We start from the raw sequence: 113,137 nt of genomic DNA, 5'->3' as shown, positions 1-113,137 counted from the left end.
AACGCGCCGGCCTCGGTGACCGCGCGGGCGTCGGCGATGACCTCCTCGGCCGCGTCGCCGCGGCCCTGCACGCGGTAACCGCCGAGGATGTGCTCGCTCTGCGGCGTGAAGCCGACGTGGGCCATGACCGGGATGCCGGCTCCGGTCAGCGCCTCGATCTGCGCGGCGACCCGGCGGCCGCCCTCCAGCTTCACGGCGTGGGCGCCGGCTTCCTTCATGAAACGTACGGCTGTGCGCAGCGCCTGCGCCGGACCCTCCTCGTACGAGCCGAAGGGCAGGTCGGCGACGATCAGCGCGGTGCTCGTGGCGCGCACGACTGCGCGTACCAGTGGGATCAGCTCGTCTGTTGTGACCGGGAGGGTCGTCTCGTAGCCGAAGACGTTGTTGGCCGCGGAATCGCCGACCAGCAGCACCGGGATGCCGGACCGGTCGAACAGGGACGCGGTGTACTGGTCGTACGACGTGAGCATCGGCCAGCGGTCGCCGCGCTCCTTGGCCGCGATCAGGTCACGGGTGCGTACGCGGCGGGTCGCCGGACCGCCGTACAGGGTTGGCACGTCAGACATGGTTGTCTCCTTCCCTCGAGGCCGCGCAGTGCGGTCCCCGGGTCTGAGGGAATCGTCGCACCGGACACCTCGGGTTGGTCAGAGGTCAGTGGAGCCGATCACAGCCATGCATTTATTGTTCCCCGGCGTTGGCATGTCATGGGCTCGGTCGCTGCCGTATGGTCTGAGATCAACATCGGGCCTTACCCGGGGAGCGCGCCAGGGCGTTGGTCAGCGTAATCTCGGCGTAACGGGACCGGGAGAGACTGACCGCCGGGCAAGTTCGAGGGGTTGACGTGGACCGACAGCAGGAGTTCGTGCTTCGTACGCTCGAGGAGCGCGACATCCGTTTTGTCCGTCTCTGGTTCACCGACGTGCTCGGCACTCTGAAAAGCGTGTCGGTGGCACCGGCTGAACTCGAGTCCGCCTTCGAGGAGGGCATGGGCATCGACGGCTCGGCGATCGAGGGCTTCGCCCGGGTCTCCGAGTCCGACATGGTCGCCATGCCGGATCCGACGACCTTCCAGGTCTTCCCGTTCGAGGGCGGTGCCAGCGGCGAGAGCGCGCGTATCTTCTGCGACATCCTGCTGCCCGACGGCAGTGCGGCCTGGGCCGACCCGCGGCACGTGCTGCGCCGGATGCTGGCCAAGGCGGCGGAGAAGGGCTTTACCTTCTACACCCACCCGGAGATCGAGTTCTTCCTGGTGCAGGACGGGCCGCTGGACGGCTCGGTGCCGATCCCGGTCGACGGTGGCGGCTACTTCGACCACACCACGCACTCGGTCGCGCGTGACTTCCGGCGTCAGGCCGTGCTCGCGCTCGAGCGGATCGGCATCTCGGTGGAGTTCAGCCACCACGAGGTCGCGCCCGGCCAGCAGGAGATCGACCTGCGCTACGCCGACGCGCTGACCACCGCCGACAACATCATGACGTTCCGGCACGTGGTCAAGGAGGTGGCGCTCTCCCAGGGGGTCCGCGCGACCTTCATGCCGAAGCCCTACACGGACCAGCCCGGCAGCGGCATGCACACCCACCTGTCGCTGTTCGAGGGCGAGCGCAACGCGTTCTACGACAGCGAGGACCCCCTCAAGCTGTCCAAGACGGGCCGCGCGTTCATTGCCGGTCTCCTGGTGCACGCCCGCGAATACACCGCGGTCACCAACCAGTGGGTCAACTCGTACAAGCGGCTCTTCCCGCTGCAACTGCCCGACCGGATCACCGAGTCGCCGGCGTTCGTCAGCTGGGGCGCGCTCAACCGCTCGGCCCTGGTCCGGGTGCCCGCGTTCGGCAAGCCCGGCTCGGCCCGCGTCGAGGTCCGCTCGATCGACTCGGCCACCAACCCCTACCTCGCCTTCGCGGTCATGCTCGGTGCCGGTCTCAAGGGCATCGAGGAAGGCTACGAGCTGCCCCCGGGCGCCGAGGACGACGTCTGGTCGCTCTCGCCCCAGGAGCGCAAGGCCATGGGGTACGAAGCCCTGCCGGAGAACCTCGCCGAGGCGATCGACGTGATGAGCAAGTCGGAGCTGATCCCCGAGGTTCTGGGCGAGCATGTCTTCGACTTCTTCCTGCGCAACAAGCGCCAGGAATGGGAGCAATACCGCCGCGAGGTCACTCCGTACGAGCGTCAGCGCTACCTCGGGACCCTCTGAGTTTGATCCAGCCGGTACCGTGCCACGGCAGAGGCTGTGACTAGGGGGAATTCCTGTGCTGGAGAATTTGCTTGAGGGTGCTGGGCGCAGCATCGTGTTCGGGGCGCTGGGGATCGGGCTCATGGCGCTCGGCTATGTGCTCGTGGATCTGCTGACCCCGGGCAAGTTGCGGGACCTGATCTGGCACGAGAAGAACCCGAACGCCTCCCTGCTGCTCGCGGCGAACCAGATCGGCATCGCGCTGATCGTGTTCACCGCGATCTTCACCAGCTACGAGAATTTCGCCGAGGGGCTCGCGTCGACCGCGCTCTTCGGCATTCTCGGCATCGGCGTGATGGGGCTGGCCTTCATGGTTCTGGACTGGATGACCCCCGGCAAGCTCGGCGAGGTCATCTGCACCCCGGAGCGCCACCCCGGCGCGATGGTCAGCGCCGCCTCCCACTTCGGGGCCGCTCTGATCGTCTGCGCCTGCATCGCCTGAGTTCGCTACGGTGATGGGCATGTCTTTCCTCTGTGCGTAGGTCGCGTGGTGCCGCATCGGTGATGCGGCTCTGTCGCTGACCCCGTTCGCGCTATCCGAGGAATGACCGTGCCTTCGTACCGTGCTGTCCTGAACACCCCCCACGCTGCCCGTACTTTCAGTGCGGCCCTGGTCGGCAGGCTCTCCTACGGGATCGTCTACCTGTCGCTGGTGCTCGCCGTCACCCGGGCCACGGGGTCGTACGCCGTGGCCGGGATCTTCACCGCTCTGTTCGGTCTGACGAGTTCGGTACTGTCGCCGCTGCGGGCGAGGCTGATCGAGCGGTACGGGCTGCGGCGGGTGCTGATCCCCATGGCGTTCGCGTACGCGTCCCTGCTGGTGGCGATCGCGATCGCCACGTGGCGACCGGGTGTGGCGCATCCGTTGTTGTGGGTTCTGGCTGTCGCCGCCGGAACGTGCACCCCTCCGCTCGGTCCCATCATGCGGTCGTTGTGGACGGATCTCGTCGCTGACGAGGCACTGCGGCAGCGGGCCTTCTCGTTGGACACCGTCTGCGAGGAGTTGTTGTACGTCACCGGGCCCCTGCTGGCCGGGCTCTTGGCCGCCGTGGTGAATCCGGCGCTGGGTGTCGCCGTCAGCGCCGCGCTCGTCGTGACGGGCAGCGTTCTGCTGGTGACGTCGCCTGCGGTGCGGGCCATCGAGCCGTCCACGGCTGCGGTGCCGGCGACCGCCGCGGGGACAGGAAATGCTCTGCTGTTCCGGCCGGTCCTCGTGTCGGCCGCGGTGGGGATGTGCCTCGGCGCGCTGGGGCTGCTTGTGGTGGCTTTCGCCGATCGGGAGCAGCACCTGGCGGCCGTCGCGTGGGTGGAGGCCGCGCTTGCTGTCGGAAGCGTTGCCGGTGGGCTCGCCTACGGTGCGGTCACCTGGCGGTTGCCCGGGGAGGTGCGGTTGCCGCTGCTCGCGATCGCGCTCGGGGTGTCGGTCGGGCTGGCGGGACTGTCCGGGAATCTGGTCGTCCTGGTGGCACTGGTCGGTGTCGCCGGGCTGTTCATCTCGCCTGCACTGACCACGGCGTACCTGCTGGCCGATTCGGCGGCGGCGCCCGGGGCGCGGCTGCGGGCCGGTGCGTGGGTGAACACCGCGTACAACGTCGCCAGTTCGCTCGGTGCCGCGCTGGCGGGTCTTCTGCTCGGGAGGGTTTCGGTGCCGGTGGCGTTCGCCGTGACCGCGGCGGTCGCGGTGGCAGGCGGAGTGCTGGTGCTGCGGAAATCGGACAGCGTGCGGGTGGTGGGGGCTGGCAGGATGGCACGATGATTGTCGATCTTGAGCCGGTGACCAAGGACAACTGGCGGGCTTCTGCGGCGTTGACCGTGCACGCTGAGCAGCGGGATTTTGTCGCCGATGTCGAGCACTACCTGTGCATGTGCGCGTACGGCGAGTTGTGGCATGCGCTGGCGGTGACGCTGGAGGGGCAGGTGGTCGGGTTCTGCATGTGGGCCGTTGACGATGACCGGAGCCGGTGGATCGGTGGCGTGGTGGTTGATGCGGCTCGGCAGCGGCAGGGGATCGGGCGGGCGCTGATCAAGACGTTGCGCGACAAGCTGGGCGCCGAGCCTGGGACGCCGAACGTGGCGCTGAGCTATCAGCCTTCGAACACCGCGGCCCGCGCGCTCTACCTGTCGCTCGGGTTCGTCGAGACGGGGGAGGAAGACGACGGCGAAGTCGTGGCGAGGTGGACACCCACCGTGCCCGTCGTACCCACCCGATAGCCTCGGTGTGTGGGTACAGCACTGGTTATCGAGAACGACCCGTCGGATGATCTGCGCCGGCTCGGCGACTGGTTCGCGGAGGCGGGGCTCGAGCTGACGGTCGTCCGGCCGCATGCCGGCGATCCGTTGCCCGAGACGCTTGACGGTTTCGCCGCGCTGGTCGTGCTCGGCGGCGAGCAGGACGCCTATGCCGGCACGGACGGGCAGCCGGGTGCGGCCTGGTTCCCCGAGGTCGAGGGGCTGCTGCGTAAGGCGGTGCGCCACCACGTCCCGACGATGGCCGTGTGTCTCGGTGCGCAGCTGCTCGCCCAGGCGCACGGGGGGCTCGTCGAGCGCAGTACGTCCGGGCCCGAGATCGGGCCCGGGCTGGTCGGGCGGCGCGACGCTGCCGACACCGACCCGCTGTTCAAATGGGTGCCGCTGTTGCCCGACGTGCTGCAGTGGCACTACGACGAGATCACCGAGCTGCCGATCGGTGCGGTGCTGCTCGCGGCCTCGACGCGTTATCCGCATCAGGCGTTCCGGCTCGGGGATCGGGCCTGGGGGGTGCAGTTCCACATCGAGTGCGACGCGGCGATGTTCGCTGACTGGATCAGCGCTGACCCGGGCGCGCTGGAGGAGCTCGGCTACGACGCCGACGCTGTGGTCGCCGCCGTCACCGACGTGCTCGCCGACGTCGAGGAGGTGTGGCAGCCGTTCGCCGCGCGGTTCGCCGCCCTGGCCCTCGGCGAGCTGCCCAACGCCGACATCGCCGTCCCCGGCGTCCCGCGCACCCTCCCGCTGCTGGGCAATTAAGGTGACCAGGCCCAGCCGGCTGGCCCGGTACGGCTTTGCTGACAACGGGGCTCGCGCGGCCGATCTGCTCGGCCCGGAGGGGCTCGGGTTGTGGGATGTCGCGCTGCAGGAGCCCAGCAGTGCCTTGGCCGGTGACCTGATCCATTCGCTGTCGCGGGCGGCCGACCCCAATCTCGCGCTGCGTCAGCTGCACCGGATGATCGAGACGGCCACCCGGGACGCGCGGCGCAGCAACGGCGGGCCGATCCAGGCGCCGTCGGCGGGGCCGGGGGAGTACATGGCCGACGAGCCGGCGGCCACGGCGATCCTCTCCGCGCTCTACGGCGACGTCGGGTTGCGGCGACGGCTGGTGTCGGTGCTCGGGGCGTCCAGCGCGCTCGGGGATCACCTGGTCGCCAACCTCGATCAGTGGCGGGTGCTGGTCACCGGTAAGACGGGGTTGGCGCCGAGCGCCGACGGGCACCTGGAGTTTCCCGACTCGATGGGGCCCGGTGCGCTGGGCGTTCCGGCGCTGCGCACGGCCTATCGCACGGCGCTGCTGCGGATCGTCGCCGCGGACCTGACCGGTGGGCGGGGGCTCGAGCCCACCATGGCGGCGCTCTCGCGGTTGGCGGACGAGACGCTCGTCACGGCGTACGAAATGGCGGTGGCGGGTCTGCCGGAGAGCGTGAGCGAACCGCGGTTGGCTGTTGTCGCGATGGGCAAGTGCGGGGGCAACGAGCTCAATTATGTCTCCGATGTGGATGTCATCTTCGTGGCGGCGGGGGACGAGGATCTCAGCGCCGGCACCACCGTGGCGGCGCGCCTGATCGAGATCTGCGGGCAGGTGGCGTGGCCGGTCGACGCGGCGCTGCGCCCGGAGGGAAACCGGGGGCCGCTGGTCCGCACGCTCGCCAGCCACCAGGCCTATTACCGCCGCTGGGCGCGCACGTGGGAGTTCCAGGCGCTGCTCAAGGCCCGGCCGGCCGCCGGTGACCTGCGGCTCGCCCAGGAGTGGATCGACGACCTCGCCCCGCTCGTGTGGCATGCCGCCGAACGGCCCGAGGCGGTCGCCGACGTCCGGGACATGCGCCGCAAGATCATTCAGAACGTGCCGGCCAAGGAGGTCGACCGCGAGATCAAACGCGGTCCGGGTGGCCTGCGCGACATCGAGTTCGCGGTGCAGCTGCTGCAGCTCGTGCACGGCCGCATCGACGAGACCCTGCGCAGCCCGGGGACGCTGCCCGCGCTGCGTGCGCTGGTCGCGGGCGGTTATGTGGGCCGGGAGGACGGTGAGACGCTGCTGCGGGGATACCGCTTCCTGCGGGGCATCGAGCACCGGCTCCAACTTCAGAATCTGCGGCGTACGCACACCGTGCCCGACGAGCCCAAAGCGCTCCGCTGGCTCGCCGCGGCCCTGGGTTACCGCGCGCTGCCCGGCCGCGACGCCGTCGAGGCGTTCCGCTCGGACTGGGTCGGGCACGCCGCCCAGGTCCGCCGGCTGCACGCGAAGCTGCTCTACCAGCCGCTGCTCGAAGCGGTGGCCAGGGTGCCCGCCGAGGCCCTGCGGATGACACCGGAGTCCGCCGGCAAACGCCTCGAGATCCTGGGCTTCGCCGACCAGGCCGCGGCGCTGCGCCACATCCAGGCCCTCACCGGCGGGGTCAGCCGGACGGCGGCGATCCAGCGCACCCTGCTGCCGATGCTGCTGCAGGAGTTCGCCGACGCCCCCGAACCCGACCGCGGCCTGCTCAACTACCGGCACGTCTCCGACAAGCTCGGCAGCACCCCCTGGTATCTGCGGCTGCTGCGCGACGGCGGCCCGGTCGCCCGCCGCCTCGCCCGGGTCCTCAGCCTCTCCCGCTATGCGACCGACCTGCTCACCCGTGACCCGGAAGCGCTGCGGCTGCTCGCCAACGACAGCGAGCTCGTCCCGCGTGACCGCGACGCGCTGCGCGACGGGTTCCAGGCCGCCGCCGAACGGCACCTGCGGGAAGGCGCCACCGATCCGATGCCGGCGATCGCCGCGGTCCGGGCCATGCGCCGCCGCGAGCTGTTCCGCATCGCCTGCGCCGACATCCTGAGCCGGTCCGGCGAGGTCGCCCCGGCCCATCCGCTCGACGTGCACCAGGTCGGGATCGCCCTCTCCGACGTCACCGACGCGACCCTCGCCGCGGCGCTACACGTGGCGCGGCGGGTCCACCCCGGCATCCCGGGGCTGCGATTCGCGGTGATCGGCATGGGCCGGCTCGGTGGCTACGAGATGAGCTACCCCTCCGACGCCGACGTGCTCTTCGTCTATGCGCCGCCGCCCGGGGTGACCGACGGCAAGGCCAGTTCGGCCGCGCACGCGATCGCCGAGGAGCTGCGCCGCACGCTGAGCGCCCCGGCCCCCGACCCCGAGCTGGGCATCGACGCCGACCTGCGCCCCGAGGGACGGCAGGGCCCGCTCGTGCGGAGCCTCAACGCGTACGCGCAGTACTACGCGCGCTGGTCGAAGGTGTGGGAGTCGCAGGCGCTGCTGCGCGCCCGCTACGTCTGCGGCGACGAGGATCTCGGCCGGGAGTTCGAGCAGCTCGCCGACACGATGCGCTACCCGGACGGCGGCCTCACCCGCGAGCAGGTCACGGAGATCCGGCGGATCAAGGCCCGGGTGGAGGTCGAGCGGATGCCGCGCGGCGCCGACCCCAACACCCACACGAAGCTCGGGCGGGGCGGGCTCGCCGACGTGGAATGGGCCGTGCAACTCGTTCAGCTGCGGCATGCGTACGACGTGCCCGACCTGCGCCGCACGCGGACGCTCGGGGCGCTCTCGGCCGAGACGAAGGCCAAGCTGGTCGACAAGATCGACGCGGCGGCCATGGAAGCGGGCTGGACCCTCGCCGCCCAGGTCCGCAACGCGCTCACCCTGGTCCGCGGCCGCCCCACCGACCAGCTCCCGCGGCACGGCGTGGAGCTCGCCGGCGTGGTCCAGCTGCTCGGCGGCGGCGACCCGGGCGAGTTCGTCGACCGCTACCTGCGCCTGACCCGGCGCTCCCGCGCGGCCATGGAACGAGTCCTCGACGCATGATCCGATTTTTCTCCAGCGGCTGGTCGGTCGTTATCGCGGCTTTTGTGGCTGTTGTGATACGGGTGCCGTTTCTCTTCACCGGGTTGTCGACGGATGAGGGCGGCTATGCGTATGTCGCGCAGCGGTGGGCGCGGGGGGACCGGCTCTACGACACGGCCTGGCTCGATCGGCCGCAGGGGTTGCTGCTGACGTATCGGGCGCTGCTCGCGATCGGCGACGGCGGGTGGGCGATCCGGCTGGGCATGGTGGCCGGCGGGGCGATCATCACGGTCGCGGTGGCGGTGATCGCGCGGCTGCTGATCGGGCGCGCGGCCGGGGTGTGGGCGGCGTGGATCTACGCGATTGTGGGGATCGCGCCGCATCTTGAGGGAATGACGTTCAACGGGGAGCTGCTCGCGGGCATCCCGTCGACGGTGGCTATCGCGTGTGCCGTTTATTGGTGGCGGCCCGATCCGGCGTTCTCCTCGGCTGCTGCATCCGCGTCCACTGCGGGCTCTGCGGATCCTCCGATTTCTGCGGCTGCGGCTGCGACTGCTTCTGCGGCGGCTGCTTCGACTGCGACTGCTTCGACTGCGACAGCTGCGACTGCGACTGCGACTGCGGCTGCGGCGACTGCGGCGGCGACGGCGGCTGGTTCGGCGAGGGCGGCCAGGGGAGCGAGGCCGTCGAGGGCGCTGCGGCGGTCGATGTGGTGGCTGGCGGGGGCGGGGCTGCTGGCCGGGGTGGCGCTGACGATGAAGCAGTCGGGCATCGATGGGATCGTTGTCGGGGCGTTGATCGTGGTGCTTGCGCGCAACTTGCGGGCGGCCGGCGTTTTCGCGGCGACTGCGGCGCTTCCGTTGGTCGCGTCGGTGGTGCATGGCATTTCGGTGGGGTGGAACTACTACTGGACCGCGCTGATCGGGTATCAGCTCTCCGCCATGGGCGGGGACGGGTCGAACACGTCGACGCGGCTGAGTGATCTCGGCCGGCACGCGGGGGACATCGCGCTCGATCTGACGGTGATCGTGCTGTTGTCGGTTTTCGGGTGGCGGTTGCTCGACCGGGGCGGGCGGTGGGTGCTGGGTGCGTGGCTGTTCGCTGGGTTCGTCGGCATCAACCTCGGCGGGTCGTACTGGCCGCACTACTTCGTTCAGCCGCTGCCCGCTCTTGTGGTGCTGGTCGCGGCCACGCTGATCGGGATTCCGGCGGCGCTGCCACGGCGGGCGCTCGCCGCGGTGGTCGTGCTGCCGACACTGGTGTGGCTCGTCGCGCTGATACCGATGTCTCCGGCGCGCCGGGCGGACACCATTCCGTACGACGCGCTGGCCGCTCGTGACGACAAGATCGCGGCGGTGATCCGGGCCTCGACCACGCCCGGGCAGCGGATCTATGTGCTCGAGTCGGAGGCGTACCTGTACTTCGCGGCGGACCGGCAGGCGTCGTACCCGTACCTGTGGGGCAAGCCGATCGACAAGATCCCCGACGCGCTGCCGCGGCTGCGCGCGATGCTGAGCTCGGCGCAGCGCCCGGCGCTCGTGCTTCTCGACACGCCGCCCGCCGCGGTCGACCCGAGCGGCGGGATCGCGGCGGACCTCGCGACGTACTACCACGCCGAGACGGTCGTCGAGGGTGTGCCGATCCTGAGAGCCAACCCGTGAGAGGCCCTGCCGGGGTTCGCTGGCTCGGCTTCTTCGGGGCGTTGTGCTGCGCGGTCGACGCGGTGCTGTTCGGGGCGCCGACCTGGATCCGCCGGGGCGTTTCGGTGGCGAGCATTCTGCGGGGCCCGGACGGCGTACTGATCATGGTGCTCTGGATCGCGGGGCTGAGCGCGCTGTGCCTGGCCTGGTGGTGGGGGCGGCGGCTCGAGGTGTCGCGGGGCTGGATTCTCGTGACCGCCGCGCTGTGGATCGTGCCGCTGCTGCTCGTGCCGCCTTTGGCGAGCCGCGACGTGTACGCGTACGCGTGTCAGGGTTCGCTCTTCGACGCCGGCTTCAACCCGTCCGTCGACTCGATCTCGGCGCAGCCCTGCCCGTGGCTCGACTCGGTGTCGGTGGTGTGGCGGACGACGCCGACGCCGTACGGGCCGCTGTGGATCGTGCTCTCGGGGCTCGCCGCGTCGTTCGGGTCGCAGGCGGTGGCGCTGGGGATCTTCCGGGCGTACGAGGTGCTGGCGGTTGTCGCTCTTGCCCTGGTCCTGCCGCCGCTCGCCCGCCGGGCGGGAGTTCCCGAGACCCGCGCGTTGTGGCTCGTGCTGTGCTGCCCGCTCGTCGTCGTGCACTTCATCGGCGGCGCCCACAACGACACCCTCGCGATGGCGCTGGTGGTCGGGGCGCTCGCGCTGATCTACCGCAGGGCCTCGATCGGGCTGCTGCTCGCCGGTGGGGCGCTGATCGGCGCGGCGATCGCGATCAAGTCGACGCTCGGGGTGGTGCTGCCGTTCGCGGTGCTGCTGGCAGCCGGGGGGCTGGAGTTCAGCCTCGCCTTCCTGCGCCGGGCCGCCGCCGTCATCGCCGGTGCCGTGGGTCTGCTGGTCGCCCTGTCGCTCGGCTCCGGGCTCGGCTTCGGCTGGGCGACCGCGCTGTCCGGGGCGGGGGAGTCCCGCAGCTGGACGTCGCCACCCACCGCGGTCGGGATCACGATCAACGCCGTGGCCAAGTGGTTCGGCGGCCGGATCGACGTGGTGCCCGTCCTGCGGACCGTCGCGCTGGTCGTACTCATCGTCGTGCTCGTGGTGATCTGGTGGCGTCACCGCCACGGCGACTTCCTGCACGGCGCCGGGCTGGCCTGCCTCGCCGTCATCTTCCTCGCGCCGATCACCCAGCCCTGGTACCTCTTCTGGACCCTCGTGCTGTGGGCGGTCACCGCGGCCGGCACGCGCTGGCTGGACGCCGTGATCATCGCGTCGATGTTCCTGATCCTGCCGAACGGGGACGGCGCGTGGAAACCGCTGCAGGTGCCGCTCGCGTTCCTGGTCACGGGGCTGGTGGGCTGGGTGGCGTGGCGCTCTCTGCGGCCGGTCACCCGGTGACGCCCCGGCTCATCCGCTGGGGCGGGCTCGTCGGCAGCGTCGCCACCGCGGGCAGTGCGTGGCTCGGCGGGGCCGGCTTCGAGCGGGTGCCCAGCATCAATCCGGTCACGCTGCTCAGCGGGCAGCGCGGGGTGCTGCTGCCGATCCTCTGGGTGGTGGGCACGGCTCTACTGATCACCGCCTGGTGGTACGGGCGGAGCGTCGTCCCCTCCGTGCGATGGGCCCTCGTCACGGTGGGGTTGTGGTTCCTGCCCGTGCTGCCGTTCCTGCCGCTGGGGAGTGCGGACGTCTACTCGTACGCGTGCCAGGGCTATGTGCAGCATGCCGGTGGCGATCCCTATGCCACGGGCGTGGGGGAGTTCGGGTGTCCCTGGCTCGGGTCCGTCGCGTCGTCGTGGGTCGACTCGCCGGCGCCGTACGGTCCGCTGTTCCTGCTGCTCGCGGCCGGGGTGGTGCGGGTCGCCGGGGATTCGCTCGGCGGGGTGATCGCGGGGCTGCGGGTGGTGGCGCTGGCCGGGCTGGCGCTGGTCGCCGCCGGGGTTCCGGTGCTGGCGCGGCGGTGCGGCATCGATCCGGCCAGGGCGGTGTGGGTGGTGCTCGCGTGCCCGCTCGTGCTGGTCCATCTCGTGTCGGGTGCGCACAACGACGCTTTGATGATCGGGTTGATCGTCGCCGGGCTCGCCCTCGCGGCGACCGCTTCACCGGGCGTCGCCGGGCCGTTTTCCGCTGCGGCCACTTCCGCCGGCCTCAGCCCTTCGGCCGGTTTTGGCGGGATGGCGTTCGTGCGGCTCGCTGCGGCGGGGGCGGTGCTGGGGTTGGCGGTGGGGGTGAAGGCGACTGCCATCGTGGTTGTCCCGTTTGCTGTGCTGGTGGCTGCGCCGCTCCGGGCGTACACAGGAAAGGCGTTTTTGCAGACGGCCGGGACCGTGGTCGGGGGGTTGCTGGTTTCCACTGCCTTGCTGTCGCTGGTTTCGGGGCGGGGGATCGGGTGGGTGGCGGGGTTGCTGCGTAGTGGGGACAGCGTGACGTGGGGGTCGCCGTCGACGGCCGTGGGTCTGACGATCAAGGCGCTGACCGGGTATGACGCGGTTCCGGTGACTCGGCTGATCGGCGTGGGGGTGCTGGCGGTCTTTCTGGTCGTGTTGTGGTGGCGGACATTTCGGGCGGGCGGGGCGTTGGGCGGCGCGGGGCTCGCGCTGGCGGCGACCGTGCTCTGTGCCCCGGTCTTCCATCCCTGGTACGCGACCTGGCCGCTCGCCGTGCTCGCGGCCGTCAGGAAAGAGAGCCGCGTCGTGCTGGGACTGTGCGCCTTCGCGGCGACCCTGACCACGCCGGCGGGGTACAACTGGGCGCTCTACACCCGGATCCCGGGCGCGATCATTGTCACGTCCGCGCTGGTCGTCCTGGCTGTCGCCGGTGTGCGGCGGCGGCTCGCACGTAGGGTGACCGCGTGAACCGCCGGATCCTGCTGCTCGTTGTTCTCGCGCTCGCGGCCGCGGGGTCGCTCGTGTGGTCGGCGATCCTCCACTTCTACTTCGACTCGCAGGTCTACTCGGAGGCGGTGCGGTACTGGTTCCGCGACGACGGGCTGGTCTACGACTTCCTCAAGGGCGACACGGTGTACGGCTTCACGTACCCGCCGTTCTCCGGACTGGTCATGGCGCCGATGGCGTACCTCCCGCTCTGGGCCATCGCCGCCGCCGGGTCCGCCGCCACCGTGATCGTCACCGTCGTGGTCGTGTCGTGGTTCATCCGGACCCGCGACTGGTACCCGCTCGCCGTCGCGTCCTGCCTGGCCCTGCTCTTCGAACCGGTCCGCGAGACATTCGGCTTCGGTCAGGTCAACATGCTGCTGCTCGCGCTCGTCGCCGGGGACGTGCTGTTCGGGGTCGCGCGCGGGCGGCGCTGGGCGGGCATCGGCATCGGACTCGCCACCGCGATCAAGCTGACGCCCGGCGTCTTCATCCTCTACCTGCTGGTCACGCGGCAGTGGCGGGCGGCGGGCGTCTCGATCGCCACCGCCGCGGCCGCCACGCTGGGTGCCGCGGCGATCTGGCCGGATGCGTCGCGTGAGTTCTGGACGTCCGCGCTCTGGGACACCAACCGGGTGGGCAACCTGGAGTACGTCTCGAACCAGTCGCTGCGCGGGATGCTGGCCCGGCTGCCACTCGACTCGGCCGAGTCTGCGGTGTGGATCGTCTGCGTGCTCGCCGCGATCGGAGTCTGGGCCTGGCGGGTACGCGGCACCGACGCGCTCGGCGGCCTGGCGCTCACCGGCATCCTCGGTTGCCTGATCAGCCCGGTCACGTGGGTGCATCACTGCGTGTGGCTGCTGCCCGTCCTGGTCCGGTGTTATGAGAATCGGCGCGGCAACCCGCGGGTCTTCTGGGTAGCAGTGGTCTTCTACGTGCTGGTCTGCACGCGCGTCACGTTCCTCTACGAGAACGGCCCGAAGCCGCCGCTCGCCATCGTCGGCGCCAATCTGTACGTGCTGTTCTGCGTCGCGCTGCTGTTCCTGCTGCCGCGGGCCTCGTCCGATGCGCCGGCCGGGACTGCCCCGCCGCGCAAGATCGTTCCGGTGCGGACACCGGGCGTTTCCTCCGCCGCCACCTGAGCGTCCGGCTGGGGCCGTAGGCAAATCCCATGCCCTTCTTCCGTACGCGGAAAGCCCTCGCTCTCGGGCTGACCACAGCCCTCGCCATGGTCGCTGTCCCCGCAGCGTTCGCCGGCCCGGCTGCTCTTGCGAGCTCAGCTGCGCTTGCGAGCTCGGCTGCTTTTGCCGGCTCGGCCGATCAGCAGTTCCGGCGGCTCGCGACCGTTCCGGCGTACCTCAATTCGAGTGTGGACGACGAAGCCGCCGCCGAGATCTCGACGGTGACCGAGGACGGCCGCACCGTGGTCTATACCGACAGCCCGGGTGAACGACTCGGGTTCTTCGACATCACGAACCCGGGCAAGCCGAAGCCCACCGGCACCCTGGCCATGGGCGGCGAGCCGACCTCCGTCGCACACCTCGGCCACCTGCTGCTCGCCGGCGTCAACACCAGCGCGAGCTTCACGAACCCGTCCGGCAAGCTCGTCGTTGTTGACGACCGCACCCGGGCGGTGGTGCGGTCGCTTGACCTCGGCGGCCAGCCGGACTCGGTTGCCGTCGCGCCGAGCGGTCGTTACATCGCCGTCGCGATCGAGAACGAGCGCGATGAAGATGTCAACGACGGCGAGATCCCGCAGGCACCCGCCGGCTATCTCTCCGTGGTCGACACCCGCACCTGGGGCGTCTCCCGTGTCGACCTGACCGGCCTCGCCGAGGTCGCTCCGAGCGACCCGGAACCCGAATACGTCAGCATCAACTCGCGCGACGAGGCCGTGGTCAGCCTCCAGGAGAACAACCACCTGGCGATCGTGTCGCTGGCCAGGCGCAAGGTCACCGCGCACTTCAGCGCCGGGACGGTCACCGTCAACGGCGTGGACACGCTGGATGACGACACCATCTCACTCACCGGGTCGATCACCGCGCGGCGCGAGCCCGACGGCGTCACCTGGCTCGGTGACGATTTGTTCGCGACCGCCAACGAGGGCGACTACGTGGGCGGGTCGCGGGGCTGGAGCATCTTCGACCGCGGCGGCAAGGTCGTCTGGGACGCCGGCAACACCCTCGAGCACCTCGCCGTCCAGCACGGGCTCTACCCGGACAAGCGCTCCGACGCCAAGGGCATCGAGCCGGAGAACGTGGCGTTCGCGCGGTTCGGCGGTGTCCCGTACGTCTTCGTCAACAGCGAGCGCGGCAACTTCACCGCGGTCTATGACGTGTCCTCGCCCAGGTCACCGCGGTTCAAGCAGATCCTGCCGACCACCAACGGGCCTGAGGGCGTGGTCGCCGTACCGTCGCGGAACCTGATCGTCGTCTCCAGCGAGGAGGAGATCCCGGACGCCGGCATCCGCGGGACGGTGCAGATCTACGGCTTCGGGCGCACGGCGGGGGCCTTCCCGTCGATCACCTCACCCCGCACCATCCCGTTCGGTACGCTCTCCGGCCTCTCCGCCGTACCCGGCCACCCGGCGCAGCTCGTGTCGGTGACGGACAGCGCGTACACCCCGACCCGGCTGTTGACCGTGAACGTCACCACCCGGCCGGCATCGATCGTCGGTTCACTGACCGTGACCAAAAACGGCGTCGCCGTCGGTTATGACGCCGAGGGTGTCGCTGCCGTGCGTGACGGTTACTGGCTCGCGGTGGAGGGCTCCGCTTCAACCCCCAATCTGCTCGTACGCCTGAACGCGCGCGGCGCCGTCCAACAGGAGCTCCCGCTCCCCGCCGACGTCGCCGCCGCTGTCACCACGAACGGGCTCGAAGGAATCGCCGTCGCCGGCGACGCCGTGTGGGTCGCCGTCCAGCGGCCGCTCAAGGGGGAGACCACCACGCGCATCGGTCGCTATGCGGGCGGGGTGTGGTCGTGGCTCGCGTACCCGCTGGATGTCGCCCCGACCGGCTGGACCGGCCTGTCCGAACTGGTCGCCGTCGACCGTGACACCTTCGCCGTGATCGAACGCGACAACCAGCGCGGACCCGCCGCCGCGATCAAAAAGATTTACCGCTTCAACGTCCCGTCCACCTGGACCGGCGTCCCAGCCGTCAAGAAGAACCTGGTCAAGGACCTCCTACCCGCCCTGCGCGCGGACAACGGCTGGACCCAGGACAAGGTCGAAGGTCTCGCCATCGCCGGCAACGGCCAGACCTACGCCGTCACGGACAACGACGCCCTCGACGACGCCACCGGCGAAACCGTCTTCCTCCGCCTCGGCCACCTCTTCTGATCCGGCGCGGCCCCGGCACGCCTGACCCTCAGGCGGGTCCGGGGCCGCCTGATCTCTGCCGCCCGGGCTCGCCTGATCTCTGCCGCTCGGGCTCGCCTGATTCATGCTGGGTGGGTGAGTTATCGCCCGCCGATCGACACCGCTCTGGTCCGCAAGCTGGTCGACACGCAGTTTCCGCAATGGGCGGACCTGCCCCTGACCCTGCTCGATCCAGCCGGCTCGGACCACGTGATCCACCGGCTGGGTCCCGCCCTCACGGTCCGGCTGCCCCGCCACGACGGCGCGATCGGCCAGGCCACCAAGGACCTGACCTGGCTGCCCCGCCTGGCCCCGCACCTCCCCCTGACAATTCCGTCCCCGGTAGCGGTCGGCACACCGGACCTCGGATACCCCTGGCCCTGGGCCGTGACCCGCTGGCTCCCCGGCGAGGTCGCCACCACCACCTTGGACACCCCCGAGACCGCCCTGGCCCTGGCGGACTTCCTCCTCGCCCTGCAAGCCATCCCGCCCTCCACCGGCCTGGCTTCCGACCCCTTGTCCGACCGCGACAAATCCTGCCGCGCCAACATCGCCGCCGCGGCCGACACATTCGACGCCGCCGCGCTGACCGAGGTCTGGAACGCCGCCCTCGCGGCCCCCGCCTGGACCAGACCCCCGGTCCTGTTCCACGGCGACTTCCACACCGGCAACCTGCTCACCGAGAACGGCCACCTCACCGCGGTCATCGACTTCGGCGGCCTCGGCGCCGGCGATCCGTCCCCCGACCTCACCATCGCCTTCACCCTCCTCTCAGCGAAAACCCGCCCGATCTTCCGCAACCGCCTCGCCATCGACGACGCCACCTGGGCAAGAGGCCGAGGCTGGTCCCTGGCCGGCGGCATCAACGCTTTCGTCTCCTACGCCCACACCAACCCCCGAATAGCCACCGCCACCACCCGCCAGATCACCGAGACCCTCAAGGGCTAGTCATTCACTCCGATCTGTCCGCGTCTGCGCGGGTCACGACGGCGGCCTTTGCCGTGGTGAGGGTGGTGATGGCGTGTTGGGCGGTGGCGAGGGTGACGTCGGTGCCTGTGGCGTAGGCCTGGGCGAAGGCCGCGTCGCCGAGGGCTTGGCGGGCGGCGGTGGTGATGCGGTGGAGGTCGGGGGTGGAGTGGTCGGTGGCGCCTCGGATCTTGTCGGCGGCGCCGAGGAGGCGGGCTGCTTCGGCGGGGTCGTTGCAGCGGAGGGCGTAGTCGCCGATTGCTGTGAGGACCTGGGCCACCACGGGGGCGTCGACGGCGTCGACTGCGGTTCGGAGGGCGGTTTCGTGGAGGTGGCGGGCGGCGGGGAGGTTGCCGTCCTCGGCCTCGATCAGGGCCTGGGCGGACGTGACCAGGGCCTTGAACTGCGGGGCGAACGTGGCTCTTTCGATCAGGGTCATCGTGCGGGCGGTGCGGGTGCGGGCCTCGTCTAGGTGGCCTTCGGCTCGGGCTAGGGTCGCGTAGCCGAATTCGACCGAGGCCAGAGTGATGGGCTCGCCGATCTCCGCGGCGGTGAGCTGTGCCGCGGCGAGGGCGTGCCGGGCTGCTGCGGGGTCACCGGCGAGGTGGAGGCGGCCGGCGAGCTTGACCTCCATCTGGGGCAGGTCTTCGCGGATGCCGACCTCGCGGACCAGGGCGATCGCCTCACGCTGCCAGGCCACCGCGGCGGTGAAGTCGCCGCGGGCGGCCGCCACGTCGCCGAGGAAACTCAGGGAGAAGCCCATGCCCCAGCGGTCGCCGACGGCGCGGAAGCCGTCGAGCGCCTCGCGCATCTCGGCACGGGCCGTCTCGGCGCTCATCCCGAAGTTGAGCCGCAGCTGGGCGGTGATCATCGTGGCCAGCGCGCGCAGCCACGGGTCCGGGTCGTCGGCGAGCAACTCGATCTCGTTGATCCGGCCGCCCGCTTGGTAGATGGCGGCGAGGGGCCGGAGCAGTCGGAGCACCGGATGCCGCGAATCAGGGCCGGCGCCCCAGCGCTCGGCGGCGAGGAACCAGGCGGTCACCTCTTCGATGGGCGCCGCGCCCTCCAGCCCGTTGAGCGCCATGAAGCAATAGGCGAGCGCCAGATCCTCGCCCGGCACGTCCGCCGGGTCGAGAGCGATCACCTCACGGCTCAGGTAGTAACCCTCGGTGCGATGCCCGCGCAGCCACCAATACCACCCCAGCCGGGCGACGAGGGCTGTCGCGGTCCCGGGATCCCCGGCCTCGATCGCCATGCGCACGGCGGCATGCATGTTGTCGTGCTCCGCGGACAGCCGGCGCAGCCACACCAGCTGATCCGCCGACCTGAGCAGCGGCTCGGCGCGCTCCGCGAGCTCCAGCATGTGCCGGGCATGGGCCAGCCGCACCCGCTCGGTCTCGCCGGCCTCGGCCAGCCGCTCGCGACCGTACTCCCGGATCGTCTCCAGCATCCGGTAGCGGTCGCCGTCGCGGACCAGCAACGACTTGTCGGTCAGCGCCCCGAGCACGGTCACCTCGGAGTCGCACACCCGCTCGGCGGTGGTCACGTCAGCGCCGCCGGGGAAGACCGAGAAGCGCCGCCACAACGCCCGCTCGTCCTCGCCGAGCAGGTCCCAGCTCCAGTCGACAACCGCGCGCAGGGTCTGGTGGCGGGGGAGCGCGGTGCGGCTGCCGGTGGTGAGCAGCCGGAACCGGTCGCCGAGCCGTTCGGCGAGCACCGCGGCGGGAAGGGTGCGCAGCCGGGCCGCGGCGAGCTCGATGGCGAGCGGCATGCCGTCCAGCGCCCGGCAGATCCGGACGACCGCCGCGACGGTCGAGGCGTCCAGGACGAACCCGGGCCCGGCCCGGTCCAGCAGCAACCGCACGGCCGGAGCGGCGCCCACATCCGGAGCGGACTCGTCGGGTGGCAGCGCGAGCGGCTCGACGGCGAAGATTTGCTCGCCGGGGATGGTGAGCGGCTCGCGGCTGGTGGCGAGCACACGCAGGCCGGGCGCGGCTCGCAGCAGGTCGTCGGTGAGAGCGGCGGCCGCGTCGATCAGGTGCTCGCAGTTGTCGAGCACGAGCAGGAGGCGCCTGCCCGACAGCGACTCCCGGAGCCGGGCGACGGGATCCGCGGGCTCGGCGGGCAGCGCAAGACGCACCTGACTGCGCAGGCCGAGTGCGGTGAGCACCGCTTGCGGGACTTCCTCGGGATCGGTGAGCGGGGCCAGCTCGACGCGCCACACGCCGTCGGGATTGCCCGGAGCCAGCGTCGCCGCCGCTTCGACGCCGAGCCGGGTCTTGCCCGAGCCGCCCGGACCGGTCAGCGTCACGAGCCGATGCGCGCCGAGCAGCGCTCGCACCGAAACGAGGTCGTCCTCGCGGCCCACGAAGCTGCTCACCGGCGCCGGCAGGTTGCCGCGCACCCGGGCCGGTTGCCCCCGCAACGTCTCCAGATGCAGCGCGGCGAGTGCGGGGGACGGGTCCGCTCCGAGGCTGTCGGCGAGCCCCGCACGGATGCGCTCGAAAACCTCCAGAGCCCGGCCCGCGTTGCCCGCGGAGACGTGCGCCCGCATCAGCAACGCGGCCAGGTCCTCATGCAGCGGATGGGTCGCGGTCAGGGATTCCAGCTCCGGCACGATATCGGTACGCCCGGAGCGCAGCTCGATCGCGATCCGCTCCTGAGTGGCGTCGAGCCGCAACCGCTCGAGGCGCACCCGATCGGCGCGGAGGGTCTCGGGGAACTCCACCGGGCCACGCCACAAACCCAGCGCACTGCGCAGCAGGGCGGCATCGCGCGCTGCCCGGCCCTGCTCGGCCAGCCGGGTGAAGCGGTGCGCGTCGACCCGGTCGCGATCCAGGTCGAGGCGGTATCCGGTGGGAGCGGTCGAGATGGCGAGCCCGGGTGCCGTCCGGCGCAGTCGTGCGATCAGGGCCTGCAGGGCGCCGCCGGCACTGCCCGGCGGGTCGTCACCCCAGACACCGTCGATCAACCGGGCGGCCGGGATGATGCGGCCCGCCTCGAGCGCGAGCATGATCAGCAGGGTCCGCAGCCGCGCTCCCGCGACCGGCACGGGCTGGCCCGTGCCGGAGCGCAGCTCGACCTGGCCGAGCACCCCGATGTCCATGCGCCAGATTCTGCTCCCCGGCCGCCGATCGGCGCTCGCCTGACTTTCCAGCCTGTGGATAACTTTTTCAGCGGCCGGCGGGCGGGATCCGGACCACGATCGAGCCGGCCGCGCGGTCGTGTACGCCGCGTTGTTTGTCGTTCATGATCAGGGCGGGGATGAAGAGCGCCAGCAGGACGGCGCGGAGCAGGGCTTTCGGGAGGCCGAGGGCGCCGCCGTCGAAGATCGAGACGCAGCGCATGCGGGCCAGGAACATGCCGGGGGTCTGTCCGAACAGGCCGATGAAGAACGTGTTCACGATGATCAGCAGGACCACCGGGGGCCAGGGGACCACGCGGGGATCGGCGTAGAAGCTGGCGATCACATTGCAGAGCGCCCAGTCGATCAGGAGCGCGGCGAGGCGGCGGAGGAAGCCGCCCGGTTCCATGCTGGTCGGGTCGGTTGCACGATCGGGGTTGCCGTTGCTGCGTGTCGCCACGGATCATGAGGGTAATCGGAGCGCTCGTGGGCGATGCTGTGGGCGTACCCGTCGCTTGGATTTGGGTCTCTCAAGAGCCTGACCGGCGATAGGGTCTGGTTGGCCGCGCGCGAATCACAGGCTCCGTAACACGGCGGAAACAATAGGGATACGCCTGGGCAACCGCCGGGGCCTAGCGTCGCAGACCAGCCTAGCCACCGTGGCGGCCGACGCCGCCTCGCGTAATTGAAGAAATCTGTGCCAGGAGGACGTGTGTTCGCCAATCCCGAGGAACTCCTGCGATACCTCAAAGATGAGGACGTCAAGTTCGTCGACGTACGTTTCTGTGACCTTCCCGGCGTGATGCAGCACTTCAACATGCCGGTGGAATCGTTCGACGACAGTGTCATCACCGACGGCCTCGCCTTCGACGGATCCTCGATCCGCGGGTTCCAGGCCATCCACGAGTCCGACATGATGCTCCTGCCGGACGTCAACACGGCCTTCATCGACCCGTTCCGGATCCAGAAGACCCTGGCGCTCAACTTCTTCATCCACGACCCGTTCACGCGTGAGGCCTACTCCCGTGACCCGCGGAACGTGGCCAAGAAGGCCGAGACCTACCTGGCGGCCAGCGGCATCGCCGACACCGCCTTCTTCGGCGCCGAGGCGGAGTTCTACATCTTCGACTCGATCCGCCACGAGACCTCCGCCAACCAGGCCTTCTACTACATCGACTCGGTCGAGGGCGCCTGGAACAGCGGCAAGGACGAAGAGGGTGGCAACCGCGGTTACAAGACCGCTTACAAGGGCGGCTACTTCCCCGTCTCGCCGCTCGACCACTACTCCGACCTGCGTGACGCCATGGTGCGCCGGCTGATCGACTCCGGCTTCATCGTCGAGCGCTCGCACCACGAGGTCGGCACCGCGGGCCAGGCCGAGATCAACTACAAGTTCTCGACGCTGCTGCACGCCGGCGACCAGATGCAGATGTTCAAGTACATCATCAAGAACACCGCCTGGGAGCACGGCAAGACCGCGACGTTCATGCCCAAGCCGCTCTTCGGGGACAACGGCTCCGGCATGCACACCCACCAGAGCCTCTGGCTGGGCGGCGAGCCGCTGTTCTACGACGAGACCGGTTACGCCGGCCTGTCGGACATGGCCCGCTGGTACATCGGCGGCCTGCTGCACCACGCGCCGTCGCTGCTCGCGTTCACCAACCCGACCGTCAACTCCTACCGGCGCCTGGTGCCCGGCTACGAGGCCCCGGTCAACCTGGTCTACTCGCAGCGCAACCGCTCCGCCTGCACCCGCATCCCGGTGACGGGCAGCAACCCCAAGGCGAAGCGCATCGAGTTCCGCGTCCCGGACCCGTCGTCGAACCCGTACCTCGCGTTCTCCGCGCAGATGATGGCCGGCCTCGACGGCATCAAGAACAAGATCGAGCCCCCGGCCCCGATCGACAAGGACCTCTACGACCTCCCGCCGGAGGAGTGGGGCAGCGTCAAGCAGGTCCCGGGCTCGCTCGACGCGGTCCTCGACTCGCTCGAGGCGGACAACGACTTCCTCACCGCGGGCGGCGTCTTCACGCCGGACCTCATCTCCACCTGGATCGACTACAAGCGCACCAACGAGATCGACCCGGTGCGCCTGCGTCCGACCCCGCACGAGTTCGAGATGTACTACAACGTCTGATCCATTGACGCTGTGAAAACGGCGGTCACGCCCGGCTCCGGCCGGCGTGGCCGCCGTTTCGTGTTCGGGCACGGCGATCGGGCCGGACCCACGAGCAGGCGACGGGGAGACATCGCATGGCAGTCATCGGCACCGCCCGGGACGTGGATTGGCTCGTCGGGCAGACCGTGCCCGGGCGGACGGTCACCACGGCGATCCCGCGGATCTTCGAGGATTACGCCACGGTCGAGCGTCCCGCCGACGTGTCGATCACCGAACACGAGCGGGCCGTTGTTGCCGAGGTCACCCGGTATGGCGGCGGGCAGCCGTGGTGGCTGGGTTTTCTCGAGACCGGTGCGCACGATGTCGTTTTCGGCGAGGCTCCGCGGGTGTTGCTCTACTGGGAGTGGCCGTACGTTCTGGTTCAGGGCGGGCCCGGGGAGGCGCTCACCTGGCGCACCGGTCACATGCGCGACGGTGGTGGTGCGCTGCCCGATCTGTTCTTTCCCGTGGACCGGTCGTGGCTGGTCTCGGCGCTCTGGGACGATGATTACAGCTGCGTGGGCGGCCCGGCCGGGCTGATCGAGAGCCTCCAGCGGAACCCGTCGGTGAACGCCCGGCGGGTCACGCCCGACGAGGAGATCGCCCATGACTGAGCGTCCTGCGGCTGAGAGCGCGACGGCTGGGAGGGGGACGGCTGGGAGGGTGACGGCTGGGAGTGCGGACTTGGCCGGTCTGCGGATCAAGGGCGCGGACGGCGAGCTGGACGCGATCGCCTCGCTCGTCGAGCTGGCCGGCGAGCGAGGAGACCTGGACGTATTGCGCCGCCTCGCCGCCGCAGGCAGCCCCGACGCGGCCGACGAGCTGCGCCGCCTCGCCGGCGCAGGCAGTCATGGCGCCGAGGAGGGGCTTACCGGGGAGGCGTAGGGGGTCCGATGCCGAGCCGGTCGAGGGCGGATTGCGCGACGCTCCAGTGCCACGAGCACATGGCGCGGCCGTCGGGGGTGCGGCCCTGGTAGCGGTCGATGCGGACCTCGCCGATGCGGAAGGGGTCCCAGTCGATGCCCCAGCCGCGCAGTCAGCGTTCCCAGGCCCGCCTGTCCTGCCAGGAGACGTCGCCCTGGACCGACAGGAACACCACCCACTGCGTCTGCTTCATGCATGAAGGTTAACGTCCCGGGGGAAGGGATTTAAGATGACGACTTGGAGCTCCGAGGAGCTGACCGCGATCGGTGACGCGGACGAACTCAGGATCGCGTCGCGGCGCACGGACGGGACGCTCCGGGCGTACGTCATCATCTGGGTGGTGCGGTTTGGTGATGATCTTTATGTCCGGTCCGCTTATGGCTCGGACAATCCGTGGTTCCGCCGGGCGAAGGCGAGCGGCGCCGGGCGCATCCAGGCAGGTGGGGTCGAGCGCGACGTGGCGTTCGGCGAGGCTGCCCCCGGTGTCCACGACGAGATCGACAAGGCCTACCACCTCAAGTACGACAGGTACGGCGCCAAGATCGTGAATACCGTTGTGGGCCCGCAAGCCGCGGCGGTGACCGTCAGACTGCTACCGGCGTGATGAACGGGCGGGACCGCAACCGGGCGGCGTCGGTTCCGGGCGGGGCGCCGAACATCCGGCGGTATTCGCGGCTGAACTGCGAAGGGCTCTCGTAGCCGACCGCGTATCCCACGGTGGCCACGTCGTGCGTGCCGGCGAGCAACCGGCTGCGGGCTTCCTGCAGCCGGATCTGTTTCTGGTACTGGATCGGTGTCAGCGTCGTCACCGAGCGGAAGTGCCGGTGGAACGATGTCACGCTCATCCCGGCGACCCGGGCGGCGTCCTCGACCCGGAACAGGTCGGCGTAGTTGCCGCGGATCCAGCCGATCGCCCGGCTGATCTGGGCCAGGCGACTGTCGGCGAGACCGATCTGGCGCACCGTCGCACCCTGCTCACCGGTGATCAGCCGCCAGTGGATCTCCCGCTCGATCGCCTCGGCGAGGACGGGGATGTCGTTGGGGCGATCAAGCAGCCGTACCAGGCGTACAACAGGATCTGTCAGGTCTTCGGGAGCCCGGCTGACGGCAATTGCCGGACCACCCTCGGCGGTGGGGCCCGGTGCCGAGGCGAGCAGCAGCGAGGCGATCAGCGCGGGCTTCAGTCGCAGCCCGAACACCATGTAGGGCGCCTCCACCACGTGCGCCGCGACCGGCAGCTCCACCGACACGACCAGGTATTCCCCGGCGCCGTAGTAGAACTCGGTGTCACCCACGACCGTCCGCTTGCGGCCCTGCGCCACCAGCGCGAACACCGGGTCGGCGACGACCGGCATCGGCTCCGTCTCGGTCTGCGACGTGCTGATCACCACCGATGGCAGCAGCGTCTGACCGGCGTGGCGCCCCAGCAGCCGGCGAAGTTCGTCCATGACTCGATGCTGCCAACTTTGGCAGGATCGGGCAAGGCGATGGCAGCATCGATCTAACGCCGGGAGCGGTGGCGCGGCTGTAATCGAGACATGCCACTTGACTCCTACATCTCGCTGGGGCGCTCCGGTCTGCGGGTCAGCCCCTTCACCCTCGGCGCCATGACGTTCGGCGAGGACAACGGGTGGGGCTGCTCGCCCGCGGAAGCCGACGCGATGATCAGCGAATATCTCGGCCGGGGCGGCAACTTCATCGACACCGCGAACATCTACACCAACGGTCACTCCGAAGCGATCGTCGGTGACTACCTCGCCGCCCGGCCCGGCCTGCGCGACCGCGTCGTCATCGGGACCAAGTTCGTCGGCAACCTCTGGCCGGGCGACCCCAACGGCGGCGGCGCCGGTCGTAAGGGGGTCGTCCAGCAGGCCGAGGAGTCGCTGCGCCGGCTCCGCACGGACTACATCGACGTCTACTGGCTGCACCAATGGGACCGCGCCGCGCCCGTCGAGGAGACCATGCGGGCGCTCGACGATCTTGTCACCGCCGGCAAGATCCGCTACGTCGGCCTCTCCGACCTGCCCGCCTGGAAGGTCACCGAGGCGCAGCTCATCGCCGCCTTCCGCGGTTGGAGCCCGGCGATCGCGCTGCAGGTCGAATACTCACTTCTCGCACGTACCGTCGAAGGCGAACATCTGCCGATGGCAGATCAGCTGGGTTTGGGCGTCATGCCCTGGAGTCCGCTCCGCAACGGCTTCCTGACAGGCAAATTTGACCGTACGCCCGGAGCGCGCCCCGACTCGTTACGAACCGGACTCGTGGGCGAGCCGAGCCCCGCGGACTTCGACGTGATCGACGTGCTGCTCGCCGTGGCCTCCGAGGCGGCGGTCACTCCGGCCGCGGCCGCGCTGAGCTGGGTCCAGAACCGGCCCGGTGTCGCATCGACGCTGATCGGAGCGCGTCACCTCGCCCAGCTCAAGACCAATCTTGATGCCATTGACGTACGCCTCACCGCACAGCAGATCGCGACGCTCGACGAGGTGTCGGCGCCGCGATTGAACTTCCCTGCTGACTACACGCCGCTCGCACGCGACCTGACCTTCGCCGGCACCACGGTCGACGGGGTTCCGTCATCCGTCACGCCGTTGCTCCGGCACAGCCCTACCCGGTACTGACCCGCTTTTCAGCGGGGTCGCTGCTGGCGGCCCATGCCCTTCGAGGGGCGCATGTTCTTCGGGATGGCGCCCTTGGGCATCTGCGGGCGGGCGAACAGCGCGCCGAGACGCTTGTCGAGGGCGTTGACGTCCTTGCCCGTGAGGTTGCGGGGCAGCCGCATCACCGTCGTGCGCAGCTTGCGGATCGGGAGCTCACCCTCTTCGGTGCCGATCAGGAAGTCGTACATCGGGGCGCTGCCGATGACCTTGGAGAGGCGGCGCTTCTCCTGGCCCATCAGCGAGCGGACGCGCTGTGGCTGCCCCTCGCCGAGCAGGATCACGCCGGGGCGCCCGATCACAATGTGGATCATGTCGAACTGGGTGGTCGAGCTCGCCGCGGGGCGGACCCGCCAGTCACCGCGCAGGTTCTCGACGATCGAGGCCGCGGCGCCGGGCTGACCCTCGGCGGCGTTCATCATGGCCGCGTTCGACCGGAGGTTGAGCACGATCAGGGCGGCCAGCAGCGCCACCATGATGCCGATCGGGATGTAGATCCAGCCCAGGCCCAGCAGCAGGAGCAGCACGGCCACCGCGAGCGGGAGCAGCACCGCCGCGACCAGCAGTGGCACGAACCACTTGTCCTGCTTTGCCGTAAATGCGAATACCTGACCGATCTGCTTCAGGCGTTCGAAAAACGACACCTTCTCCGGGGGCTTTGCCATACCCGAAAGTGTAAGGGTCGCCGTGGTGTCGTAGCGGGGCAGGACCCCGCTCCTCTCCACCGGACTTCTGGACGGTGGGAGCCTGCGTGACGTGCCATTCGTGCTGGGGACACTTCCGTCTGCGAAAGGGTCGATGTGATGGATTCGCAGGCTCGGATCAGAGCGGCGATCGAGGAGCACTGGCGGGCATCGGAGCTCGGCGAGTCCGAGGCGGAGCACGCCATCTACGCCGAGGACGCGATCCTCGACTATCCCCAGTCGGGCGAACGTTTCCGGGGCCGCGCGACGATTCTCGCGCAACGCGGCGGGCACCCGGCCAGCCGGCACTTCACCGTGCTCCGCATCTCGGGCAGCGGCACCTTCTGGGTCAGCGAATGCATCATCACGTACGACGGTGTGCCCACCCACTCGGTGAGCCTCATGGAGTTCGCCGGGTCCCAGGTGACGCACGAGACCCAGTACTTCGCGGACCCGTTCGGTGCACCCGCGTGGCGGGCAGCACTCGCCGAGCCGATGCCGGGCCGGGACATCCTCAGAGCCTGAGGCCGGAGCAGTGGGTGATGGTGGCGTCATCCGGCTTCGTCCCGTCACGGGCCTCTGCCCGGCGGACCCGGGAGATGATCTCGGCGGGGCCGGTCGCGTCCAGGACGGCCATGACCTCCGCCCAGGAAGCCAGCCCGAAATGGTCCACGATGCGGCTGGCCCCGTTGCTGAGCAGGGCGACGCTGCGCAGACTCCCGACGGGCGAGCTGCCGGTGATCGCCTCACTTGCCGCGCCCGGATCGTCCTTGGCCAGCCAGAACCCGCCAGGTTGGTTCCGGTTGGCGCGTAAGGCACGCAGGATCCGGTGATGGTCGGCGCTGCCTTCGGGCACGGTCTCAAGCTTTGCCTGGTACGCGCGACTGATCGTCACCTCGCGCGGGTCGGTGATCACGAGCGGGGCGCCTTCCACCCGATCGAGGATCACGTACGTGTCGCCGAGGACCAGGTATTCCGCCAGGCCGGCTGACAGGCGCAGGATGCCCACGGACGCTGACGGGCTGATGGGGTCGGTGACGTCGCAGGTGTCCCGATGCTCGGAGGTCACCCGCTCGACAGCGTCCGCGAGCGCCTCCGGCAGGGCCCGGCCCGGCGCGAGTGCCAGCAGCCCGAGCAGGGTGCCGCCCAGCCGCGTGGCGTACCAGGCCACGCCGTGCCGGCAGACGTCTTCGGTGCCCGGGATGCCGGCCCCGTCGATCAGGACCGCAGCGTCGGGCACCGCGCCGGTGAAGTCCTCGTTGACCCGGCCGGGCCGCGCCGCCGTGCTGGCCATTGATACCCACATGCCGTCCAGCCTCCCGCTACGAGCCGGGAAATGCATCGGCGATGGCCTATCATCGGGGGCCCATGATCATGGCATTCTCGGGGTTCGCGCTCATCGGGGCCATCGTGCTCGTCGGGTGGGCTGTCCGGCGCTGGGCGGGGCTTCCCGAGAACGCGGAAGCCGTGTTCGGGCGGCTGGTCTATCTGGTGCTCGCACCGTGTCTGCTCTTCACCGGGGTGGCGACGGCTGACCTGCATCTGCTGTTCAGCGAGCCACTGATCATCTCTACCGCGGCCGCGTTCGCCTGTTTCGGGCTCTTCGCCGTTGTGGTGCGGCGGCTGGACCGGGGCGCCACCATTCTCGGGGCGATGGCCAGTGGGTACACGAATGCGAACTACATCGGTATTCCGGTGGCTACCTACGTGCTTGGCGATGCCACTCTGGTCGTACCCATCGTCATGTTGCAGCTCTTGTTCTTGGCTCCGGTTACTTTGGCATTGCTCGAGGTGGTGACGACGGGGCATGCGTCGTGGCGGGCCGCGATGGCCGGGCCGTTGCGGAATCCGCTGATCGTCGCCGTGTTGCTCGGCATGGTGGTTTCGGTAACCGGGATAACGCTGCCCGCCGTGATCGCGGACCCGATCGACACCATCGGCCAGGCTGCCGTGCCGGTCGTACTGATCACCTTTGGAATGTCGCTGTCGGGCACGCGTGTTCTCGGACCGGGGCCCGAACGGTTCGCCACTGTCGTCGCGGTGGTGCTCAAGACCGTGGCCATGCCTCTGGTCGCATTTCTGCTGGCCGTCACGGTCGGCCTGAGTCGCGACGAAACCTATGCCGTTACGGTTCTGGCCGCGCTGCCCACGGCTCAGAACGTCTTTCTGCACGCCCAGCGCTTCAACGCCGGGCTCATTCTCATCCGCGATACGATTCTGCTCTCGACGATCTGTTGCGTTCCGGTCATGCTGCTGCTCGCGGTGGTTTTCGCTCGTTGACGTCCAGGGCGTCGAGGACCGCTTCGCCGTTCTCCCGCGCCCATTCGGTGAGCATGTGGATCGGGTCGATCAGCGTCGCGCCGAGTGGGGTGAGCTCGTACTCGACGCGGGGCGGCACTTCGGCGTACGCATGACGGTTGACCAGGCCGTGCAACTCCAGTCGCCGGAGCGTCTGAGTGAGAACCTTGCGGGAGATGCCGCCGATCAGCTCGGCCAGCTCACCGTGGCGCACCGGGCCGTCGCTCAGGCCGTAGAGCACGACCGCCGTCCACTTGTCGGCGATCAGCTCAACCGTCAACCGGGCCGGGCAGTCGGCAAGAAAGGGACTTTCCACGGCGCCAAAGGTACCCGGAGGTTCCCATCGCGAAATCTAGCCTGACGCCATGCAGATCATCACCCAGCACACACTCGGCGGCCCCGAGGTGCTCACCATCATGGACGCGCCGACACCCCGGCCGCTGCCGACCGAGGTCCTCGTCCGGGTCAGGGCAATCGGGCTGAACCCGCTGGAGGCACGCCTGCGCGCCGGTGAGTTCCCGCTGCTCGGCAAGCCGCCGTTCATCCTCGGCTGGGACATCAGCGGCGTGGTCGAAACGGCACTGACCTGGCGCTTCAGGCCCGGCGACGAGGTGTTCGGAATGTCGCTGTTCCCCCGTGCCGCCAACGCTTACGCCGAGGTCGTGGCAGTTCCGGCATTGCATCTGGTACGCAAACCAGCATCGCTCCCGCACATCGAAGCCGCCGCGCTACCCATCGTCGGGCTGACGGCGTGGCAGGGTCTCGTCGACATCGCCGGCGTCACCGCGGGGGACCGCGTCCTGATCCACGGCGGTGGCGGCGGGGTCGGCCACGTCGCCATCCAGATCGCAAAAGCACTCGGCGCGCACGTGATCACGACCGCCGGCGGGCGCAAGCGGGAATTCGTCGAGATGCTCGGCGCCGATGAGGTGATCGACTACACGACTGTCGACTTCGCCGAGGCGGTCCGCGACGTCGACGTGGTGCTCGACACGATCGGTGGTGACACCGTCGAGCGGTCGCTGGGCGTGCTGCGCCCGGGTGGGCACCTGGTGACGGCGGTCGCCGAGGACGATCAGCAGCTCATCACCATGGCCGAAGGCGCCGGCCTGCGCTTCAGCGGGATCGCGGTCGACCCCGATCCGGTCGCGCTGCGTGGTCTTGTCGACCTCGTCGAATCGGGCAGGCTGCGGGTCCACGTGCAGGAGACGTTCCCGTTCGACCGGGTCGCCGACGCGCATCGGCTGCTGGAGAGCGGTCACCTTCAGGGCAAGCTCGTCCTCGCCGTCTGAACTCTTCCCGGGGGTCCGGGCCAGGGAACCCGGTTGCGGGGCCGGGGCAGGCCTGGAACGGTACGGGTTTCCGTGACACCCGTGAGGTTCCCGTGACGATCTACTTCTATGGCGCCGAGGAAGTCCCTCATGGTTGCTTCTCGAACTTCTCCGACCACGGCTTCGACCTCGACGGGCTGTGGTGGCCGACCTCGGAGCACTACTTCCAGGCGCAGAAGTTCGAGGGCACCCGTCACGCTGATCTCGTCCGGCGCGCCCGCACACCGCTGCGGGCAGCGGAACTGGGCCGTGATCCGGCAAAGCTCCTGCGCAGGGACTGGGAACGGGTCAAGGACGACGTCATGCGCCGCGCGGTGGCCACCAAGTTCGGCGCGCATGCCGACATCCGCGACATTCTGCTGTCCACGGGAAACGAAGAGCTCGTCGAGGACACCACCACCGACCACTACTGGGGTCGAGGCAGGACCGGAAACGGCAAGAACATGCTCGGCCGAATCCTGATGCGCACCCGTCACCAGCTCCGCGCCGAAGCCCTTGAAGGCAACGACCGCCACGGCAGGCCCAACGCGAGCTAGAAGATCCGGCCCGAGCCAGGTTGGGCCTGGGCCGGGTGCGGCCCGTGCCGGGTCGGGCCTGGGCCGGGTGCGGCCCGTGCCGGGTCGGGCCTGGGCTGGGTGCGGCCCGAGCCAGGTGCGGGCCGAGCCAGAAATCCCGGACAGAGGCAGGTCTGAATCGAGCTGGACCCCCAGCGCCAACCAGACCGCCCGGCGCGAGTCAGCCCCCAGCGCGAGTCAGACCGCCCAGCGCGGGCCAGGCGGCGGCGCGAGTCAGGTCGCCTGAGGCTGAGCGGGTCCCTCGGTCCGGCCGGCGCGAGTGGCCGGCCGGGACCAGGGGCGTGGGGAAATCAGCCGCGGGCGGCGAGGGCCTGCTGGTAGAGGCGGCCGGCGCGGTAGGAGGAGCGGACGAGGGGGCCGGACATGACGCCGGCGAAGCCGATCTGCTCGGCTTCGTCGCGCAGCTCGACGAATTCTTCGGGCTTGACCCAGCGCTCGACCGGGTGGTGGCGGGGGGTGGGGCGGAGGTACTGGGTGATGGTGATGAGCTCGCAGCCGGCGGCGTGGAGGTCGCGGAGGGCCTGGGAGACCTCTTCGCGTTCTTCGCCCATGCCGAGGATGAGGTTGCTCTTCGTCACCAGGCCGGCGGCTCGGGCCTGGGTGATGACGTTGAGGGAGCGGTCGTAGCGGAAGCCGGGGCGGATGCGCTTGAAGATGCGCGGGACCGTCTCGACGTTGTGGGCCAGGACCTCGGGGGTGCTGCCGAAGACCTCGGCGAGCTGGTCGGGCTCGGCGTTGAAGTCGGGGATGAGGAGCTCGACGCCGCAGCCGGGCTGGAGCTTGTGGATCTGGCGGACGGTTTCGGCGTAGAGCCAGGCGCCGCCGTCGGGGAGGTCGTCGCGGGCCACGCCGGTGACCGTGGCGTATTTGAGGCCCATGGTGGCGACGGATTCGCCAACGCGGCGGGGCTCGTCGGCGTCGAACTCGGCCGGTTTGCCGGTGTCGATCTGGCAGAAGTCGCAGCGCCGGGTGCACTGGTCGCCGCCGATGAGGAAGGTGGCCTCACGGTCTTCCCAGCACTCGTAGATGTTGGGGCAGCCGGCTTCCTGGCAGACCGTGTGCAGGCCTTCCTTCTGGACGAGCCCGCGCATATGCGTGTATTCGGGGCCCATCTTGGCCTTGACCTTGATCCACGGCGGCTTCCGCTCGATGGGAGTTTCGGCGTTGCGCGCCTCGATGCGCAGCATGCGGCGGCCCTCGGGAGCAATAGTCACAACTTGAGGTTACGCCGGAAGCTTGATCAACTTGAGCAGGGGCGACGAGGCTCACGTGAGCTGAAGTGTGAGTGCGCTCACGTCCTGCCGATAAATCCCTCGCGACGACTCCCGTCCCGTTGTTAACCTCCTGGCCAAGGCACTGACGGAACCAAGTAACGCCCTGGTGAAGGCCGAGAGAGCCACCGCCCGCTGTGAAGGTGGCCCGGAGCCAGAGCGCGAAGACACTCCCGAGCCGAGCACGACAAGAGGCGCCGGCCGACAAGCCGGCGTAAAGGTGTGGTGGCACCGCGAGGATCCCGCTCGCCCACACCTCCCTGGGGCCGCGTTGCAGACCCACGAGGAGGAAAACGCCATGCAACGCATCCTCTCCACCGAACTCCCCGGCAAAGAGAAGCAGACCGTCACGATCGCCGGGTGGATCCATCGCCGCCGGCTGCTCAAGTCGGTTGCCTTCCTGATCGTCCGGGACGCCGCCGGCTTCAGCCAGGTCGTGATCACCGACCCGGCGGTCCGCGAGCAGATCGAGTCCCTGGCCGAAGAGACCGTCGTCGAGGTCACCGCTCAGGTCACCGCGAACCCCGCAGCTCCGGCAGGGGTCGAGCTGACCGGGCCGCATATCAGGGCTCTGAGCAGCGCTGTGGGCGTACACAAGCCATTTGAACTGCATCGACCCGAGCTGGGCGCGACCATGGCGACGCAGCTGGACCATGCGGCCCTTGCTCTTCGTCATCCGTCGCGTGCGACGGCACTGCGGGTCTCTGCGGCAGCGGCCGCGGGTTTCCGGGAGGCGCTCGAGCGGCAGCGGTTCGTCGAGATCCACACCCCCAAGATTGTGGGTACGGCGACCGAGTGCGGTGCGAACGTCTTCACGCTGGACTACTTCGGGTCGCCCGCCTACCTCGCCCAGTCGCCGCAGTTCTACAAGCAACTGATGGTCGGCGTCTTCGAACGGGTCTACGAGGTGGGGCCGGTGTTCCGGGCCGAGCCGCACGACACCGCGCGGCACCTCGCGCAGTACACGTCGCTCGACGCGGAGCTCGGGTTCATCACCGACCACCGCGACGTGATGGCGGTGCTGACCACGGTGATCGCCGGGATGGTCGCGACGGTGGAGTCACGCACGGGGGTCGCGGTGCCGTCGGTGCCGTCCGAGATCCCGGCGGTGCACTTCGAGGAGGCGCTGCGGATCGCCGGTGCGCCCGCCGACGAGCCCGACCTCGCGCCGGCGCATGAGCGGGCGCTGGGGGAGTGGGCGGTGCGGGAGCACGGGTCGGAGTTCGTCTTCGTCACCGGCTATCCGATGGCGAAGCGGCCGTTCTACACCCATCCTCAGCCGTCCGACCCGCGCTGGAGCAACAGCTTCGACCTGCTGTTCCGGGGGCTCGAGCTGGTCACCGGCGGGCAGCGGCTGCACCGGTACGAGGACTACCTGGCGGTGGCCCCCGCGCCGGAGAAGCTGGCCGGATATCTCGACGGGTTCAAGTACGGGATGCCGCCGCACGGTGGTTTCGCGATCGGGCTGGAACGGTTCGTCGCGCGGCTGACCGGCGCGGCGAACGTCCGGGAAGTGACCGCCTTCCCGCGCGACCTGCACAGAGTGACGCCCTGAGGCTCACGCGAAATACGCGATGGTCACGCCGGCGACGATCAGGATCGGGATGATCGTCATGCAGATGAGGATCCACCAGGCGACGGGGTGGCCGAAGTTCAGGGCCACGCCGCCGCTCTTCTTGGGGACGAAGACGCGTTTGTCACGCGGCTCGTTGTAGAGCTTCACAGCAGGGTCGGCAGGTGTCGTTCGACGACCGGGAGGACGTCGGCGACGGTGACCTGCCGGCCCAGCTCCCACGAGAGCGAGGTCACGCCGGCGTCGCGGATGCCGCAGGGGACGAAGCGGTCGTAGTTCGACAGGTCGCAGTCGGCGTTGATGGCGAAGCCGTGCTGGGTGACCCCGCGGGCGACGCGGATGCCGATCGCGGCGACCTTGCGGTCCGGGCCGCGGTCGTCGGCGCGGACCCAGGCGCCGCTGCGTCCCTCGACGCGCTCGGCGGTCACGCCGAACTCGGCGCAGACGTCGATGAGCAGCTGCTCGGTGCGGCGCACGTAGGCGACCACGTCGATCGGGTCGGCGAGCTTGATGATCGGATAGCCGACCACCTGGCCCGGGCCGTGCCAGGTGATCTTCCCGCCGCGGTCGACGTCGACGACGGGGGTGCCGTCCATCGGGCGGTCCAGCGGCTCGGTGCGCTTGCCGGCGGTGAACACGCTGGGGTGCTCGAGCAGCAGGATCGTGTCGGGCTGGGTGCCCGCGACCACGGCGTCGTGCAGCCGGCGCTGCTCGTCCCAGGCCTCGCGATAATCGACCAGGCCCGGACGCAGGACCTGAAGCGTGGAAGTCGTCACGCCCCCAGCGTATCCCCGCGCGAAGCGCCCCCGATCAGGCCTGCCCGTCGCGACCCTCGCCCGGGATCGACTGCGGGTCGATGCCCGGGCGGATCCGCCATACGAGGACGTCCTCGACGCGCTGGCCGGGCCCGAACAGGTCGGTGGTGGTGCGGATCAGTGACTGGCGGAACAGCGGTCCCGCGGTGCCCGTGAGCTTGTCGGGGATGAAGACGGCTTCGACTCCCCAGTAGGCCATGTCCTCGCGTACCCGCGAGCGGTCGTAGTTGTCGATGTCGTCGACGAAACCGGTCAGCGCGGCCTTCAGGAACATCCGGTCGGTCCACCGGGACGGCGCGCCCGCCCGGCCCGTGCCGGCGAGGCCGCCGGGGCCGAGGAAATACCCGGCGGGGATGCGGTACTGCTCACCACGACGGGACATCGTGTACGCCTGCCACCGCTGAGCATCCGCCGCCGACGGTGACGAGAACGGCAGAGCCGACATGACGCCGTTCCTCGGCACGTACTTCTTCCACGTGCCGTCGGCGACGAACTTCGGCTCGGTGGCGCGGCCGCTGGTCAGCACGGGAGTGGGGATGATCGGCACGAGCGCCGCCGCGAACGCGACCCCCCAGATGACCCGCGCGTACGAGCGGTAACGGCTGGAGAAGACGCGATCGGCGAGCAGCGCGACGGTGATGCCGATGACCCCGGTCGTCACGAGGGCGAACCGGGCGGGCAGTGCCGAGTCGAAGATGGGCCAGTCGCGGACGACGGCGTAGAGCAGGGGGATGTCGTGGTATTCCTTCGCGAACCAGTGCAGCCGCGGTCCGAACGACAGCACCATGAAGAGCAGCCCGACGACGGTCAGCGCCCGCATCGTCGATTTGCGGGAGCGCCCGGCCCGCCACCAGAGCAGGACCGTGGCGATGACCATCAGCGCGAGCAGCGGCCAGCCCCAGAACGAAGCGCCCTCGGTCTGGTTGGACGCGAGGTCGCCACGCTGGATGCCGAAGAAGCCGGCCAGCGATCGGAAGGGGTAGAACAGCCCGGCGGCGGCGTCCTCGACGTAGCGCTTCTGGTTGAAGCCGGTGCCCTTGAACGAGCCGGGACCGGCGAAGTGCATGTAGAGCGGGTACGCGAGCAGCGCCCCCGCCACGACCGCACCGATCACGAGGGAGAGCAGCGCCCTGGGGGCTGCCCGGAGCACCTGGGGCATGGTGTCGCGCGACAGCGACCACACGAGCACGAAGATCACGACCGCGAGGACGAGGTCGAAGAGCATCTCCGGGGCGATGGAGAAGCCGGCGGCCATCAGCAGGCCGAGCACGATCCCGTTGAGCAGCCAGCGCCGGGGTGTGCGCAGCCGCAGCATCCACCAGAGCAGCACGGGCGGGAGCCAGGCGGCCGTCCAGTTGAGGTGGCCGTTGGCGTGGGAGATCCAGCCGGGGGCGAAGCCGCAGAACGCGGCGCCGATGAACGCGGCTGCCTTGTGCTTGACGGCGAAGCGGAGCAGGAACGCGTACCAGGCGATGCCCGCACCGGCCAGGTTGAGCATGAGGATCGTCACATAGGTGACCTGGGGGCCGGCCAGATAGGTCAGCGGGGCGAACACCACCGCGTAGACCGTGATGGACGTGTTGGCCGCCAGGTTGACCCCGATCGGCGCGTTCATCAGGCCGGTCCAGAACGGGTCGGCGCCGTGCGCCACGATCTGCACGCCGTAACCGAGCACCCACTCGAAGAAGCTGTGGTCACCCTCGTTGTAGAGCACCGAGCGGCGGTCGGGATCGGCCCAGATCCCCGACGTGATCCAGTAGCCCATGCCCAGGAAGGCCAGGGCGGCGATGATGTGCAGGGGCCATGCCCGGCGACGGCGCTGAGGCTGTTCGGAATCCGCCTTTTCGGTGTCTGCGGTGTCGTCGTCGGAGACTTCGGAGAGGGTGGGTGCTACGGCCACCGGCAGAAGTTAGCAGTGCCAGGCAAGATTCACCTGCCGGTTCGGGCACGGCGGAACAAGTTCACTTTTTCTTCTTATTGGGGATCCACACCCGGCCGGATCCGCCACAGCAGCACACCCCCGACCCGCTCCGGCTGACCGAGCAGGTCAGTCGCGGTGATCTCCACCGCCGAGCGGTACAGCTGCGAGTGCGAACCGGTGATGTCGTCGGCCAGGAAGACGGCCTCGATGTTCCAGTACTTGAAATCCTCGCGGGCGCGTTCGCGGTCGAAGTCGTCGATCGGCTGCATGTAGCCGTAGAAGGCCGCGCGGAAGAACAGCCAGTCGGTGTTGCGGGCCGACGCACCGATCTGACCGGTGCCGTCCGGGCCGCCCGGACCGAGGAAGTAACCGTCCGGGATGCGGAACTGCTTACCGGCCCTTGCCATGGTGTACGCCTGCCAGCGCTGCCCGTCCGCCATGTCCGTGGTCGCGAACGGCAGCGTGGACAGCACCCCGTTGTCGCTCACGTAGTCACGCCAGATGCCGTCGGCGATGAACGCCGGCTCGGGGGCGCGGTGCTCGGTCACGATGGGCAGCGGGAAGAGGGGGAGCAGCGCGAGGGCATAGCCGGCCGCCCACACGGTGTGCGAGGTCACGGAGGGCAGCGGCTCGCTCAGCAGCCGGTCGGCGGTGAGCGCGAGCACGATGCCGAACACGCCGACGACCACCAGCGCGAGCCGGGCGGGCAGGGCGGAGTCGAACAGCGGCAGGTGCATCAGGGCCTGGTACGGCAGCCAGATGCCGGTCAGCGGCTTGAAGATCTTCAGCTCGGGCCCGAGCGAGAGGACGAAGAAGACCACGCCGACCGTGATCAGCGCGGCCAGGGTGGACCGCCGGCCCGCCTCCGCGCGCCGCCACAGCGTCACGAAGGCCACCACGATCAGGACCATCAGGGGCGCCCCGAAGTACGACGTCTCCTCGGTCGCGTTCGGGGCGAGGTCGTTGCCCCACCCGAGCGAGCCCGCGATGGACCGGGTCGGATATTCGAAGTACGCGGCGAGGCCCTCGGAGTAGTAGAACTGGTTGAAGCCCGTACCCGTGAAGGTCCGTGGCCCGTCGAAGTGCATGTAGAGCGGATACATCAGCAGGCCGAGCGCGATCACCGCGGCGGTCACCAGCCCGGCGAGCACGGTCGGCAGGGCGGCCCGCGCCTCGTGCCGGGTGGCCGGGAGCAGTGACCAGACGGCCAGGAAGATCCCGCTGGCGAGGGCGGTGAAGAAGAGACCCTCGGCGGCGATGGAGAAGCCGACCGCGATGAGGATGCCCAGGACCACGCCGTTCCTGATCCAGCGCCCCGGCTCACGCAGCTTGAGCACCCACCAGAGCACCACCGGCGCGACCCAGCCCGCCGTCCAGTTGAGGTGGCCGTTGGCATGCGAGACGAAGCCGGGCGCGAAGCCGCAGAAGATGCCGCCCAGCGCCGCCGCCGCGGGGTTCCTGACCAGGTAGCGGCGCAGGAACAGCCACCAGGCGAACGCGGAGCCCGCTAGGTTCAGCGTGAGGATCGCCACAAAGCTGACCTGAGGGCCGGCGAGGAACGTCAACGGCGAGAACAGGACCGTGTAGACGGTGATCGACGTGTTCGCCGCCAGGTTGACCCCCAGCGGCGCGTTCATCATCCACGTGTAGAACGGGTCGGCGCCGTGGCTCAGCGTGTAGACCCCGTACCCCAGGATCCATTCGAAGAACGCCTGGTCACCCTTGTTCTCCGCGATCGCGCTGGTCGCGGGGTCACGCCACAGTCCATTCGTCATGTACGCGGCCAGCACCAGCGACGCCACGCCCATGATCAGGTTGGGGCGCCACGACCGCAGGCGGGCACGGGCGCGGGCACCACCGGACACGGCCGGCGGCTCGGCGGACTCGGACGGGGCTGTCTCTACGACGGACACCCGCCGGACGTTAGCAAGCCTTCCCGTGAACTCAGGCGACGGCAGGCGTTTCTTCCCCCACGGCGGCACGCAATGCCGCCTCCAGGGTGGGATATGAGTACGCGAACCCGGCCCGTTCGAGCACCCCCGGCAGCACCCGCTGGCTGCGTAGCGCCTCGTCGGCGAACCCGCCGAGCGCGACGTGCAGCGCGATCCCGGGCACCTGGAGCAGCGCCGGCCGGTGCAGCACCTTACCCAGCGTGCGGGTGAACTCGGCGTTCGTCGCCGGCGCGGGCCCGACGAGGTTGACCGGGCCACTGACGTCGTCCCGCTCGAGCAGGAACTCCACCGCGTCGAGCCAGTCGGTCAGCGCGATCCACGGCACCCACTGCTTGCCGCTGCCGAGCTTGGCGCCGCCGCCGAGCTTGAAGAGCGGCATCTGCGGCTTCAGCAGGCCGCCGTGCTGGTCGAGCGGGAGCCCGGTGCGCATGAGGGCCACCCGGACGCCCGCGTCCTCGGCGGGCCGGGCGGCAGCCTCCCAGACCCGGCACACGTCGGAGAGGAAGCCACTGCCCGCCGGGGCCTCCTCGGTGACCTCGCGGTCGCCGGTGTCGCCGTACCAGCCGACGGCCGACGACTGCAGCAGAACCTTCGGCCGGTCCTCGGCGGGGAGCTTGCGGATGGCGTGGGCGAGCGTGCCCGTGCTGTCGACGCGGCTGCTGCGGATCAGGCTCTTGTAGCTCGCCGTCCAGCGCTTGTCGCCGACCCCGGCGCCGCCCAGGTTGATCACCGCGTCGGCGGCGACCAGGCAGGCGGGGTCGACCTGGCCGGTCGAGGGCTGCCAGGTCACCTCGTCGGGCCCGCTCGCGGGGCGCCGGACGAGCCGGACGATGTCGTGACCGCTGGAACGCAGCCGCTCGGCGAGATGGGTGCCGAGGAACCCGGACGCGCCGGCCATGAGGATCCGCATGGTCACCATCATTCCCGTCTTTGGTGTGCCGCAAAACAGAAGAAGGGGCGCTTGCGCGCCCCTTCTTCCCCAAGCAGTGCTTTTACGTCAGGAGCTGAGTCCGAGGTCACCCTCGAACTGGCCACCCTCGAGACGCTCCTTCAGCGTGACCAGGAAGCGGGCGGCGTCGGCGCCGTCCACGATCCGGTGGTCGTAGCTGAGCGCCAGGTAGATCATCGAGCGCGGCACGATCAGCTCGCCCAGGTTGGGGTCGTCGACGACCACGGCGCGCTTGACGACCGCGCCGGTGCCGAGGATGCCGACCTGCGGCTGGTTGATGATCGGGGTGTCGAAGAGCGCACCCCGGCTGCCCGTGTTGGTCAGCGTGAACGTGCCACCGGACAGCTCGTCCGGGCTGATCTTGTTGGTGCGGGTGCGCTCCGCGACATCCGCGATCCGCTTGGCCAGCCCCGCGAGGTTGAGGTCCCCGGCGTCCTTGATGACCGGGACGATCAGGCCCTTCGGGGTGTCCACCGCGATGCTCAGGTGCTCGCCGTCGTGGTAGGTGACCGTGCCGGCCTCCTGGTCGATGGACGAGTTGACCACCGGGTGCTGGCGCAGCGCCTCGACCGCGGCGAGAGCGAAGAACGGCATGAACGAGAGCTTCACACCGTTCTTGGCCAGGAAGTCGGCCTTGGCGCGCTGCCGCAGCTGGGCGATCTTCGTGACGTCGACCTCGACGACCGTGGTGAGCTGCGCCGAGACGTGCAGCGACTCGACCATGCGACGGGCGATCGTCGCGCGGATGCGGGTCAGCTTCTCGGTGCGGCCCCGCAGCGGGCTCGGCTCCGGCTTGGCGGCCGGCTTCGTCTGCTGCGGTGCGGCCGGCGTGGCTGCCGGGGCGGGAGCGGCGGCCGCCGCCTTCGCCGCGGCGGCCTTGTCGGCTGCCTCGATGACGTCCTGCTTGCGGATCCGGCCGCCGACGCCGGTGCCGGTCAGCGCCGACAGGTCGACGCCCTTCTCGGCGGCGAGCTTGCGGACCAGCGGGGTCACGTAACCGGCGTCGCCGGCGCCGTTGCTGCGGACCGTCTCGGCGGCGGGCGCGGCGGCCTGGGCCGGGGCCGGCTCGGCGTTGCGCTCGGCGGCCGACGGGTCCTTGGCCGTCTCGGCCTCGGCGGACGGGTCGGCGTACGACCCGCCGGGCTCCCAGGACGGGGCCTGCTGCGTCTCGATCTTCGGCTGCGGAGCCTGCTGCGGCGCGGGGGCCTGCTTCGGGGCCTCGGCCTTGGGTGCTTCGGCCTTGGGGGCCTCCTGCGCGGGGGCGGGCTTCGGCGCCTCCTGAGCGGGCGCGGCCGGGGCGCTGTCGGCGCTGCCGATGATCGCGAGGTCGGCGCCGACGTCGGCGGTCTCGTCCTCCTGGACCTTGATCTCGAGGACAGTGCCGGCGACCGGCGACGGGATCTCGGTGTCGACCTTGTCCGTGGAGACCTCGAGCAGCGGCTCGTCGACCTCGATGGTGTCGCCGACCGCCTTGAGCCAGCGGGTGACGGTGCCCTCGGTGACGCTCTCGCCGAGGGCGGGCATCTTGACGGCGGTGCCCTCGCCGCTGCCGCCCGTCGAGGCGGCGGCCTGCGGCGCGGGAGCCTCGTCCTCGACCGGCTTCTCGGTCGACGGCGTGGTCGGTGCGGCGGGCTCCGGCTCCGGCTCGGGCTCCGCCGCAGCGGCGGGGGCCTCGGCGGCGGGCGCCGGGGCCGCGGAACCCGCGTCCTCGCCGTCGCCCGCGATGACCGCGAGCTCGCTGCCGACGTCGGCCGTCTCGTCCTCGCCCACGACGATGCGGGAGAGGACACCGGCGGCCGGCGAGGGGATCTCGGTGTCGACCTTGTCGGTGGAGACCTCGAGCAGCGGCTCGTCCGCCTCGACGCGCTCGCCCTCCTGCTTGAGCCAGCGAGTGACGGTGCCCTCGGTGACGCTCTCACCCAGCCGCGGCATGGTGACCGATACCGGCATGTCTCAGAACTCCTTAACCGCTTTGCTAACGGATCGTGATCAGCTGTGGGAGTGCAGGGGCTTGCCCGCGAGCGCGAGGAAGGCCTCGCCGAGGGCCTCGTTCTGCGTCGGGTGCGCGTGCACGAGCTGCGCGACCTCTTCCGGGAAGGCTTCCCAGTTGTAGATGAGCTGGGCCTCGCCGACGAGCTCGCCGATGCGGGCGCCGACCATGTGCACCCCGACGACCGGTCCGTCGTTGACCCGGACCAGCTTGACGAAGCCCTGGGTCTTGAGGATCTGGCTCTTGCCGTTGCCACCCAGGTTGTAGTTGTACGTCGAGATCTTGTCCGCGCCGTACTGCTCCTTGGCCTTGGCCTCGGTGATGCCGACCGAGGCGACCTCGGGGTCGGAGTAGGTGACGCGGGGGATGCCGGCCTCGTCGATCACGGCGGGGTGGAGCCCGGCGATCTCCTCGGCGATGAAGATGCCCTGGGCGAAGCCGCGGTGGGCGAGCTGCAGGCCGGGGACGATGTCGCCCACGGCGTAGATGTTGCCGACGCCGGTGTGCAGCCGCTCGTTGGTGATCACGAAGCCGCGGTCCAGCGTGACGCCCTGCTCCTCGTAGCCGAGGTTGGCGGTCGTCGGGCCACGGCCCACGGCGACCAGCAGGATCTCGGCCTCGACGGTCTCGCCGCCGGCGAGGGTCGCGCGCACGCCGTTCTCGGTGTGCTCGACCTTCTCGAACGGCTTGCCGACCTTGAAGTTGATCTTGCGCTTGCGGAACGCGCGCTCGACCGCCTTCGAGATCTCCTCGTCCTCGGCGGCCACGAGCCGGGGCAGCGCCTCCAGGATCGTCACGTCGGCGCCGAACGACTTCCACACGCTGGCGAACTCGACGCCGATGACGCCGCCGCCCAGCACGATCGCGGAGCTGGGCACGCGGTCGAGCTTGAGGGCGTGCTCACTGGCCAGCACCCGCTTGCCGTCGACCTCGAGGCCGGGCAGCGAGCGTGAGTAGGAGCCGGTCGCGAGGATGACGTTGCGGCCGGTGTAACGCTTGCCGTCGACCTCGACGGTGTCCTTGGCGACCAGCTTGCCGGCGCCCGGCACCACCGTGATCTTGTCGTTCTTGAGCAGGCCCTGCAGGCCCTTGTAGAGCCGGGCGACGACGCCGTCCTTGTACGCGTTGACGCCGGCCATGTCGATGCCGACCAGATCGGCCTTGACGCCGAACTGCTCGCTCTCGCGGGTCTGGTCGGCGATCTCCGCGGCGTGCAGCAGCGCCTTTGTGGGGACACAACCGCGGTGCAGGCAGGTGCCGCCCAGCTCCGCCTTGTCGATCAGCGCCACGGTGAGGTTCAACTCGGCCGCGCGGAGGGCGGCGGCATAACCACCGCTGCCGGCGCCGAGGATCACGATGTCGAAAGTTCCGCCAGGCTGGCTCACGTCATACTCCCAGATCGCCCTGTCGCGAGATCTTCCGTTGCCACATGGGTCACATGGTGGAAACGGTCACAGCTGTCCAACCCATCTTGTCACTGCACGTTTCAATCGATGCAGTCAGGTGCCGCAAGACACGTGGATTCCCGTACTCTTCTACGGCAGCTGACCGCACGTAGTCAGCCGACCCGGAGGAGTGTTCGTGGCCTGGTTCCGACGGCGCCGGGAGCCGTCCCGCACGAGCGGCCGCCTCGCGAACCGCGAAGATCTGGAATACCTGACGGAATTCGTCCGTTCCCGCCGTGGTGTCGAGGCTTTCATCGAACCACGGACCACGGTCACGGAGACGACGATCCTGCTGATCGCCCATGACGGCGAGTGGACCCGCCGCCGCATCGACTCCCCGGAGAACGCGCGCCGCTTCGCCCACCAGCTCGCGATGCCGATCTACGACATCCGGCTGATGGGCTATCCGCAACGGATGCGCGACTACAACGCCCGCCAGAAGCGCCGCCCTGCCTGAGTCTTTTACAGCGTCAGGACGATCTTGCCGCGGGTGTGCCCGGTCTCGCTCAGCTCGTGCGCCGCGGCCGCCTGCTCCAACGGGAAGACCGCGGCGATCGGCACGCTGAGCCGCCCTTGCGCAGCAAGATCAACAACTTCGGCCAGGCCGTCGTCAGCCTGCGGGTCCGCCCCGGGTCCGGCAGACCGCGACATGTGTACGCCGTGAGCGTCCGCGGTCAGATCCGCGATGCTGACCACCTTGCGTGGATCACCGGCCAGCTCGACGAGCTCCGACAGCGAACCGGACCCCGCACAGTCCAGCACGGCGTCCACGGGTGTGGCGACGCGCTCCTTGAGGCCCGGCCCGTAGGTGGCCGGCGTCGCCCCGAGCCCGGTCAGGAACGCGTGATTGCGCTCGCCGGCCGTACCGATGACCTTCGCGCCCCGCGCCACCGCAAGCTGCACGGCAATGCTGCCCACACCCCCGGCCGCGCCCTCGATCAGCAGCGTGGTGCCGGCCGTGACGCCGAGCAGGTCCAGGGTGCGGGCGGCGGTCTCCGCGTTCGCGGCCAGCCCGCCGGCCTCCTGCCAGGTCAGGTTTGGCGGCTTCGGCACCCACAACGCCAGCACCGCGAACTCGGCGTTCGCCCCACCCATCCGCGCCAGATCGGTCATCCCCAGCACCTCGTCACCCACGGTCACCCCGGTCACGCCCGGGCCGACCTCATCGACCACCCCGGCGGCGTCGGCACCGGGCACATGGGGCAACGGCAGCGGGATCCAGTCCTTGAACCGCCCGGACCGGACATACCAGTCGGCAGGCGTCACCCCTGACGCGCGGACGGCGACGCGGACCTGCCCCGGCCCTGCATGCGGCTCGGGGACCTCGGCGACGCGCAGGACGCTTGAGGGGCCGTACTCGGAGAATTGCAGTGCTCTCATGCCGGCCGACGCTAACGGGACGCCCCCGTCCGCTTGGCTAAAGTGAGAGCCGTGACCGACACATTGCCTCGCTCCGCCGCGGGTTCCACGCAGGCGCCCGCCGTGCGCTCCGCCGTGGGTTCCGCTCCGGCGCCCGCCCTGCGCTCCGACGCCCGCGACAATCGCGACCGGATCCTGGAGGTCGCCCGCGCGGCGTTCGCGACCGAGGGCCTCGAGGTGCCGCTGCGCGAGATCGCCCGCCGGGCCGGTGTCGGTCCCGCCACCCTCTACCGGCGGTTCCCGACCAAGGAGTCACTGGTCACCGCGGCCTTCGCGGACCAGATGTCGCTCTGCCTGACGATCGTCGAGCGGGGACTGGACGACCCGGACCCGTGGCACGGCTTTCGCGCGGTGATCGAGCAGCTGTGCGAACTGCACGCCAAGGACCGCGGTTTCACCGCCGCGTTCATGGCGGCCTACCCCCGCGCGATCGACTTCGCCGCCGGCCGGGAACGGGCGCTGCTGGCCTTCTCGACGCTGGCCCGGCGGGCGAAGGACGTGGGCATGCTGCGGCGGGAGTTCGTGCTCGACGACCTGGTCCTCGTGCTGATGGCCGCCGGAGGCATCCGCTCAGCCGGCCCGGCCAGCGCCGTCGTGGCCGCCCGCCGCTTCGCCGCCGTCACCCTCGAAGGCCTGCGCGTCACCCCGGACGCCACGCCCCTGCCCCCGGCAGCCCGCCTCCCCATGGTCCCGGTCGCCTGAGCGCCAGGGCGCATCTGATGGATCAGATGCGCCCTAGGCGAATGGGGGGCGGGTGTCGATTTCCATCCAGCGTTCGGGGTGGGCCATGGGGGTGAAGCCGGCTTTGGCGTAGACGGTGTGGGCGTCCAGGGTGGCAAGGACGACGCGTTTGATGCCGTGGCGGTCGGCCCAGGTGGTGGACCAGGTGGCGATGGTGGTTCCCAGGCCCCGGCCTCGGTGGGTGGGGGCGACGTAGACGTCGCAGAGCCAGGTGAAGGTGGCCTTGTCGGAGATGATTCGGGCTACGGCTACCTGTTCGCCGGTGGGGGTGTAGAGGCCGACGGGGGTGGAGTTGGCGAAGGCGCGTTCGATTGTTTCGGGGGTGCGGCCCTTGGCCCAGTAGGCGTCGGTGGTGAGCCAGCCGATGATGCGGGGCAGGTCGAGGTCGGTCGGGTCTTCGCTCAGGCGGTAGTCGCTCACCAGATCATTTCACCGTGTGCGGGGGTGGCGGGGCAGCGTCCACTTGGCGGTCTGTGGTCTGGATCTTGGCGGGACCACAGATGTGAGCCCGGAAGCGGCGTGATGAGGCCGGGTACGGCAGCTACGTCGCTGTGGCGAACTCGGTGCTGGGGGCTGGGCGTACTGATAAAAAAGCGCCGCCCGGCACAGAACCGGGCGGCGCCTTTCGCAGAGCTTGTCAGCCGTTGGCCGCGATGTCGTCGATCAGGGCGAGGAGCGTGCGGACCGGGACGCCCGTGCCGCCCTTCGTCCAGTAGCCGGTGGGCTCGCCGGTGTGGTAGCTCGGGCCCGCGATGTCGATGTGGGCCCAGGGGAGGCCCTCGGTGACGAACTCGCGGAGGAAGACGCCGCCCTGGAGCATGTGGCCGGCGCGGTCCATGTTCGCGTTGGTCTGGCTGATGTCGGCGATGTCCGAGTCCATGCCCTTGCGGACGTCGTCGGGCAGCGGCATCGGCCAGGCCGGCTCGCCGACCTTGTCGCCCGCGACCTTGACCCGCTCGCAGGTGTCAGGGTCGCCCATGATGCCGGCGATGCGCTTGCCGAGGGAGATGATCTGGCCACCGGTCAGCGTGGACGTCTCGAAGAGGTAGTCCGTGCCGTCGGCGATGGCGCGCGCGATGCCGTCGGCCAGGACCATGCGGCCCTCGGCGTCGGTGTTGAGGACCTCGACGCGCTTGCCGTTGAACATCGTGATGACGTCGCCCGGGCGGTAGGCGGTGCCCGACGGCATGTTCTCGGCGATCGCCAGGTAGCCGCTGACCGCGACGTCCGGCTTGAGCGCTGCGACCGCGAGCAGGGTGGCGCCCACCGCGGCGGCGCCGGCCATGTCGGACTTCATCTCCCACATGCCGGCGGACGGCTTGATGCTGATGCCGCCGGTGTCGAAGGTGATGCCCTTGCCGACCAGTGCGACACGCTTGGGGTTCTCGACGCCCTGCGGCGTGTAGGAGAGCTTGACCAGTCGCGGCGGCGCTTCGGAGCCCTGGCCGACGGCCACGATGCCGCCATAGCCACCCGCCTTGAGCTGGTCGAAGTCGAGGACCTCCACCTCGAGGCCGGTGCCTTGCGCGGCAGCCGCGACGGCGTCGGCGAAGCTCGGCGGGCGCAGCTCGTTGGGGGCCATGTTGACCCAGTCGCGGGTCAGCCGGACCGCCTTGGCGACGGCCTCGGCGCGGGTCACCTCGGCGAGCGCGGCGTCGTCCTTCGCGTCGGCGACGGTGACCTGCAGGGACTTCACCGGCTCGCGGCGGTTCGGCTGCGGCTTGGTCTTGTAACCGGCGAACCGGTAACCGCCGAGCAGCGCGCCCTCCAGGATCGCGCGCAGCACGCCGGGCGCGTCCGCGTCGTCGGGGACGGGAAGCGCCAGGGCCACGGTCTCGCTGCCGGCGAGTGCGCGGACGGCGGCACCCGTTCCCCGGCGCAGCGTCTCGGTGGCCGGTGCGGAACCGGAAGGTTCGTCGCCGAGGCCGACGGCGACGATCAGCGGCGCGGCGACGGTGCCCAGTGTGGCGAGCTTCGTCACCTCGCCGGGGGCGCCGGTGGCGCCGAGAAGGGCCAGGGTCGCGGTCAGCTTGCCGTCGAAGGCGGCGGCGATGCTTTCGGCACCGGCCGCGGGCAGCAGCGTGCCGCCCTCGTCGGGCTGGCTGTGCAACCCGATGACCAGGGCGTCGACGGCCAGCTCGGCGGGGTCGCCGTCGGCCAGGCTCAATGAGGGGGCGGGGTGGGTCACTCGAGGCTCTCCGCGATCGCTGGGCCGGGGCTGACTCGTGGGACGTCCCGGCGGCGTGGTCCGTCCGGTGCGGGTCGCGCCGGACGGCGGTGGTGTCCCGCCGATGCTAACCACATGCAAGGTCACGGGTAAGTTGCCACTCATGTCCGACGACCTGCTTCGCTCGCCGCTGCACGAGCGCCACACCGCCCTCGGAGCCAAGTTCGCCTCCTTCGGAGGGTGGGACATGCCCCTGGAGTACGCAGGCGGCGGAGTCCTGCGCGAGCACGCCGCCGTCCGCGACGCCGTGGGTGTCTTCGATGTCTCCCACCTGGGCAAAGCCCGCGTTTCCGGCCCGGGCGCGGCGGACTTCGTCAACGCCTGCCTGACCAACGATCTGGCCCGGATCGAGCCCGGCAAAGCGCAGTACACCCTCTGCTGCGACGACGCGTCCGGCGGCGTGGTCGACGACCTCATCGCCTACCTGATTTCTCCTGACGAAGTTTTCCTGATCCCGAACGCCGCGAACACCGCCGAGGTCGTCCGCCGCCTCGCCGCAGCCGCCCCCGCCGGCATCACCGTCACCGACGAGCACCGCGACTGGGCCGTGCTCGCCGTGCAGGGCCCCGATTCGCCCGCGACGGTCAAGGCACTCGGGTTGCCGGTCGAGCACGACTACATGTCCTTCTCGACGACAACGCTGGACGGCGTGTCGCTGATCGTGTGCCGGACGGGGTACACGGGGGAGACCGGGTACGAGCTGGTCGTACCGTGGAACGACGCCGTACAGGTCTGGGACGCGCTGGTCGCTGCCGGGGTCCGGCCGTGCGGGCTCGGCGCGCGGGACACCTTGCGCACGGAGATGGGCTACCCGCTGCACGGGCAGGAGCTGTCGCTGGACATCACGCCGGTCCAGGCGCGGTCCGGGTGGGCTGTCGGGTGGTCGAAGCCGGCATTCTGGGGCCGCGACGCGCTGGTCGCAGAGAAGGCCGCAGGGCCCGGGCGGTCACTGCGAGGCCTTGAGTTGACCGGTCGCGGCATCCCGCGGGGTCACATGCAGGTGTACGCGGGGAGCACGCTGATCGGCGAAACCACGAGCGGCACGTTCTCGCCCACGAAGAAGGTCGGGATCGCGCTGGCGCTGCTGGACAGCGCGGCCGGGGTCGCTGACGGGGATCTCGTCGAGATCGACGTGCGGGGCCGGCGGATCGAGGCCAAGGTCGTGAAGCCGCCGTTCGTGCAGACCTCGGTTCGCTGATTCGCGTTTTGTCAGGACGCCAGGGCTAGGGCGACGATCGTTGCGGTCGTCGCCAGTTCTGTCGTTGCGCCCAGGACGTCGCCGGTGATGCCGCCGAAGCGTGTGGTCGCGTGTCTGAGCAGCAGGAATGTCGCGGCTATGACCGCTGCTACGACTGCTGGGCCCGCCCAGGGGATGCCGGGGACCGCTGCTGTGGCCAGCGCGGCGATCAGGAGTGCCGCGCTGGCTATGACCGGGTAGGGGACTGTGCCTGCTGCCAGGGCGCCCAGGCCTTCGGGGCGGGCTGCCGGGACGCCTTTGCGGCAGGCGATGCTGATGCCGAGGCGGCCGGTTGCCCAGGCTGTCACGATTGCCCAGATGTTGACCGAATGCCCGGTGAGCGAGCGCGCGAGGTCCGGCTGACCGGTGAGTGCGGCTGCTTGCAGGAGCAGGATCAGGACGATTGCCGCCACGCCGAATGGGCCGATGTCGGCTTTTTTCATGATTTCTAGGGCTTTGGGGCCTTTTTGGTAGGAGCCCAGGGCGTCCACCGAGTCGGCCAGACCGTCGAGGTGCAGGCCCCTGGTCAGCAGGACGCCCGCGGTGACGGTCAGCGCGGCGCCCAGCAGGGTCTGCGGCAGGAGCGCGTGCAGACCGCCCAGCACCAGTCCGAGCAGGGCGCCGATCAGAGGCGCGAGGCTCATCGCCCCGGCCGCCGTCCGCCGATCGATCCGGCCCGCCCGAACCGGCAGCACCGTCAGCGTCGTCACCGCCAGCCGGACCGAGTCGAGCAGCATCATGCCCGCCGCCCGTGCTGAGCCGTCAGCGTCGTGCTCGCCGCTCGCGCCAAGTCGATCTGCGTCACGCCCGCCGCCCGTGCTGAGCCGCCGCCCGTGCCAAGTCTGGCAGCCCGGTGGTCGCCGCCCGGGTCCAGTCAGGCAGCGTCATGCTCGTCGCCTGGGCCCGGTCAGGCAGCGTCGTGCTCGCGGCTCGGGCTGAGTCGATCTGCGTCATGCCCGCCGCCCGTGCTGAGCCGCCGCCCGAGTCTGGCAGCGTGTTGGTCACCCGTCGGGTCGGACCGGGCAGCGCCGTGACCGCCGCCCGGGCACTGTCAGGCACTGGCGGGGCCGGGGCCGTCCGGTTCGGGCTCGATGAACTCGGCGTCGTCCTCGGCGTCGGTGGTGTCGTCGTCGTATTCCGGGGCGGCGTCGAGCAGTGCGGGGTGCACGGGCAGTGCCGCGGCGAGGGCGATCGACGTGCGCAGCAGTGGGAGGGCGGCCAGTGCGTTGGCGCCCTCGCCGAGGTCGAGGCCGAGCTCCAGAACCGGGGTCAGGCCGAGCACGTCCGCGCCCTGGCGGACCAGTTGGTGTGTGCCCGCGTCGGCGAGCAGGCACCAGTGGCGGCTCTGCGCGGCGAGGTCGCGGGCCACCAGGCCGGCTGCGATGCCGAGCGGGCCGTCCACCAGGACCGGGATCCGGTGGGAGGCGGCGCCGAGCAGGGCGCCCGTCGCCACGGCCAGGTCGGCGCCGCCCAGCTGGGCCAGGATGTCCTTCGCGCCGCGGGGCTCCTGCCGGATCCGGTGCATCGCGTCCCGGACCGCGGCGCAGCGCTTCATCCACGCCTCGTCGTCGTAGAAGCCGCCGGGCGCCAGCACCCGGGGGAGCACGGCCACCGGCTCGGCACCCGTCGTCGCGGCGAGGACGGCTGCGGCTGCGGCGTCCGTGCCGGCGCCGCAGGAGGCGATGATGAGAGCCTCGCGGCCGTCGACGACCGCCGCCTCGGCGAGCCGCCAGCCCTGGCGCAGGGCCGCGTCGACCGCGTCCTCGTCCAGCACCGGGCCGTCCTCCATGGCCCCGGACTCCGCCACGCGAACCACGGCGATGTCCGCGTCGGCACTCGCGGCGAGTCGCGCGAGGGCTCCCTCACCGGCCTCGGCCTGCGCCGCGCGGCGATCCGACTCGGCGGGATCGGCCCCTGCGGCACCGCCACCGGTGTGGCGGCCGTCGATGAGCAGGACGCGCACCGGGCCCCAGGGGCGGGGGATGGCCGTGCCCTGGGTGGCCGCGGCGAACTCGATGGCCTCGACCAGCACGCCCACACCCGCGCCCGGAAGGTCGAGGCGGGCGAGGCGGTCACGGGCGTCGGGGCCCGCGTCGCTGTCGGGCAGGGGGAGGTCCATGCCGGCCTGGATGACCGGGATCTCGCCGCCCTCGTCGTCGGCTGAGGGCTGGGCCTGCACCACCGTGGCGGTCGTCGCCGTGCTGACGGCCGTGAGCGGCTGTGCCGCCGTCGCGGCGGTCACCTGAGCTGCGGCTGCGCCGGCTGTGGCCGGTGCGGCTGGGCCCGGTGCGGCTGGGACCGCTGAGGCTGGTGCGGCCGGGCCCGCTGTGGCCGGTGCTGCGCCGGCTCGTGCGGGCTCGGTCGCTGTCGCGTTGTCGGCCTGGACGTCGGTGATGATGCCGGGCTGGTCGGCGCCGGTCTTCAACCAGGCGGGGCGGCCCGCGACGACCAGGACGACCCGGTCGCAGGCGTCGGCGAGGGCCTGGTTGGCGGTGCCGAGAGCGTCGGCGAAGGCGCGACCCAGCGGCGTCTGCGGCACCAGCGACAGACCGACCTCCGGGCTGACCACGACCACGCGCGCCGCGCACGCGCGAACCGCCTCGGCCAGCGCGGTGACGGTCGCCACGTCGTCGTTGGGCTGCAGGGCCGGGTCGAGCAGCGAGGCCACCCATCCGCCGAGGTCGTCGACGAGCAGCGTGTCGTCCGGTTTCGCCTCGGTCAGCACGGCCGTCAGCCGGGCCGGGTCGGCGCCGGTCTCCTCCGTCGTCCATGACTGCGGGCGGCGGCGCTGATGCGCCTCGATGCGGCCACGCCACTCGGGATCGTCCTCACCACCCACCGCCGTAGCGATGTAACGCACCGAGGCGGCCCCCGCGACCAGCGCCTCGGCGAACGCGGACTTGCCCGATCGGATCCCGCCGAGCACCAGGACCGAACTCCACCCGTCACCAGACATGCCCCGTACCTTAGATCCGTCGTCCTGCCCCGTGCGGGCCGACCCGGCGCGCTTGTGGATAACTGCCCGGGCCCGCGGGGTTGTCCACAGGGCTGGCGCGCCCGGACAGACGGTGTCGTAGACACCCCGTAGGGTGGACCTCACGCACGTTCAGACATCGAGGAGGGCGACCGCATGCCGTGGAGTTGGCGGTACGAGGGCGTCGACGGGCAGCCTGTCACGGGCCCGGCCGAGACGTTCAGCAGCCAGGCCGACGCAGAGTCCTGGATCGGGCAGGCCTGGCGCGAGCTGGCCGCCGCCGGGGTCGCCCAGGTCACCCTGGTCGAGGATGACCGGGTCGACTACAAGATGAGTCTGCTGCCGGCAGAGTGAGCAGCTTCCAACTCAGTCGCGGGACCCCGCGCAGCGCCTTCGTTCCGAGTCCGGTCTTCGTCGGCATCCTGGCCGTCGTCGCGGTCAGCGCCTGGATGACCTGGACCGGGTTCGGCAACGTCCGCGTCGACGTCTTCCTGTTCGTCGTGTCCGGGTGGGTGTTCTCGCTCTGTCTCCATGAGTACGCCCACGCCATCGTCGCGTATTTCTCCGGCGACCTGGGCGTCGCCGAGCGCGGCTACCTGCGTCTCAACCCGCTGAAATACACCCACCCGGTCCTGTCGATCGTGCTGCCGCTGATCGCGGTGATCCTCGGCGGCATCGGCCTGCCCGGCGGCGCGGTCTGGGTCGACCACGCCCACATCAACAGCAAGGTCAAGGATTCCCTGATCAGCGCGGCCGGGCCACTCACCAATGTGGTCTTCGCCCTGCTGCTCGCGATCCCGTTCGCCCTCGGTGGCGGCGACGGCATCGCGATCTACGCCGACGGCACGACCAGCCCGCACGCGGCGTTCTGGGTCGCCCTGGCAGCCCTTGCCTTCCTGCAGGTGACGGCGAGCCTGCTCAACTTCCTCCCGGTCCCGGGGCTGGACGGCGGCAACATCGTCCAGCCCTGGCTCAGCGCGCCCTATCAGCGTGCCTACAACCTCTTCGCTCCGTACGGTTTCCTGCTGCTCTTCGTCCTGCTCTGGCAGTCCCGCATCAACGTCTGGTTCTTCACCGCGGTGAACTGGCTCGCCGGTCTCATCGGGATCCCCGACGACCTGGGCCAGCTCGGCCTCTACTTCATGCGCTTCTGGAGCGAGCTTTCCTGAACGACGAAATAGCCGATGTGATCCGGCGGGCGGCCGTGAGGAGGACAACCGCGGCGGGCAGACCGACGGCGGCGAGCAGGATGCCGAGGATGCCGGCGATGCACACGGTGATCTCGTTCCAGCCGGTGAAGCGGGAGGAGACCGATCGGAACGGTTCCACCTCGGAGAGCCACATCGTGGCCAGGGCCGCGATCGGTGTGGCCAGCACCAGCAGCGTCCAGGCGCCGCGGGAGCTGCCGCGCCACGCGTGGAACAGCGCCGCGGTCACACCCGCGATGAGCAGTGCGATGGCTGCCAGGTGCAGCGGGTAGGAAGACGGCACCTCGTAGGAGCAGCACATGCCGTAGGTGCCGGCGCCGGGTTCCCACAGGGTTCCCATCATGGCCGGACCATCCGAGCCGAGCGGCGGCCGGACGACAACGGTGAAGACGGTGGCCGCAGCGACGGCGAGCGGGGCCATCCGGGCCGTCCACGACGTGGCGGCGGGCAGCGCCAGGGTGATCACGCCGAGCACCGCCAGCGGCAGCCCCATGTACAGGTGGAGGGTGTTCCACGGGCCCCCGACGAAGCGCAGGGCGATCGCACCGGCGAGCAGGGCAAGGGTCACGGCGGCCGACGTGCGGGCGAGGCGGCCTGGAACGACGGCGGCGGTGACCGCGGTGACCAGCCAGCCCAGGTACGCGCAGACGTAGATGCTCGCGAACGGGCCGAACGACTCCCCGCCGGCCGGGTGGAGCTCGAAGACGAGCAGGTAGTAGACCGACAGCCCGGTCAGCGCGGCGAGCGTGAACACGGACGCGGCCGGCACCGCGCGGGACAGGCCACCCAGTCCCACGGCTCGCACGCGTTCCCGGATGCCACCCACGATCAGGTCGGCGGCCTCGGACACGGTCGGGCGGCGGCGGTCACCGGAAAGCTCGCGGTACATGTCGACGAGTTCCCGGCCGCGCTCGCGACGGTAACGCCGCGGATAGGCGAACAGCAGGCGGTAGTAGGGGTCGCTCACGCCGTACGCCCCTGAAGTCGCAGGGTTGCCGTTTCGACGTGCCGGCGCATGCGTTCGGTTTCGGCACGGAGGGCGCCCTCGCCGCCGGGGGTGAGCCGGTAGTAGCGGCGCAGGCGCCCGTCGACCACCTCCTCGCGGTCGCGGGCCACGAACCCGTCATCGGTGAGGCGGTCGAGGGCGCCGTAGAGGGTGCCGGGCCGCAGCGAGACGCGCCCCTCGGAGAGGCGGTCCACCTCGGCGATGAGCCCGTAACCGTGCAGGGGCTCATCGACGAGGGCGGTGAGGATCAGGAACGTCGGTTCCCGAAGTGGATCAGACATGGTGAGTAATATATCGGACGCGAAGATATGCTCGCGTCCAGGTTATGAACGGGTGTCAGGGACGCTTGGCGGGGCTCACCGTTTTGGACGGGTCGCGCTCGGCGATGCCACCGACGGCTTCCTCGATGGCCTTCATGAGGTCGGGCTCCAGGCGTACACCCGCGGCCTTGGCATTGTCCTTGACCTGCTCGGGGCGTGAAGCGCCGATGATCGCGGCCGAGACGTTCGTGTTCTGCAGGACCCACGCCACGGCCAGCTGGGCCATGCTCAGCCCTGCCTGGTCCGCGAGCGGACGCAGTCGCTGGACCGTCGTCAGCACGTCGTCGCTCATGTAACGCTTGATGAACTCGGCGCCGGACTTGTCATCGGTGGCCCGCGACCCCGCCGGCGGCTGCTTGCCCGGCTCATACTTGCCACTCAGTACGCCTTGCGCGATCGGCGAGAACACGACCTGGCCGACGCCGACCTCCTCGCTGAGCGGCACGACCTCGGCCTCGATGACCCGCCACAGCATCGAGTACTGCGGCTGGTTCGACACGAGCTGGATCTTCAGGTCCTGGGCCAGCTCCCAGCCCGCCCGGATCTCCGTCGCCGTCCACTCGGAAACGCCCACGTAGAGCGCCTTGCCCGAGTGCACGATGTCCGCGAACGCCTGCATCGTCTCCTCGAGCGGGGTCGAGTAGTCGTAGCGGTGCGCCTGGTAGACGTCCACGTAGTCGAGCTGGAGCCGGCGCAGCGAACCGGTGATCGACTCCATCACGTGCTTGCGGGACAGGCTGCGGTCGTTCGGGCCCGGACCGGTCGGCCAGAAAACCTTCGTGAAGATCTCCAGACCCTCGCGGCGCTCACCCTTCAGCGCGCGGCCGAGGACCTCTTCGGCACGGGTCCCCGCGTACGCATCCGCGGTGTCGAACGTGGTGATGCCCACATCGAGCGCGGCCCGCACGCACGCGGTCGCGGCATCCTCCTCCACCTGCGACCCGTGGGTGATCCAGTTGCCGTACGCGATCTCGCTGATCATCAAGCCGGAGCGGCCGAGGTGACGATATTCCATACGGCCGAACCTACCCGCGCCCTACAGCACCGGCCTGTTCTCCGGGCTGAGGCGTTCGATCTCACGGGCAACCTCAAGAGGATTGTCGTACGCGACATCGACGATCGGATCGCCCTGACGGTCCAGCGCACCCCACCGCCCCGCGGCGTTCCCGATCACGAACCCGGCCGGATGGATCAGCAGCTTCACGTGCCGCGGCGTCACCAGCACCTGCCCCGTCCTGTCGACCACCCCGAGCTTGTCCCCGGCGTCCACGATCGCCAGGCCCTCCTCGGTGAACCCGTCCACGGCGCCGCCCCCGGTGAGCACTGTCACGAAACCCTGGTACTTCGGCTGCACCACGACATGCCCGTGCCGGTCGAGCGCACCCCAGCCCTCACGGCGTACCGGAGCGATGCCGTGCCTGAACGGCTTTGCGTCCTCGAACCCACCCGGAACGATCACCCGGTTGTGCCAGTCGATCGCGAACCATCCGCCGTTCACATCCCGCGAAACCCAGGCCAGCCCATCCGAGAACCGCCCCACCTGCCGATATCCGGAAGCGTCGTCGATCAGCAAATTGCCGCTCTCGTCAATCAGCTCCCACACATCGGCACCGGGCTGACGAACCCACGCGGCACCCTCATGGAACGGCTGCGCCTCGGCATAACGCTCCTCGACAACAACGTCACCATTACCGTCGGCGTACCCGAAATAACCGGTCTCATAATCGGAAGCCGGCTGCGGCGGCCGGGTCTGCTCGAGAATCTCCTCACGCGAGCGCTGATAGGGCCCCCAGCCGCTTTCCTGCACGCGAGCCATAACAGAGTCAAGCGCCGACTCAGTACGCGAAACGAGCTCCGGATCCTCCACCCGCCGCAATTCCAGCGCCAACTCAAAATGGTTACAGGCTTCGAGATACCGTCCCTGCTCATAACAGGACTTCCCGGCGCTGACATGCATCTCCGCCCGCAACCGATCAGGCAACTCGACGGAATTAGCCTCCTCATAAAGCCGATCGGCCTCCGCGAAGTCCCCCCGCCAATGATGCACATGAGCAAGCCGAGCCCGAACCGTCGCGATCAGCTTGAGCTCCCCGGTCGCCTCAGCATGCCGCAAAGCCTCATTCCCATCAGCCAGCGCCCGCCCATACTCCCCGAGCACCCGCCCCACGACGGCCCGCAAACTGAGCAACCGGGCCCGAATCCCGTCCCGCTCGGCATACTCCAGCTTGTCGGTCAACCGATCCATAACAGCCATCAGCTGCTCAAGCTCCCCGGCCGTCTCCCGCAAAGTAACCGGATCAACAATCCACGGGTACGCCGAAAGCACAGCCTCCGGATCCACCAACCGCCTGACAGGCTCGACTGTTCTGATGGGCGGCGGCGCCACCGAAATGGTCGGCAGCTGGACGCTCGGCGCGCGGATCGCGGTTACTGCGGGAGTTTCTATCGCGGTCCTGGGCCTCTCCGCAGCTTCTTCAACCTCGGGCGCGGCCTGGACCCTCGCCTCTGCGGCCGTGTTCCCGCTCGGCAGGTCGGTCCCGGCCTGTTCCGGCTCAGCTTGTTCTGGCCCGGCCTGTTCTGATCGGGCTTGCTCTCGATCGGCCTGTTCCTGCTCGGCCTGTTCTTGCCCGGCCTGTTCTTGCCCGGCCTGCTTTGGCTCGGCTTGCTCTGACTTGGCTTGCTCTGGCTCGGTAACGGCCTGCTCGGGGTGTGACTCATCGTTGCTCGGAGGCGCAACCTCGGCGGCCGGCATGTCCAGCTCAGCCGGGACCGTAGTGTCCTCCGGCATCGGCTCGGCCAACGAAGCTGCCGTAACGACGGGCCGACCCACAGCGACCCCGGCCATCACCGGAGGCTCGCCCTCTGCCTCGATCCCATCGGACCCCTGCGCCGCGCCCCTGTCCCCGACCGGAGCATGCACCACGACCTGCGATTCGGCCGCAACCGACAGCTCCGAACGGTCCTGATCCAGCCCCCCGACCTGGGCGGGACCCTCTGCCTGGACCGCCTCTTGAGCCTGGACCGCCTCTTGAGCCTGGACCGCCTCTTGAGCCTGGACCGGTTCTGCTGCCTGGACCGGCTCTTCTGCCTGAACCGGTTCCTGAGCCTGGGCCAGTGCCGGCGCCTCGACCTCGACGGGCAGTTCGGGCTCGTCCACGGCCTGGGTTTCCCGCGCGGCCGAGACCGACAACTCCTGCTCGTCCGCAGTCGATGTCTGCAGCTCGACCCGAGCCTGTGTCCGCGGCTCATCCGCGATCAGGGTTTCGTCCTCAGCGACAATCGGAGTCTGAGGTCCAGCCGTCTCCACAGCGTTCGTCTCCGGCATCTCCGGCACGACAACCGTTGTTACAGCCTCACCATGAGACTCGTCTTGAGCAGCGGACGGTGACTCAACATCGAGCGCATCCGCGGCCTCCGTGTCCGAGACATCCCCCGGCTCGCTCCCACCCTCAGGCTCAGCGCCGTCCTCGTCTGGTTCGTAGCCGGCCTCAGGCTCCGCAGCGAACTCGGTCTCCGGCCCGGCCCCGTCCACAGAGAACGACTCGAAGACGTTTGCTGCATCGGTCTCGTCCTCAACAACCGTATGCCCCGTTTGGGGAACGTTCTCAACCTCGTCCTCGCGCCGGGCCTCGGCCTGGTGCTCGACTCCAGACCTGACCTCAGCCGGTTCCTCGGTGTCAGCCGGGTTCTCGGTCTCAACCCTGACTGCGGCCGGTTGCTCGGAGTCAGTTGGCTGTTCGACCTCGTGCTGGGGGCGGCTCTCAGCGTCGATGTCAGCGGGGTGCTCGGGGTGGCTCTCAGGCTGGATCTTGGCTTCAGGCTCGATTTGGTCGTCGGGCTCGGCCTGGGGCTTGGTGATGGTCGGGATGATGAGGTCGGTCTCGGTGGTCGGGGCGAACCAGTCGGTCTTGCCGGGCGTCGCTGCGCCGCTGACCGGGGAATCCACGTCTGCGCTCGGGGCGGGCTCCTCCGGGGCGGGGGAGACCGGGATCGACTCGGGTTCGGTGGTGACGGCTCCCAGGCCGCTCAGCTCGAGGAGCCAGCCGAGTCCGCGCTCTTCCTCAACACTTTGCCCTGCATCCCCCGCGACGCCCTCCGGCGAAACCGGTGCCGAACTGGCCGCTGCGGCAGGCTCAGCTACCGGAACCGGCCCACCGGCCGGCTCAACAACCGCCGGCGCAAACGCAGCCCCGGCCGCCGCAGGCTCAACAGCGCCCACCCCGCCCGGCCGGCCCTGCGCGTCAAAGCCGCCCAACGGCCCGAACAGCGCGCTGGCCCGATCCGTTTCGGGCGCGGCAGGCACTCCCGGCGACGCTGCCGCCGGCCCAGCCTGCTGATCTGGCGTGCCGGAACCGATGGGCGTACCCGGAGAGACAGGGGTCACCTGCGGAGCCGGCCCGGTCTGACCCGCGAACGCCACGGGCACCGACAACTCCGGCGAAGGAGGCGTCGCCGGCGGTGCCGCCTCGACTGGTAGCGCAGGCGAGGCCGGTGCGGAGGGCGTTGCCGGTGGTGCCGCAGCGAATTGTGCCGTGGTTGCCGCCTGGGTAACCGGAGGTGTTGTCGGGATGGGTACGGCTGGTGTGACCGGCTGAGGTGCAGCGGCAGGGACGACCGGCGGCGCTGGCTGCGGAGCCCATGCGGCGGGCTGCTGCGGCTGAGCCGGCTGGACCGGACCTGGTTGAGGCTGAGCCGGTCGGGCCGGATCGGGTTGAGGCTGCCACGGCTGGTTCTGGCCCGGCTGGAACTGCGACGGCTGGGCTTGGCCCGGTTGCGTGGGCTGGGCCTGGCCGGGCTGCTGCTGCGACTGCTGGTTGTGGCTCGGTGCGGGTTGCGGGAGCGGGGGCTGGCTCGGGTGGGTGTACGGCGCCGGGCGCTCGGCCGGCTGGAGAGGACCCTGCTGGAGAGGATCCTGCTGGAGGGGGTCCTGCTGGAGGGGGTCCTGCTGGTTGCGGCCCTGCTGGTTGGAGGGCTGCTGGAAGGGCGGCTGCTGGGTGGGGGGAGGCGTGCGGGGGCGGTCCGAGGGCGGGACGTCTCGTAGCGCGGGCGCGGGGATGCGCGGGTCCGTTGGTGGTTCGGCGTCGTGGGTCGCGCCGGGGCGAGGGCCGTGCGGCGTTGTGGTGTGAGGGGCCTGGGTGGGGTGCGTTGTGTACGGCGGGGCCGGGCGGGATTCCGGGCGGGTGTCGTAGGCCGGGGCCGGGCGGGTTTCGGGGCGGGTGCCGTACGGGTTGGGGTGCTGGCCCTCCGGGCGGGTGCCGTAGGGCGCGTTGGTGCGGGGTTCGGGCTGGGGTGGCGTCTGGCGTGGCGGGTTGGACGCGGTTGGTTGCGCGGCCGGGTGGACCGGGCTGGGGGCCGGCGGACGCGGGTCCCCCGCCCGCGCCACGCGCGGATCGATCGGAGCGCCGGACCTCGGATCGACCGGGGCGCCGGACCTCGGATCGACCGGGGCGCCGGACCTTGGGTCGAGCGGGGCGCCGGATCGCGGGTCGATGGGCGCGACCGAGCGGGGATCGACACCGGCACCCGAGCGCGGATCGACGCCGGCGCCCGAGCGGGGATCGATCCCTGCGCCCGAGCGGGGGCCGATGGGGGCGCCGGATTGCTGCGCGGCCCATGGATCGACGGCGCGTGGATCCGTGGCGCCTGGGTCGGCAACGCGGGGGTCTGTGGTGCGGGTGGGTTGGTTCGGGTGGGGTGGTTGCTGCTGGTAGGACGTGGGCTGCTGGGAAGGGGTGGGGCGCCGGGGCATGCCGGGGTGGGCGGGAGGGTTGCCGCCGTGATGCTGGTCCTGGGTTTGGCCGCCGTAGGCCTGGCCGCTCTGAGGTTGGGCACCGTAAGTCTGCGCACTGTGGGGCTGACCGCCCTGGGCCTGAGCACCGTAGGGCTGCCCGGCTTGAGGCCGGGGACCGTAGGGCTGCCCACCCTGAGGTCGACCGCTCTGAGTCTGAGCACCGTAGGGCTGCCCGCTCTGGGGCTGAGCACCGTAGGGCTGCCCGCTCTGGGGCTGGACACCGTAAGGCTGAGCGCTCTGGGGCTGGACACCGTAGTGCTGGCCATCTTGAGGCCTGGTGCCATAAGGCTGAGCGCTCTGTGGGTGGGTGCCATAAGGCTGCCCGTCCTGAGCCTGAGCGCCGTAAGGCTGAGCGCTCTGTGGGTAGGCGCCGTAAGACGGCCCGTCCTGGCCCTGAGCGCCATGAGGCTGCCCACCCTGCGGCCGCCCACCGAACGGCTGCGTGCCGCGCGGCCGCTCACCCTGCCCAGAGTGAGCCTGCCCAGAGTGAGCCTGCCCAGGGTGAGGCTGGCCGTAGGGGCGGCGGTCGGGTTCGGGAAGGCGGTCGGGGAGGTGGGCCGGCCGATTCCACGATGGGCCGGAGGGTGTGCTGCCCGGCCCCTCCCAGGAAGGCGGAGGCTGCGGAGGCCGCCCGACAGTCGCTCGCCCGGCGCCGGGTGAGACCGGTCGCGCGGGCCCTCCCGAAGCGGGGTACGGCGCGCCGTAAGTCGGTTGTCCCGGGGCGGGGCCCCCGGAGGTCGGGTTGCCGTAGTAAGGCACGCCCGAGGACGAGTAAGGCACGCCGGAGGATGAGTAAGGCACGCCGGAGGACTGGTACGGCATGCCTGAGGTGGAGTATGGCGGCCCCGAGGACTGTGACTCCGGGTACGGGGGTGCGGAGGAGGGGGCAGCGTAAGAAGGCGGCGAAGAGGCCTGGGCGATCGCTTTGAAGTCGGCGTCCCACGAGGCTGCGGCCTCGGCAGCTGCGGCCGCGTCGTAGACCGGGTGGTGGACCGCGCGGCGTTGGCCGGGGTCGCCGGGGTAGCGCTGGCCTGGTTCGGGTTGCCATTCCCAGGTGATTTCGTAGACCCAGGCGGGTTCGTCGTCCCAGCCGTAGGCGCTGCCGGTCGAGCTCCAGCCGTTCATCGGGCACCCTGGCAGGTGCCGGACGTTTGGCTACGCTCGGTCACGGGAGTTCCACCTTGTCGGAAATGGCGCGCGGCGGGGCGGGGCGCCCGGTACGGTCGCCCAGCTCCGCGGCGGGAGTTGCGGGAGCTGTGGGGTTGTGAAAGGAGATTAACGGCGTGGACGGCCTTGACGCCAGGGTGCCCGAGATCTCTCCGGGCAGGCCGTTCCGGGAATGGGTCACTACTTTCGGTGCGCTGTCGTGGTCGGGTTTCCGGAGGTTCGCGACCTACCGGCAGGCGACGATAGCCGGATCGTTCACCAACATCGTCTTCGGGTTCCTTCGCTGTTACGTGCTGCTCGCTGTGGCGGCCGGTGCTACCGATGCCAAGCCCGGCGGTTACGACGCCGAGCAGCTCGCGACGTACGTGTGGGTGGGGCAGGGATTACTCACCGTGGTGGCGCTGTGGGGGTGGACGGAGCTGGCCGATCGGATCCGGTCCGGCGATGTGACGGCTGATCTGCTGCGTCCGGTCCATCCGGTTATCGGCTATCTCGCGCCTGACCTCGGGCGGGCCGCGCACGCGATGATCTTCCGCTTCCTGCCGCCCCTCGCGGTGGGTGCGATTTTCTTTGACTTGTACGCCCCGGAGCGCTGGTTCACCGTCCCGCTCCTCGCGGTGTCGATCCTGCTGGCGGTCATCGGCAGTCTCGGGCTCCGCTTCCTGGTCAACGCGACCGCGTACTGGCTGCATGATGCCCGTGGCCCGATCACCCTGTGGACGCTCTCGGCGGGCATTCTCGCGGGCCTGTACTTCCCGCTGCGGTTCCTGCCGGACTGGCTGGCTGTCACGTTCTGGGTGGCGACCCCGTTCCCCGGGCTGCTGCAGACGCCGGCCGACGTGCTGGTCGAGCGGGATCCGCCGCTGATGCAGGCCGGCCTGGTCGCGTTGCAGGCGGTGTGGGCGGTGGTGCTGCTGGCGCTCGCGGCGTATGTGCAGCGCCGTGCCGAGAAGCGACTGGTGGCCCAGGGTGGCTAACCCGTACACCTCCCTGGCGAGGGCACAGTGGCGCTCCTTCGCGTCGTACCGCACGTCGTTCGTGGTCGATCTGCTCAGCAACGTCGGCGGCACAGCGCTCGACGTCGTGGCTGTTCTGGTGCTTTTCCAGGCTACGCGTACGGTCGCCGGCTTCTCGCTGTCCGAAGGCCTGCTGATCGTGAGCCTGTCGTCGCTGGCGTTCGCGCTGGCGGACTTCACCGTCGGCAACGTGGACCGGCTCAAGACCTACGTGCGGACGGGGTTGCTCGACGCTGTCCTGGTGCGCCCGCTCGGTGCCCTGCCGCAGTTGCTGCTCATGGACCTGCCCCTCCGCAAGGCCCTCCGGCTGGTCGTCGGCGTGGGGGTGCTGGCCGTCGCGCTGCACGTCAACGCCATCGCGTGGACGCCGGCCCGGGTCGCGCTGATCGTCATCGCGCCACTGGCCGGGGCGGTGTTCTTCGGCGCGATTTTCGTCATCAGCGCCAGTGTCACGTTCTGGTGGATCGATTCCGGCGACCTCGGAAGTGCATTCACGTACGGCGGGCGCGATTTCACCGCGTATCCGGTGCCAGTTTATTCGGGCTGGTTCCGCGCGCTTTTCGCGTACGCCATGGGATTTGGATTTGTCGCCTATCAGCCGGCGGTGACGCTCCTGGGCCGTGACGATCCGCTCGGCCTGCCTGCCTGGGCAGGTTTTCTCTCCCCGCTCGTCGCCCTGATCGCGGCCGCTGCGGCTGCTTTTATGTGGCGGGCTGGGATCAGGCATTATAGGAGTACTGGGTCATGACGGACTGCACCGAGCTTGCCGCAGCGTTGGCGACTGACGGCCGCGACAGCGAGGGCCAGAAGGGCATGACAAAGGAGAGCAGAGCATGACGCTGATTTCGATGAAGGGCCTTCGGAAAGATTTCACTGTACGCGTGAAAGCGGGCCGATTACGCCGCGAGAAACGCACGGTCAGCGCCGTCGACGGCATCGACCTGTCCATCGAGCAGGGTGAGATGGTCGGGTACATCGGGCCGAACGGCGCCGGGAAATCGACCACCCTGAAAATGCTGACCGGCGTGCTGACCCCGTCGGCGGGCGAGGTCAGCGTGTGCGGGCTCCGGCCCGTGCCGCAGCGCACCCGGCTGGCGTTACGGATCGGCGTCGTGTTCGGGCAGCGCTCGCAATTGTGGTGGGATCTGCCGCTGCGCGATTCGTTCTCGCTGCTGCGTCACATTTACCGGGTGCCGCCGCAGGAACACGCCGCCCGGCTGAAACGTTGCCGGTCGCTGCTGGATCTCGATGATTTCCTGGACACTCCGGTTCGGCAATTGTCGCTGGGGCAGCGGATGCGCGGGGAGCTGACGGCGGCATTGCTGCACGGGCCGTCGGTGCTTTTCCTGGACGAGCCGACGATCGGGCTCGACGTCGTCAGCAAGCAGGCGGTGCGTTCGTTCCTGGCCGAGCTGGGCGCGGGTGGCGACCTGACGCTGGTGCTGACCACGCACGACCTGGCCGACATCGAGCGGCTGTGCCGGCGGCTCGTGGTGATCGACCACGGCCGGGTGGTCCACGACGGCACGATCGAAGCCCTCCACGACCGGTACGGTTCCCGCCGCCGCCTCGTCGTGGATCTCGACGCCCCCCTGCCGCCCGGTTTCGTGGTGCCGGGCGCCGAGCTGCTCTCCACCGAGGCGGACGGCCACCGGGCCGTTTTCGAGCTGACCTCATCGTCCGCGGGCGCGGTCGTCGGCGCGCTGCCCGCCCTGCGCGACCTCTCGCTCGTCGAGCCGGACATCGAAGACGTGGTCGCCCGCCTCTACCGCACTGTCTGACCGGCCCCGGCTCAGCCGCCCGCGCCCTGACCGGCCCCGATCTGACCGGCCCCGGCCCCGGCTCCGATCTGGCCGGCTCCGGTGGGGGCTTGGCCGGCGAGGTCGCAGATGAGGTGGGCGCGGGCGATCTTGCGGAAGGCCGTGACGAGGCGGCTGCGGTCGCCGGCGCGGGTGGCGAGGACGACGGGGGTGGGTTCGACGCCTTCGAGGGGGATCATCGTGAGGTCGGGGCGGTGGCTCATGTGGGCGGGGACGATGGCTACGGCGCGGCCGTCCGCGATGAACTCGAACTTGTCCTCGATGCGTTCCATCAGCGGGCCGTCGGGTGCCGGGCTGCCGTCGGGGCGCGGGTCGATGCGCCAGAACGCGTTCCACGTGGGGTTGCCGATGACCTTGGGGACGGGTTCGTCGGCGATGTCGTCGAGCGTGACGTATTCCTTGCCGGCGAGCCGGTGGTCGTGGGAGACCAGCACCGCGCGGGGTTCGTCGTAGAGGACCGTGACGTCCAGCCCGGCGGTGGCGAACGGCAGCCGGGTGACCACCGCGTCGACCCGGCGCTCGAGCAGGGCGGTGTGCCCGTCGTCCCAGCTCAGGTGGAGGCTGCGGACCTCGGCGTCAGGGTGCTGGCGCCGGAAGTGCCGCACGGCCGGGGTGATGATGAGGTTCGTGGTGTAGCCGACTGTCAGCTCGTGCGGGGTCGCGGCGGCCCGGGTCTGCGCGGCGGCGTCGGCGGCATCCTTGAGCAGTGCGCGGGCACGGGGCAGGAAGACCTGACCGGCGGGGGTGAGCTGGCTGCCCTGCGGGGTGCGGTCCAGCAGCCGCGCGCCGAGTTGCTGCTCCAGCTGGCGGATCTGGCGGCTCAGCGACGGCTGGGTGATGTGCAGGGCGGTCGCGGCGTGCCCGAAGTGCTCGTACTCGGCAAGCACCGCGAAATACCGGACCAGCCGCAGATCGAGATCCGGACCCACCTGAGCTGTGGTCATGCCTCAAGCGTATTGCACGATACGAAACAAGCTTTGGACGGTACGCCCGGACTGCTCCCACGATGGAGACACGATTTCCCCTATCTGAGGAGCTCCCACCATGCGGGTATTCGTCACCGGCGCGAGCGGGTACATCGGGTCCGCCGTCGTCAGCGAACTCCTCGGCGCCGGGCACGAGGTCACCGGCCTGGCCCGGTCCGACAGGTCCGCGGCAGCGCTGACCGCCGCGGGAGTGCAGGTCCACCGCGGCGACCTCGAGGACCTCGACGCCCTGCGCGCCGGGGCCACCGACGCGGACGCCGTGATCCACACCGCGTTCAAGCACGACGACATGGCGAACTTCGGCGGCGCCGTCGCCCTGGACCTGCATGCCGTTCAGGCGCTGGCCGGTGCCGCCCGCCGGCTCGTCATCACGTCCGGCACGACCATGATGCGGCTTGGCACCGCCGTGACCGAGGACGACCTGCCCGGCCCCGAATGGCCGCGCGGTGCCGCCGAGACCGCCGCGCTGGAATCCGGCGTCGCCTCGATCGTGCGCTGCCCGCCGTCCGTGCACGGCGAGGGAGACCTGCACGGGTTCGTCACGCTGATCATCGCCGCTGCGCGGGAGAAGGGCTTTTCCGCGTACGTGGGGGACGGCGCGAATCGCTGGCCTGCCGTGGACCGGCTGGACGCCGCCCGGTTGTTCCGGCTCGCGGTGGAAGCGGACTCGGTCGGGCACCGGTTGCACGCCGTCGGCGACGAGGGCGTGCCGTTCCGGGAGATCGCTGAGTCTGTCGGACGCCATCTCGGCGTACCCGTGAAAAGCATCGCCCCTGAGCAGGCAGCGGACCACTTCGGCTTCCTCGGAATGCTGGCGGGCGCCGACACCCCAGCCACGAACGCGCTGACCCGCAAGCTGCTGACCTGGGAGCCCACGCAGCCCGGCCTCCTCGCCGACCTGGACTCGGGCCACTACTTCGCCTGAGGCCTGGTGCGGCAGCCGCCGTTCGTGAGGTGACTTCGGGTCCTGCGGGTACAAGAACGGGCGCCGCGTGATCATCTGTGCGTTGTGACACAACATCAGACCTTGCGGTGGCTGAGGGCGATAGCGGAGGCCCTGCCCGGTTGATCCGGCCGACCTGCAAGATCGCCTATCGTTTGTGCTGGTCAAATGGCCACGCCGACACCAGGCAAGAGCCCGACGAGCCCACAACGCCCGCCGTCTCAACCTCGAAACTCATTCATGATCATGAATGGCGGCTGCCGTGCTAACACCTACTTCGAGGGCTACCGATCGGCTGCCTCGAATTGGCACCGTTGAGGCTGCCGCCTGTAAGCGTGCCAAGCGGCGGCTGATTCAGCCATCTGCTGCTTCCAAGAGATGCGTTCCGTTTCTGCGATCTCGGCCCACATCCCAGCAAGGGCAGCCGCGCAGACATCGATAGCCTCCGGGGCAGCGCTTCGCCATGCCTGGGTGGGCGCTACGCAGCGCTCGGCCTCTTCCGGCGTGTGCCCGGCGAAGATCAAGCGGATGATCAAGCAGCCAGGGTCGATGAATGCAGCTCCGAGAGTCGGCCATGCCCAATCGATCAAGCTAGCGTTGGAGCCATCGATGAGAATGTTGTCGGGCGCGTAGTCGGTGTGCAGCAACGTGTCGCCCCGCAGTAAGGGCAGGTCGGCCGTGTCAACGAAGCCTGCCCAGCGGGTCTCGGCTCGCTTCAGCTCGGGTAGGTCGGGACACCGGATCTGAGCCAGCCGACGTATCGCGTCAACGACTTTGGGAATGTCCAGCGAACCTGGCGCGTAATTGGCGTGCCGGCCGCTCGCTACCTGAAAGCCGAGCAAACTCCAACCCTCGACCTCTGTTCGCCAGAAAAGCTTGGGAGACAGCTCGCGGACGTACGGACTGACGACCGACTCTCGAACTTGACCGGCCACACGGGGATCATCAACTCGAAGGCCTTTGATGAACACCGAGACGGTGGCTGTCTCCAACACGGCGGCGATGGCCGAGTTCTTCCCCGCTGACACGGTCGAGGCAGCGCGAACCGGCCCGGTGCGAACTTCGATCGCTGCTCGGACCGGTTCGGAGAGCTGTTCCCAGTCGGTTCGCTGCATGAGCCCTTCCTGCGATCACGAGTTGCCGGACGGCGACGAGTTTCCCAGACTGGCCCGTGCCCGGCCTGGGCCAGACCGGACACGGGCGGGTGGTTCGATCGGTCAGTACGGGTTGTCGTCGCTGGCGGCGCAGTTGCATTTGTTTGCGGTGGAGAAATCCTCCATGTCCGTGACGGCGATGCCCTCCGCCGGGTCGAGCTCGTCGGGCTGCGGGTGGGTGGGAAGCTCGAGGAAGACGGGTACCGATCCCATGGTGGCTCCTTTCGATCAGTTGCCGTGCTGGCAGTAAGTCCGCAGGTCGGCATTGGCCTTGCGGTAGAGCTGTACCAGCGGCATGCAGGTGCCGCAGGTGCCTTGGAGGGTGCAGCCAGTACAGCCACCTTGGCGGCCCAAGAGGCGGTCGGCGATCCCGCCGAGGCGCCGAAGACCTTCGACCTCCTCCTCCAGCAGCGGGACGTTCGGGTCGCGGCCCACCTTGCAGATCGACGCCTTCCCGTACGGATCGGCGTGGAAGAACGTGTGGCCAGCGTTGCAGCCGGTGAACGGCGTTCGGCGGCGTAAATAGGAGGGATCCTGCGACCGCAGCACCTCCGCGCCGCCGTAGATGGTCGGGGAAATGTTGCTGTAGACGTGGTAGGGCAGCCCGTATCTGTCTGCCAACGCCTTCATGCCATCCAGCTCATGGGCGTTGCTCTGGGTGACGACGAGGTTGAGATTCATCGGTAGTTTTGCCTCGACGGCTGCTGCGAGGCCTTTGGTGAACTTTTGGAAGGATCCTGGCCGCCTGGTGACCTTGTCGTAGCCGTCGGCGGTCGCGCCGTACACGCTGATGGTCAACCTATAGACGGGTCGGGTCACCAGCAGGTCGAGGATGTCAGCGCGCCAGAGCCGGCTGCCGTTGGTGCTGATCGTCTGAAGCATGCCGAGTTCGAAGGCGTACGTGTACACATCACGAAAGTGACGATCGACGAGGGGTTCTCCGCCGGTGAGCTGGAGCCATACGACGCCGGCGTCGCGCATGGTGAGGAGCAGACGCTCGCGGTCAGGCCAATCGAGACCCTCGAAACGCTTGAGCCCGAGGTAGCAGTGTTCGCAGTCGTAGTTGCAGCCGAGGTTGAGTTCGTAGCTGGCGCGGCTGTAGCCATGAGGGCTGTCGGGCCGCACGAGGACGTTTCCGGCAATTGGTTGATCGGCGAGTTCGACCTGCCAGGTTTGCTGGGCCATTTCTACCAACCAGGGCGGCGACAGTCCGTCAGGGCCGGCGTCGCGCAGCTCCTGGAACTTACTGGCCGAAAGCCTGACGCCGCTCACGCTGCCCTGCCGCAAGACGAAATATTCGCCGAGGTACTTCGTACCGATCAGCTGGTACACGTGCCAACTCCCTTCAGTCGGTGCTGCGGACCAGGTCCTATTAGCGGCTGCCTTTGTTCGGTCAAAGGTTTTGGTACCGGAATCGCGGCCGATAGCTGAGAAAACGGATTAATTTCCTGTGGCCTGCATTCGTTCTGGTGCCTGCTGAAGAGCTATTTCTCTCGTGGTTCCACCGCACGCGGGGCACCATCGGTTCTTGACCTTGAAGGACATCAGCCCGAACGCGAAGCCCGTCAGCAGAACGGCCGACAGCGCGCCGATCAACACAAATATCACCTCTAAATGTCGCAGCTTCGGGAGGACACCGATCCTGAGATCCCGACGCTAGGCTGACTACGACGAGGCGACCGGGAATTTCTTTACCGGGTTGGTCCAGCGTGGGCGGTCAGGATGATCACATGCGAGGCATGACTGACGAGATGACCACCGGGCAGCGCGTCGCGTTCTACCGTCGTCGACGCGGCATGTCCCAGGAGGTACTGGCCGGTCTCGTAGGCAAGACCGGAGAGTGGCTACGCAAGGTCGAAACCAACCGTGCCGACCTTGACCGTTTGTCGGTCATCCGAGCCATCGCTAAAGCGCTCGACGTGTCGCTCGGCGACTTGATCGGCGAGCCCGACCTCTTCGAGTGGTCACCGGACTCCGGGCGAGAAACGATTCCGGCTCTTCGCGCGGCACTGCATGACTACAGCCATCTGACGCCGGCGATTCTGGCGGTGCCAGAGGAAGACCCGCCGTCGCCGACCGATCTGACGAACGACATCGAGGAGGCGTGGCGGGACTACCAGCGTTCTCGTTACGGAACGCTCGCGCGCCGGCTCCCCTTCCTCCTGCATGACTGCCATACCGCAATGCGCTTCTATGACGGCACCGCCGGAAAGCAGGCCCAGGCCTCGGCGGCGTACGCCCATCAGGTCGCTACCCTGTTCTTAACTAAGATCGGCGAGGCCGACCTCGCCTGGATCGCAGCGAGCCGTGGGCTGGCAGCTGCGAACTCGAGCAATGATAACATCGTCATCGGGTCGCTCAGCCGGGCAGCTGCTCACGCCTTGGTATCCATCGGCGAGTATCGCCAAGCAGTCGGACTCGCGTCGGCAACTGCCGAATATCTTCAGCCACGCCTATCCAGACCTACGCCTCAGTTGCTCTCGGTGTACGGGAGCCTCCACCTTGTTTGTGCCATGGCCTCGGCACGATCAGACGACCGCGGCTCCGCTGATCTACATCTTGGCGAGGCGGACGCGTCCGCAATGAGACTCGGTATGGATGGCAACTTCGTGTGGACCGCGTTCGGTCCGACGAACGTCAAGATCCATCGGGTGGCTGTGGCCAACGAGTTCGGTGATGTGCAACGCGCAATCGAGATTGGCCCGGGGCTGGACACTTCCGCGCTTCCAGTCGAACGGCGGGTCCGTCATGCGATCGAGACGGCACGAGCTCACTCAAGATGGAATCAAGTTGATGAGGCGCTCGCCGCCCTGCTCTCGGCGGAACGGATCGGGCCGGATCAAGTGCGATACCACCGGCTGTCACGCACTCTGGTCCGGGAGATTCTCAGCCGACCACGCCCGCCGTCGCTGGCGATTCAGCTGAGCGAGCGCATGGGCATCGGGACACGACTGCCGCGATGGTGAGGGGTCAGACGGGGGCGCCTGGGATCAGCCTGCTCGTGTAACCCGCCGCTACCAGGCGCCGAAAGGCCGCTCTCACTTCGGGCGGTACATTCTGCGGGATGGCGAAGCCCTCGCGTGCATACTCCTCGATCCGTTGCGTATCACCGACCAGCATGTCGATGACCTTCTTGACGTCGCCGATGGACGCCACGTATTCGTCGAGCGGAACCGGCAGCGAGGCACACAGCACCTCCACTTCCGGCCACACCTTTCTGCAGGTGGCGTAGGCGCGACGCTGCTGGTAGGGCCGAGACATGAGGATCAGTGACCTGACCTCGATTCCACTCTTGAGTAAGAGCTCACGAGTCAGCGTGATGTTCTCCGAAGTGTTCTTCGCGGCGGGCTCGATCAGAACAGCTCCCTCTGGAACTTCGTTCTCCGCTGCGTACTCGGCGTAGTGGACGGCCTCGCCCCGGGGAAATCTCTCCACGGTCGTCGGCGCGTTGGCGCCCGAGAAGACGATGCGCGGAAACATGCCTTGACGAAACAACTGCACGGCGATGACCGCAACCCCGAGATCATGACTGCCCAGACCGAGCCCGACGTCACACGGGCGCAGTTCATGCTGCAAGTCGTGGTAGTTCCAGAGGGTTTCCACATCCGGCCGGAGCCCGCCAGGTATGACCGAGGATGAGGGCGCCGTTCCCGTCTCACTGGCTGAGGTCTCTGCCGCGGCCCGGCCCTCCGTCATTCCTGAACAGCCGTGCAGGACACGAAGTGAAAACCACTGGCGCGGATCAACGCCAATGAGGAAGGGATGCCATGGGCGTGTGACCGGTGTGCTTCCGCTGGTCTCATGGGCGCCAGCTTATGTACCCCTGGAAGGGCACGAACTGCGACGGCAACTCTCCCTCGATCAAAGGCGGCGGACACTAGCGGTGCTCCATCACGAGCACCGCCCACGTCCCGGGTGTCAGGGCCTCGTAGTGGTGGGGCAGGTCGCCCGGGAAGGAGGCGTAGTCGCCGGGGTCGAGCTCCACGGTGTCGCCCGCCGGCCCCGCCTTGAGCCGGCCCGCGGCGACAACGACGTGCTCGACGCTGCCCGGGATGTGGGCCTCGGCCTCGCGGGGCTGGCCCGGTTCCAGTTCCATGACGTAGAGGTCGCGGCGTGCGTGGATCGAGCCGGCGGTCAGCAGGCTCGCGGTGAAGTCGGCCCGGTCGGCGCGCAGGCGGGTCTGCTCAGCGGCGCGGACCACGCGTACGGCGGGGGAGGGGGGCTCGACCAGCCGGCTGAACGGGATGCCGAGCGCGACGCCGAGCGACCAGAGCGTTTCGATGCTGGGGTTGCCGGTGCCGTTCTCCAGCTGGGACAGCGTCGACTTCGCCAGCCCGGCGCGGCGGGCCAGCTCCGCGAGCGAGATCCCGGCCCGCTCGCGTTCCTGGCGCAGGGCGGCGGCGATGGCGGCGAGCGGCGGTGCGGGCTGCGACATGTTCACTCCGTCGATCGTTTCGTTCGGTTTGACGAACGAGCGCTACTGCGTTCAATATTGTGAACCATGCGTACGCCAAACCGAACACCGGACGCCGCGCTCCTGCGCGACGCGGCAGCCATCGCCGCTGCCATGATCGCGGTGGGAGCATCATTCGGCGCCATCACCATCGCGTACGCCCTCCCGCTCTGGCTCCCCTTCGCCATGTCGACCCTGGTCTTCGCGGGCGGCGCCCAATTCCTCGCCGTCGGCCTGTTCGCCGCGGGCAACCCGATCGCGGCGATCGTCGCGGGCCTGCTGCTCAACGCCCGCCACCTCCCGTTCGGCCTCGCGGTCTCGGCCACCATCGGCCCGCGCCTGCGCGACCGCCTCATCGGCAGCCACCTCATGACCGACGAGGTGGTCGCCTTCACCCTGCGCGAAACCGACCCCGTTCGCCGTCGCCGCACCTACTGGCTGATCGGCATAACGCTCTTCACCTCCTGGAACGCGGGCACGGCACTCGGCGTACTCCTCGGCGGCGTCACCGGCGACCCGGCGCAGCTCGGCCTGGACGCTGCCTTCCCCGCCGGGCTCATCGCGCTGATCCTGCCGTCGCTACGGGACCGATCCACCCGGGCGGTCGCGCTCACCGGGGCGGCCCTCGCGGTTCTGCTGACGCCGGTCCTGCCCGCCGGCATGCCGGTGCTGTGCGCGCTGCTCGGGTTGCTCGTGCTCTTCGTCCCCCGCTTCCGCTCCGGCCTGCGCACGCCGGCTCCAGCCGCGGCCTCGGATGCGACGCCAGCTGCGGATCCGGGCCTGGCTTCGGGCTCGGCTCCGGGCTCAGCTTCCAGCTCGGCCTCGGCTGCGGCTGCGGCTCCGGGCTCGGCTCCGGTTTCGCTTGGTGGGGAGGCGTGATGATCATCGCGGCGATTGTGGTGCTCGCGGTCGGGACGTACGCGATGCGGCTGAGCGGGGTGCTGCTGCGGGAGCGCCTCGAGCTGTCCGAACCGGTGCAGCGGCTGCTGCCGATGGCGGCGGCTTCGCTGCTGGCAGCGCTCGCTGCGACGGCCACGCTGATGGAAGGGGCCGCCTTCGCCGGGTACGCCCGCCCGGCCGGAGTCGCGATCGGAGCAGTCCTCGCGTGGCGTCGCGCGCCCTTCGTCGTGGTCGTGCTGGCCGCGGCACTCTCAGCGGCGCTGCTCCGCCTCGCCGGCATCGAATAGCCGGCATCGAACAGCGGGGGCTCAGGGGGCTTGCCTTGACGTCGGCGTGAAGGCCTAGCTTGGTGAACATGCTGATCGGGGAGCTTGCCGAGCGGGCCGGGACCAGTGCGCGGACCCTGCGGTACTACGAGGAGCACGGCCTCGTCGAAGCGGACCGGGACGCCAACGGCTACCGCCGCTACGACGAGGGCGAGCTGCGGGTTGTTCACGAGATCCGGGCGCTGCTCGCGGCCGGGTTCGGGGTGGACGACATCCGGCCGTTCGTCGCCTGCCTGCGCGCGGGGAATTCCGCCGGGCACGTGTGCCCGGACTCCGTTGCCGTGCTGCGGCGGAGGTTGCGCGAGGTGGAGGGGCTGCTCGATCAGATGGGTGCCGTCCGGGACCAGTTGCGTGGGCAGCTGGCCCAGGCGATCGAGGAAAGGGAGATCCGATGCCTGAGAATCCGCTGATCACCGTCACCGACGAGACCTTCGCCGACGTGGTGCTGGGGGCCCAGCTCCCGGTGCTGGTCGACTTCTGGGCGAAGTGGTGCGGCCCGTGCCGGCCGCTGGCGGTGTCGCTCGCCGAGCTCGCGCCGGAGTTCGAGGGCCGCGCGCTGATCGCCAAACTCGACTCCGACGAGAACCCCGAAACAACCCGCCAATACCGCGTCATGTCGATGCCGACCCTGCTCTTCTTCCGCGCCGGCATCGTCACGGCCACCCTGGTCGGCCTACGCCCCAAAAACGTCCTCCGCACCGCCCTGAACAACGCGATTGAGCCAGTCGAGGCTTACGCCAACCGCTGAGATCGGGGTCGCGGTTGAGTAGGTAACTGATCGCTCAGAGCCTTAAAACCGAGCGGGCAGAAGGCGCGCTCAGTGGGTGACCGGCCGGCCGGGGGCGGGTTCCTGAGGCGGTCAGCGGAGATCGCGTTCGGGTGGGTGGCCGGCTGCCTGGGGCGCGGAGTTTTGGGGCCGCGCAAGTCGCGGTCGAGTGGGTGATCGGCCGCTTAGGCGCGGGTTCTTGAGGCCGCGCAAGCGAAACTCGCGCTCAAGTAGTGGTCGGCCGCCCAGAGGCGGGTTCCTGTAGTCCCGGCGGCGGGCGAAGGCCGCGGTCCAGCGGGCGACCGGCCGGCTGAGGGCGGGTTCCTGTAGACCGGATGAGCGGAAGTCGCGGTCCAGTGGGCGACCGGCCCGGCCGGGGGGCGGGTTCCTGAGACCGGTCAGCGGAAGTCGCGGTCGGGTGGGTGACCGGACGCTCGGGGGCGGACTCTTTAAAGGTGACTATTTACGCAGGTGAAGGGTCCGGGTGGCTGTTCTGGCGCCGCCAGGCGCCTGGCCGGCCGGGCCCGGCCTCGACGGGAGTTGCGGTCTGCACCACCCGCCGAGCTACGACATCAAGTTCTTGATCTTGTGGTTCGTGCGGAAGGCGCCGCTTGCGTGAGGTGGGACTCAGATTTTTGCGCCCAGCTCGACGGCGGGCTTCGGGACGCGCATGCGGCGGAAGGTGAGGGCTCGCATGATGCCGTAGAGGTAGAGCGAGCCGAGGCGCTGGGTGGTGTTGGGGATTCGCTCGGTGACCAGTTTTTTGACCTTGCGGCTGATCAGGATGCTGTCGATGACGACGATGACCGCGAGGATCGCCCAGAGGAGGTTGGCCGCGAGGTTGATGAAGGCGGGCATGGCGCCCGTCGAGCCGATGAAGACGATGATGGCGCCGCCGAAGAACCAGGTGCCGGCGGTGCGGCGGGAGTCGACGATGTTGCGGACGAGGGCTCGCTCGGGGCCTCGGTCGCGGGCCAGGAGGTAGCGCTCGTCGCCCGCTTTCATGCCGGCCTGGGCCTCGGCGCGCTCGACTCGCTGGCGGTCGCGCATCTGCTTGTAGGCCTCGCGGCGGTTGGCCGGGGCTGCGGCGGTGGTCTGCCGTCGCTGGGTGGTCTGCCGCTTCGGCGTCTCGACGCCGAGCTCTTTCTTGGAGGGCGTGTAGCCCTTCGGGCGCGGCTCGGTGGCCGTCGCGGAATCGCTCACCGTGGCGGTGGCGTCGGCGACGAGGTCGGAGGACTTGCGGCGAAACAGCGAAGACACCCCAGCAGCGTAGCCAAAGGGTGCGACAAACCTGAAACCGCGCCGCCGATCCCGGAGGATCAGCGGCGCGGTTGTGACCGAACGGTCTATCAGACGTATTCGACGTGGGCGCCGAGGGCCGAGAGTTTGTTCTCGAAATCCTCGTAGCCGCGGTTGATCAGGTCGACGCCGTAGACGCGGGAGGTGCCCTCGGCCGCGAGTGCCGCGATCAGGTGGCTGAAGCCCGCGCGCAGGTCGGGGATGACCAGGTCGGCCGCGTGCAGCTTGCTCGGGCCGGCGATGACCGCCGAGTGCTTGAAGTTGCGGCGGCCGAAGCGGCAGGGGGTGCCGCCGAGGCAGTCGCGGTAGACCTGGATGGTCGCGCCCATCTGGTTGAGCGCCTCGGTGTAGCCCAGACGCTGCTCGTAGACGGTCTCGTGCATGATCGACAGACCGCGGGCCTGGGTCAGCGCGACGACGAGCGGCTGCTGCCAGTCGGTCATGAAGCCGGGGTGGACGTCGGTCTCGAGCGCCACGGCGTTGAGCTCGCCGCCGGGGTGCCAGAACTTGATGCCGCCCTCGACGCCGGTGACGCCGGGGCGGGTGACCCGGGCGTCGGTGATCTCGAACTCGCCGCCGATGTTGGTGAAGACGTTGAGGAACGTCATCATGTCGGCCTGCTGCGCGCCGAGGACCTCGATCTCGCCCCGGGTGGCCAGCGCGGCCGCGGCCCAGCTGGCGGCCTCGATGCGGTCCGGGATCGGCTTGTGCTTGTAGCCGTGCAGCTTCTTGACGCCCTGGATCTCGATGACCCGGTCGGTGTGCACGGTGATGATGGCGCCCATCTTCTGCAGCACGCAGATGAGGTCCATGATCTCCGGCTCGATCGCGGCGTTGCGCAGCTCGGTGACGCCCTCGGCGCGGACGGCCGTGAGCAGGACCTGCTCGGTGGCGCCGACGCTCGGGTAGGGCAGCTCCAGCTTCGTGCCGTGCAGCCCGTTGGGGGCGGTCAGGTGCATGCCCTCGGGGGTCTTGTCGACGACCGCGCCGAACTCCCGCAGTGCCTGCATGTGGAAGTCGATCGGGCGCGGGCCGATGTGGCAGCCGCCGAGGTCGGGGATGAACGCGTGGCCGAGGCGGTGCAGCAGCGGCCCGCAGAACAGGATCGGGATCCGCGACGAGCCGGCGTGCACGTTGATCTCGTCGGTGCTGGCGCTCTCGACGTTGGTGGGGTCCATCACCAGCTCGCCGTCGTCGACGCCGTCGCTCACCTTGACGCCGTGCAGCCCGAGCAGGCCGCGGACCACCTCCACGTCGCGGATGCGGGGCACGTCGTACAGCGTGCTCGGTGTCTCGCCCAGCAGGGCGGCCACCATCGCCTTCGAGACGAGATTCTTGGCGCCACGGACCCGGATCTGTCCCTGCAGCGGCGTACCGCCGTGCACGGCCAGGACGTCGTCGGTCAACGCAACCTCCAGAGACAGGCGCAGCGACGCGCCCGAAGCGAATAGGGTGCCGCCGCAGGGAAGGGGGTTCCGCGGCAGCCGCCCGGGCAGCATAGCCCTGAGTGACTGTTACAGAAACGTCCAGATCGCCCATCCGGGCACGAATAGCTGATGATTAAGCCGAGAAAAAGGTGATCGCTTTCTTTGGGCTCATCAGCAGCTACGCAGGGTGACGATTTACGGCAGTGCGAGCATCTGGTCGAGCGCCACTCGCGCGTACTTCGCGGTGTCCGGGTCGACGGTGATCTGGTTGGGCACGCGACCCGCGACCAATTCCTCCAGCGCCCACACGAGGTGGGGGAGATCGATGCGGTTCATCGTCGAGCAGTAGCAGACCGCGCGGTCCAGGAACATGATCCGCTTGTCGGGGTGCTCCAGGGCCATCCGGCGCACGAGGTTGAGCTCGGTGCCGACCGCCCACGCGGAGCCGGCCGGGGCCGCCTCCAGGGCCTTGATGATGTATTCCGTCGAGCCGACCTGGTCGGCGGCGCGCACGACCTCGTGCCGGCACTCGGGGTGCACGATCACATTGACGCCGGGGACCCGCTCGCGGACCTCGCGGACGCTCTCGACGGTGAAGCGGCCGTGGACCGAGCAGTGCCCGCGCCAGAGGATCATCTTGGCGTCGCGGAGCTGCTCCGCGGTGAGACCGCCGTTCGGCTTGTGCGGGTCGTAGAGCACGCAGTCGTCGAGCGTGAGGCCCATCTCCAGCACCGCGGTGTTGCGGCCGAGGTGCTGGTCGGGCAGGAAGAACACCTTCTGGCCCTGCTCGAAGGCCCAGTCGAGGGCCCGCTTGGCGTTCGACGAGGTGCAGACCACGCCGCCGTTGCGCCCGACGAAGCCCTTGATGTCGGCCGAGCTGTTCATGTAGGTCACGGGGACGATGTCGCCCTCGATGCCGAGATCGGTGAACTGGTCCCACGCCGTCTCGACCTGGCCCAGCACGGCCATGTCGGCCATCGAGCAGCCGGCCGCGAGGTCGGGCAGGACGACCTTCTGCGCCGAGGTGGTCAGGATGTCGGCGCTCTCGGCCATGAAGTGCACGCCGCAGAAGACGATGAACTCCGCGTCGGGGCGGGCGGCGGCCTCGCGGGCCAGTTTGAAGGAGTCGCCGGTGACGTCGGCGAACTGGATGACCTCGTCACGCTGGTAGTGGTGGCCCAGCACGAAGACCCGGTCGCCGAGCGCCGCCTTGGCAGCGGTCGCGCGGGCGACCAGATCCGGATCGCTCGGCGCGGGCAGGTCGCCGGGGCAGTCGACGCCGCGCTCACTGGCCGGGTCGGTGCCCTGGCCGAGCAGCAGCAGCGCGAGAGGGGTGTTCGCGGGTTCAGTCCAAGTCGACGTCACGGTGCCTATGTTTCCACAGGGTTGCCAGACGTTGAGGTGTGTCGAAGCCCTCAGCGCTTACGGGCCTTTGTCATGATCTGTCGGATCCGGGCCTGGTTTTCGGGCTTCGCGAGCTGCTGCCGGCCCTGCTGGACGAGCTTCTGACCCTTGGGGCTGCGGAGGAAGGTCTGGAGTCGCTGCATGAGAGTGGCCATGCACACAACGTTGCCAGACGGAGCTGAATGAAACCTGTACCTTCTGTGCTCGTGCGAATACTCATCTGCCCTGACAAGTTCGCCGGGACGCTGAGCGCTGCCGAGGTGGCCGCCGCCGTCGCCGAGGGCTGGCACGGGACCGCGCCCGCCGACGAGTGCGTGCAGCGCCCGCTCTCCGACGGCGGGCCGGGCTTCATCGAGGTGCTCGGCACCGCGCTGGGCGGGCAGCGGATCCCCGTCACCACCGTCGACCCGCTCGGGCGCCCGGTGACCGGCGAGGTGCTGCTCGTCGGTGCCACCGCCTACGTGGAGAGCGCCCAGGCCTGCGGCCTGCATCTTCTGACCGAGGACGAGCGCGACCCCAGGATCACGACGTCGTACGGGCTGGGCCTCCTGCTCGCCGCGGCCGTTGAGGCGGGTGCGACCGAGGTCGTTGTCGGACTCGGCGGCTCCGCGGTCAACGACGCCGGCGCGGGGATGCTGGCCGCGCTGGGTGCCGGGCCGGTCGACATCGGCGGGTACGCGCTCCCGTACGGCGGTGTGGTGCTCGGCACGGCGGAACGGCTCGAAGGCAAGCCGCGGCTGCGTCAGGTGAGCCTCGTGGCCGCCACGGATGTTGACAATCCGCTGCTCGGGCTGCACGGGGCCAGCAACGTGTTCGGGCCGCAGAAGGGTGCCTCGCGTGACGATGTCATGCGGTTGGACGCTGCGCTCGAGCACTTCTCGGGCGTACTCGAAAAAGAATTCGGGGTTGAGGGGCTGGCTCTCATGCCGGGCGCGGGTGCGGCCGGTGGGATCGGGGCCGCGCTGCTCGCCCTCGGTGGACGGGTTGTTTCCGGGATCGGCCTGGTCACCCGCATGATCGGGCTGGACGCCGAGCTGGACCGGGCGGACCTGGTGATCACGGGGGAGGGGTCCTTCGATCACCAGTCGTTGCGCGGGAAGGTAACTGCGGGTATCGCTAATTCCGCTCGTGACCGTGGACTGCCCTGTGTTGTGGTCGCAGGGCGTAACGAGACCGGGCATCGCGAGGCTGCGTCTGCCGGCGTGACCGAGACGTACGCTTTGGTCGAGCACTTCGGGTCATCTGACCTGGCGTTCGCCGAGCCGGCCCGCGGCCTGCGAGAAATCGCATCTCGCCTGGCCACACAATGGTCCCGGTGACTTGGGGAATAAACCCCAAGAGAGCTAGCGTTGGCCGGTACGGCACATCACCGGACCGGCAGGGAGAACCGCACGTGACAACTGAAGCGCACACCGAGTCGACCGAGGCCACCACGGCCGCGCCGACCGGCGTCATTTTGACCGACGTCGCGGCTGTCAAGGTCAAGGGCCTGATCGAGCAGGAAGGGCGCGACGACCTGCGCCTGCGTATCGCCGTGCAGCCCGGTGGCTGCTCCGGCCTGCGCTACCAGCTCTTCTTCGACGAGCGTTCGCTCGATGGGGACGTCGTCAGCGACTTCGACGGTGTCGAGGTCGTCGTCGACCGGATGAGCTCGCCGTACCTGGCGGGTGCCACGATCGACTTCGCGGACCGGATCGACGCGCAGGGCTTCACGATCGACAACCCCAACGCGCAGAATTCCTGTGCCTGTGGTGACTCGTTCCACTAAATCCACCAGCGTTGTTCACCACGAGGGCCGCTCATCCGCAAGCCGGGTCGAGCGGCCCTCGTGCGCCGACCGGTAGGCTCCGGGGGTAATCGCACCCGATCCCCGAGGGCCGACATGAAGATCGCCGTAACCGGCTCGATCGCCACCGACCACCTGATGCACTTCCCGGGCAAGTTCTCGGAGCAGCTCATCGCCGATCAGCTGCACAAGGTCTCGCTCTCCTTCCTCGTCGACGACCTGGTCGTGCGGCGCGGCGGCGTGGCGGCGAACATCGCGTTCGGCATGGGACAGCTGGGCCTGACCCCGATCCTCGTCGGCGCCGTCGGCGCGGACTTCGCCGACTACCGCTCCTGGCTCGAACGCCATGGCGTCGACTGCGACTCGGTGCACGTCAGCGAGGTCGCCCACACGGCGCGCTTCGTGTGCACCACCGACGCGGAGCTCAACCAGATCGCCTCGTTCTACGCCGGCGCGATGACCGAGGCCCGCAACATCGAGCTCGCCCCGGTCGCCACCCGGGCCGGCGGTCTCGACCTCGTCGTGATCGGTGCCAACGACCCGGCCGGCATGCTGCGGCACTCCCAGGAATGCCGCGACCGTGGGTACGCGTTCGCAGCGGACCCGTCGCAGCAGCTCGCCTGGATGGACGGCAAGGACGTGCTGCCGCTGATCGAGGGCGCCAAGTTCCTGTTCACCAACGAGTACGAGCGCTCGCTGCTCGAGACCAAGACCGGCCTCAGCGGCGACCAGGTCCTCGAGCACGTCGAGATCCGGGTCACCACGCTGGGCGCCGGCGGTGCCGAGATCACGGGCCGTGGCATCGAGCGCATCCACGTCCCGGTCGCCCGTGACGTGGTCCCGCAGGACCCGACCGGTGTCGGCGACGGCTTCCGGGCGGGCTTCTTCGCGGCGCTGAGCTGGGGCGCAGGGCTCGAGCGTGCCGCGCAGGTGGGCTCGCTCGTCGCCGCGAACGTGCTCGAGTCCGACGGCGGCCAGGAATATGCCATCGCCACGGACCAGTTCCTCAAGCGGCTCGCCGACTCGTACGGTGACGAGGCCGCCGCGGAGATCCAGCCGCATCTGATCCAGGCCTGAGGAGTACGAGAACCATGGTGCTGGCCGTCTTCGCCGGACTTCCGGGCGTGGGAAAGAGCACGCTCGCGCAGCAGGTGGGGGCGGCCATGCCCGCCACGGTTCTCGCGGTCGACACGGTCGACGTCGCCCTGCGGGTCTACGACGTGACCGAGCCGCGTCCCGGCTACGCCGCTTACGGGGTGGTGGCGGCGCTGGCGGAGACCCAGCTGCTGCTGGGCCATCACGTGATCATCGACGCGGTGAACCCGGTCAAGGGCGCCCGGCAGCTCTGGGTCGACCTCGCCGACCGCCTCGACGTGCCGCTGCGCGTAGTCGAGGTCTTCTGCGGTGACGACGACGAGCACCGGCGGCGGGCGCGATCCTGGGCGGACGTGCTGAAGGTCAGCGCCGAGTACGAGCCCTACGTCGGCCCGCGCCTGGTGGTCGACACCTTCCTCGCCAAGGAGCCGGTCAAACCGGTGCTCAACTATTTGACCTTCCGCACCTCGTAGGCGTCCGCCTCCGGGGAGCCGAGGTATTCCTGGCCCTTCATCCGGCACCACGCCGGGATGTCGTTGGCCGCGGCCGGGTCGTCGGCCAGCACCCTGACCACCTCGCCGACCTTTACGCCGGGCATCGCCCTGGCCAGGTCGATGATCGGCAGGGGACAGCGGCGGCCCCGCGAATCCACCTCGATCACATTCCCGCCTCCTTCCGGATCGCTTCGACCAGCCCTGGGAGCACCGCGAGGAAGCGGTCCACGTCGGCCGCGGTCGTGCCCCGGTGCAGGGACACGCGTACGTTGCCGTGGCTGAGCACGCCCATCGCCTCCAGCACGTGACTCGGCCGCAGCGTCGACGCCGTGCACGACGAGCCCGACGAGACCGCGAAGCCGTGCCGGTCGAGGGCGTGCAGCAGCGCCTCGCCGTCCACATAGAGGCACGAGAACGTCACCAGGTGCGGCAGCCGTGCGTCCGGATCCCCGACGATCTCCACGTCGGGCACGGTCTCCGCCACCGTTTTTCTGATCTTCTCGACGAGGGGGCTCAACCGCGCCGCCTCCGCCTGCTCCTCTGCCAGCACGGCTCGCAAACTCGCCGCTGCCGCGACGATCTCCGGGAGATTGACAGACCCTTCCGCGTGCGGTCTGTGAAGATCATCACCGGGGTACGGAGAGAGCCAGCGCACACCTTTGCGTACGACGAGCAGCCCGACGCCCGCCGGACCGCCCCACTTGCGCGCGCTCGCGGTCAGCAGCGACCAGCCCGACGGGACAGGGGAGTGCCCGAGGGACTGTGCAGCGTCCACATACAGCGGCACGCCGTGCTCCGCGCACACGGCCGCTGCTTCCTCTACCGGCTGCACCGTGCCTACCTCGTGGCTCGCGCTGATCAACGCCGCCAAAGCCGTGCCCGGTGTGCTCACCGCTTCGTCCCAGGCACGCAGATCGAGGCGTCCGAGCCGGTCCACACCCACCTCACGGGCCTCCCCGTGCCGGGCGGCGGCGTGCAGCACCGCGGAGTGCTCGATCGCCGAGTGGACGAACGTTTTGCCTGCTCGGGCGCGACCCGCCAGTCCGCCCAGGACGGCGGCATGGGCGGCGGTGGTGCCCGAGGGGAGGAAGGTGACCTCGTCCGGGCGTACCCCTATGCACTGAGCGACCGTGGCCGTAGCCGCCTCCCTCAGCTGCTGCGCCCGCCGGCCCGCGGCATAGAGCCGATCCGGGTCCGCCCAGCCGTCCTCCAGCGCCGCCAGCAAGGCCTGCCGTCCCACAGGATGCATCGGTGCGGCGCTCGCCGCGTCCAGGTACGCGGGCGCACCGGCTTGTTCCGCCCTGTATTCCACCCTCGGAACGGTATCGTCCACAGGATCGGGGTAAGCACGACCGCTGGGAAGATCCGACCCCCGGCAATCGGGCGGCATCGGCAGGTCGAGTACTGTGCGACAGTCGGTGACACCTTGCCGTTCGGTGTCCGGTTTCTTCGCACCGGGCGGTGCTCAAGGGAGGCATGAGCAGGTGGTCTCAAGGAGTTCGGTCGCACGGCCGCGCGTCGTTCGGCTCGCCGGGCTCGGTGTCGGCGGTGCCATACTGCTGGCCCTGCTGTCCGGTTGTTCCGCGGACGGGATCGGCGACGCCATGGGCGGCTTCGGCTGGCCCAAGCACGGCATCAGCCTGCAGGCCCACAAGATGTACGACATGTGGATCGCCGCGGTCATCGCGGCCCTCGTCGTCGGCGTCTTCGTGTGGGGCCTGATCTTCTGGTGCATCATCCGGTACCGCAAGCGTGGCGACAAGCTGCCCGTGCAGACCCGGTTCAACATGCCGATGGAGGTCCTCTACACGGTCACCCCGGTCCTGATCGTCGCGGTGCTCTTCTACTACACGGCGATCGTCCAGACCGATGTGGACAAGCTCTCGGCGAAACCCGACCAGACGGTCGAGGTTGTCGCGTTCAAGTGGAACTGGCAGTTCAACTACCGCGACGGCGTCGGAGAAGACGCCAACACGGTCGCCTCCACGCTCGGCACCACCTCGGACATCCCGATCCTCGTCCTCCCGACCGGGCGCACCATCCGGTTCGAAGAGACCAGCAAGGACGTCATCCACTCGTTCTGGGTGCCGGAGATGCTGTTCAAGCGGGACGTCTTCCCGGGCAGCGTGCGCAACACCTTCGAGGTCACCCTCGACAAGGAAGGCCGCTACGTCGGCCGGTGCGCCGAGCTCTGCGGCACCTACCACGCGTTCATGCAGTTCGAGCTCGTCGTGGTCTCGCCGGAGAAGTTCGACCAGTTCCTCAAGGCCAAGGAAGACGGCCAGGACACGCACCAGGCGATGGCGACCATCGGCTTCACCGGCGACCAGTCCTACGCCATCACCACGAAGCCGTACGACAGCCGCCGCCACGACGACTCGTGGAACCAGTCCGGTGCCACGGCCTCGGGTAAGTAGGAGTACGCGTTGAAGACCGAATACAAGATCTTCGTAGGCGTCGCCGTCTTCCTCTTCGGCGCGGCGGCCGTCTACGGCTTCTACACCCACGGCGCCCAGGGCCAGATCGAATGGATCGGCCTCGTCGCCCTGATCCTCTCCGGCCTGCTCTGCTCCATGTGCGGCGGCTTCTTCTGGTTCGTCGCCCGCCGCATCGACCTGCGCCCCGAAGACCGCGACGACGGCGAAATCGCCGAAGGGGCGGGGGAACTCGGCTTCTTCAGCCCGGGTAGCTACTGGCCGTTCGGTCTTGCGCTCTCCGCGGCCATCGCCGGTCTGGGGCTGGTGTTCTGGATGTGGTGGTTGATCGCCCTCGGGATGTTGATGGTTGTTTTCGCCGCGTGTGGGTTGCTGTTCGAGTACTACTCGGGAAGCCGGCATCCCGTCGAGCACTGATCCTCTTTGCCTTGTGATAGACCCGTTCCTTGCTTCGGTTGGGGGCGGGTCTTTCTCATTGGGCTCAGTGGGATTGTCACCGTGGGACGGTTGGGGCGGGGGTGTTCTAAGACAGGCTTTAAGGGCGTTTTTATGCCTGTCTTAGAACACCCCCGCCCCAACCTTGCATGGGGACATGCTGCGGCTATGAGATGGGTTGCCCGCCGCTGTCTGCATGGGTAGGCAAGGCGTTCACTTTGCGCTTAGGGGTCTGGCTGCCGCGCTGTGCTCACTCTCGGGCCGTAACTCGCGCAGGCCGGCCTTCGCGGGTGGTCTCGCGACGTACCTCGCCGCTTTCGCGGGCGGTTGCAGCCTTCAGCGCACTCGCCATACCAAGACCATCGCCGTCCCTGGAAACCCCGTGGCTGGTGTTCTTGCTGGGTCAGCGGCGGGTTCGCTGGGCGGCCTCGGTGGTGCTGGGCTGGGACCAGCGGGTTCGCTCGTGGCGGCCTCGGTGGTGCTGGGCTGGGGTACGGCGAGTTGGCTGGTGGCGGCCTCGGTGGTGCTGGGCTGGGGTGTGGCGGGTTCGCTGGTGGTGGCCTCGTGGTGGTGGGCTGGGGGGTGGCGGGGGCTCACATGCTGGTGGGCCGTGGTTAGTCCGTGAGTGGGCGGCGCGGTGCGTCGCGGGACCGACCGCCTGGGCCGGCCTGCGGGAGTTGATCGGTTGGGGTGAGCACAGCGCGGCAGCCAGACCCGTTGCCTAGAGGTGGGCGACTGGCCCGGCCATGCAGCCAGCGGTGGGTGATCATCTCCTGGCGGTAGCTGAGGTCAATGCAAGGGTGGAGGCCTGGGTGTCTAAGACAGGCATAAAAAAGCCCTTAAAGCCTGTCTTAGACACCCAGGCCTCCACCCGTCAACCGCGACAATCAAGCAGCCCGCCGCTGCAGAGGAGCAACCCGCCCCCCACCAGGCCGAAGCCAAACCCGAATCTCCAACGGCGCGAGAATCTCCGCTGCACCACACCGAGTACACAACAACTCGGGGCACTCGTCCTCATGCCCATCCTCGCAAGGAGGAGTCAAGAACGGCAGTTCCGTATCGCAGAGGACGCAGCGCAAATCGCGTTCCTTCACGGGTGGCTCCTCTTCGTCGGAAGGTGGAATTACCCGAATGTCATTCAAACGTTGTCATGACGGACGCGAGGAGCGTTGGAGGTGCGTCGGCGTGTTGTGCCGGCTTTCCGGGTTGGCCTCGGGTGGGGCCGGGGGTCAGGGGAGTTCGGCGGCCTTGGCGGTCCTGGCGGCTTCGACCCAGCGGTTGAGGAGGGTTGTTGCTGCTCCTGAGTCCACTGTTTCGGCGGCGCGGGTGATGCCGGCGCGCATGGTGTCGGCGAAGGTGCCGGGGAAGCCCGCGTGGGCGGCGAAGGCTGCGGCGGCGTTGAGCAGGACCGCGTCGCGGATCGGGCCTTTGGCGCCGGCGAACATGTCGAGGGCGGCTGCGGCGTTGAAGGGGGCGTCGCCGCCGCGGAGGTCGCCGGGGGCGCTGCGGGGCAGGCCCAGGTCCACCGCGTCCACCACGGACTCGGTCACCGTGCCGTTTTTTACGAGCCAGACGCGGGTGGGTGCGGCGGTGGTGAACTCGTCGAGGCCGTCCTCGCCCCGCATGACCAGGGCGGAGTCGCCTCGGCGGGCGAAGACCTCGGCCATGACCGGGGCCATGCGCAGGTCGAAGCAGCCGACCGCGGCGTTGCGGGGGCGGGCCGGGTTGGTGAGGGGGCCGAGAAAGTTGAAGAACGTGGGGTGGCCGAGCTCGCGGCGGGTGATCGCCGCGTGCCGCATGCCGGGGTGGTAGCGGGCCGCGAAGCAGAACGCGATGCCCGCTTCGGCGACCGTGGCGGCCACGCCGCCGGGGCCCAGGTCGAGCGGGATGCCGAAGTGTTCGAGCAGGTCAGCGGTGCCGCACGCGGACGATGCCGCCCGGTTGCCGTGCTTGACGACCTTGACGCCGGCTGCCGCCGTGACGATCGCGGCCATCGTGGAGATGTTCACGGTGTGGGCCTGGTCGCCGCCGGTGCCCACGACGTCGACGGCGTCCGCGCGGATCTGCTCGGGCAGGTCGACGACGGTCGCGTTGGCGAGCATGGCCTCGACCAGGCCGGAGAGCTCCCCGGGTGTCTCACCCTTGGCGCGCAGGGCGACGGCGAAACCGGCTACCTGTACGGGGGTGGCGTTGCCCGCCATGATCTCGCCCATCGCCCAGCCCGTGTCCTGCGCCGAGAGCTCCTCCGTGCGTAGCAGGGCGCTGAGCAGTTTGGGCCAGGTGCGTGCGCCCATGGGGGCCTCCGTTGTCGCTTGCCGGGATGAGGTGGGCCGGCCCCGCTGAGGCCGGCCCGGGGGGATCATCAGCCCAGGGTGCCCATGGTGCCCAGTGCGACGGCGCCGCCGCGGCGGGCGCGGAGCATGCCGGCGATCGTCTGGCCCGTGGTCACCGGGTCGAGGGGGTAGATCAGCGTCTCGTCGACCTGGGCGAATGCGGCCAGCCAGCGGTCCGCCGCGCGGGCGATCACGACGCAGGTGGGTGGCGGGTCGGCGTACTCATCCTTGGTCTGGCGGGCGATGCCCAGGCCGCCGGCCGGGGATGCCTCGCCGTCGAGGACCATCAGGTCGATCTCGTAGTCGTCGAGCAGGCGACGGCACTCCTCCCAGGTGGAGGCGTCGGTGAACTCGACCTTCAGGTCGGCCGCGGGGCGTACGCCGATCGCGAGCCTGATCTTGTCGCGGACCGCGACGTCGTCGCTGTAGAGCAGGACCGTGTAGGTGTCCGGCTCGGGCTTGGTGCTGTCGCTCATGATCTGCCCCGGCTTTCCCAGCTCGTAGGTGCCCGCTGATGCTACCGAACCGGTCATTCGGCGTCGGTCCGCGGTCGTGCCGACGCGACCTCCGTTGTGATCTTGGTCGCCGCGTCCTCGGCGTCACCATTGTTACCGGCGTCACTGCCGGCCGTGTCCCCGGGCGGGGGTGCCGACGCCGCGGCGGCCGCCGCGGCCTCCTCCGCCTCCTGACGGTCCAGGGCGCGGTCGATCCGTTTGGCCTCGCGTTCCGACTGGCGGATCCACTGCAGCACCAGGATGCCGAGCATGGTGACGCTGACCAGTTCGCCTCCGGCCCAGAGGATGCCGCCCGCCGTGACCTGGTCGGATTCCGGGGTGACCCAGCTCAGGTGCAGGTTCGGGTACCAGTCGCCGCCGAGCAGGGTCTTGCTCTGCATGATCGTCAGGCCCAGGACCGTGTGGAACGGCACCGACAGGACCATGAGCAGGGCACGAGCGGGGTACGGCCACCTGTTCGGCAACGGGTCGAGCCCCAGTAGCGGCCAGAAGAACAGGCACCCGGTGACGATGAAGTGGATGTGGATGAACTCGTGCAGCCACGCGTGCTCGAGCGTCTGCCGGTAGAGGCCCGTGAAGTAGAGGACGAACGGGTTCGCGATGAAGATGCCAAACGCGACCAGCGGGAACGTCAGCACCCGGGCGGGGCCGCTGTGCACGATCGCGAGCACCACCTTGCGGCTCTGCTTCGGCAGCGTCCGCAGTGCCAGGGTCACCGGGGCGCCGAGAGCCAGGAAGATCGGGCCCACCATGGACAGCACCATGTGCTGGACCATGTGCACGCTGAGCAGCGTGGTGTCGTACGTCTCGATGCCGGTCACAGTCACCGCGGCGATCGAACCGAGGCCGCCGGCGACGAACGCCACAGTCCGGCCCCGCGGCCAGTGGTCACCGCGCTGCTTGAGGCGGTGCACGCCGTACAGGTAAAGAGCCGCCGCGACCAGCAGGAACAGGGCAATCAGGCTGGTCAGGTGGATCTGCGTGAAGATCTCGGCCGGGCTGAACGGCGGCGGGACAGTATCCTCCGCCACCAGGACGAGGGTGGCCGTTTCGACGTGTTGCACCCCCCGAGGCTAGGCCTATGAGCTGCTTGCGCGTTCTACCGGGACCCGACACGTACCGGATTCGACCCCCCGCCACACGTTGAGGTGATCGCGGGGCAATAATGAGCCGGTGACAGCGGCCCCAGCCATCGACAAGAGCCGGATCCACTCGCTGACCAGACCCAACATGGTCAGCGTGGGAACCATCGTGTGGCTCTCCAGTGAGCTCATGTTCTTCGCGGCTTTGTTCGCCATGTACTTCGCGATCCGCGCGGCGGACTACAGCATGTGGGAAGAGCACACCAAAGAGCTCAACGTCCCCTACGCGACGACCTTCACGGTGATCCTCGTGCTCTCGTCGGTGACCTGCCAGCTCGGCGTGTTCGCCGCGGAGAAGGGTGACGTGCACGCGCTGCGGCGCTGGTTCACGATCACCTTCGTCATGGGCCTGATCTTCGTGCTCGGCCAGGCGAACGAGTACCGCAACCTCGTCCATGACGGCATCAAGCTCAACGGCGACGGCTACGGCTCGATGTTCTACCTGACGACGGGCTTCCACGGCCTTCACGTCACGGGTGGTCTCATCGCCTTCATCGTCTACATGATCCGCACGACCATGGGCCGGTTCACGCCGGCTCAGGCCACGTCGGCGATCGTCGTGTCGTACTACTGGCACTTCGTCGATGTGGTGTGGATCGCGCTGTTCGCCATGATCTATTGGCTTCAGTAGATCCGCCGTCGTCCGTGAGTATCAAGGTCAAGACCCAGAGGGACACAGCCAATGACTTCTGACACCCCCGCCGGACGGCGCTTCCGGGTGTTCAACCGGCGGCGGTCCGCGCCGAGCCGGGCGCGCAGGCGCCTCGGCGCCGCGGCCCGCATGCTCGCCGCGCTCGCCCTCGCCGGCGGCATCTACACCGCCTTCGCCCCGGGTGCGTTCGCCGAGGACGACACACAGTTGTCCACGGCGGCCCAGGAGGGCCAGGCACTCTTCAACAACAGCTGCGTCACCTGCCACGGCCTCAACGCTGAGGGTGTCGAGGGACGCGGACCGAGCCTGATCGGCGTCGGCTCCGCCTCGGTCGAGTTCCAGGTCGGCACGGGCCGCATGCCCATGACGCGCCAGGAAGCCCAGGCCGAGCAGAAGCGCCCGGTCTTCGACGAGACGCAGACCAAGCAGCTGGGTCAGTACATCCAGGAGCTCGGCGGCGGCCCGCAGATCCCGGCCGGTGACCTCACGGACAACGTGAAGACCAACCCGGAGGCGCTGGCCAAGGGTGGTGAGCTCTTCCGGCTCAACTGCGCCCAGTGCCACGGCAACGTCGGCGCCGGTGGCGCGCTCTCCTCCGGAAAGTTCGCGCCGAGCCTGCACGACGCGACGCCTTCGCAGATCTACGGCGCCATGCTCACCGGCCCGCAGAACATGCCGGTGTTCGGCGACAACGAGCTGACGCCGGAGCAGAAGACCGAGATCATCACGTACATCAACACTCAGATCCAGAACGACAAGGACCCGGGCGGTATCTTCAACCTGGGTGGCTACGGTCCGGCGACCGAGGGTCTCGCGATCTTCGTGGTCGGCATCACCATCCTGGTGTTCACGTCGCTGTGGATTGCGGGGAAGTCATGACCGTTACGCAGGACGGGGCGCACGGGGCCGGCACCAAGCCGGTCGACGTGAACGACCCCAAGCTCTCCCGCTTCGACATCGTCCGCGAGGGCGCGCGGCGTGACGACATCGAGATCGTCACGTACGAGTCGCAGTTCCAGGGCACGAACTCCAAGGCCGAGAAGCGGGTCGTCCGCAACATCGCCCTGCTGTTCATGATCTCGGGTCTCGCCGCTGCGGCGTTCGTGGTGTTCTTCATCGTCTGGCCGTGGGAGTTCGAGCTCGGCCACACGATGAGCGACTACTACACGCCGATCCTGGGCATCTCGCTCGGCATCTCGCTCTTCGCGCTCGGCATCGCGATCCTGGCCTGGGCCAAGAAGCTGCTGCCGCACGAGGTCTCGATCCAGGACCGGCACAACAAGCCGTCCAGCGACGAGGACCGGCTCATCACCGGCCAGACGATGGCCTACCTGGTGGACGAGCTCGGCGTGCAGCGCCGGCCGCTGCTGAAGGGTGCGATCGCACTCGGCCTGGCTCCGCTCGGGGTGGCCGCGGCCGCGCCGCTGCTCGGTGGCCTGATCGAGAACCCGCACAAGGACTCCGAGCCGTTCATGTACCACACCGGCTTCGACCCGGTGCCCAACAACGGCCAGCTGGTCCGCCTCACCCGTGAGGACGGCAGCCCGGTGCGGCCCGACGATGTCAGTGTCGGCGGTCAGATCACCGTCTTCCCCGGCATCCCCGGCGGTGCGACCAACAAGTACGCCGACTCGCCCACGCTGCTGGTGCACCTGCGTGCCCAGGACGCCCAGGACGCCCGCGAGGCGACCGAGGCGGACAAGATCAACAAGGGCGGCATGTGGGGCAACTACGTGGCGTACTCGAAGATCTGCACGCACGCCGGCTGCCCGGCCAGCCTGTACGAGCAGCAGACCAACCGGCTGCTCTGCCCGTGCCACCAGTCGCAGTTCCTGATCACCGATAACGCGCGCCCGATCTTCGGACCGGCCAGCCGCCGCCTGCCCCTGCTGCCCCTCGAGGTGGACGAAGAGGGCTTCTTCGTGGCAGCGTCTGACTATCCCGAGGTAATCGGACCCGACTTCTGGGAGCGGCCATGAAACGTCGAAGGCTGGACCTCGCACAGGTCCCCGCTAACGTCGGTAAGGGTGTGGACGACCGTTACAAGGTCGCCACTCCGCTGCGCGGCCTGCTGAACAAGGTTTTCCCTGATCACTGGTCGTTCCTGCTCGGTGAGATCGCGCTCTTCTCCTTCGTCGTGCTGCTGCTGAGCGGCGTCTTCCTGACGCTGTTCTTCGACCCGTCGATGAAGGAAGTCACCTACGACGGCCCCTACACCGCCCTGCGCGGCGTGGACATGTCGGCGGCGTACGCATCCTCCCTGCACATCTCGTTCGAGGTGCGCGGTGGTCTGTTCATGCGCCAGATGCACCACTGGGCAGCGCTGCTGTTCATGGCCTCGATCGTCATCCACATGGCGCGGATCTTCTTCACCGGAGCGTTCCGCAAGCCGCGTGAGGCCAACTGGACCATCGGCATCATCCTGTTCCTGCTCGGGTTCTTCGCCGGCTTCACCGGCTACTCGCTCCCCGACGACGGCCTCTCCGGCACGGGCCTGCGGATCGCCTCGGCGATCATGCTCTCCATCCCGGTCATCGGCACCTGGATGTCCGCGGCGGTCTTCGGCGGCGAGTACCCGGGCGAGTTCATCATCGGGCGCTTCTACATCGCGCACGTGCTGCTCATCCCCGGTGGCCTGCTCGCCCTGATCAGCGTCCACCTCGGCCTGGTCTTCGCGCAGAAGCACACCCAGTGGCCCGGCCCGCTGCGGACCAACGACAACGTCGTGGGCGAGCGCATGTTCCCGCGGTACGCGCTCAAGCAGGGCGGCTTCTTCATGGCCGTCTTCGGCACGATCGCGCTGCTCGCCGGCCTGTTCCAGATCAACCCGATCTGGCTCTTCGGCCCGTACCTCGCCTCGGCGGTCTCCTCCGCGAGCCAGCCCGACTGGTACGTCATGTTCATGGACGGCCTTGTCCGCCTCATGCCGGCCTGGCAGATCGACTTCCCGATCGGTGACGGCTACGTGCTGCCGCCGCTGTTCTGGCCCGCTGTGGTCGGCCTCGGCGCGCTGTTCACGCTGCCGATGCTCTACCCGACGATCGAAGCCCGGCGCACCAAGGACAAGGGCTCCCATCACCTGCTCCAGCGCCCGCGAGACGCGCCTGAGCGTACGGGTGTCGGCGCCATGGCCTTCACGTTCTTCACCATCGCGACGCTGTCCGGTGCCAACGACGTGATCGCCGACAAGTTCCACATCAGCCTCAACGCGATGACCTGGGCGGGCCGCATCGGTCTGCTGGTCCTCCCGCCGCTGGCCTACTACATCTCGGTCCGCGTCTGCCTCGGCCTGCAGCAGCACGACCGCGAGGTCCTGGCCCACGGCGTCGAGACGGGCATCATCCGGCGCAACCCGGACGGCCGCTTCGAAGAGGTCCACCAGCCCCTCGGCCCGGTCGACGACCACGGCCACCCCATCCCGCTCGACTACATCGGCTGGGTTGTCCCGAAGAAGATGAACCGGGTCGGCGCTCTCGCCCCGGCCATCAAGGGCTTCTTCTTCCCCGTCGAGACCCTGCCGGAGGCCCCGGTCTCCCCAGCCGTCCCGTCGGTGACCGGCCCCAGCGCCCGCGAGGAAATCACCTCCGGCCGCTGATCCAGAATCAGGTAAAAGGGAGCCCCGCCCGGGGCTCCCTTTTTCGTGCGCTGATGGCCTTCCCGCTGGTGACCGGGTAGTACGGTCGCAGCCGTGCAGACACCCGGGGGAGCGCGAGACACGACGATCCCGAGATGGGCTGCGCTGGGAATGGTGCTGTCCGCCGCCGGCATCGGCTCGGTCCTGTTCGTGCTCGTCCAGCGCTTCTTCCGATACGGGACCTGCTACGACGTCCAGACACCCGAAGAAGAGATCACCTGCGACGCCTACTCCGCGACCATCGCCACGGGAGAGCGGATCGTGGTGCTGATCGCCCTGGCCAGCGCTGCCGTGATGGCGCTGCTCGGCGTGGCCGACGGTGCGCGGCGGCGGGTGGTCGCGCCGGGGTCGTCGTCCTGGCCGGTGCTGCTCCTGATGGGCGGTAGTCCGGCGGGGCTGCTCGGCTATCTGACCGGGTGGCTGGCCGGGTGGGCCGGCCGCGGACGCTCCCGGCAGCCGATCACCGCAACGGGCGAGCGGCATGGCTGACCGGCGGCCAAGGGTTTCGGTCAAGGGTTTCAGCCATCCGGGCCTGCGATGGCCGGCATGACTCGCTCGCGTTTCAACCCGATGAGCCGGGCTTGAGCGGTCCAGGGCCAGGCTGAAGTGGGTCAGCCTGGACTGAAACGGGCCGCGCTTGGTTCCGGATCGGCCTGCCGTGGTGCGGCCGAGATGGCGCGGGCCCTGCGCCCACCACGAGGACCTGCCCGACCCACCGGTCTGGGAGGGCGCGGAGCACCACACTCCCTCGAAGTCGTCCAGGGGTGGGGCCGGGGGCGTCAGTCGGCGTCGGGGAGGCCGATGGCGAAGGCGTCTTCGAGGTCGTGGCGGGAGTAGGCGCGGAAGGCGATGTGGGATTCGGTGTTGAGGACGCCGGGGGTTTTGGAGATGCGGCCGGCGATGACTTCGGCGATGTCGTCGAAGTGGGGGACCCGGATGATGGCGATGAGGTCGACGTTGCCCGCTACGGAGTAGACCTCGCTGACGCCGGGGAGGGCTGCGAGGGCTTCCGCTACCTCCGGGATCGAGTCGGTGGCGCAGTCGATGTGCACGATTGCGGTGTTCACTCGGGGCTCCTCTGGTCGGCGTCGCGGTTCATGCTAATCAGGGGGTGGTTCGGGTCAGGCGGCAACCGTCAGGTCTTTGCCCGCGCGGATGACGCCGGTCAGGGTTTCGCCCGCCGTCACGGTTGCGCCGGGCCAGATCACGCAGCGTGTCACGTCCCCGGCCACCGTTGCGCCCGCGCCGATCACCGACTCGGCAACGCTGCCCGTGACGGTCGCCCCCACGCCGACCAGAGACCCAGCGCCGGCCGGAGAGCCTGCGTCGGTCAGAGAGCTTGCGCTGGCCGGAGAGCTTGCGCTGGCCGGAGAGCCTGCGTTGGTCAGAGAGCCTGCGTTGGTCAGAGAGCCGGGGGCTGGAGAGGCCGCGGCGTGGAGGTTGGCGGCGAGGTAGTCACGGGGAGTGCCGGTGTCGATGTAGGCGCCGGCGTACGGGATGAGGGTCAGGGCTCCTGCGGTCTCGGCGGGGCGCCAGACGGTCTTGACCAGGTCGGAGAAGGTGGGCTTCAGGTCCTTGACGTAGTGCCAGGGGAGCAGGGAGAAGCCGGCGAAGCAGACGTCGCTGAATTCGCCGCGCCGGGTGGGAGCCGGGGTGGTGGTGAGCATGCGGACCGTCGTGCCGTCCCAGCCGTCGAGGAGGGCGGCGATGTCCTTGCCGGGCTCACGGTCGGGGTCGGCGAGGTAGGCGTCCGCGTTGCCGACGAGGACGCCGCGGCCGTTGATCCAGTCGCGCAGGTTGGCGACGCCGCCGGAGGTGCCGAGGGGGCCGTCGGGTTCGACGGAGAGGTGGGCTCGGGTTCCTACGTGGGACACGATCTGGTCGGCGAGGTAGGCGGCGTTGACGGCCACCGTGGACGGATCGCGGAAGCCCAGGGCGGAGACGCGCTGGAGGGCGCGGTCGAGCAGGGCGATGTTTCCCACCGGGCACAGGGCCTTGGGGAGCCGGGTTGTCAACGGGCGCAGGCGCTGGCCTTCGCCCGCGGCGAGGATGAGGGCGCAGATCCCGGTCATCGGGTTGCTTGGGGGCCGATGCCGTAGACGGCGAGGACGCGGGCGGTGTTCACCGAGAGCAGGGGGAGGTCGTCGTAGGGGAACCAGGCTGCTTCGAGGACTTCGCCGCCGTCGACGATCAGCTCCGTGGTGGAGGCGGGGACCTTGCCCATGAACATCATGTCGACCCAGCCCTTGGTGTGGACGATCGCGTTGGGGACCGCGGGGACGAGGTCGTCGGGGTCGAGGCGGACGCCGGATTCCTCGTGGAGCTCGCGGGCGGCGCCGACGTGCGGGGGCTCGGCTTTCTTCAGCAGGCCCGCGGGGAGGCCCCAGCCGGGGCGGCCGGGCTGGCGCAGCAGGAGGAGTCTGCCGGGGTCCTCGGCTTCGGCGTCGCTGATGATGCAGACCGCCCCGACGAGATATTTGGGGACGATGAGACGGACGGCGCGGCGGCGCATCGCGTGCGGCATCCGGTAGAAAGCCTTGTACGCGGCACCGCGGATCCGCCGAGGAATTTTCACGCCCTCAAGGCTATCGGGGGCTCAGTCCGGGTGGTCGACGAGGGCGATGAGCTGTTCGACGACCTGGTCGGGCTCGAGGTTGCGCTCGGTGACCGCCACGAGCATGGTTTCGAGGTCGGGGTAGCCGAGCTCCTCGGCGAGGCGGCGCAGGGGCACCTCGCTGGCCAGGCCGCGGTCGTGCTTGCGCAACGTGAGGCCGATGGTCGCGCGCCCGAGGCGTACCTTGTCCTGGATGCTGATGCCGGGCGCGTTGTCCTCGGCGAAGTAGCGGTTGATCTGCATCTGGGCCTGGGTCGACTTGACGAAGCCGAGCCATTCCTTGCGGGGGCCGCGCGGGGCGGTGGATTCTTCCGGGTCGATCGGGCCGTCGCTCTCGGTGAAGATCTCGACGACGTCGCCGTCGCGGAGCTCGGAACCGAGGGGGGCCAGCCGGCCGTTGATGGTCGCGGCGAGCGTCTGGTCGCCCTTGCCGGGGTTCAGCTCGTACGCGAGGTCGACCGGGGTGGACGCGGCGGGGAGCTCGAACGTCTGGCCCTTGGCGAAGACGGTGATCTGGGCCTCGGCGAGGTCGCAGCGCAGCGAGGCGAGGAACTGGCCGGCGTCGGTGGCGTCCTCCTGCCAGTCGAGCACCCGCTTGAGCCAGGTCAGCTGGTCCTGGCCGGGGGATTCCGCCTCGGACTTGGGGTAGCGGTAACCGGTCGCGACGCCGAACTCGGCGCACCGGTGCATGGAGACCGTCCGGATGAGCACCTCGACCAGGCGGCCTTCCGGGCCGGTGACCGTCGTGTGCAGGGAGCGGTAGAGGTTGTTCTTGGGGGAGGCGATGAAGTCCTTGAAGCGGCCGGCCACCGGGCGCCACTGGCCGTGGATCGCGCCGAGCGCGGCGTAACAGTCGGTCTCGGGCCCGTCGACCACGACGACGATCCGGGGCAGGTCGAACGGGACCTGATGGCCGCCGGCGACGGTGTCTTTCCAGATGGAGTAGTAGTGCCGGGGCCGGGGCTGCACGTCGCCGTAGACCTTCGTGCGGCGCAGCGCTCCGCGGGCCTTGCCGACGACCTCGTTGAGGTATTCGTTCCAGCCGGGGCGGTTCTTGACGTGCTCCTCGATGCGGGCGAAGGAGTCCGGCTCGAGGTGGTAGAGCACCACGTCGTCGAGGTCGCGCTTGAGGGCCTGGATGCCGAGCCGGTCGCAGAGCGGGACGAGCACGTCGAGCGTGGCCGTGGCGATGCGGGCGCGGGAGGCGGGGGAGCGGGCGCCGAGGGTCCGCATGTTGTGCAGCCGGTCGGCGAGCTTGATCACGAGGACCCGGACGTCCTTGCCGGCCGCGACGATCATCTTGCGGATGGTCTCGGCCTCGGCGACCTTGCCGTAGAACGCCTTGTCGAACTTGGTCACGCCGTCGACCAGGTGGGTCACCTCGGGGCCGAAGTCGCCGTTGAGCGTCTCCAACGTGTAGCTGGTGTCCTCGACCGTGTCGTGCAGCAGCGCCGCCACCAGGGTCGTCGTGTCCATGCCCAGCTCGGCGCAAATCTGCGCGACCGCGAGCGGATGGCTGATGTACGGGTCGCCACTCTTGCGGAACTGGCCGCGGTGCATGTTTTCCGCGACCGCGTAGCTGCGGCGCAGGACGCCGGCGTCGGCCGAGGGGTGAATTGCCCGATGGGTCCGGGTCAGAGTGGTGACGGGGTCGTCGTCGTTGCCCTGAAAGCTCAGGAGGGATCGCAACCGCTTAGCCAGCGGCATGGGCAGGGCACGCCCCAATGCGGCGCCGTGGCCGGCGTCGACATCCACTCGGACACCCCCTCACCGATCGGCAAAGACCACAGTAACCCGCCGCACCCGAACTTCTTCCATTCCGGATTCGCGGCGTGCCTTACAGCCTAAGCGAGCGAGCGTCATCCGAACGGTCAGTTACCGATGAGCGAACGGGTGACTCTCGACGGGACCCGGCCGCTTCGGCCCTGGTGAGGAGGGTAGTGAACCGCGCAGCGCCACGCGCCGGTGACACCCAGTCGCCGGAAGTTTCCACCAGCCGGGTGTCGGGCCGGTCCAGCCACGCCAGAATCCGCTCGGTCTCCTCCGCCGTCGCGGCCGGAACCGGTCCCGGTCCGGGTAGGACCGTCTCGGCGGTCGCCATCGCCAGGTCGAGGGTCGGGCGGGGATGCAGGCGCGGCGGCGAGGTCGCGGCGGCCGCCAACCGGCCATGGCGGACGACGATGATCTCCCAGCCGTACTCGTCGTTGCGGCGCGCGGCGACTAGCTCGGCGATGCTCGTCACAGCACGCAGTTTCTGCATGCGGACGATGGCGCGCAGCAGCGCCACGAGGCGGGACCGGACAACGGCGGCCTCCTCGTAACGCTGGCGCTGCGAGAGCGACTCGATCCGGGTCAGCAGGGCCTCGACGAGGGGCTCCGGGTCACCGTACGTGGCGGTGCGGAAGGGGTCTGCGGCGCTCACGGCGTACTGATCAGGGGTGATGTGGTGCTCGCAGGGCGCCGGGCATTTCCCCAGCTCGGCCAGCGCGCAGGCCGGCGTCTTGGTCTTGATCGACAGCTTGTGCGTGCACTGGCGCAGCGGGACGGCGTCGTAGACCGCGGCGGCGGCCAGCTCGGCGGTCCGGCGCGAGGAGAACGGGCCCAGGTAGGCCGCGTCGTCCTCGGCGAGCTGCCGGACGACCGAGAGCCTCGGGTAGGCCTCGGCGGTCAGCTTCAGCCAGACGACCCGTTCCGGATACTTCGACCTGCGGTTGTACGGCGGGGCGTGCGCCGCGATCAACCGCAGCTCCCGCACCTCGGCCTCGAGCGAATGCGCGCACTCGACGGCCTCCACCCGGGTCGCGGCGTTGATCATCTCGGACATCCGGGCGCGTTTCTCGCTCGCCGTGAAGTAGCTGCGCACCCGTTTCGCGATGTCGACCGACGTGCCCACGTAGAGCGGGCGGTCGTCGGCGGCCCGGAACACGTAGACGCCCGGGGCGTGCGGCAGGTCGTCGGCCAGGTGCCGTTTGCGCCGCTGGGCCGGGGTGACCGCCTTGCCGAACTCGATCGCGTCGCCCAGCGAGTAGACCTTGAAGCTGCCCAGCCGTTCGATCAGCCCGTGCAGCACGTCGACGGTCGCCTTCGCGTCGTCGAGCGCCCGGTGCGTCGGCTGGACCGTGGCGCCGAAGAACTGGGCGAGCGTGCCCAGCTTGCGGTTGGGCACCTCGTCGCGGGTCAGCGCACGCCGGGCCAGCGCGGCGGTGTCCACCACCCGCAACTGCGGCCACGCGTAGCCGTGCCGGGCGCACGCGGCCTTGAGGAAGCCCACGTCGTAGGGCGCGTTGTGGGCGACCAGCACCGCGCCGCGCAGGAACTCGAGCAGCGTGGGCAGCACCTGCTCGATCGGCGGCGCAGGCGCCAGCATCGCCTCGGTGATGCCGGTCAGCACGGTGATGAACGGCGGCAGCCGCTCACCCGGGTTGACCAGGGTGCCGAACTCGCCCAGCCGCTCCCCGGCGCGGACCTTGACCGCGCCGATCTCGGTGATCCCGCCGCCGTCCGGAGCCCCGCCGGTGGTCTCCAGGTCGAGGACCACAAAAGTCGTGTCGCGCAGGGACAGCGCCGCGGGATCCACGGTGCCGTCCGCGCTCAGGAGGGTGTCCAGAGTGCCCTGCACATATGCCGGTTGTGCCACGGCGGGCAGATTAGAGCGGGGGTACGACATTCCCGTGGGCGGGGACTGAAAACATCACTTGCTACCGCAAGCTTTTAGGCTGCACACGGTGGGAGAATAAAAAGATGTCCGCGCCGCACGAGTACGACGACCGGCCTGCCGAGGAGACAGCGCCGGTGGTTGCGGACGTGGCTGATTCGCCCGAATTATCGCTTAACGTCCCCTCCTTGGATGATCTTGAGCCTTCGCTGCCGGAGCAGGTGCGGCAGCGGATCACCACTTTGACGGCCGCCGCGCTGCCCGGGCTGCCCAACGAGGAGATCCCCTTCCCGCTGCGGCGGGTCGCCCGGTTCGCGCCCAACCGGCGCGCCAAGCTCGGCGGTCAGGCCCTCGCGGCGCAGCTCGCCGCCGACCCGCTCTTCCGCCAGCGGATCGGCGCCCGCGTCGTCACCGAGGCCGGTGACCTGGGCGCGGCCGTCGCCGGTGGGATGGCCCCGGCCGCCGCCGACCCGGTCGAGGTCGCCGCGCTCGCCTACCTGGCCCGGCCCGACGGCTGGCGCGAGCTGATCGAGGCCGCCGGCGAGTCCGTGCGCGCCGAGGCCGACAGTGCCGCCATCGCCAACCTCGTCCACGAGGCAGAGCAGCGCGCCGCCCGCGCCGAGCACGACCGCGCGGTCGCGAAGGTCGAGGCGGACAAGCTCCGCGACGAGCTCGCCCGGGTCCGCGAGGAGCTCGGTCAGTTGCGCGAGGAAGCCCGCTCCAGCTCCCGGGCCCTGCGTGAGGCACAGGCCGCGGGCAAGCGGGCCAGTGACCTGCTGGCCACCGAGAAGGGCCGCACGGCCAAGGTCGCAGCAGACCACGACGCTGAGGTACGCCGCCTGCGCACCCGCCTCGCCGAAGCCGAGGCCCTCGCCGCGACCGGCAAGCAGAGCGCCAAGGATGCCCGGGCCGCGGGCGATGCCCGGCTCTGGCTCCTGCTGGAAACCATCGGGCAGGCGGCGAACGGTCTGCGCCGCGAACTGTCCATCGGCCCCACCGACAAGCTGCCCGCCGATTTTGTGGCCGACGTCTCCGCCGACCGGCCGGGCGCGCTCGAACGCTCCCGCCCCCGCGCGCAGGACACCGATGATCCGGGCCGCCTCGACCAGCTGCTCGCGCTGCCCCGCGCCCACCTGATCGTGGACGGCTACAACGTCACGAAGCGCGGCTTCGCCGAGATGTCACTCGAGCAGCAGCGCAAACGCCTGGTCACGGGGCTCGGCGGCATCGCTGCCCAGACCGGCGACGAGGTCACGGTGGTCTTCGACGGCGCCGAGCGGGTCCACGGGCTGCCGCCGGCTCCACGTGGCGTGCGGGTGCTCTTCTCGCACAAGGGCGACACCGCCGACGAGCTGATCCGTCAGCTGGTCAGGGCCGAGCCGAGCGGGCGTCCGCTGGTGGTCATCTCGTCGGATCGGGAGGTCGCCGACGGGGTTCGGCGGCACGGTGCGTACCCGATGGGAGCGGATTCACTGCTGCGCCGGCTCGCCCGCGGCTGATTTTTGTCACACCCCCTGCTTAGCGTGACTGTCACGGATGGTGGCCGTTCCGCGACACGCACTTCCCCCGGATCCCGGCCCGGCCCACCTCCCGCACGAGGAGGAAGCGATGCTCATCGACTGCGGCCGCTGCCCCGGACGGGGGCGCGGATGTGAGGGATGCCTGATCAAGACGCTCGCCGAGACCCCCGAGGAGATCGGCGACCTGACCCCGGGCGAGCTGCGCGCCATCGAGATGTTCGAGATGGCCGGCTTCGACGTGGAGCTTCTCGAGACCCCGGAGCCGCCGGTCTCGGTGCCCCTCTACCGTCAGCCGCGCGGCCACGTGGCGTGATCAGAAAGGGGGCCACCCTAGGATGGGGCCGGTGACGCCTCGGATGTGGGCTGCGGGCACGCTCGCGGTGCTGGTGGTCGGGCTGGTCGTGTACGCCGCTGTCGTGGTGCCCTGGCACCGGCCGCCGGCGCCACGCGCCGATCAGGTCGCCGCGCTCAAGGAGTTTCCGGCCGGCCAGTTGGCGCGTGCGCGGGCGTTCCACGGGGCACTGCGGCCCGCGGGGTACGGCTCCATGGCGATCGGTCTCGTCGGGGCGCTCCTGCTCGGGCTGACACCGCTCGGGGCGCGGCTCGTGACGCTGGCCGGGCGGCCGTTCGGCGGGCACTGGATCGCGCAGGCCGTGCTCGGCGGGCTGATCGTCGTGCTGGTGGTCGAGGTGGTCACGCTGCCGCTCGCGGCCTGGCGGCACCGGGTGGTGGTGGAGTACGGCATCTCCACGCAGTCGTGGGGGGCCTGGGCTGTCGATCTCGTGAAGTCGTACGCCGTGGGTGCCGTGATCGGTGGTCTGGCTCTGCTCGGCTTCTTCGCGGTGACGAGGGCGGCGCCACGATGGTGGTGGGCGTTCGGGGCCGCGGGGGCGGCACTCGTGGTCGTGCTGCTGTCGTTCGTGCTGCCCGTGGTCGTCGAGCCGATCTTCAACAAGTTCACGCCGATGGCGGACGGGCCGCTCCGGACCGAATTGATGCAGTTGGCCGCGCGGGACGGCGTGCCGGTCAAGGATGTTCTGGTTGCCGACGCCTCGCGGCGGACCCGGGCGGTCAATGCCTACGTCTCGGGGTTCGGGCCGACCCGGCGGATCGTGGTCTACGACACGATGCTGACCGAGGCCACACCCGACGAGGTGGTCTCCGTGGCCGCCCACGAGCTGGGGCACGCCAAGCGAGGCGACGTGCTCACCGGAACGATCATCGGAGCGCTGGGGGCCGCCGCCGCGGTGATCGCGCTCTACCTGCTCGGCTCGCTGGGGTGGCTGCTGCGGTGGGCCGGCACCGATTCGATGGGGGATCCGCGGGCCATCGCGCTGCTGATCGCCCTGGTCACGATCGCCGGGCTGGCCGGGGGCCCGGTGCAGGCCATGGTGTCGCGCCGCATCGAGTCCCGCGCCGACGCGCACGCCCTGGAGCTGACCGGCGACCCGGCGACGTTCGAGGCGATGCAGCGCCGGCTCGGCACGGTCAACCTCTCCGACCCCGACCCGCCGGCCTGGGAGTACGTGATGTCCGCCTCGCACCCGTCCACCGTGGAGCGCATCGCCGCCGCGCGCGCCTATGCCAGGGGAGAGCGCTGATGGGCCGGACGTTGCTGGTCACCAACGACTTCCCGCCGCGGCCCGGGGGGATTCAGCAGTTCGTGCACAATCTGGCCGTACGCCAGCCGCACGGGTCCATGGTCGTCTACGCCTCGACCTGGCGCGGGTCCGGGCAGTTCGACGCGGAGCAGCCGTTCGAGGTGATCCGCGAGAGTACCGGCGTGCTGCTGCCCACCCCGGCGGTCGCCAAGCGGGCCGCGGAGATCGCCCGGGCCCACGACTGCGACAGCGTGTGGTTCGGGGCCGCCGCGCCGCTCGGGTTGCTCGCCGACGGGTTGCGCAAACGCGCCGGCATCGAGCGGGCCGTCTCGCTCACCCATGGTCACGAGATCGGCTGGGCCGCCCTTCCGGGCGCGCGGCAACTGCTTCAGCGGATCGCCACCGGCAATGACGTGGTCACCTTTTTAACCGAATTTCAGCGGGTACGCCTGGAGCGCGCGCTGCACGGCCGCACCGAGCTCGAACGCCTCACGCCCGGCGTCGACGTGGACGTCTACCACCCCGGCGTGGACGGCGCCGAGGTCCGCGCGCGGCACGGGCTGAGCGACCGCCCGGTTGTCGTGTGCGTCTCGCGGCTGGTTCCGCGCAAGGGACAGGACATGCTGATCCGGGCGCTGCCCGAGATCCGGCGACGGGTTCCCGGTGCGGCGTTGCTGGTGGTGGGCGGGGGGCCGTACCGCAAGAAGCTCACGGCCCTGGCCCGCGACCAGGGTGTCGAATCCGATGTGGTCTTCACCGGGACAGTGCCCTGGGCGGACCTCCCCGCCCATTACGCCGCGGGCGACGTGTACGCGATGCCGTGCCGCACCCGCAGCGCCGGCCTCGACGTCGAGGGCCTCGGCATCGTCTACCTGGAGGCGTCGGCGATCGGCCTGCCTGTCGTCGCCGGGGATTCCGGGGGAGCGCCCGACGCCGTCCTCGAGGGAGAAACCGGCTACGTCGTCGGCGGGCGTGACGTGCCGGCGATCGCCGACCGGGTCGCGGGGCTGCTCGGCGATCCCGGGCGTGCCAGGCAGATGGGCGCCGCGGGGCGGGCATGGGTCGAGAAGGAGTGGCGCTGGGAGACCAAGGCCGCGCGGCTGACTGACCTGCTTCGTGCCACATCGGCCTGAAATCGTCATCACTCCCGGAATATGTATAGACACGCTTCGTAGTCAGAGGTAGGAACGGCTCAGACCCCCATGGGACGGGAGCCGTGATGGAAGACGCCCTTGAGCAGGACGACGCGGAAGACGAACTGGCTCTTCCCTACTGGCTCACCAGCACCGAAGAGGCCGCCAACACCAGTTTCCTGCGGATGTTCCGGCGGCTGCCGCGCCTGCTCAGTTCGGCCTGGGCGCTGGCCTGGCAGGCGAGCCCCGGAACCACGCTGTCGGTGGTCGTCCTGCACCTGCTCGGCGGTGTCGCCAGCGCCGTCGGGCTGATCAGCGTCGTCGGCGTCTTCGACGGGCTGCTGCGCGAGGTGCCGACACCGGACAGGGTCCGGGCTGCGATTCCGTCGCTGTTGCTGCTTGTGGGCGCGATGGTCGTACGCGGAGCGCTGACCTCCGCGGCCGCAGCGGCGAACGGAAGGCTGTCGCCGCAGGTCTACCAGGCCGCGGAGATGCGGTTGCTCGACCTGACCACCGGCGTCGACCTGGCCACGTTCGACGACCCGAGCTGGCGCGACGCCATGGAACGCGCCCGGGACCGGGGGATATTCGCCGCCCAGAACCTCGTCGACCGGGCCATCGAGTTCGGCACCAACCTGATCGGGCTGGTCGCCGCCGCGGGTGTGCTCGCCGTCCTGCACCCGCTGCTGCTGCCGTTGCTGGTGCTCGCCGTCGTGCCGATCGCCTGGTCGGCGGTGCGCTCGGCGCGGCTCGGCTACCGCCAGCGGCTGCGGTACATCGCGGTGTGGCGGCGGCAGCGGATGCTCGCGGAACTGCTCGCCGCTCGCGAACCGGCGGCGGAGGTTCGGGCGTTCACCGTACGCAAATATCTGCTCGCGGAGATCGAACGGCTGCTCGCGGCGGCCACGCGGGAGGAGGTTCTGCTGTCGACGCGGCAGGTCCGGACCGCGCTGATCGGGAACACGCTCAGCGGCATCGTCACCGGGCTCACGTACCTGCTGCTGCTCTGGCTGCTCTGGACCGGGCGGATGGAGCTGGCGGCGGGCGGTGCGGCCGCGTACGCGATCGGCATGGGCATCGGCAAGCTGACCGAACTCGCCTACAGCGCCAACCGGGTCTTCGAGCAGGGCCTGTACTTCTCGGACTTCCAGGGCTTCTGCGACCTGTCACTGGCCCGCACCGAACCGGTCACCGGCCGCGACGCCCCGGAGAGCTTCACCGAGATCCGCCTCGACAACGTCACGTTCAGCTACCCCGACGCCGAACGCCCCGCCGTCCGTGACATCACCATGAAACTGCGCCGAGGCGAGATCGTCGCCCTCGTCGGCGAGAACGGATCGGGCAAATCGACGCTGGCCAGCGTGCTCGCAGGCCTCTACCGCCCGCAGTCCGGCCTGGTCCGCTGGGACGGCCGCGACCTCGCCACCATCGACCCGGAATCAATCCGCCGCCGCGTCGCCGTCGTCATGCAGGAACCAACCCGATGGCCCCTCCCGGCCCGAGCCACCATCTCCATCGGACGGTACGAACGCCGCGCCCGAATGCCCGAAGTCGTCCGCGCCGCGCAGGCTGGTGACGCGCACGACTTCGTCATGGAGTTGCCCCGGCAGTACGAAACGCTGCTGTCGCGGCACTTCACCGACGGCGCTGACCTGTCGGGTGGGCAGTGGCAGCGGCTTGCGGTCAGCCGGGCTTTCTATCGCGACGCCCCGCTGCTCATCTGCGACGAACCTACGGCGAATCTCGATGCGCGGGCTGAGCATGATGTCTACACCAAGCTGCGGGAGTTGGCCGCGGGGCGGACGGTTGTGCTGATCACGCATCGGATGGCCAGTGTGCGGGAGGCTGACCGGATCTACGTGCTCGACCATGGCTCGGTGATCGAGCAGGGTGACCATGCTGAGCTGATGGCTGCCGGGGGCACGTACGCGCAGATGTTCTCGTTGCAGGCCGAGGCTTATCAGTCCGCCTGAACCTGTACCTGTGGGGCGCGGTGCAGCTCACAGGGCGGTGAGGGGCAGGGCGTGGGATTGTTGGCGGGTGGATGTGACCGGGCTGATCGTGGTGGTGGCGGTGCTGCTCCTCGGCGTTGCCGCCGGGCTGTGGCGCCGCCACAACGACGGCCGGCTGCGCTCCGACTCGGCTGGGTCTGGTTCGGCTGGGTCTGGTTCGGCTGGGTCTGGTTCGGTTGGGTCTGGTTCGGGTGGGGCCGCTTCGGGTGGGGCTGGCGATGGGGGTTCGATGGGTGGGGACGGCGAGCGGATCGACGCCGGGTTGCTGGCCGCGCTCGGGGTGGGGCCGGCCGATGCGACGCTGCTGCAGTTCTCGACGGCGTTCTGTTCGCCGTGCCGGGCTGTGCGGCGGGTGAGCGCTGAGGTCGCAGAGTTGCTGCCGGGCGTGCGCCACGTCGAGGTCGACGCCGAGAGTCATCTGGAAGCCGTGCGGGCACTCGGCATCTGGCGCACTCCGACGCTGCTGGTGCTCGACGGCGAAGGACGGGTTACGAAACGCGCCACGGGTGTGCCCTCAAAACCGCAGCTGATCGCCGCCCTCGGAAACGTGCTGCCGCCCCGCTGAACGTCACCCTTCCGCAGGTCACCTGGCGACAGTATGGTCATTTCTAGCGTTGCTAGATAGCCTGCCGCCACAATGCCAGTGCCGATCGTGTTCCTAGGAGGCGACCGGCATGATGGCGCAACTCTCCGCTCCGGACGATGGCCCCGTGCGGGGAGCCTGGGCCGTCTGAGCTGGGGATTCTTCACCCCGACCGTGGTGATGCGACTCACCGCACCAGGGCCGCCGGGTTATGCGAGAGTCCTGAGATGCAGCTCGACCCCCGCGGCCCACGGTTCGCCGCGGCACTGACCACCGTCGTCCTCATCGTCGTCCTGGCGACCGGCTCGGGCTGGCTCGCGCTCGCCCAGACCCTCGTTTTCGCGATCACAGCCGCCTACCCGCGCAGCGGGCCCTACGCGCTGATCTACCGCTACCTGGTCGCGCCGCGCCTCGGCCCGACGACGGAGCGCGAGGACGCGGCGCCGGTCCGGTTCGCGCAGGTGGTCGGCTTCGTCTTCCTCGCGGTCGCATCCATCGGCTACCTGTCCGGCGCGACGACGCTGGGCCTGATCTTCGCGGCGTTCGGCTTGCTCGCAGCGTTCCTCAACGCGGCGTTCGGCCTCTGCCTCGGCTGCGAGGCCTACCTGGCCTTCCGCCGCCTCACCACCCGCGCCGCCTGACCTCGTCCGCCTCACCACCTGCGCCGCTTGACCTCGTCCGCCTCACCGCCCGCGCTGCCTGACCTCGCCCGCCCTACCACCTGCGCGGCCTGACCTCGCCCGCCCGTCTTGCCACCCGCGCCGCCTGACCCCGCTTGCCCGCCTCGCCTCGCCGTGTGGGCTGGGGATTAAAGAAGCGGGGTGCGGGTTCCACGGGATGGCGGGCGCTGAGCTTTAAAGTCGCGGGCATGACTCGCATCCTGCTGATCTCGGGGAGCACCCGCGAGGCCTCCCTCCACACTGCCGCGCTGCGGACGGCGGCGATGGTCGCGCCCGGGACTGTGACCGCGGGGCTTTACGACGGGCTGCGGGGGCTTCCCGCGTACGCGCCGGGGGAGCAGCATGATGCAGTGACCTTGCTGCGGCATGTGGCCGGGACGGCGCAGGGGATTGTGTTCAGTACGCCGGAGATTGCGGGTTCGCTGCCGGGGAGTCTGAAGAATCTGCTGGACTGGCTCGTGGAGGGTGCCGAGCTGTGGGACAAGCCCGTGGCCTGGGTTTCCGTGGCGAACCCGGGTGATGACCACGGTGCACTCTCGACGTTGGAGACGGTGCTGGGGCATGGGAATGCGCGGGTGCTGCGGTCGGCGATCATCCGGCTGCCGATGGGTAAGGAGGCGGTCGGGGCGGACGGGCTCATCGCCGATCCTAGGTTGCATCAGGCGATGCGCGACATGTTGCACGCTTTTGAGCGGGCGGTGGCGCCGAAGCCGGAGGAGACGCCGTCGTGGCAGGTGCAGTCGAGTCTTTATCCGATGGTGCCTCAGCTTCAGGCCGGCGCGGCCCGGCACCGGCGAAGTGGCAGCTAAAGTCGGGACGCGCCGAAAATGTCCGTCCTGTGTGCTGACGGAGGGTTTCACAAACGCCACCGCCCGCATCCGTCCCCCGGGATGGGGGCGGTGCGGGCGGTGGGGTGAGCGGTCAGAACTTGGGTGCGTCGGGAGCCTCGAGGAGGCCGAGACGCAGCGCCGTCATCAGCGCCTGGGCGCGGTTGGCGGCGCCCAGCTTCTCGTAGAGCTTCGAGATGTGGGTCTTGGCGGTGGACTCCGACACGAACAGTTGCTTGGCGATTCCGGCCACGCTCATGCCGTCGGCGAGCAGGCGCAGGACCTGGCCCTCGCGCGGGGAGAGCTGGGGGCCCGAGGGTGCCAGGCGGCGCTTCATGGCCTCGGCCAGGTCGGCCGCGGTGAAGGCGCTGGGTGCCGAGGCGGCGTGCCGGGCGGCCGCCACGACCTCGTCGGCGGGGGCGGTCTTGGGCACGAATGCGCTGGCCCCGGCCTCGAGAGCACCGAACAGCTGGTCATCGCCGGCGTACATCGTGAGCACCACGATGCCCATGTTGGCGTTGTTCTTGCGCAGCGCGCGGGTGGCTTCGAGGCCACTGCCGTCGGGCAGGCGCAGGTCCATGATGACCACGTCGGGCTGGAGCGCACCGGCCTGGCGGACGGCCTCGGCGGCGGTGGCAGCCTCGCCGACCACCTCGAACTGCCGGTCCCGCTCGAACGCGTGCCGCAGCCCCTTACGGATCAGGTCGTGATCGTCGACGAGAAGCACCTTGGTGCGGGTCGTCGGCATCGGACTGGTCGACATGCTCGGGTTACTCCCCTTCTGGTGCGGAAACGCTATCCCGCACGCTATCGCGCCGGGCGGAGGTTCCAAGCACTACCGCAACGGTTGTCCCGCTGGGGTGTCGCGGCCGGATCTCCAGACGGCCCCGGATACGTTCCGCTCTCTCGGCCATGATCGCAAGGCCGTAGCGTCCGTCCGGGCGGTCGTCGGCGAATCCCTTCCCGTCGTCCGAGACCTCGATCTCCGCGTACGGAGGGTCGACGGTGCACGTGACCCACAGGTTGGACGCGCCGGCGTGCTTGCGGGCGTTGGTGATCGCCTCCTGGGCGATGCGCAGGAGCTCCGCCTCGGTCGCCGCGGGCAGCCGGGCGGTGGACTCGTCGAACGTGAAGTGCACACGTAGCCCGGCGGAGGTGCCGAGGGTCCGCGCGTACTCAGCGATCGCCGCCGCCAGCCCGCCGTTGCGGTCCACCTCGGAACGCAGCTCGAACAGGCTCAGCCGCAGCTCGGTGATGACCCGGGTGACCTCGCCGCGCAGCGTGCGCAGCTCCTCGGCGGTCTCTTCGGCGCCCTCGGGGAGGGTGGCCTGCGCGTTGTCGATGCCGTAGCCGACCATGACGAGCTCCTGCGCGACCCCGTCGTGGATCTCGCGGGCGAGTCGCTGACGCTCCTCATTGGTCGCGAGCGAGCGCACCTCGTCGAAGAGCAGGGCGGCTTCCAGCCGGAGGGCGGCAGGGCCGGTCACCTCGGTCACCCTTGAGATCACCGCTGACGGGTACGCGCTGGAGACGTCAGCTTCCAGGATCACCAGCCCGATCGTACGCACACCCGCGACCAGCGGTACGACCAGCGAAGACGTGTCCCCGCCGACGGGCGTGCGGGCCTGGGACCGCGAAGCCGTCTGCGCCTGCTGCGTCGCCCACGCGTCGGCGATCGCGGAGTCGTTATCGAGCGTGACCTCCCAGTCGACCCGCTCGGCGCCCGACTGGGCCAGCACCACGAGCCGCCCGCCGCCACTGGCCGAGAGCACCGCGGTCCGTTCGGCGGGGGCCACCGTACGCAACTCCTCCAGCAGGTGCTCGGAGATGCCACCCGGGTCGAGCGTCGCACCGGGCAGTGACCGGGCAACGCTCCGCAGCTGGGTCAACAGCCGAGTCGCTTCCGCGTACGGCTGCGGCGTGACCTCCGTCGGCGTCATCAGCTGGCGCATCGTGTCGGCGGCGAATGTAACGATCGCGCCGAGCACCAGCCACTGCCCGCCCGCGGCGAGATAACCCGGCTGGGTGATGACCGCGGTGCCCTCCTCGACGATCACCCCGCCGATGACCATCGCGACCGCCGCGACGCCCAGCAGCGCGGCACCCTCGGTGGGCCGCCGCCGCAGTGCCGCCGTGAGCAGGGGAACAGCCAGGTAGGGGAGCACTGCCTCGGCCCCGAACCCGGCGTCGACGGTGCCGAGGCTGTTCGCGGCGGCGGCGACGGACCCGGCGGCCAGCCCGGTGACGGCGACCTCGGCCAGCCGGCCCAGCGGCGCGGCGATCCGGTGGTCCGGCGCGAAGAACGAGGGCAGGGCCGCGACCAGCAGCAACGCGATCCACCGCAGCTCGGACGGCTCCCGCGTGGCGATCAGGGTGAGCGCCGCCACGAGAGCGAGCATGACGAGACGCGCGGCAACCACGAGCGGATGGATGCGCACAGGAACGCTGGCTGAGGCGGGCACGTGACGGATGGTAGCCGTAGCGCCCCGATCCGGCCCAGCGGTGCGGCCGGGGGTTGCCGGTGGGCGGGCCGCCGCACGGTAGCCTGCCAGCCATGGCGGACAGCTCGACTCAGTCGATCCTGGTGCAGGCGCCTCTCGCCGAGGTAGCCGCGGTGATCTGCGATTTTCCCCGATATCCGGAGTGGGCGGATGCGGTGAAACTCGCCGAGGTCGTCGAGGAATACGAGGACGGGTACGCCGCGCTGGTGCGCTTCGTGCTCGACGCCGGCCCCCTCGCCGACGACTATCAGCTCGAATATGCGTATTCGGATGATGCGTCCCGGGTCGAGTGGCACCTCGCCGCGCCCTCGAAGATGCAAAAAGTGTTGAACGGCTCGTATGACCTCGTCGAGGACGGTGGCGGAAACACGACCGTCACGTACACCCTTGAGGTGGAGCTCACCGTCGGGATGCTGGGCATGTTCAAACGCAAGGCCGAGAAAATGATCATGGACACGGCCCTGAAGGAGCTCAAGCGCCGCGTCGAGAGTCTCGCCAAGGCGTAACGGTTCTTCCGCTTGCGGGCACAGGGGGCACACGATGACAGGGACCACGGGATCGGCACGCGAAGAGGCCGAGCGCCTCGTCGCCACGGTGCTGGCCAGGGCGTCACAGGCCGCAGGGGGCTCGTCCGGGTCGGGTGGTGGGCTGGGCGCTCTGGGTGGGCTGCTCGGCGGTGTTGTCGGCTCGGTCCTCGGTAAGAAGGACGAGAAGAGCGCCGCCGCCCACCTGGCATCGGGCGTCGGCGACATCGCCACGGGAGTGGCCAGCGTGCTGCGCGCCGCCTCCATGGCCGCCAGCGAAGCCACCCGCTCCCGCCCCACGGCGACCGGCACTGCGGCAAGGGGTTCGGCGGCGACCGGCACTGCGGCAAGGGGCTCGACGACGAGCGGCACCGCGGCAAGGAGCTCGGCGGCGACCGGCTCGACGGGTGCCGGCTCGACGGTGACCCGGGGGGCGGCGCGGCCCGAGCCGACTCCCGATCAGTCGTGGTCCGCTGCGACACGTGCGCCCGTTAAAACAGAAAAATCCGTGATGACGGAAAAGTCTGAAGAGCTGGATGAGCCCACGATCGAGGAAAGCTCCGACCCGTGGGCGGCAGCGACCCGCGAGGACGGCCGCGCCGCCCGCCGAGAGGCCGCGGCAAAAGCAGAGCAGGCCCGCCAAGCGGCCGCCGAGAAGGTCGAGCAGGCCCGCCAGGCCGCCGCGGACCGAGCCGAGAAGGCCCGGCGCGCCGCCGCAGCCAAGGCCGCTGACGCGCAGCAGGGGGCTGCAATAGCGGAGGAGCGGCAGGCGGCTGCGGTCGAGGCCGTTGATGCGCGGCAGGCGCGTGCGGTCGAGACGGTGGCGAAGCGGGAGGCCCCCGCGGCTGAGGTCGTAGCGGACCCGGAAAATACCGTGGCTGAGATTGCTGAGGCCCCGGAGGGGCCTGTGGCTGAGGTTGCAGGGGTGCGGCCTGATTCGGGGGAGTCTTTGCGCGGAGCCGCAGCGCGCCCCGCCGAGCCGGACAACGACGAAGAGGCCGCGGCCGCTCGAAGCGGGTCAGGGCCTGGTGCGGTTGTGGGCGCCGAAACGCGTACTGAAAAATGGGAAAAGGGCGTGACGCGCCCCACGGACCCCTGGGCTGCGGCGGTCGCGAACTACGCAAATGATGACTCACCGCCTGAAACCGGCGTGGCGGGAAGCGTCGGCGTAGATCATGATGTGGCGGCACCGAGCGACACAAGCGACAGCTCCGCCGACTGATCAGTCCGGGTTGGGACCCAGCGGGGGCGGAGTGACACGAACATGAGGGGACGGGCAGCGTGGCGCTGACCATCGGGATCGACGTCGGTGGCACGAAGGTGGCCGGCGGGGTGGTCGACGAGAAGGGGACCGTTGTCGCTCAGACGCGGCGGGAGACCCCGGCGGACGATCCGGCCGGCACGAGGGACACGATCGTTGCCGTGGCGACCGAGCTGGCGGCGCAGTATCCCGAGGCGAACGCGGTCGGTATCGGCGCGGCTGCCTGGATCGACGCGGCGGGGTCGACGGTGCTGTTCGCGCCCAACCTGGCGTGGCGGGACGAGCCGGTGCGGGACATCGTGGCGAAGGCGGTCGGGTTGCCGACCGTGCTGGAGAACGATGCGAACGTGGCCGCGTGGGCGGAGTTCCGGTTCGGGGCGGGGCGGCAGGCCGATGACTCCATGGTGATGATCACCGTGGGGACGGGGATCGGTGGCGGCATCGTGATCAACGGGGGGCTGTGGCGCGGGGCGAACGGGATCGCCGGGGAGCTGGGGCATATCCAGTCGGTCAACAACGGGCATCCGTGCGGCTGCGGGCGGCTCGGGTGTCTCGAGCAGTACGCGAGCGGTAAGGCGCTGGTGCGGTTCGCGCGGGCGGGGGCGCGGCAGGAGCCGGATCGGGCGGCGTTGCTGCTGGAACTGGCCGGCGGGGACCCGTTGGAGATCACCGGGCGGCAGATCACCGAGGCCGCGCGGTCCGGGGACGGGGTGGCGCGGGACGCGTTCGCGCAGATCGGCTACTGGCTCGGGGTGGCGCTGACCGACCTGGCGCAAGCCTTCGACCCGCAGGTGTTCGTGCTCGGCGGCGGGGTCATCGACGCGGGGGACCTGCTGATGGGGCCGGTCGAGGCGACCTACCGCAAGGAGCTCACCAACCGCGGGCGGTTCCCGGTCGCGGAGATCCGGGCCGCGGAGACCGGTAACACCGCGGGTGTGCTCGGCGCGGCCGACCTGGCCCGCCGGATCTGAGGGGGACGACGTGTCCGGGGTTCCGCTGCGGGTGCTCAGCTACAACGTGCACGGCCTGCGTGACGATCGGGCGGCGCTGACCGGCCTGGTCCGCGATCTCGCCCCGGACGTCGTCATCGTGCAGGAGGCGCCGCGGCGGTTCCGGTGGCGGCACAAGTGCGCCGCGCTGGCGGACGATTTCGGCATGGTCGTGGCCGAGGGTGGCTTGCCCGCCCTCGGCAACCTGCTGCTGGTCAGCATGCGGGTGCGCGTGCACGGGACGTGGTGCCTGCGCTATCCGCTGACGCCCGGGCGGCATCTGCGCGGGGCGGCGTTCGCGCGATGTTCGGTGAAGGGCGCCCAGTTCACGATCTCCGGGTCGCACCTGGCGACCGACCCCGCGGAGCGCCCGGCGCAGGCCGCCCTCTGGAAAGAGGCGCTCGGCGGCATCGAGGGGACGCTCGTGGCGGGCTGCGACCTGAACGAGGGGCCCGGAGGGGGTGCCTGGCGCACGGTCGCCGACGGGTTCCAGGAGGGCGGGAGCAGGGTGCTCACCTTCCCGGCGACGCTGCCCCGGATGGAGCTCGACGCGCTGTTCGTCTCGCCCGGTGTCGAGGTCACGCGCTACGAGGTCGTGGACAACGACGCGGCCCGGAAAGCCAGTGATCATCTTCCCGTTCTAGCGGAACTTTTCCTACCTTCCGAGTAAGCGTCACGTCTGCGAGGATTCCCGGGTGCAAGACACCCCGGACATCGCCGACCGTCATGACGCGGTCTGTGTGATCGGTGCCGGGGCCAGCGGCCTCGCCACCCTCAAAAGCCTGCGTGAGCAGGGATTCTCCGTCGACTGCTACGAGCGTGAGACCTCGGTCGGCGGTGCCTGGAACTGGCGTCACGACCGCAGCCCGGTCTACTCCACCGCGCATCTCGTCTCCTCGCGGCCGTTGACGGAGTTTCCCGACTTCCCGATGCCCGACGACTGGCCCGACTACCCCCATCACAGCCAGCTGCTCGGCTATCTCGAGCGCTACAGCGAGCACTTCGGCCTGCGGGACGACATCTGGTTCGGCACCGAGGTCGTCTCGGTGACCCCGGCCGGTGACGGCCGGTGGGACGTGACCACGCGCAGCGTCGGCGGCGGTGCCGAGCGGGTGCAGCGCTATGCGGCCGTCATCGCCGCGAACGGGCACAACTGGGCACCGAAGCCGTTCACCGTCGACACGTCGGAGTTCCGGGGGCGGGTGATGCACGCTTCGGCGTACAAGGATCCCGCGCAGTTGCGGGGCCGCAAGGTCCTGGTGATCGGCGGTGGCAACACGGGCTGCGACATCGCGGTCGAGGCCGCCCAGCAGGCCGAGAAGGTGTGGCACTCGACCCGCCGCGGCTACTGGTTCGCCCCGAAATACCTCTT

107 protein-coding genes (2 of these 107 only partly in view) are annotated in these 113,137 nt (G+C 69.6%); 61 read left to right on the top strand and 46 right to left on the bottom strand.

Annotated elements, in window-relative coordinates; all coding sequences use genetic code 11:
- Positions 1-566 carry the 5' portion of a 3-methyl-2-oxobutanoate hydroxymethyltransferase gene (gene panB, locus Ahu01nite_RS03635; RefSeq protein WP_203834908.1) on the bottom strand. Its footprint begins 265 nt before the window's first position, so 566 of the gene's 831 nt are visible here — the first part of the coding sequence; its start codon is at positions 564-566; the stop codon falls past the left edge of the window.
- A gap of 275 nt (positions 567-841) precedes the next feature.
- Here panB and Ahu01nite_RS03630 point away from each other — a divergent pair, with 275 nt between their 5' ends.
- From Ahu01nite_RS03630 to Ahu01nite_RS03575, 12 genes are all read left to right on the top strand, one after another.
- Entirely contained in the window at positions 842-2,194 is a 1,353-nt protein-coding gene (locus Ahu01nite_RS03630; RefSeq protein WP_203834907.1) for a glutamine synthetase family protein, read from the top strand.
- Positions 2,195-2,249: 55 nt separating this feature from the next.
- Positions 2,250-2,675 carry a DUF350 domain-containing protein gene (locus tag Ahu01nite_RS03625; protein ID WP_203834906.1) on the top strand — a complete coding sequence of 142 codons (426 nt, stop codon included), beginning with the start codon at positions 2,250-2,252 and terminating at the stop codon, positions 2,673-2,675.
- A 108-nt stretch (positions 2,676-2,783) separates the two neighbouring features.
- Positions 2,784-3,989 carry an MFS transporter gene (locus Ahu01nite_RS03620; protein WP_203834905.1) on the top strand — a complete coding sequence of 402 codons (1,206 nt, stop codon included), beginning with the start codon at positions 2,784-2,786 and terminating at the stop codon, positions 3,987-3,989.
- Entirely contained in the window at positions 3,986-4,444 is a 459-nt protein-coding gene (locus Ahu01nite_RS03615; RefSeq protein WP_203834904.1) for a GNAT family N-acetyltransferase, read from the top strand. The genes Ahu01nite_RS03620 and Ahu01nite_RS03615 overlap by 4 nt, the downstream gene beginning before the upstream one ends.
- A 9-nt stretch (positions 4,445-4,453) precedes the next feature.
- Complete coding sequence (locus tag Ahu01nite_RS03610) at positions 4,454-5,239, top strand: type 1 glutamine amidotransferase (RefSeq protein ID WP_203834903.1); 786 nt, start codon at positions 4,454-4,456, stop codon at positions 5,237-5,239.
- Between the two features lies 1 nt (position 5,240).
- Positions 5,241-8,288, top strand: coding sequence for a bifunctional [glutamine synthetase] adenylyltransferase/[glutamine synthetase]-adenylyl-L-tyrosine phosphorylase (locus Ahu01nite_RS03605; protein ID WP_203834902.1), 3,048 nt, complete (start codon positions 5,241-5,243; stop codon positions 8,286-8,288).
- Between the two features lie 44 nt (positions 8,289-8,332).
- Positions 8,333-9,928, top strand: a complete 1,596-nt coding sequence (locus Ahu01nite_RS03600) for a glycosyltransferase family protein (RefSeq protein ID WP_203834901.1) — start codon at positions 8,333-8,335, stop codon at positions 9,926-9,928.
- Positions 9,925-11,298, top strand: coding sequence for a polyprenol phosphomannose-dependent alpha 1,6 mannosyltransferase MptB (gene mptB, locus Ahu01nite_RS03595; RefSeq protein ID WP_203834900.1), 1,374 nt, complete (start codon positions 9,925-9,927; stop codon positions 11,296-11,298). Before Ahu01nite_RS03600 ends, mptB (Ahu01nite_RS03595) begins: the two co-directional genes overlap by 4 nt.
- Entirely contained in the window at positions 11,268-12,752 is a 1,485-nt protein-coding gene (mptB, locus tag Ahu01nite_RS03590; protein ID WP_239158592.1) for a polyprenol phosphomannose-dependent alpha 1,6 mannosyltransferase MptB, read from the top strand. The genes mptB (Ahu01nite_RS03595) and mptB (Ahu01nite_RS03590) overlap by 31 nt, the downstream gene beginning before the upstream one ends.
- Positions 12,749-13,912 (top strand): glycosyltransferase 87 family protein, encoded by a 1,164-nt coding sequence (locus Ahu01nite_RS03585; RefSeq protein WP_239158591.1) that lies wholly within the window; start codon positions 12,749-12,751, stop codon positions 13,910-13,912. Before mptB (Ahu01nite_RS03590) ends, Ahu01nite_RS03585 begins: the two co-directional genes overlap by 4 nt.
- A 29-nt stretch (positions 13,913-13,941) precedes the next feature.
- The gene (locus Ahu01nite_RS03580; RefSeq protein ID WP_239158590.1) at positions 13,942-16,113 is read left to right on the top strand and encodes an esterase-like activity of phytase family protein; all 2,172 of its coding nucleotides are present in this window, start codon (positions 13,942-13,944) and stop codon (positions 16,111-16,113) included.
- 114 nt (positions 16,114-16,227) lie between these two features.
- Positions 16,228-17,079 carry an aminoglycoside phosphotransferase family protein gene (locus Ahu01nite_RS03575; protein WP_203834899.1) on the top strand — a complete coding sequence of 284 codons (852 nt, stop codon included), beginning with the start codon at positions 16,228-16,230 and terminating at the stop codon, positions 17,077-17,079.
- A 4-nt stretch (positions 17,080-17,083) separates the two neighbouring features.
- Here Ahu01nite_RS03575 and Ahu01nite_RS03570 read toward each other — a convergent pair whose 3' ends face one another.
- Positions 17,084-20,203, bottom strand: coding sequence for an AfsR/SARP family transcriptional regulator (locus Ahu01nite_RS03570; RefSeq protein WP_203834898.1), 3,120 nt, complete (start codon positions 20,201-20,203; stop codon positions 17,084-17,086).
- Between the two features lie 67 nt (positions 20,204-20,270).
- Positions 20,271-20,630 carry an RDD family protein gene (locus tag Ahu01nite_RS03565; protein WP_203834953.1) on the bottom strand — a complete coding sequence of 120 codons (360 nt, stop codon included), beginning with the start codon at positions 20,628-20,630 and terminating at the stop codon, positions 20,271-20,273.
- A gap of 303 nt (positions 20,631-20,933) precedes the next feature.
- On the opposite strand from Ahu01nite_RS03565, the gene glnA reads away from it, so the two are divergent.
- The 4 genes from glnA (at position 20,934) to Ahu01nite_RS03545 (ending at position 23,907) form a co-directional block, all read left to right on the top strand.
- A complete protein-coding gene (gene glnA / locus Ahu01nite_RS03560; protein WP_203834897.1) occupies positions 20,934-22,358 on the top strand; it encodes a type I glutamate--ammonia ligase in 1,425 nt (474 codons plus the stop codon).
- 116 nt (positions 22,359-22,474) lie between these two features.
- On the top strand, positions 22,475-22,993 hold the full coding sequence (locus Ahu01nite_RS50145; protein ID WP_239158588.1) for a hypothetical protein: 519 nt from the start codon (positions 22,475-22,477) through the stop codon (positions 22,991-22,993).
- A gap of 70 nt (positions 22,994-23,063) precedes the next feature.
- Positions 23,064-23,264 carry a hypothetical protein gene (locus tag Ahu01nite_RS03550; protein WP_203834896.1) on the top strand — a complete coding sequence of 67 codons (201 nt, stop codon included), beginning with the start codon at positions 23,064-23,066 and terminating at the stop codon, positions 23,262-23,264.
- 268 nt (positions 23,265-23,532) lie between these two features.
- Positions 23,533-23,907, top strand: a complete 375-nt coding sequence (locus tag Ahu01nite_RS03545) for a DUF2255 family protein (protein ID WP_203834895.1) — start codon at positions 23,533-23,535, stop codon at positions 23,905-23,907.
- On the opposite strand, the gene Ahu01nite_RS03540 is transcribed toward Ahu01nite_RS03545, so the two are convergent.
- The gene (locus Ahu01nite_RS03540) at positions 23,888-24,751 is read right to left on the bottom strand and encodes an AraC family transcriptional regulator (protein WP_203834894.1); all 864 of its coding nucleotides are present in this window, start codon (positions 24,749-24,751) and stop codon (positions 23,888-23,890) included. The genes Ahu01nite_RS03545 and Ahu01nite_RS03540 overlap by 20 nt on opposite strands.
- Positions 24,752-24,841: 90 nt before the next feature.
- Here Ahu01nite_RS03540 and Ahu01nite_RS03535 point away from each other — a divergent pair, with 90 nt between their 5' ends.
- Entirely contained in the window at positions 24,842-25,921 is a 1,080-nt protein-coding gene (locus tag Ahu01nite_RS03535; protein ID WP_203834893.1) for an aldo/keto reductase, read from the top strand.
- Between the two features lie 8 nt (positions 25,922-25,929).
- Here the strand turns inward: Ahu01nite_RS03535 and Ahu01nite_RS03530 are convergent, their stop codons facing one another.
- The gene (locus tag Ahu01nite_RS03530; RefSeq protein WP_203834892.1) at positions 25,930-26,622 is read right to left on the bottom strand and encodes a DUF4191 domain-containing protein; all 693 of its coding nucleotides are present in this window, start codon (positions 26,620-26,622) and stop codon (positions 25,930-25,932) included.
- 138 nt (positions 26,623-26,760) lie between these two features.
- On the opposite strand from Ahu01nite_RS03530, the gene Ahu01nite_RS03525 reads away from it, so the two are divergent.
- Entirely contained in the window at positions 26,761-27,165 is a 405-nt protein-coding gene (locus Ahu01nite_RS03525) for a nuclear transport factor 2 family protein (RefSeq protein WP_203834891.1), read from the top strand.
- Here the strand turns inward: Ahu01nite_RS03525 and Ahu01nite_RS03520 are convergent.
- Complete coding sequence (locus Ahu01nite_RS03520; RefSeq protein ID WP_239158587.1) at positions 27,155-27,946, bottom strand: hypothetical protein; 792 nt, start codon at positions 27,944-27,946, stop codon at positions 27,155-27,157. The two genes, Ahu01nite_RS03525 and Ahu01nite_RS03520, sit on opposite strands and share 11 nt — an antisense overlap.
- A 62-nt stretch (positions 27,947-28,008) precedes the next feature.
- Between Ahu01nite_RS03520 and Ahu01nite_RS03515 the strand changes: the two genes are divergently transcribed.
- Positions 28,009-28,920 carry an AEC family transporter gene (locus Ahu01nite_RS03515; RefSeq protein WP_203834890.1) on the top strand — a complete coding sequence of 304 codons (912 nt, stop codon included), beginning with the start codon at positions 28,009-28,011 and terminating at the stop codon, positions 28,918-28,920.
- Here Ahu01nite_RS03515 and Ahu01nite_RS03510 read toward each other — a convergent pair.
- Positions 28,886-29,254, bottom strand: a complete 369-nt coding sequence (locus tag Ahu01nite_RS03510) for a winged helix-turn-helix transcriptional regulator (RefSeq protein WP_203834889.1) — start codon at positions 29,252-29,254, stop codon at positions 28,886-28,888. The two genes, Ahu01nite_RS03515 and Ahu01nite_RS03510, sit on opposite strands and share 35 nt — an antisense overlap.
- A gap of 49 nt (positions 29,255-29,303) precedes the next feature.
- Between Ahu01nite_RS03510 and Ahu01nite_RS03505 the strand changes: the two genes are divergently transcribed.
- Together Ahu01nite_RS03505 and ybiA are read left to right on the top strand one after the other, a co-directional pair.
- On the top strand, positions 29,304-30,230 hold the full coding sequence (locus Ahu01nite_RS03505) for an NADP-dependent oxidoreductase (protein WP_203834888.1): 927 nt from the start codon (positions 29,304-29,306) through the stop codon (positions 30,228-30,230).
- A gap of 92 nt (positions 30,231-30,322) precedes the next feature.
- Positions 30,323-30,805, top strand: a complete 483-nt coding sequence (gene ybiA, locus Ahu01nite_RS03500; RefSeq protein ID WP_203834887.1) for a riboflavin biosynthesis intermediates N-glycosidase — start codon at positions 30,323-30,325, stop codon at positions 30,803-30,805.
- A gap of 329 nt (positions 30,806-31,134) precedes the next feature.
- Here ybiA and lipA read toward each other — a convergent pair whose 3' ends face one another.
- A complete protein-coding gene (gene lipA, locus Ahu01nite_RS03495; protein WP_203834950.1) occupies positions 31,135-32,031 on the bottom strand; it encodes a lipoyl synthase in 897 nt (298 codons plus the stop codon).
- A gap of 382 nt (positions 32,032-32,413) precedes the next feature.
- Between lipA and aspS the strand changes: the two genes are divergently transcribed.
- Positions 32,414-33,670, top strand: a complete 1,257-nt coding sequence (gene aspS, locus Ahu01nite_RS03490; RefSeq protein WP_203834886.1) for an aspartate--tRNA(Asn) ligase — start codon at positions 32,414-32,416, stop codon at positions 33,668-33,670.
- 3 nt (positions 33,671-33,673) lie between these two features.
- Here aspS and Ahu01nite_RS03485 read toward each other — a convergent pair whose 3' ends face one another.
- The 7 genes from Ahu01nite_RS03485 to lpdA all read right to left on the bottom strand — a co-directional run bounded on the left by Ahu01nite_RS03485 (position 33,674) and on the right by lpdA (position 42,700).
- The gene (locus Ahu01nite_RS03485) at positions 33,674-33,838 is read right to left on the bottom strand and encodes a peptide ABC transporter substrate-binding protein (RefSeq protein ID WP_203834885.1); all 165 of its coding nucleotides are present in this window, start codon (positions 33,836-33,838) and stop codon (positions 33,674-33,676) included.
- Positions 33,835-34,464, bottom strand: a complete 630-nt coding sequence (lipB, locus tag Ahu01nite_RS03480) for a lipoyl(octanoyl) transferase LipB (protein WP_203834884.1) — start codon at positions 34,462-34,464, stop codon at positions 33,835-33,837. Before lipB ends, Ahu01nite_RS03485 begins: the two co-directional genes overlap by 4 nt.
- 34 nt (positions 34,465-34,498) lie before the next feature.
- Positions 34,499-36,403: a DUF6311 domain-containing protein gene (locus tag Ahu01nite_RS03475; RefSeq protein WP_239158586.1), complete on the bottom strand. Its 1,905-nt coding sequence runs from the start codon at positions 36,401-36,403 to the stop codon at positions 34,499-34,501.
- A 74-nt stretch (positions 36,404-36,477) separates the two neighbouring features.
- The gene (locus tag Ahu01nite_RS03470; RefSeq protein ID WP_438874753.1) at positions 36,478-38,337 is read right to left on the bottom strand and encodes a DUF6311 domain-containing protein; all 1,860 of its coding nucleotides are present in this window, start codon (positions 38,335-38,337) and stop codon (positions 36,478-36,480) included.
- A 31-nt stretch (positions 38,338-38,368) separates the two neighbouring features.
- Positions 38,369-39,286: a TIGR01777 family oxidoreductase gene (locus Ahu01nite_RS03465; protein ID WP_203834883.1), complete on the bottom strand. Its 918-nt coding sequence runs from the start codon at positions 39,284-39,286 to the stop codon at positions 38,369-38,371.
- Positions 39,287-39,373: 87 nt separating this feature from the next.
- Positions 39,374-41,275 carry a 2-oxoglutarate dehydrogenase, E2 component, dihydrolipoamide succinyltransferase gene (gene sucB / locus Ahu01nite_RS03460; RefSeq protein WP_203834882.1) on the bottom strand — a complete coding sequence of 634 codons (1,902 nt, stop codon included), beginning with the start codon at positions 41,273-41,275 and terminating at the stop codon, positions 39,374-39,376.
- Positions 41,276-41,314: 39 nt separating this feature from the next.
- A complete protein-coding gene (gene lpdA, locus Ahu01nite_RS03455) occupies positions 41,315-42,700 on the bottom strand; it encodes a dihydrolipoyl dehydrogenase (RefSeq protein WP_203834881.1) in 1,386 nt (461 codons plus the stop codon).
- A gap of 196 nt (positions 42,701-42,896) precedes the next feature.
- Between lpdA and Ahu01nite_RS03450 the strand changes: the two genes are divergently transcribed.
- A complete protein-coding gene (locus Ahu01nite_RS03450) occupies positions 42,897-43,217 on the top strand; it encodes a hypothetical protein (RefSeq protein ID WP_203834880.1) in 321 nt (106 codons plus the stop codon).
- Between the two features lie 5 nt (positions 43,218-43,222).
- Here Ahu01nite_RS03450 and Ahu01nite_RS03445 read toward each other — a convergent pair whose 3' ends face one another.
- On the bottom strand, positions 43,223-44,140 hold the full coding sequence (locus tag Ahu01nite_RS03445; protein ID WP_203834879.1) for an NADP-dependent oxidoreductase: 918 nt from the start codon (positions 44,138-44,140) through the stop codon (positions 43,223-43,225).
- A 51-nt stretch (positions 44,141-44,191) separates the two neighbouring features.
- On the opposite strand from Ahu01nite_RS03445, the gene Ahu01nite_RS03440 reads away from it, so the two are divergent.
- Positions 44,192-44,881, top strand: coding sequence for a TetR/AcrR family transcriptional regulator (locus Ahu01nite_RS03440; RefSeq protein WP_239158585.1), 690 nt, complete (start codon positions 44,192-44,194; stop codon positions 44,879-44,881).
- Between the two features lie 33 nt (positions 44,882-44,914).
- On the opposite strand, the gene Ahu01nite_RS03435 is transcribed toward Ahu01nite_RS03440, so the two are convergent.
- Both Ahu01nite_RS03435 and Ahu01nite_RS03430 read right to left on the bottom strand, forming a co-directional pair.
- The gene (locus Ahu01nite_RS03435; protein WP_203834878.1) at positions 44,915-45,340 is read right to left on the bottom strand and encodes a GNAT family N-acetyltransferase; all 426 of its coding nucleotides are present in this window, start codon (positions 45,338-45,340) and stop codon (positions 44,915-44,917) included.
- 217 nt (positions 45,341-45,557) lie between these two features.
- A complete protein-coding gene (locus Ahu01nite_RS03430; RefSeq protein WP_203834877.1) occupies positions 45,558-47,108 on the bottom strand; it encodes a leucyl aminopeptidase in 1,551 nt (516 codons plus the stop codon).
- Between the two features lie 142 nt (positions 47,109-47,250).
- On the opposite strand from Ahu01nite_RS03430, the gene gcvT reads away from it, so the two are divergent.
- On the top strand, positions 47,251-48,345 hold the full coding sequence (gene gcvT / locus Ahu01nite_RS03425) for a glycine cleavage system aminomethyltransferase GcvT (RefSeq protein WP_239158584.1): 1,095 nt from the start codon (positions 47,251-47,253) through the stop codon (positions 48,343-48,345).
- Between the two features lie 11 nt (positions 48,346-48,356).
- On the opposite strand, the gene Ahu01nite_RS03420 is transcribed toward gcvT, so the two are convergent.
- Both Ahu01nite_RS03420 and Ahu01nite_RS03415 read right to left on the bottom strand, forming a co-directional pair.
- A complete protein-coding gene (locus Ahu01nite_RS03420) occupies positions 48,357-49,124 on the bottom strand; it encodes an adenosylcobinamide-GDP ribazoletransferase (protein WP_203834875.1) in 768 nt (255 codons plus the stop codon).
- 311 nt (positions 49,125-49,435) lie between these two features.
- Entirely contained in the window at positions 49,436-51,340 is a 1,905-nt protein-coding gene (locus Ahu01nite_RS03415) for a bifunctional adenosylcobinamide kinase/adenosylcobinamide-phosphate guanylyltransferase (RefSeq protein WP_203834874.1), read from the bottom strand.
- A gap of 174 nt (positions 51,341-51,514) precedes the next feature.
- Between Ahu01nite_RS03415 and Ahu01nite_RS03410 the strand changes: the two genes are divergently transcribed.
- A complete protein-coding gene (locus tag Ahu01nite_RS03410; protein WP_203834873.1) occupies positions 51,515-51,712 on the top strand; it encodes a hypothetical protein in 198 nt (65 codons plus the stop codon).
- The gene (locus Ahu01nite_RS03405; protein ID WP_203834872.1) at positions 51,709-52,527 is read left to right on the top strand and encodes a site-2 protease family protein; all 819 of its coding nucleotides are present in this window, start codon (positions 51,709-51,711) and stop codon (positions 52,525-52,527) included. Before Ahu01nite_RS03410 ends, Ahu01nite_RS03405 begins: the two co-directional genes overlap by 4 nt.
- On the opposite strand, the gene Ahu01nite_RS03400 is transcribed toward Ahu01nite_RS03405, so the two are convergent.
- Genes Ahu01nite_RS03400 through Ahu01nite_RS03385 form a run of 4 tightly spaced genes read right to left on the bottom strand, consistent with a single transcriptional unit; the run spans position 52,499 to position 58,195 of the window.
- Entirely contained in the window at positions 52,499-53,533 is a 1,035-nt protein-coding gene (locus Ahu01nite_RS03400) for a hypothetical protein (protein WP_203834871.1), read from the bottom strand. The genes Ahu01nite_RS03405 and Ahu01nite_RS03400 overlap by 29 nt on opposite strands.
- Complete coding sequence (locus tag Ahu01nite_RS03395) at positions 53,530-53,853, bottom strand: PadR family transcriptional regulator (RefSeq protein WP_203834870.1); 324 nt, start codon at positions 53,851-53,853, stop codon at positions 53,530-53,532. Before Ahu01nite_RS03395 ends, Ahu01nite_RS03400 begins: the two co-directional genes overlap by 4 nt.
- A gap of 55 nt (positions 53,854-53,908) precedes the next feature.
- Positions 53,909-54,907 carry an aldo/keto reductase family protein gene (locus Ahu01nite_RS03390; RefSeq protein ID WP_203834869.1) on the bottom strand — a complete coding sequence of 333 codons (999 nt, stop codon included), beginning with the start codon at positions 54,905-54,907 and terminating at the stop codon, positions 53,909-53,911.
- A gap of 21 nt (positions 54,908-54,928) precedes the next feature.
- The gene (locus tag Ahu01nite_RS03385; RefSeq protein ID WP_203834868.1) at positions 54,929-58,195 is read right to left on the bottom strand and encodes a WG repeat-containing protein; all 3,267 of its coding nucleotides are present in this window, start codon (positions 58,193-58,195) and stop codon (positions 54,929-54,931) included.
- 408 nt (positions 58,196-58,603) lie between these two features.
- On the opposite strand from Ahu01nite_RS03385, the gene Ahu01nite_RS03380 reads away from it, so the two are divergent.
- From Ahu01nite_RS03380 to Ahu01nite_RS03360, 4 genes are all read left to right on the top strand, one after another.
- Positions 58,604-58,933, top strand: coding sequence for a hypothetical protein (locus Ahu01nite_RS03380; protein ID WP_203834867.1), 330 nt, complete (start codon positions 58,604-58,606; stop codon positions 58,931-58,933).
- A 2,033-nt stretch (positions 58,934-60,966) separates the two neighbouring features.
- Positions 60,967-61,827, top strand: a complete 861-nt coding sequence (locus tag Ahu01nite_RS03370) for an ABC transporter permease (RefSeq protein ID WP_203834865.1) — start codon at positions 60,967-60,969, stop codon at positions 61,825-61,827.
- The gene (locus Ahu01nite_RS03365; RefSeq protein WP_239158583.1) at positions 61,820-62,614 is read left to right on the top strand and encodes an ABC transporter permease; all 795 of its coding nucleotides are present in this window, start codon (positions 61,820-61,822) and stop codon (positions 62,612-62,614) included. Before Ahu01nite_RS03370 ends, Ahu01nite_RS03365 begins: the two co-directional genes overlap by 8 nt.
- Positions 62,615-62,699: 85 nt before the next feature.
- A complete protein-coding gene (locus Ahu01nite_RS03360; RefSeq protein ID WP_203834863.1) occupies positions 62,700-63,647 on the top strand; it encodes an ABC transporter ATP-binding protein in 948 nt (315 codons plus the stop codon).
- Positions 63,648-63,658: 11 nt separating this feature from the next.
- On the opposite strand, the gene Ahu01nite_RS03355 is transcribed toward Ahu01nite_RS03360, so the two are convergent.
- Positions 63,659-64,630 carry a LysR family transcriptional regulator gene (locus tag Ahu01nite_RS03355; RefSeq protein WP_203834862.1) on the bottom strand — a complete coding sequence of 324 codons (972 nt, stop codon included), beginning with the start codon at positions 64,628-64,630 and terminating at the stop codon, positions 63,659-63,661.
- A 100-nt stretch (positions 64,631-64,730) separates the two neighbouring features.
- On the opposite strand from Ahu01nite_RS03355, the gene Ahu01nite_RS03350 reads away from it, so the two are divergent.
- The gene (locus tag Ahu01nite_RS03350) at positions 64,731-65,597 is read left to right on the top strand and encodes an SDR family oxidoreductase (protein WP_203834861.1); all 867 of its coding nucleotides are present in this window, start codon (positions 64,731-64,733) and stop codon (positions 65,595-65,597) included.
- A 302-nt stretch (positions 65,598-65,899) separates the two neighbouring features.
- Here the strand turns inward: Ahu01nite_RS03350 and Ahu01nite_RS03345 are convergent, their stop codons facing one another.
- From Ahu01nite_RS03345 to Ahu01nite_RS03335, 3 genes are all read right to left on the bottom strand, one after another.
- Positions 65,900-66,730 carry a phosphotransferase family protein gene (locus Ahu01nite_RS03345; protein ID WP_203834860.1) on the bottom strand — a complete coding sequence of 277 codons (831 nt, stop codon included), beginning with the start codon at positions 66,728-66,730 and terminating at the stop codon, positions 65,900-65,902.
- 102 nt (positions 66,731-66,832) lie between these two features.
- Complete coding sequence (locus Ahu01nite_RS03340; RefSeq protein ID WP_203834859.1) at positions 66,833-66,982, bottom strand: hypothetical protein; 150 nt, start codon at positions 66,980-66,982, stop codon at positions 66,833-66,835.
- Between the two features lie 15 nt (positions 66,983-66,997).
- On the bottom strand, positions 66,998-68,101 hold the full coding sequence (locus Ahu01nite_RS03335; RefSeq protein WP_203834858.1) for a radical SAM protein: 1,104 nt from the start codon (positions 68,099-68,101) through the stop codon (positions 66,998-67,000).
- A gap of 407 nt (positions 68,102-68,508) precedes the next feature.
- Here Ahu01nite_RS03335 and Ahu01nite_RS03330 point away from each other — a divergent pair, with 407 nt between their 5' ends.
- The gene (locus tag Ahu01nite_RS03330; protein WP_203834857.1) at positions 68,509-69,735 is read left to right on the top strand and encodes a helix-turn-helix domain-containing protein; all 1,227 of its coding nucleotides are present in this window, start codon (positions 68,509-68,511) and stop codon (positions 69,733-69,735) included.
- A gap of 4 nt (positions 69,736-69,739) precedes the next feature.
- On the opposite strand, the gene Ahu01nite_RS03325 is transcribed toward Ahu01nite_RS03330, so the two are convergent.
- Together Ahu01nite_RS03325 and Ahu01nite_RS03320 are read right to left on the bottom strand one after the other, a co-directional pair.
- Positions 69,740-70,465, bottom strand: coding sequence for a YdcF family protein (locus Ahu01nite_RS03325; protein WP_203834856.1), 726 nt, complete (start codon positions 70,463-70,465; stop codon positions 69,740-69,742).
- A gap of 181 nt (positions 70,466-70,646) precedes the next feature.
- Positions 70,647-71,204: a helix-turn-helix domain-containing protein gene (locus Ahu01nite_RS03320; RefSeq protein WP_203834855.1), complete on the bottom strand. Its 558-nt coding sequence runs from the start codon at positions 71,202-71,204 to the stop codon at positions 70,647-70,649.
- 66 nt (positions 71,205-71,270) lie between these two features.
- On the opposite strand from Ahu01nite_RS03320, the gene Ahu01nite_RS03315 reads away from it, so the two are divergent.
- The 4 genes from Ahu01nite_RS03315 (at position 71,271) to trxA (ending at position 73,196) form a co-directional block, all read left to right on the top strand.
- Positions 71,271-72,101: an AzlC family ABC transporter permease gene (locus tag Ahu01nite_RS03315; protein ID WP_203834854.1), complete on the top strand. Its 831-nt coding sequence runs from the start codon at positions 71,271-71,273 to the stop codon at positions 72,099-72,101.
- Positions 72,101-72,409 carry an AzlD domain-containing protein gene (locus tag Ahu01nite_RS03310; RefSeq protein WP_203834853.1) on the top strand — a complete coding sequence of 103 codons (309 nt, stop codon included), beginning with the start codon at positions 72,101-72,103 and terminating at the stop codon, positions 72,407-72,409. Before Ahu01nite_RS03315 ends, Ahu01nite_RS03310 begins: the two co-directional genes overlap by 1 nt.
- Positions 72,410-72,477: 68 nt before the next feature.
- The gene (locus tag Ahu01nite_RS03305; protein WP_203834852.1) at positions 72,478-72,858 is read left to right on the top strand and encodes a MerR family transcriptional regulator; all 381 of its coding nucleotides are present in this window, start codon (positions 72,478-72,480) and stop codon (positions 72,856-72,858) included.
- Positions 72,840-73,196 (top strand): thioredoxin, encoded by a 357-nt coding sequence (trxA, locus tag Ahu01nite_RS03300; RefSeq protein WP_203834851.1) that lies wholly within the window; start codon positions 72,840-72,842, stop codon positions 73,194-73,196. Before Ahu01nite_RS03305 ends, trxA begins: the two co-directional genes overlap by 19 nt.
- 645 nt (positions 73,197-73,841) lie before the next feature.
- On the opposite strand, the gene Ahu01nite_RS03295 is transcribed toward trxA, so the two are convergent.
- The 4 genes from Ahu01nite_RS03295 to Ahu01nite_RS03280 all read right to left on the bottom strand — a co-directional run bounded on the left by Ahu01nite_RS03295 (position 73,842) and on the right by Ahu01nite_RS03280 (position 77,499).
- On the bottom strand, positions 73,842-74,474 hold the full coding sequence (locus Ahu01nite_RS03295; RefSeq protein ID WP_203834850.1) for a DUF3043 domain-containing protein: 633 nt from the start codon (positions 74,472-74,474) through the stop codon (positions 73,842-73,844).
- A gap of 89 nt (positions 74,475-74,563) precedes the next feature.
- A complete protein-coding gene (gene murA / locus Ahu01nite_RS03290; RefSeq protein ID WP_203834849.1) occupies positions 74,564-75,919 on the bottom strand; it encodes a UDP-N-acetylglucosamine 1-carboxyvinyltransferase in 1,356 nt (451 codons plus the stop codon).
- Between the two features lie 216 nt (positions 75,920-76,135).
- On the bottom strand, positions 76,136-77,305 hold the full coding sequence (gene nadA / locus Ahu01nite_RS03285) for a quinolinate synthase NadA (RefSeq protein ID WP_203834848.1): 1,170 nt from the start codon (positions 77,303-77,305) through the stop codon (positions 76,136-76,138).
- Between the two features lie 50 nt (positions 77,306-77,355).
- Positions 77,356-77,499: a hypothetical protein gene (locus Ahu01nite_RS03280; protein ID WP_203834958.1), complete on the bottom strand. Its 144-nt coding sequence runs from the start codon at positions 77,497-77,499 to the stop codon at positions 77,356-77,358.
- Between the two features lie 27 nt (positions 77,500-77,526).
- Between Ahu01nite_RS03280 and Ahu01nite_RS03275 the strand changes: the two genes are divergently transcribed.
- The 4 genes from Ahu01nite_RS03275 to Ahu01nite_RS03260 all read left to right on the top strand — a co-directional run bounded on the left by Ahu01nite_RS03275 (position 77,527) and on the right by Ahu01nite_RS03260 (position 80,698).
- Positions 77,527-78,663 (top strand): glycerate kinase family protein, encoded by a 1,137-nt coding sequence (locus Ahu01nite_RS03275; protein ID WP_203834847.1) that lies wholly within the window; start codon positions 77,527-77,529, stop codon positions 78,661-78,663.
- A 74-nt stretch (positions 78,664-78,737) separates the two neighbouring features.
- Entirely contained in the window at positions 78,738-79,112 is a 375-nt protein-coding gene (gene erpA / locus Ahu01nite_RS03270; RefSeq protein WP_203834846.1) for an iron-sulfur cluster insertion protein ErpA, read from the top strand.
- Between the two features lie 114 nt (positions 79,113-79,226).
- Complete coding sequence (locus tag Ahu01nite_RS03265) at positions 79,227-80,207, top strand: carbohydrate kinase family protein (RefSeq protein WP_203834845.1); 981 nt, start codon at positions 79,227-79,229, stop codon at positions 80,205-80,207.
- A gap of 14 nt (positions 80,208-80,221) precedes the next feature.
- Entirely contained in the window at positions 80,222-80,698 is a 477-nt protein-coding gene (locus Ahu01nite_RS03260; RefSeq protein ID WP_203834844.1) for a P-loop nucleotide/nucleoside kinase family protein, read from the top strand.
- On the opposite strand, the gene Ahu01nite_RS03255 is transcribed toward Ahu01nite_RS03260, so the two are convergent.
- Both Ahu01nite_RS03255 and Ahu01nite_RS03250 read right to left on the bottom strand, forming a co-directional pair.
- Complete coding sequence (locus Ahu01nite_RS03255; protein WP_203834843.1) at positions 80,674-80,886, bottom strand: sulfurtransferase TusA family protein; 213 nt, start codon at positions 80,884-80,886, stop codon at positions 80,674-80,676. The two genes, Ahu01nite_RS03260 and Ahu01nite_RS03255, sit on opposite strands and share 25 nt — an antisense overlap.
- Positions 80,883-82,031, bottom strand: coding sequence for a cysteine desulfurase family protein (locus tag Ahu01nite_RS03250; RefSeq protein ID WP_275411695.1), 1,149 nt, complete (start codon positions 82,029-82,031; stop codon positions 80,883-80,885). The genes Ahu01nite_RS03255 and Ahu01nite_RS03250 overlap by 4 nt, the downstream gene beginning before the upstream one ends.
- Positions 82,032-82,203: 172 nt before the next feature.
- Between Ahu01nite_RS03250 and ctaC the strand changes: the two genes are divergently transcribed.
- Both ctaC and Ahu01nite_RS03240 read left to right on the top strand, forming a co-directional pair.
- Complete coding sequence (ctaC, locus tag Ahu01nite_RS03245; RefSeq protein ID WP_203834841.1) at positions 82,204-83,136, top strand: aa3-type cytochrome oxidase subunit II; 933 nt, start codon at positions 82,204-82,206, stop codon at positions 83,134-83,136.
- Positions 83,137-83,145: 9 nt separating this feature from the next.
- Positions 83,146-83,571 carry a cytochrome c oxidase subunit 4 gene (locus Ahu01nite_RS03240; protein ID WP_203834840.1) on the top strand — a complete coding sequence of 142 codons (426 nt, stop codon included), beginning with the start codon at positions 83,146-83,148 and terminating at the stop codon, positions 83,569-83,571.
- Between the two features lie 1,247 nt (positions 83,572-84,818).
- On the opposite strand, the gene trpD is transcribed toward Ahu01nite_RS03240, so the two are convergent.
- From trpD to Ahu01nite_RS03225, 3 genes are all read right to left on the bottom strand, one after another.
- Complete coding sequence (gene trpD, locus Ahu01nite_RS03235; RefSeq protein ID WP_203834839.1) at positions 84,819-85,883, bottom strand: anthranilate phosphoribosyltransferase; 1,065 nt, start codon at positions 85,881-85,883, stop codon at positions 84,819-84,821.
- A 68-nt stretch (positions 85,884-85,951) separates the two neighbouring features.
- Positions 85,952-86,398: a hypothetical protein gene (locus Ahu01nite_RS03230; protein WP_203834946.1), complete on the bottom strand. Its 447-nt coding sequence runs from the start codon at positions 86,396-86,398 to the stop codon at positions 85,952-85,954.
- Between the two features lie 53 nt (positions 86,399-86,451).
- Positions 86,452-87,501 carry a cytochrome c oxidase assembly protein gene (locus Ahu01nite_RS03225; protein ID WP_239158582.1) on the bottom strand — a complete coding sequence of 350 codons (1,050 nt, stop codon included), beginning with the start codon at positions 87,499-87,501 and terminating at the stop codon, positions 86,452-86,454.
- A gap of 109 nt (positions 87,502-87,610) precedes the next feature.
- On the opposite strand from Ahu01nite_RS03225, the gene ctaE reads away from it, so the two are divergent.
- The 5 genes from ctaE (at position 87,611) to Ahu01nite_RS03200 (ending at position 92,354) form a co-directional block, all read left to right on the top strand.
- Entirely contained in the window at positions 87,611-88,210 is a 600-nt protein-coding gene (ctaE, locus tag Ahu01nite_RS03220; RefSeq protein WP_203834838.1) for an aa3-type cytochrome oxidase subunit III, read from the top strand.
- Positions 88,211-88,261: 51 nt separating this feature from the next.
- Positions 88,262-89,110, top strand: coding sequence for a cytochrome bc1 complex diheme cytochrome c subunit (gene qcrC, locus Ahu01nite_RS03215; RefSeq protein WP_203834837.1), 849 nt, complete (start codon positions 88,262-88,264; stop codon positions 89,108-89,110).
- Positions 89,107-90,210, top strand: a complete 1,104-nt coding sequence (qcrA, locus tag Ahu01nite_RS03210; RefSeq protein WP_203834836.1) for a cytochrome bc1 complex Rieske iron-sulfur subunit — start codon at positions 89,107-89,109, stop codon at positions 90,208-90,210. Before qcrC ends, qcrA begins: the two co-directional genes overlap by 4 nt.
- On the top strand, positions 90,207-91,826 hold the full coding sequence (qcrB, locus tag Ahu01nite_RS03205) for a cytochrome bc1 complex cytochrome b subunit (protein ID WP_203834835.1): 1,620 nt from the start codon (positions 90,207-90,209) through the stop codon (positions 91,824-91,826). The genes qcrA and qcrB overlap by 4 nt, the downstream gene beginning before the upstream one ends.
- Before the next feature lie 93 nt (positions 91,827-91,919).
- Positions 91,920-92,354, top strand: a complete 435-nt coding sequence (locus tag Ahu01nite_RS03200; RefSeq protein WP_203834834.1) for a hypothetical protein — start codon at positions 91,920-91,922, stop codon at positions 92,352-92,354.
- Positions 92,355-92,644: 290 nt separating this feature from the next.
- Here the strand turns inward: Ahu01nite_RS03200 and Ahu01nite_RS03195 are convergent, their stop codons facing one another.
- From Ahu01nite_RS03195 to Ahu01nite_RS03175, 5 genes are all read right to left on the bottom strand, one after another.
- Positions 92,645-92,932: an Lrp/AsnC family transcriptional regulator gene (locus tag Ahu01nite_RS03195; protein WP_203834833.1), complete on the bottom strand. Its 288-nt coding sequence runs from the start codon at positions 92,930-92,932 to the stop codon at positions 92,645-92,647.
- 54 nt (positions 92,933-92,986) lie between these two features.
- On the bottom strand, positions 92,987-93,937 hold the full coding sequence (locus Ahu01nite_RS03190; RefSeq protein WP_203834832.1) for a sugar phosphate nucleotidyltransferase: 951 nt from the start codon (positions 93,935-93,937) through the stop codon (positions 92,987-92,989).
- Positions 93,934-94,440: an NUDIX domain-containing protein gene (locus Ahu01nite_RS03185; RefSeq protein ID WP_239158581.1), complete on the bottom strand. Its 507-nt coding sequence runs from the start codon at positions 94,438-94,440 to the stop codon at positions 93,934-93,936. Before Ahu01nite_RS03185 ends, Ahu01nite_RS03190 begins: the two co-directional genes overlap by 4 nt.
- A 21-nt stretch (positions 94,441-94,461) precedes the next feature.
- Entirely contained in the window at positions 94,462-96,234 is a 1,773-nt protein-coding gene (locus Ahu01nite_RS03180; RefSeq protein WP_203834831.1) for a RelA/SpoT family protein, read from the bottom strand.
- A gap of 82 nt (positions 96,235-96,316) precedes the next feature.
- Positions 96,317-98,116 carry a DEDD exonuclease domain-containing protein gene (locus tag Ahu01nite_RS03175; protein ID WP_203834830.1) on the bottom strand — a complete coding sequence of 600 codons (1,800 nt, stop codon included), beginning with the start codon at positions 98,114-98,116 and terminating at the stop codon, positions 96,317-96,319.
- A gap of 104 nt (positions 98,117-98,220) precedes the next feature.
- Here Ahu01nite_RS03175 and Ahu01nite_RS03170 point away from each other — a divergent pair, with 104 nt between their 5' ends.
- From Ahu01nite_RS03170 to Ahu01nite_RS03135, 8 genes are all read left to right on the top strand, one after another.
- Positions 98,221-99,633: an NYN domain-containing protein gene (locus tag Ahu01nite_RS03170; RefSeq protein WP_203834829.1), complete on the top strand. Its 1,413-nt coding sequence runs from the start codon at positions 98,221-98,223 to the stop codon at positions 99,631-99,633.
- Positions 99,634-99,742: 109 nt separating this feature from the next.
- Complete coding sequence (locus Ahu01nite_RS03165; RefSeq protein ID WP_203834828.1) at positions 99,743-99,967, top strand: hypothetical protein; 225 nt, start codon at positions 99,743-99,745, stop codon at positions 99,965-99,967.
- Between the two features lie 31 nt (positions 99,968-99,998).
- Positions 99,999-101,255, top strand: coding sequence for a M48 family metalloprotease (locus Ahu01nite_RS03160; RefSeq protein WP_203834827.1), 1,257 nt, complete (start codon positions 99,999-100,001; stop codon positions 101,253-101,255).
- On the top strand, positions 101,255-102,388 hold the full coding sequence (locus Ahu01nite_RS03155) for a glycosyltransferase family 4 protein (protein WP_203834826.1): 1,134 nt from the start codon (positions 101,255-101,257) through the stop codon (positions 102,386-102,388). The genes Ahu01nite_RS03160 and Ahu01nite_RS03155 overlap by 1 nt, the downstream gene beginning before the upstream one ends.
- 86 nt (positions 102,389-102,474) lie before the next feature.
- Positions 102,475-104,361, top strand: coding sequence for an ABC transporter ATP-binding protein (locus tag Ahu01nite_RS03150; RefSeq protein ID WP_203834825.1), 1,887 nt, complete (start codon positions 102,475-102,477; stop codon positions 104,359-104,361).
- 268 nt (positions 104,362-104,629) lie between these two features.
- On the top strand, positions 104,630-104,965 hold the full coding sequence (locus Ahu01nite_RS03145) for a TlpA family protein disulfide reductase (protein WP_203834824.1): 336 nt from the start codon (positions 104,630-104,632) through the stop codon (positions 104,963-104,965).
- Between the two features lie 245 nt (positions 104,966-105,210).
- Positions 105,211-105,624 carry a DUF4395 domain-containing protein gene (locus tag Ahu01nite_RS03140; RefSeq protein WP_203834823.1) on the top strand — a complete coding sequence of 138 codons (414 nt, stop codon included), beginning with the start codon at positions 105,211-105,213 and terminating at the stop codon, positions 105,622-105,624.
- 227 nt (positions 105,625-105,851) lie between these two features.
- Complete coding sequence (locus Ahu01nite_RS03135; protein ID WP_203834822.1) at positions 105,852-106,472, top strand: NADPH-dependent FMN reductase; 621 nt, start codon at positions 105,852-105,854, stop codon at positions 106,470-106,472.
- Between the two features lie 112 nt (positions 106,473-106,584).
- Here the strand turns inward: Ahu01nite_RS03135 and Ahu01nite_RS03130 are convergent, their stop codons facing one another.
- Complete coding sequence (locus Ahu01nite_RS03130) at positions 106,585-107,253, bottom strand: response regulator transcription factor (protein WP_023359837.1); 669 nt, start codon at positions 107,251-107,253, stop codon at positions 106,585-106,587.
- A 7-nt stretch (positions 107,254-107,260) separates the two neighbouring features.
- Entirely contained in the window at positions 107,261-108,952 is a 1,692-nt protein-coding gene (locus Ahu01nite_RS03125) for a sensor histidine kinase (protein ID WP_203834821.1), read from the bottom strand.
- 92 nt (positions 108,953-109,044) lie between these two features.
- Between Ahu01nite_RS03125 and Ahu01nite_RS03120 the strand changes: the two genes are divergently transcribed.
- The 5 genes in view from Ahu01nite_RS03120 to Ahu01nite_RS03100 are tightly spaced (at most 59 nt apart) and all read left to right on the top strand, a layout consistent with a single transcriptional unit that may run on beyond the window.
- Complete coding sequence (locus tag Ahu01nite_RS03120; protein WP_203834820.1) at positions 109,045-109,497, top strand: SRPBCC family protein; 453 nt, start codon at positions 109,045-109,047, stop codon at positions 109,495-109,497.
- Between the two features lie 34 nt (positions 109,498-109,531).
- Complete coding sequence (locus Ahu01nite_RS03115; protein ID WP_203834819.1) at positions 109,532-110,737, top strand: TrbL/VirB6 family protein; 1,206 nt, start codon at positions 109,532-109,534, stop codon at positions 110,735-110,737.
- 59 nt (positions 110,738-110,796) lie between these two features.
- A complete protein-coding gene (locus tag Ahu01nite_RS03110) occupies positions 110,797-111,747 on the top strand; it encodes an ROK family glucokinase (protein WP_203834818.1) in 951 nt (316 codons plus the stop codon).
- A gap of 10 nt (positions 111,748-111,757) precedes the next feature.
- Positions 111,758-112,435: an endonuclease/exonuclease/phosphatase family protein gene (locus Ahu01nite_RS03105; protein ID WP_203834817.1), complete on the top strand. Its 678-nt coding sequence runs from the start codon at positions 111,758-111,760 to the stop codon at positions 112,433-112,435.
- Positions 112,436-112,460: 25 nt separating this feature from the next.
- Positions 112,461-113,137: the 5' portion of a flavin-containing monooxygenase gene (locus Ahu01nite_RS03100; protein ID WP_203834816.1), read on the top strand. 658 nt of this gene lie beyond the right edge of the window; 677 of the gene's 1,335 nt are visible here — the first part of the coding sequence; the start codon lies at positions 112,461-112,463; its stop codon lies off the right edge, out of view.

Source organism: Winogradskya humida (assembly GCF_016862215.1).
Classification (GTDB): Bacteria; Actinomycetota; Actinomycetes; order Mycobacteriales; family Micromonosporaceae; genus Actinoplanes; species Actinoplanes humidus.
Note: the sequence above shows the minus strand (reverse complement) of the source record. Positions and strands in the feature narration are given on the sequence as shown.

Bases quoted from the DNA above. Each gene is read 5' to 3' on its own strand.
- Ahu01nite_RS03615 (WP_203834904.1), top strand. From the start codon at position 3,986: ATGATTGTCGATCTTGAGCCGGTGACCAAGGACAACTGGCGGGCTTCT.
- Ahu01nite_RS03580 (WP_239158590.1), top strand. From the start codon at position 13,942: ATGCCCTTCTTCCGTACGCGGAAAGCCCTCGCTCTCGGGCTGACCACA.
- Ahu01nite_RS03570 (WP_203834898.1), bottom strand. From the start codon at position 20,203: ATGGACATCGGGGTGCTCGGCCAGGTCGAGCTGCGCTCCGGCACGGGC.
- Ahu01nite_RS03565 (WP_203834953.1), bottom strand. From the start codon at position 20,630: ATGGAACCGGGCGGCTTCCTCCGCCGCCTCGCCGCGCTCCTGATCGAC.
- Ahu01nite_RS50145 (WP_239158588.1), top strand. From the start codon at position 22,475: ATGGCAGTCATCGGCACCGCCCGGGACGTGGATTGGCTCGTCGGGCAG.
- Ahu01nite_RS03545 (WP_203834895.1), top strand. From the start codon at position 23,533: ATGACGACTTGGAGCTCCGAGGAGCTGACCGCGATCGGTGACGCGGAC.
- Ahu01nite_RS03540 (WP_203834894.1), bottom strand. From the start codon at position 24,751: ATGGACGAACTTCGCCGGCTGCTGGGGCGCCACGCCGGTCAGACGCTG.
- Ahu01nite_RS03535 (WP_203834893.1), top strand. From the start codon at position 24,842: ATGCCACTTGACTCCTACATCTCGCTGGGGCGCTCCGGTCTGCGGGTC.
- Ahu01nite_RS03530 (WP_203834892.1), bottom strand. From the start codon at position 26,622: ATGGCAAAGCCCCCGGAGAAGGTGTCGTTTTTCGAACGCCTGAAGCAG.
- Ahu01nite_RS03525 (WP_203834891.1), top strand. From the start codon at position 26,761: ATGGATTCGCAGGCTCGGATCAGAGCGGCGATCGAGGAGCACTGGCGG.
- Ahu01nite_RS03520 (WP_239158587.1), bottom strand. From the start codon at position 27,946: ATGTGGGTATCAATGGCCAGCACGGCGGCGCGGCCCGGCCGGGTCAAC.
- Ahu01nite_RS03515 (WP_203834890.1), top strand. From the start codon at position 28,009: ATGATCATGGCATTCTCGGGGTTCGCGCTCATCGGGGCCATCGTGCTC.
- Ahu01nite_RS03505 (WP_203834888.1), top strand. From the start codon at position 29,304: ATGCAGATCATCACCCAGCACACACTCGGCGGCCCCGAGGTGCTCACC.
- lipA (WP_203834950.1), bottom strand. From the start codon at position 32,031: ATGCTGCGCATCGAGGCGCGCAACGCCGAAACTCCCATCGAGCGGAAG.
- aspS (WP_203834886.1), top strand. From the start codon at position 32,414: ATGCAACGCATCCTCTCCACCGAACTCCCCGGCAAAGAGAAGCAGACC.
- Ahu01nite_RS03465 (WP_203834883.1), bottom strand. From the start codon at position 39,286: ATGCGGATCCTCATGGCCGGCGCGTCCGGGTTCCTCGGCACCCATCTC.
- sucB (WP_203834882.1), bottom strand. From the start codon at position 41,275: ATGCCGGTATCGGTCACCATGCCGCGGCTGGGTGAGAGCGTCACCGAG.
- Ahu01nite_RS03445 (WP_203834879.1), bottom strand. From the start codon at position 44,140: ATGAGAGCACTGCAATTCTCCGAGTACGGCCCCTCAAGCGTCCTGCGC.
- gcvT (WP_239158584.1), top strand. From the start codon at position 47,251: ATGTCCGACGACCTGCTTCGCTCGCCGCTGCACGAGCGCCACACCGCC.
- Ahu01nite_RS03420 (WP_203834875.1), bottom strand. From the start codon at position 49,124: ATGATGCTGCTCGACTCGGTCCGGCTGGCGGTGACGACGCTGACGGTG.
- Ahu01nite_RS03415 (WP_203834874.1), bottom strand. From the start codon at position 51,340: ATGTCTGGTGACGGGTGGAGTTCGGTCCTGGTGCTCGGCGGGATCCGA.
- Ahu01nite_RS03410 (WP_203834873.1), top strand. From the start codon at position 51,515: ATGCCGTGGAGTTGGCGGTACGAGGGCGTCGACGGGCAGCCTGTCACG.
- Ahu01nite_RS03395 (WP_203834870.1), bottom strand. From the start codon at position 53,853: ATGTCTGATCCACTTCGGGAACCGACGTTCCTGATCCTCACCGCCCTC.
- Ahu01nite_RS03390 (WP_203834869.1), bottom strand. From the start codon at position 54,907: ATGGAATATCGTCACCTCGGCCGCTCCGGCTTGATGATCAGCGAGATC.
- Ahu01nite_RS03360 (WP_203834863.1), top strand. From the start codon at position 62,700: ATGACGCTGATTTCGATGAAGGGCCTTCGGAAAGATTTCACTGTACGC.
- Ahu01nite_RS03355 (WP_203834862.1), bottom strand. From the start codon at position 64,630: ATGACCACAGCTCAGGTGGGTCCGGATCTCGATCTGCGGCTGGTCCGG.
- Ahu01nite_RS03350 (WP_203834861.1), top strand. From the start codon at position 64,731: ATGCGGGTATTCGTCACCGGCGCGAGCGGGTACATCGGGTCCGCCGTC.
- Ahu01nite_RS03345 (WP_203834860.1), bottom strand. From the start codon at position 66,730: ATGCAGCGAACCGACTGGGAACAGCTCTCCGAACCGGTCCGAGCAGCG.
- Ahu01nite_RS03340 (WP_203834859.1), bottom strand. From the start codon at position 66,982: ATGGGATCGGTACCCGTCTTCCTCGAGCTTCCCACCCACCCGCAGCCC.
- Ahu01nite_RS03330 (WP_203834857.1), top strand. From the start codon at position 68,509: ATGACTGACGAGATGACCACCGGGCAGCGCGTCGCGTTCTACCGTCGT.
- Ahu01nite_RS03325 (WP_203834856.1), bottom strand. From the start codon at position 70,465: ATGACGGAGGGCCGGGCCGCGGCAGAGACCTCAGCCAGTGAGACGGGA.
- Ahu01nite_RS03320 (WP_203834855.1), bottom strand. From the start codon at position 71,204: ATGTCGCAGCCCGCACCGCCGCTCGCCGCCATCGCCGCCGCCCTGCGC.
- Ahu01nite_RS03315 (WP_203834854.1), top strand. From the start codon at position 71,271: ATGCGTACGCCAAACCGAACACCGGACGCCGCGCTCCTGCGCGACGCG.
- Ahu01nite_RS03310 (WP_203834853.1), top strand. From the start codon at position 72,101: ATGATCATCGCGGCGATTGTGGTGCTCGCGGTCGGGACGTACGCGATG.
- Ahu01nite_RS03305 (WP_203834852.1), top strand. From the start codon at position 72,478: ATGCTGATCGGGGAGCTTGCCGAGCGGGCCGGGACCAGTGCGCGGACC.
- trxA (WP_203834851.1), top strand. From the start codon at position 72,840: ATGCCTGAGAATCCGCTGATCACCGTCACCGACGAGACCTTCGCCGAC.
- Ahu01nite_RS03280 (WP_203834958.1), bottom strand. From the start codon at position 77,499: ATGGCCACTCTCATGCAGCGACTCCAGACCTTCCTCCGCAGCCCCAAG.
- Ahu01nite_RS03275 (WP_203834847.1), top strand. From the start codon at position 77,527: ATGAAACCTGTACCTTCTGTGCTCGTGCGAATACTCATCTGCCCTGAC.
- Ahu01nite_RS03265 (WP_203834845.1), top strand. From the start codon at position 79,227: ATGAAGATCGCCGTAACCGGCTCGATCGCCACCGACCACCTGATGCAC.
- Ahu01nite_RS03260 (WP_203834844.1), top strand. From the start codon at position 80,222: ATGGTGCTGGCCGTCTTCGCCGGACTTCCGGGCGTGGGAAAGAGCACG.
- trpD (WP_203834839.1), bottom strand. From the start codon at position 85,883: ATGGGCGCACGCACCTGGCCCAAACTGCTCAGCGCCCTGCTACGCACG.
- Ahu01nite_RS03230 (WP_203834946.1), bottom strand. From the start codon at position 86,398: ATGAGCGACAGCACCAAGCCCGAGCCGGACACCTACACGGTCCTGCTC.
- qcrC (WP_203834837.1), top strand. From the start codon at position 88,262: ATGACTTCTGACACCCCCGCCGGACGGCGCTTCCGGGTGTTCAACCGG.
- qcrA (WP_203834836.1), top strand. From the start codon at position 89,107: ATGACCGTTACGCAGGACGGGGCGCACGGGGCCGGCACCAAGCCGGTC.
- qcrB (WP_203834835.1), top strand. From the start codon at position 90,207: ATGAAACGTCGAAGGCTGGACCTCGCACAGGTCCCCGCTAACGTCGGT.
- Ahu01nite_RS03190 (WP_203834832.1), bottom strand. From the start codon at position 93,937: ATGACCGGGATCTGCGCCCTCATCCTCGCCGCGGGCGAAGGCCAGCGC.
- Ahu01nite_RS03170 (WP_203834829.1), top strand. From the start codon at position 98,221: ATGTCCGCGCCGCACGAGTACGACGACCGGCCTGCCGAGGAGACAGCG.
- Ahu01nite_RS03165 (WP_203834828.1), top strand. From the start codon at position 99,743: ATGCTCATCGACTGCGGCCGCTGCCCCGGACGGGGGCGCGGATGTGAG.
- Ahu01nite_RS03155 (WP_203834826.1), top strand. From the start codon at position 101,255: ATGGGCCGGACGTTGCTGGTCACCAACGACTTCCCGCCGCGGCCCGGG.
- Ahu01nite_RS03150 (WP_203834825.1), top strand. From the start codon at position 102,475: ATGGAAGACGCCCTTGAGCAGGACGACGCGGAAGACGAACTGGCTCTT.
- Ahu01nite_RS03145 (WP_203834824.1), top strand. From the start codon at position 104,630: ATGGGTGGGGACGGCGAGCGGATCGACGCCGGGTTGCTGGCCGCGCTC.
- Ahu01nite_RS03140 (WP_203834823.1), top strand. From the start codon at position 105,211: ATGCAGCTCGACCCCCGCGGCCCACGGTTCGCCGCGGCACTGACCACC.
- Ahu01nite_RS03135 (WP_203834822.1), top strand. From the start codon at position 105,852: ATGACTCGCATCCTGCTGATCTCGGGGAGCACCCGCGAGGCCTCCCTC.
- Ahu01nite_RS03130 (WP_023359837.1), bottom strand. From the start codon at position 107,253: ATGTCGACCAGTCCGATGCCGACGACCCGCACCAAGGTGCTTCTCGTC.
- Ahu01nite_RS03120 (WP_203834820.1), top strand. From the start codon at position 109,045: ATGGCGGACAGCTCGACTCAGTCGATCCTGGTGCAGGCGCCTCTCGCC.
- Ahu01nite_RS03115 (WP_203834819.1), top strand. From the start codon at position 109,532: ATGACAGGGACCACGGGATCGGCACGCGAAGAGGCCGAGCGCCTCGTC.